Source organism: Mesorhizobium sp. M0522, from assembly GCF_040321085.1.
Classification (GTDB): Bacteria; Pseudomonadota; Alphaproteobacteria; order Rhizobiales; family Rhizobiaceae; genus Mesorhizobium.
On sequence record NZ_JAMYQW010000004.1, the window covers coordinates 56,758 to 170,968 of the forward strand.

The window sequence follows — 114,211 nt, forward strand, 5'->3', positions numbered from 1 at the left end:
GCCGGCAAGCGCCAGCATGATGGCGATTGCCCCCATCAGGATCGGCTTGCGCCGCGCCTTGAGCAGGTCGCCGATCCTGAGTGCCTTGACCGGGCCTTTCATCGTCGACTGGCGCTTGAGGGCGTCCGCCTCGGCGGCCGCCGCTTGCGCAGCCCGTCTGGCTGCCGCGATGAAGTCCGATTTCGCCGCCTCAGCGCCGCCTTCCCGGGTCGGCTGCCCGCGCTCGTCGCGCACGCGCTTCATGATGGCGCTGAGGTCGGGTGCGCCGGAGCCGGGTTCCAGTGGTCGGTTGGCGAGCTTGGGGTCGAGGGGCTCGTCGAGATCGACGCTGGGTATCTCGGCGCTCTGCGCCGAGCCTGCAAGCGGCGGCATCTCGGCGTCCTTCTTGCCCTTCAAGGCGCGCGCCAGCCCGCCTAACATCGATTTCCTGCCGCCGCCTTGCTCGGTTTTTTCACGCGTCGTGTCTGAACCGAGAGCCGCCAGGGCTGCTGCGGCGGCGGCCTCGGCTGGCGTACGCGGACCTGGCTCGTCGCGCACGAGCGCCGCGGCGCGGCCGTCGAGATCGGCCATGCTGCCCGTCAACGGCAGCGGCTGGTCGAGGTCCATCGACGGTGCGTCCTGCACCGAGATCTTGGATGGCCGGCCGAAACGCTTGCTCAACTCCGCGCTTGCCGGTTCACCCGTCTCCAATGAACCAAGCCTGTCAACGATCTTGAGCAGCGTATCGTGGATAGCCTCGAACGTTCTCGAATTGCGCTCGTCCGAACGGCGCGTCAGTGCCTCGAGCGTCTTCAGGTCCTGGGCGAGGCCGGTAACGGCCGCCGTGTTGGCGCTTGATCCGGCCAGTGAGCGGACGGCGCTCTCAGCCGCCTCGCGCGCCGCGCCGAGGACGGAATCGCGGGTTCCGGCCAGCGACTTCTCGATTTCGTTGAGACGCGGGCTGATGTCGTCGAATTCCGGCAGCGGCGTGCCGGGCTTGGAAAGATGCGCCGTCAGGCCGGCGACCTGCGCTTCAAGGCTGCGGATCAACGCCGGGTCGATGCTGGCGACCTGTGCCGCGGACGAATCCAGCCGGCTTGAGATGTCTTCGAGCCGGCTCTCCAGGCCACGGATCGCCGCCTCGTTGGCGGGATCTGGAACGCGCGTCTCAATCCGCTTGGCCAGCGCGGTGAAGCGGGCGTCGATGGCATCCATGATGCCAGCGCTATCGACCTGCGGCATGCGCTGGTCCAGCCTGTCGGCGACCTCGTCCAACCGGCGCTCAAGGTCGCGAAACAGCATGTTGCCTTGTTCGATTGCGTCGCCCTGGCGACGTTCCATCATGCTGGACAGCACGTCGAAGCGCTGCTCGAGCCCCTGGAAGATGTAGTCGGCGTCGGGCATGGCAGGTGCGTGGTCGATCTTGTCGGCAATAAGCGCGACTTGCCTGGCAAGGCGCTCCATCGCCTGTTCCGGCAGATTGGCTCGGCCGGCCAGTTCATCCACGCGGCTCGACAATGTGTTGAGACGGTCAATGACCTCCCGACCCGGACGATCCTGCGACACTTCTTCGATTTGCTGGGCCAGTGAATCGATCCGCTTCTCGATGCGTTCGAAGGGCTCGGGGTCGAACGAATTGGCTTGCGCGGCAACCGTCGAGGCGACGATCGCGCGGGAAATCTCGTCGAGCCGCTCGTCGATCTGACTGAATGTGTCGCCGCCGCGATTGTCCTGCTGGCGGGCGAAATGGTCGACCGCTCCGGCAAGCGTGCGGACCTTTTCCTCGAGCGAGCGCAGCGACAGCGATTCCGGCAAATTGCTGACGGCATTGCTGATCTGTTCGAGCCGCTCCGTCAGCGCCGACAGGCCGGGTGCATCGGAACGCTTGCGCTGATCGGCCTCGACGCGATCCTCGAAAGCGTTCCAGCGGCGGTCGAAATCGTCCCAGCGGCGTCCGACCGCCTGCACGCTCTCCTCGCGCGCCAGCGTTTCGAGCGCGGCTTTGACCTGCTCAAGCTCGAGCCGCAGCATATTGACGCTTCTGTCGTCGCTTTTTTCGGCCAGTGTCTGGATGGCGCCGGAAAGCCGCTCGAATTCGACGCTGAGTTCGGCGCTGCCTTTGCCGCCGCCATTTGACTGGAAGGCTCGCTCAATATTCTTGCGCAGTACCTCGAACTCGCGTTGCAGGCCGGAGGTCATCTGCTGGCGCAACTCTTCGCGCAGGCCGCGCAATTCCCCGGCGATCTTGCCGGCTAGGGCGACGCCGTCCTCCTGGCCGCGCACCCGGTCGATATCGCGGGCGATCGCCTGGTAATTCTGGTCGAAAGCCGCTGCTGGACCTTTCGGCCGCTGCGCGCGTGGATCCTCATACCGGCGCTGCTGGCCATAGGGTTGGGCGCTGGGATAGCGTGGTTCTGCCGCTGGTCGGCGCGGATCGGGGTGGCTTGCCGTCTCCTCGCGCGTCCGCTCCAGCCGCTGCTCCAGAGTTTCCAGGGAGCGGTTGAGCTCTTCAAGCGTCGTGTGCGGCCGGCGTTGCCTGCCGGCGTTGAGTGTATCGAGGTAGGACCGCTTGCTGTTCATCAATGCGCCCGTTTCAGAATTGCTGGCTTTCACGAGGTTCCCAAAGTCCTGCCGGGACGAACGCGACTGCTTGGCTTGTTGCAGTGGAAGACGAGCTTCCCGAGTCTTATCCGCGCTCCGAAAAACCGTGAAAAATTCAGTACAGGATAGACACGGGTAACCGACATGCGCACATTTCGCCCCAACGTGGTAAACAACGCGTTAACCAAGCTTAAGAAGTTGCAACTTTGTCGGCTGGCTGCCGACGGCGCCGGGTGTCTTTTTTGGACGCGCAAAAGACGTTCTAGAATTTTGATCAGCCGCATGATCGCTCCCGAAATCGGCAACGACCTTTTAGGTTGTCCGCTGGTGCTGCGGCATAAAGTTGCAAGACCAGAACGCTCTTGCGTGGTGAGGCGGCTATCGATATAGAATTGACGTAAACGTAAATGAGCGGATTACGCCGTTTGCGATTTGTTTGTTGAAACCACGAGTGGAAGCACGCCCCCGCTTTCACTCAGGCGACGCAAGGTCCGCGACCGCGACGCCACCAGACGGGGAAAGCCAGTGACCATGAAGCTTATTTCGCCCGGCCAAGCCGCGGCCAACACCAACGATATGTCGAGCGAAGCCGGTGAAGAGCTTGTCCGCATCGGCGAAATGGCCAAGAAATACGGAGTGACCCTGCGTACGCTGCGTTTCTATGAGGACAAGGGTCTGCTCAACCCGCAGCGCGACGGCTCGACCCGTCTCTATACACGCCGCGACAGGGCCCGGCTGAAGCTGATCCTGCTTGGCCGCAAGGTCGGGTTCTCGCTGCGCGACGTCAAGCAGATGATGGACCTCTATGATCCGAACGGCTCCAACACCAAGCAATTGCGGCTGGCGCTCGACAAGTCGGAGAAGCAGCTTGCCCGTCTGCAGAAGCAGCGGGCGCTGATCGACGACGCCATCAGCGAACTGAGTGCTTCGATGTCGACCGTCCGGCAAATGCTGATCGAGCGCTCGACGCCGCAGGCCAGCGTAGCGAGCTAAACTAAGCTTTCGATTTGTGACGAATAAGAGCCGCGTGGCTTTCGCTGCGCGGTTCTTCGTCGTTTGCCGTGCTTTGTCGTTTGTCGTCCTGGCGCGCGGGAGAAAATTTGCCGCACCGCCGAATTGACGTTTACGCAAACGTCAATATTTGTTATCTCGACCACAACGTTGGTCCGTCTGCCATCCTCATATGCTGGGGCTGATTTCGGGGCCAAGACCGCATGGTGGAGGAAACGAATGCCGATCTACAGAGCGCCGGTCCGGGACACGCTGTTCGTGCTGAACGAAGTGCTGGGATATCAACGTTATTCCAATCTTCCCGGATTTTCCGACGCGACGCCGGATGTGCTCGAGGCCATCCTTGCCGAGGGCGCCAAGCTCGCCGAAAACGTGATGCAGCCGCTGAACCGCGTTGGCGACGTGGAAGGCTGCATGCGCCATGACGACGGTTCGGTAACGACGCCGAAAGGCTTCAAGGAAGCTTTCGACCAGTATCGCGAAGGCGGCTGGATGGGGCTCGCGGCACCTGTCGAGTTTGGCGGGCAAGGCTTGCCCTACGCGGTGCACACTGCGGTTGCCGAATACATGGTGTCGGCCAATATGTCGCTGATGATGTATGCCGGCCTGACGCAAGGCGCGATCGCTGCGATCATCACCCATGGCACCAAAGAGCAGAAGGCGACATGGTTGCCGAAGCTGGTCGAGGGCGCCTGGACCGGCACCATGAACCTGACCGAGCCACACTGCGGAACCGATCTTGGCTTGCTGCGCACCAAGGCCGTCCCAAATGGCGACGGCACCTACAGGATCTCCGGTCAGAAGATCTTCATCTCGGCCGGCGAGCATGACATGTCGGACAATATCGTCCACCTGGTGCTGGCCCGTATCGAGGGCGCGCCGGATGGCGTGAAGGGCATCTCGCTGTTCATCGTGCCGAAGCTCAAGCTCGATGCCTCAGGCAATCCGGGCGAGAAGAACACCGTCTCCTGTGGCTCGATCGAGGAGAAGATGGGTATCCATGGCAACTCGACCTGCGTCATGAATTACGACGACGCTGAAGGCACGCTGCTCGGCGAGGCCAATGGCGGGCTGAAAGCAATGTTCACCATGATGAATGAGGCGCGGCTTGGCGTCGCCCTGCAGGGACTTTCGCTATCTGAGGTTGCCTACCAGAATGCGGTTTCCTACGCCAAGGATCGTTTGCAGGGCCGCTCGCTGTCAGGGCCGAAGGCGCCGGACAGGAAGGCCGATCCGATCATCGTCCATCCGGACATCCGCCGCAGCCTGATGACCATGAAGGCTTTCAACGAGGCCGGCCGCGCGCTGGCGCTGTGGACGGCGATCAAGTCCGACATCGCTCACCGCTCCGGTGACGACAAAGATCGCCAGGTCGCAGACGACTACACCGGCCTGATGACGCCGGTGGTCAAAGGCGTGCTCACCGACAAGGGGTTCGATCATGCGGTAATGGCGCAGCAGGTCTTCGGCGGCCACGGCTATATAGAAGAGCACGGCATGAGCCAGTTCGTCCGCGATGCGCGCATCGCCATGATCTATGAGGGTGCCAACGGCATCCAGGCGCTCGACCTCGTCGGCCGCAAGCTGGCCTTGAATGGCGGCCGCGCGGTCCAGGCTTTCTTTAAGGAAGTCGGAGAGTTCTGCGAGGAAAACCGCACCGACGAGACGATGGCGCCCTTCACCAAGGCGCTGAAGAAGGGCCTCAACGATCTGCAGACGGCGACGATGTGGCTGGTGCAGAACGGCATGGCCAAGCCCGATAACGCCGGTGCCGCCTCGACCGATTACATGCATCTCTTCGGCCTGGTGGTGCTGGGCTATATGTGGGCGCAGATGGCCAGGGTGGCCGCAGCGAAATTGGCGAATGGCGCCGACGGCGCTTCGTCTTTCTACGACAACAAGCTGGTGACGGCGCGCTTCTTCTTAGAGCGGATCATGCCGGAGACGTCGGCGCATCTTGCCCGCATCTCCAGCGGTGCCGACACATTGATGGCACTGCCGGCGGAAGCGTTCTAGCTTCGGCGTTCCCCTCCCCCTCGAGGGGAGGGTGGCCCGAAGGGCCGGGAGGGGTCCTGCGTGCAGTGCGCCGACCTCCATTCTGGTGCATGCCTTGGAGGAAAATGATCGCAATGCCGTGGCATATGGCGCAGGTTGTAAAAGACAAGGTCGAGCACGTCATCGGCGACCCCACCCGGCCGCTTCGCGGCTACCCTCCCCTCGAGGGGGAGGGGAACGTTGGCGCGAGGGAGAAACCATGACCCACCCCGCCGAAATCCTTGGCCTTCCCAAGCCCGCCTGGGCGGCGGACGAGGTCGGCATGCTTTACGACATGGCGCACCGCTTCATGTCGGAAGAGATCGCGCCGCGTTACGACGAATTCGAGAAGAACGAAATGGTCGACCGCGAGAGCTGGCTGAAGGCGGGTGCTGCCGGCCTGCTCTGCGCCTCTATGCCGGAGGAATATGGCGGATCGGGCGGCACCTTCGCGCATGAGAGCGCCATCATCGAGGCGATCGGCCATGTCGGCGTCGACGGGTTCGGCATTGGCCTGCACAATTCGATCGTTGCCCCCTATATCCTCCACTACGGCTCGGAGGAGCAGAAGAAGAAGTGGCTGCAGAGGCTGGCGACCGGCGAGCTGATCGGCGCCATCGCCATGACCGAGCCGGGTGCGGGCTCCGACCTTCAAGGCGTCAAGACGCGCGCCGAAAAGGACGGCAACCGGTACAAGCTCAACGGCTCGAAGACCTTTATCACCAACGGCCAGCTCGCCAATTTCATCATCGTCGTTGCCAAGACCGATCCTGAGAAGGGCGCCAAGGGCATCTCGCTGATCGTCGTCGAGACCGACGAGGTGGAGGGTTTCGAGCGCGGCCGCAACCTCGACAAGATCGGCCTCAAGGCCAACGACACGTCGGAACTGTTCTTCAACGACGTACGTGTGCCGACCTCGAACCTGCTCGGCAACGACGAAGGCCAGGGCTTCGTCCAGTTGATGCAACAATTGCCGCAGGAGCGGCTGCAGATCGGCACCACTGCTATCGCCATGGTCGAGCGGGCCTTGGCGCTTACCATCGACTACGTCAAGGAGCGCAAGGCCTTCGGCAAGCCCATCATCGAATTCCAGAACACCCAGTTCAAGCTTGCCGAATTGAAGACCGAGGCGACCATCGGCCGCGTCTTCTATAATGACTGCGTTGCCCGCCACATTAACGGCGGCCTCGACCCGGTGACCGCGTCTATGGCCAAATACTGGCTGTCGGACCTGCAAGGAAAAGTCGTCGACGAATGCCTTCAATTGCATGGCGGCTATGGCTACATGAATGAATATCCGATTGCGCGCATGTTCCGCGACGCCCGCGTCCAGCGCATCTACGGCGGCACCAACGAGATCATGAAATTGCTGATCGGACGCTCGCTCTGAGCGAGTTTCAGCAAACCCAAGGAGCAGGAAAATGGCCGAAGCTTATGTCTATGATGCCGTGCGCACGCCGCGCGGCAGGGGCAAGAAGGATGGCTCGCTGCACGAAGTGCCGGCGGTGCGGCTCGGCGCCAAGGTGCTCGAGGCCATCCGCGACCGCAACGGGCTGGACACCGGCACCGTCGACGACATCATCTTCGGTTGTGTCGATCCGGTTGGCGAGGCGGGTGCGGTCATTCCACGTGCCGCGGCTTTCGAGGCCGGCTACGACACCAAGGCGCCTGGCATGCAGATATCGCGCTTCTGCGCCTCGGGCCTCGACGCCATCAATTTCGGCGCCGCCAAGATCGCGCAGGGCGCCGACGAGATCGTCATTGCCGGTGGCGTCGAATCGATGTCGCGCGTCGGCATGGGCGCCTCCGGCGGCGCCTGGTTCATGGACCCATCGGTCGGCCTGCCCGGCTGGTTCGTGCCGCAAGGAATCTCGGCCGACCTGATCGCCACCAAATACGGCTTTTCGCGCGACGACGTCGATGCCTACGCGGTGGAAAGCCAGAAGCGTGCTGCCAAGGCGTGGGGCGAGGGCCGCTTCAAGAATTCGGTGATCTCGGTCAAGGACCAGAACGGCCTGACCATCCTCGACCGTGACGAACACATGCGGCCTTCGACCGACATGCAGTCACTGGCCGCTCTCAATCCGTCCTTTGTCATGCCGGGCGAAATGGGCGGCTTCGACGCCGTCGCCGTGCAGAAGCATCCCGAGGTGGAAGAGGTCAACCACGTCCACCATGCCGGCAATTCGTCGGGCATCGTCGATGGCGCGGCGGCCGTGCTGCTCGGCTCGAAAAAGGCGGGAAAGACGCTCGGCCTCAAGCCGCGCGCGCGCATCCGCGCCTTTGCCAACATCGGCTCGGAACCGGTGCTGATGCTGACCGGCCCGGTCGACGTTACTGAAAAGCTGTTGAAGCGGGCGAAGATGAAGCTGTCGGACATCGACCTGTTCGAGCTCAACGAGGCCTTCGCTTCGGTGGTGCTGCGCTACATGCAGGCTTTCGATATTCCGCATGACCGGATCAACGTCAATGGTGGGGCCATCGCCATGGGCCATCCGCTCGGCGCCACCGGTGCGATGATCTTCGGTACGGTGCTGGACGAATTGGAACGCCGCGACCTCAACACCGCGCTGGTGACGCTTTGCATCGGCGCCGGCATGGGCACTGCAACGATCATCGAACGCGTCTGACGGAGAGAGATGATGAGCTACACCAATTTCACCCTCGACATCGACGCCGACGGCATTGCGCTGGTCACCTGGGACATGCCGGACCGTTCGATGAACGTCTTCACCGAGGAGGTGATGCTCGAACTGAATACCATCGTCGACAAAGTGGCGAGCGATGCAGCGATAAAGGGCGCGGTGATCACCTCCGGCAAGGATACGTTCTCGGGCGGCGCCGACATCACCATGCTGCAGAAGATGCTGGCGACCTTCGCCGCCGACAAGGCGAAGGACCCGGAGAAGGCGACCAAGGCGCTGTTCGACAATGCGGGCACCATGAACGGCCTGTTCCGTAAGCTGGAAACTTCGGGAAAGCCATGGGTTTCGGCGATCAACGGCACATGCATGGGTGGCGCGTTCGAATTGTCGCTCGCCTGCCATGGCCGTGTCGCGGCCGATTCAGACAAAGTGAGGATGGCGCTTCCCGAAGTGAAGATCGGCATTTTTCCGGGGGCCGGCGGCACCCAGCGCGTGCCACGGCTGACCGACCAGCAGCAGGCGCTGCAAATGCTGACGTCCGGCCAGACGCTGTCGCCTCAGAAGGCCAAGTCGATGGGCCTGATCCATGAGATTGCCGAGCCGGACAAGCTGGTCGAAACCGCCAAGGCGATGATCAGGAACGGCTTGAAACCGGTGGCGCCATGGGATGAAAAGGGCTTCAAGCTGCCCGGCGCCCCGATCTATTCGGTGGCCGGTGCCAATCTGTGGCCGCCGGCCATCGCCATTCTGCGCCGAGAGACCTATGGCAATTATCCCGCCGCTGCCGCCATCCTGAAATGCGTCTATGAGGGCCTGTTGGTGCCGTTCGACACCGCCTTGCGGATCGAGCAACGCTATTTCACCGAGATCATGCAGACCAGGGAAGCGGCAGCGATGATCCGTTCGCTGTTCGTGTCGCTGCAGGAACTGAACAAGGGCGCGCGCCGCCCGGCCGGTGTGCCGGAAACGAAGTTCAAGAAGATCGGCGTACTCGGCGCCGGCTTCATGGGCGCCGGTATAGCCTATGTGACGGCCAAGGCCGGCATTCCGGTGGTGCTGCTCGACCGCGACATGGAGTCCGCCGCCAAGGGCAAGGCGCATTCCGACAACCTGATCTCGGATCAGGTAAAGAAGGGCCGTGCCAAGCCGCAGGAGTATCAGTTGCTGTCGCTAATCACGCCGACGGCCGACTATGCGGATCTCGCCGGCTGCGATCTTGTGGTCGAGGCGGTATTCGAGGATTCGGCCGTAAAGAAGGGTGCCACCGAACAGGCCGAGGCTGTGCTCAAGCCGTCGGCGATCTTCGCCTCGAATACGTCGACCATACCGATTACATCGCTGGCCAGGAATTCGGCGCGGCCGAAGAATTTCATCGGCATCCATTTCTTCTCGCCGGTCGACAAGATGATGCTGATCGAGATCATCCTCGGCAAGAAGACCGGCGACAAGGCGTTGGCAACCGCGATCGACTTTGTCCGTGCCATCAAGAAAACGCCGATTGTCGTCAACGATACGCGCGGCTTCTATGTTAATCGCTGCGTGCTGCGCTACATGTCGGAGGCCTACAAGATGCTGATCGAAGGTGTTCCGGCGCCAATGATCGAGAACGCGGCCAAGGCCGCCGGCATGCCGGTCGGTCCTTTGGCGTTGACCGACGAGACGGCGATCGACCTTGCCCAGAAGATCATGAAGCAGACCATGCGCGACCTCGGCGACAAGGCGGTCGATCCGAAGCAGATGGCGCTGATCAACACGATGGTCGACACGCATGGTCGCTTGGGCCGCAAGAACGGCAAGGGCTTCTATGACTATCCGGCAAAACCGGCCAAGAAGAAGCTGTGGCCAGGCCTCAGGGATCTCTACCCGCAGCTGGCGCCGGAGCAGGTCGATTATGAGGAACTGAAGCAGCGGCTGTTGGTCACCATCGCGCTTGAGGCGGTACGGGTGATGGAAGAGGGCATCGTTACCGACCCACGCGAGGCCGATGTCGGCTCGATCCTGGCCTTCGGCTTCGCGCCCTATACAGGCGGTGCACTGTCCTACATCGACGGCATCGGCGCGAAGAAATTCGTCAAACTCGCCAAGCGCCTGCAGAAGAAATACGGCACCGAGTTCAAGGCGCCGAAGCTGCTGCTTGATATGGCCGAGAAGGGCGAGACCTTCTACGAGCGCTTCGATCCCTATACCAGGGACGAGGCCAAGGAGGCAGCCTGACCCCGTCTTCGGCGGTGGACAAGATGGCGGCCAAGGGATAGAACAGGGAAGGTATTTTTTCCTGTTTCGAAGGAAGAGCAAGGTGCTCTCGCACGACCGCGTTTGGGCCGCCATCGACGCTCTTGCCGAGCGTTATTCGCTTTCGGCCTCTGGACTGGCCAGGCGCGCTGGCCTCGACTCGACCGCCTTCAACAAATCGAAGCGGCTGTCCTCAGATGGACGGCCGCGCTGGCCGTCGACCGAATCGCTGGCCAAGATCATCGAGGCGACCGGCGCCTCGCTGGATGAATTTGCGGGGCTGGTCGAGGGTCGGGGTAATTCCGGCGCACTACCCGTGCAGAGATCGTCGGTGCCGCTGCTCGGCTTCGCCCAGGCGGGCGCCGGTGGCTTCTTCGACGACGCCGGGTTTCCAGCGGGGCAGGGATGGGACCTGATCGAGCTTCCGGCACGGGCAACCGAAACCTCCTATGCCTTGAAGGTCCAGGGCGATTCCATGCTGCCGCTCTATCGCAATGGCGATGTCCTGATCGTCGAGCCAGGGGCTACCATACGAAAGGGTGATCGCGTCGTCGTCAAGACCAATGCCGGCGAGGTGATGGCCAAGGTGCTCGACCGCCAGACACCGAGGTCGATCGCGCTGGTCTCCCTCAATCCCGATCACCCGGACCGCGACATCCCCATGCGCGATGTCGAATGGGTGGCGCGGATTGTCTGGGCAAGCCAGTAGGCGCGGGGCCGGTGCGTCTGCCTCACCTTGCCTTGGCTGTTCTGGCGATCCCGGCGATGGCCACGGCAATTGTCGCCGGCGGCCGCGCCGTCCAGAGCGAAAGCGGCGACCCCTGGGAGCAAATCCAGGTCGGCGCTGAACCGCAGCCCGCCGCGCCGGCTACGTCGGCCATCCCGAAACCAGTGCCGGCCAAGCAGGCGGCGCATTCGAGGGCAATCGATCCAGAAATCGTGGTGCCGCCGCAGCTCGGTTCCAACGAGCTTGAACGGATAGAGCCGCGCGCCCCGTTGAGCGATCTGGCATTGGCCGGACCGCCCAAGCCGCCAAAAACGAAAATGCCCGACGACTGGAAAGGCACGAAACTATTCCAGCCCGTCGCGTCGGCCGCCGGGGTCATCGAAGCAAAGGGCTATTCGATTGCGGTTTCCGGTATCGACATCGTCAAGCAGGAGGAGACTTGCACCGACGGCGGCGAGTCCTGGAATTGCGGCATTCGGGCGCGAACGGCCTTCCGCGCCTTTCTCCGCAGTCGTGCGGTGGTCTGTGCCGTGCCGCCCGAAGGCGGTCGTGATCTGATCGCCGCCGAGTGCCGGATCGGCAATCAGGATATCGGCCAATGGCTGGTCGAAAATGGCTGGGCGCGCGCCGCCAAGGGCGGCCCTTACGCAGAAGCCGGCGAGAAGGCGCGTGCAGCAAAAAAAGGCGTCTTCGGGCCGGCGCCGAGCGTTTCAGGCCTGCCGCCGCTCCCGGCTGCTGCGTCGCGATCCGCGCCTGTAGCGCCTAGCTCGATCCTGGAGGAGCAAGACGGCGTCCTCATGCCGCCAGCTGACCAGCCAGCGCCCGCTGAATGAGCTCGCGCGTTTCGGCGATGCCGTAGAGCGCGGCGAAGGAGCCGAAGCGCGGCCCGCGTTCCTGACCTATCAGCACCTGATAGATCATCTGGAAGAAGGCGACGGAGACACCGGGTCCGCCCTCCGGGCTCTGCTTGGAATGATCCTGGTAGCGCTCGATCTTGCGCGCAACATTGAGGGCAGCGTTCTGGATTGCCTCGCTGTCGGCATCAGCCGGCAGCGCGGCGAGCGCTTCCGAAAGCTTGGTCAGCGCCTCGCGCTCGACCGCGTCGGCAGCACGGTACACTTTCGCCGGCTTCACGAAATCGTCGAAATAGCGGATGGCATATTCGGCCAGCCGGTCGAGCTCGGGATGGGTTGTCGGCGTCACACCCGGCGCGTGGCGCGAAATGAAACCCCACAGCACGTCCCTGTTCTGCGCATTCGAGGCGCTGACCAGGTTGAGCAGCAGCGAGAACGGAACCGGCAGGTCGACTGCCGGGGGATTGCCGTCATGCATGTGCCAGACCGGATTGCCCAGCCGCTCCTTCCAGTCCTGCCTCTGATAGGCAGAGAGGAACGTGTAATATTCGTCTACCGCCCTCGGGATGACGTCGAAATAAAGCTTCTTCGCGGTTCGCGGGCGCTGGAACATATAAAGGCTAAGGCTCTCGGTCGGCGCGTAAGTCAGCCACTCGTCGATGGTCAGCCCATTGCCCTTCGACTTCGAGATCTTCTGGCCGTTCTCATCGAGGAACAGCTCATAATTGAAGCCCTCCGGTGCCGGAGCATCGAGCGCGCGGCAAATCTGCCCGGCGAGCTTGACGGAATCGATCAGATCCTTGCCGGACATCTCGTAATCGACGCCGAGTGCTGCCCAGCGCATCGCCCAATCTGGCTTCCATTGCAGCTTGGCATGACCGCCGGTCACCGGCGTCTCGAAGCGCTCGCCGGTGTCCGGGTCGCGCCACACGATGGTGCCGGCGTCGAGCTTGCGCTCGTCGATCGCGACTTGCATGACGATGCCGGTCTTGGGATGGATCGGCAGGAAGGGCGAATAGCTCAGCGCCCGCTCCTCGCGCAGCGACGGCAGCATAATTGCCATCACCTTATCGAAGCGCTCGAGCATCTTGAGCAGCGTCGCGTCGAAGCGGCCGGAAGTATAATAGTCGGTCGAGGAAGCGAATTCGTAATCGAAGCCGAAACGGTCGAGGAAAGCGCGCAGCCGTGCGTTATTGGCGGCGCCGAAGGACGGATACTCATTGGAGAACGGGTCCGGTATCCTGGTCAGCGGCTTGCCGAGATAGGCGCGCAGCATGTCCTTGTTAGGCACATTGTCCGGCACCTTGCGCAATCCGTCCATGTCGTCGGAGAAGCACAGCAGCCGCGTCTTGACCTTGTCTTCAGTCAGCACGCGGAAGGCGTGGCGCACCATAGATGTGCGCGCCACCTCGCCGAACGTGCCGATGTGCGGCAGGCCGGACGGGCCGTAGCCGGTCTCGAACAGCACCGTTTCCGGGTAGCCGCTGCTCGCGTAGCGGGCGACGATCTTTTTCGCTTCCTCGAATGGCCACGCCTTGCTTTCGGCGGCGGCGGCGAGGACTTCCGGGCTGAGATCGATCGGCTGTTGTTCGGCCATGATGCTATTCCTGCAACTTTGCCAGCATCCATGCCGGCAGCCGCATGCTCTAGACCATGATCCCGAAAAGTGGAACCCGGTTTTCGGGCAGGACCGTGATCAGGCAAGAAGATTAAGAGCCCCCGTCCCGATAGTCAGGATGGATCAAGTTCCAAGGCGTGATCGGAGCGCCAACGATCGCGGCTGTTTTTCCTTGCGGCGCCGGTCCCTCGTTCCTAACTTCGGGACCATCTCAAGGAGTTGTAAATGCCATTGTCGCCACACGAAGCCATGATCTACCTGATGGTCATCACCTCGGCGTCAGACCGCGACATGACCGACGTCGAACTGGCGCGGATCGGCGACGTCGTTCGATCCTGGCCGGTGTTTGAGGATTTCAACCAGGAGCGGCTGGTCGAGGTCGCCCAGGCCTGCCAGAAAATGCTGCATGAAAAGGATGGGCTGGAGGGCGTCCTGGCGCGCGTCGCCGAGGCGCTGCCCGAACGCCTGCGTGACACCGCCTATGCCGCCGCCTTCGAGGTCGCAGCTGTCGATCTCGAAATGCGCCTGGAGGAGGTGCGCGTCCTGCAGCTCGTCCGCCGGGAACTCGACCTCGATGCGCTGACGGTCGCCGCCGTTGCGCGAGCCGCCAAGGCCCGCCTTCGCACGCTGACCTGAGCCGGCGGCCAAGCTCAGAAAAAACTGACGGGAAAATAGCGCAGATAGAACTCGGCGAACGTGCCTTTCACCGAGATTTCCTGCAGCGCGTAGTCGAAAGCGGCGGCCAGTGCCGGATCGTCGGCCCTAGTGGCGATTGCCATGCCTGAGCCGAGATATTCGGGCGCCAGATAGGGGCCGCCGGCAAAGCGGCAGCAGCCCGCTGCATCCGAACCGCCGAGCCAGAAGGCGAAACGCATGCCGTCGCCGAAGGCGGCGTCGATCTTGCCGGCTTTCAGCTCGCCATAAAGCTCCTCCGGCTTTGCGAACGGGACGATTTGGACGTCGCCGAAATAATCGCGCAGCATCCGCTCGTGCGCGGAGCCGGCGATCACGCCGACACGCTTGCTGCGCAGCTTGTCGAACATTGGTTCGGTCAGCGCCTGTGTCTTCAGCATGATGAAGCGTGCCGGAAATTGCAGGTAGGAGCGTGAAAATGCGTATTTCGACCGCGACTCCGGCGTCGCGGCGATGCCGGCAATGATCGCTTCGCCCTCGCCTTTCCCGAGCGCACCTTCGAGCTCGGCCCAGGGCAGCGACTGGATCTGGCATTTTTCGGCAATGCCGAGCTCGGCGCAGATGGCGCGCGCCAGGTCGACATGGAAGCCCGACAGCCGGCCTGCCCCATCGAGGAAATTGAACGGCGGGAAATCCGTGGTGGTCAGGAATCGCAGCCGCGGCAGCATCGAAAGGTCCGGCTTTGGCAGCCGCTCCTTGGCGTCCCAGAACACCGGCACCTGCGGCTCCGCGGCGAGCGCAGCAGCCGCAAGCGATTGCGCTCCGATCAATATCAAGATCAATGAAATGGATATGCGCCGAAACGCCACGCGACGACTCCGTCCGGTCTTGCCCCGCCTTTCGTACGAAATAACACAGGTTTTTGTACGAAAAAAACACAGGTACGACGGTTTTTGGTTTCATCATTGCAATTTAGGGATATTGTTTAGTGAGTTTGCAAGTGACTGCGTGATGCCGGCTGAAGAGGAGCAGTAGGACGCACAGGGGAGGCAGCTTTGCAGTCCGGGGTTGATGGCGTGGTGCGGGTTGATCACTGCCATTGGCCTCAAGAGCGGAAGGCAACATGGGGTAGATGTTGCGATGGGTCATTTCGATCGTACGCTGGAGTTGATAGATCAGTTGCAGCACGCCGGCACAGCCGCCGCCGTCTGCGAAAAGCTGCTGGGGGTAACAAGCGGGTTCGGGCTGACGGCGCTGATGGCCGGGACGGTTCCGCAACCTGGCACGCCGAGAAACCAGCAAAAGGACCATGTGCTGCTCTGCGACTGGCCGGCTGAATGGCTTGAGCGCTACGTCGCGCGCAACTACGTCGATCACGACCCCGTCGTCAGCCACATGAAGCAGCTTCAAGCGCCATTCCAGTGGCGGGAAGCATCTCAGGGCATCCGCATCGGCAAGAGCGGCGGCGAGGTGATGGGCGATGCCGGCGAATTCAAGCTGCGCGACGGGTTGGCCTTCCCGCTAATCACGCTCGATGGCCAGATCGTCATGGTGTCGCTAGGCGGCGAGGCTGTCGAATTGTCGAGCGCCGAGTTCGGGTTGGTGTCGCTGGTCTCGACTTATGCGATTGGCCGCGCAATGCAGCTCCACACCATGGCGGGCAAAACCATCGATCATGTCGAATTAACGCCGCGTGAGCGCGAATGCCTGCAATGGGCTGCTGTTGGCAAGTCCGAATGGGAGATTTCACAAATTCTCGGCATTTCGGAACACACGTCAGAGAAACACCTTCTTAACGCCAAAAGCAAACTCGGTGCCGTCAACCGGGTCCAGGCCGTCGCGGAAGCGATAAGGCGCGGCTATATTAACTAGGTCGGCCGCGCCGGCCTAGAAATTCTTGCTTGCGTGATCGCGTAATTTTTTTGGGAAAGCACGGCCGTATCTTCCTATTGAAACTAGGAGACGGCAAATGCTTTTTTCCCTCACGACCCAGGAATTGATGGAACGGCCCGACCTCTGGGAGGCAGTTCATCGTTTGCGTTACAGAGTTTTCGTCGAAGAGATGGGATGGACCGATCTGCAGCGCCCTGATGGCCTCGAGATCGATCAATTCGACCACGACGAGGCAGTGCACCAGATCGTCATCCGCAATGGCGAGCTCGCCGGTTATCAGCGGATGCTGCCGACGACCCGGGCACATCTTCTAACCGATGTGCTGGCGGACCTTTATGAGGGAACCCCACCGTCGGGCCCGAATGTCTATGAACTGACCCGCTATGCGGTTGCGCCGGGATTCCGCGACGGTCGGCGCGGCGTGTCGACGGTCGGCACCGAGCTGATCGCCGGCTTCGTCGAGTGGGGTCTGAAGCGCAACGTCAACCAGGTGATCATCGAATTCGAGCCGATGTGGGTGCTTCGCGCGCTGCAGCTGCATTTCCTGGCAACGCCGCTCGGTTACCAGCGTACCTATGGCAACCAGCAGGTGGTTGCCACACTGCTCACCTTCAACGAGCACACGCTCGACGTGGTGCGTTCGCGCCGCAACCATTTTGCGCCGGTGCTGGCCAGAGGGTACCCGGACATGCTCGGACAGAGACGCGCCTCGTGAGATTGGAGAGAGGCCATGAACGTTCACTCAAAAGCAGAATTCCGCAATCACACGCTGATCGTCACGGTATCGTCGGGTGACGGCCGCCCGGTGCTGGACAGGCGGGCCTATGAAAGCCTGGCCAGGACATTCCACGAAGCCGCTGTCGACGACGACGTCCGCGTCGTGGTCCTGCGCGGCTTGGCCGGGTGCTTCTGCCTCGGTGCCGATTTCTCCGAATTTCTCGACGCCACCAAACATCGGCGACTGATCGCCGCCGTCACCGATATGTTCCGCACGCTGGCGACGTTCCCGAAACCGGTCCTTGCCTGTGTCGACGGCGACGCCGTCGGCGTCGGTTGCACCATCCTGTTCCACTGCGACATGGTGATCGCCTCGAGCAAGAGCACGTTTCGGGTGCCGTTCGTCGATTTCGGCCTGGTGCCGGACGCGGCGACCAGCATTCTGGCGCCGCAGAAGCTCGGCTATGCCGGGGCGTTCCGCTTCTTCTGCCTGGGCGACACGCTCGCCGCCGAAGATGCCAGGGCACTGGGCCTTGTCGGCGAGATCGTGACGGACGGCAGCGTCGAGGAAGCCACGTTGGCAAGAGCCAGGCAACTCGCCAAGAAGCCTGTCGCGGCGCTGCTACAGACGCGCGACCTGCTTAGGGGCGACACCGGCGCGCTCTGCGACCGCATCGACCAGGAGATCTCGCTTTTCCAGCAGGCGCTGCAGGACGACACCACGCTGAAGCGACTGCAGCGGATTGCCCGGCTGGCGGCATGAGAGCCGCGTATCGATGAGGTGAGCTTATTTTTCGAGGAAAGTCGGCCCTTCGCCGATGATCTTCTTGTCCTCCTTGCCGATGACGTCGAGGTCGCGGCCGTCATAGGGAAGCGAAAGGAGAATGCGCTGCATGACGGCCAGCCGCGCGCGCCGTTTGTCGTTCGCCCGCACAATGATCCAGGGCGCGAACTCCTTGTGCGTGCGCTCGACCATCAGGTCGCGCGCTTTGGTGTATTCGTCCCATTTGGTGATGCCGGCGATGTCGATTGGCGAAAACTTCCAGCTCTTCAGCGGGCTCCAGCGGCGGTCGTGGAATCGCTCGAGCTGCGTTTCCCGGCCGATGTTCAGCCAGAATTTGAAGAAATGTATGCCCTCGTTGCGGATCATCCGCTCGAAATGCGGAACCTCGTCCAGAAATTGCTTGTGCTGCTCGGGCGTGCAGAATCCCATCACCGGTTCAACGCCGGCGCGGTTATACCAGGAGCGGTCGAAGGTGACGAATTCGCCCGACGTCGGGAAGTGGTCGACGTAGCGCTGGAAGTACCATTGTCCAAGCTCGGTGGGCGTTGGCTTGGTCAGCGCCACGTTGCGCGCCGTGCGAGGGTTCAGATACTGGCGCAAAACGAAGATAGTGCCGCCCTTGCCGGCAGCGTCGCGCCCCTCGAACAGCGACATTACCCGCTTGCCCGTCGACTGCAGCCACGCCTGCGCCTTGACCAGCTCGATCTGCAGCTTCTCTAGCCTCTCGTCATACTCCTCGCTCTTCATCTTCTTGTCGTAAGGGTAACCGCCGGCGGTGAGCTTGCGGTCCTCGACCCAGTCGGGAAGCGCGGGGGCCTCGATGTCGAACGCTCTCTCCTTGCCGTCGATCATGATCTTCAGCGGCCCCGATGAGGGTGCGGCGGGGCTTTCCTTAGCGTTTTTCATCGAGGCGAACCTTTCCAGCTTCCGGACTCGTGCTATTGGGAGCCTTACTGCATCGGCCCGAAAATCGGAATCGATTTTCGGAAAGAACGATGCAGCAGATAAAGTGGTAGAGCGTCCTTTGTGCGTCCAATTGGACGCACTGCGCTCTAGCGCCGGTCCAGCAAGAAGTTCTTGAAGTGGCCGCAGACGGAGCGCAAATGGCCGACATCGGCACAGAGCGGAGAGGCAGGGCGCAAGCCGTCGCCATGCGGCTGTGGAACAGCCGCTGGCTGCTGGCGGCCGGCCTCGTTGCGGTTCTGATGGTCTATGGTTTTGCCGGCATGTCTGGCTATGTGGTGCTGCTGGCTGGCGCCGTGCTGGTTGCCGCTGCGATGCTGCCGGCCGGCATCGCCCGCCAATCGACCGAAAATGCCGCGGCCATCGAGTCGAGCGTGCAACAACTTTCCGGCGAATATCTCGCGGCGGCGGTTGCCGATCCGCTGATCATTTTCGATCGCTCCGCCGCCATCGTCCACGCCAACGCCGCTGCCTTTGCCGCCTTCGGCGGGATTGCCCCCGGCATGTCGCTGTCGCTGAAATTCCGCGCGCCGGAAATGCAGGGCTTGCTGGATAGTATCTTGGCGGGCAACGTCGCTTCGGACAGCGTCGACTACATAGAAAAGCTGCCGGTCGAACGAGCCTATCGGGTGAGCGCGTCTTCAGTCGGCCATGCCACGGATCTCTACGTACTGGTGTTCAAGGACCAGAGTGAGGCGCGCCGGATCGACAGAATGCGTGCCGACTTCATTGCCAATGCCAGCCACGAGCTGCGCACGCCTCTCGCCTCGATCGCCGGTTTCATCGAGACGCTGCGCGGGCCGGCCCGCAACGACCCCGCGGCGCGCGAGCAGTTCCTGCAGATCATGCAGAACCAGACCAGCCGCATGGCGCGCCTCATCGACGACCTTCTGTCGCTGTCGCGCCTGGAGATGAAGCCTTATCTCAAGCCGGGAACCGAGGTCGACCTGCGCCAGGCCATCGACAGCGTCATCGATTCGCTTGGGCCGCTCGCAAAGGAAAACGGCGTCGTCATCGAGCGTGATTTCGCGGAAGGGCCGCTCGACGTGCCCGGCGATCGGGACGAGCTTTTCCAGGTCTTCGAAAACCTGCTGGAAAACGCCTGCAAATATGGTCAGTCGGGCGGACGCGTCGTGGTGTCGATCATACGCAGCGACAGCGATCCCGAACCGGGCATCGACGTCACCATCAGGGATTTCGGCCCCGGCATCCCCGAAGAGCACATCCCGCGCATCACCGAGCGCTTCTACCGCGTCGACGTCGAGAACAGCCGAACCCAGAAGGGCACCGGCCTTGGCCTGTCCATCGTCAAGCATATCCTGACCCGCCACAACGCCAGACTCTCCATCAGGTCGGAGGTCGGCAAGGGTGCGGCGTTCACGGTCCATTTGCCGGCTCGCTAACGTAGTACTATCTCTAGCACATAATGGGCCGTTTCTTTTTTCTGTCATCCGGCTAGCGTATCAGCGGGGATTCGAGGGAACGACTCAACCACGAGATCCCGGGAAGGCATTTCGTCCATGCAATCCGTGCATATCGTCAGCGCCTATGACGAGGAGCTGAAATATCTGTCGAAGCGCATCGCGGCGATGGGCGGGCATGCCGAGCGCATGGTCGAGCAGGCGGTCGCGGCGCTGGTCAATGCGGATCCGGGGCTTGCCCAGAAAGTCATTCGGGACGACCTGGTTCTGGATGAGGGACAGCGCGAGATCGACGACAAGGCGATCATCATCATTGCCAAACGCCAGCCGATGGCGACGGATCTGCGCGAGATCGTCGGCGCGATCCGCATCTCGGCTGACCTCGAACGGGTAGGCGACCTCGGCAAGAACGTCGCCAAGCGGGTGGTTGCCGTCGCAGACGGGCGCCAGCCGAACAGCCTGTTCCGCGGCCTCGAGGCTTTGGCCAATCTGGCACTGACCCAGCTCAAGGAAGTACTCGACGTCTATGCGTCGCGGTCGGTGGAGAAAATCGGTTTCGTGCGCGACCGCGACGACCAGATCGACGCCATGTACACCTCTCTGTTTCGCGAATTGCTGACCTACATGATGGAAGACCCACGCAACATCACGCCCTGTACACATCTCCTGTTTTGCGCCAAGAACATCGAGCGCATCGGCGACCACGCTACCAACATCGCCGAGACGATCTACTATATCGTCACCGGCGATCAGATGCCGGCCGATCGTCCGAAGGGCGACAAGACGGACAAGATTATTCTTCCCGCAACCCAACCAGCGAAGTGAGTTCTCTCAGCACTGATGCGAATTTCGGATTCGCCACCTGACAGAAAATTGCGCTAAGCTTTCGACGCGCCGACTTCTCAGTTCCGCGATGAAGGCCCCGCCTTCAGGAGGCTGCGATGGAATACGTCCGCGAGTTTGCTCCTGCGCCGCCGATGTCGGGTATAATCGCTTGCGGCGTCTATACGGCTGGGCGGCGCATCGCCGACATTCCGATCGAGGAAGCCGGCGAATGGGCCGGGAAGCCGGGCCACGTGGTCTGGATCGGACTGCTGGAGCCCGACCGCAATTTGTTGCTGCGCGTCCAGGCGCAATTCCATCTGCATGAGCTGGCGATCGAGGACGCCGAGCATCCGCACCAGCGACCGAAGATCGAGCAATATGGTGATGCCCTGTTCATAGTTGCCCGCACGGCGCAGCTGATCGACAGCCGCGTCACCTTCGGCGAGACGCATCTGTTCGTCGGCGCGGGCTACATTGTCAGCGTCAGGCATGGCCCGTCGACCTCCTACGCCGCCGTTCGGCAGCATTGGGAAAGCTGCCCGCATTCCCTTGCCAAGGGCGAGGATTTCGTCCTCTACGCCATTCTCGATTTCATCGTCGACAACTATATGCCGGTGCTTGAGCAGATCGAAAACGAGGTCGAGGCGATCGAGGACAAGGTTCTGCTGAAACCGATGACCGGCTCCGATATCGAACGGCTTTATATGCTGCGCCGCGATCTCTTGCGCCTGCGTAATGCGGCCCTGCCGCTGGTGGAGGTCTGCCGGCGGCTCACCAGCGCCGATCTGCCGCAAATCCACACAGCCATGCACCCGCTGTTTCGCGACGTCACCGACCACATCCGCACTGTCCAGGAAAAGATCGACAGCCTGCGTGAGGTTCTCGCCTTCGCCTTCGAGGCGAGCCTTCTGGTCGGTCAAAGCCAGGAGACGGCGATCTCCAAGAAGCTTGCCTCATGGGCCGCAATCTTGGCCGTGCCGACGGCATTCGCCGGCATTTACGGCATGAATTTCAGCGACATGCCGGAACTGAGGAGGGAATATGGCTACCCGGCCGTCCTGGCGGCAATTGCCCTGATCTGCACGTTTCTTTACTGGCGGTTTCGCAAGAATGGGTGGCTTTGAAGCGAGGGCAGTAGGGCAGTAGGGCAGTAGGGCAGTAGGGCAGTAGGGCAGTAGGGCAGTAGGGCAGTAGGGCAGTAGGGCAGTAGGCTATCGCTTCGGGAGCGCGCTTCTCTACAATTCACCTACTGCCGTACTGCCTTACTCCCTTATTCCCCTAACTATCTGCTCCGCCGCCGCTCCGATGCCGGCTGGAACGCCACGCGGGCGTGGTACTTGCAGTAGGGGCCGGTTTCGGCTGCGTCGTTGCCGCAGAAATGGAAGTCTTCCGAAAGCGGATCGCCGTTCGGCCATTTGCAAGTGCGCTCGTTGAGTTCGACAAGTTGCAGATGCCGCGAGATCGGCACGACGACGTTCTCGACCGGGCGGATATAGTGGCGCGCCACCGGTTCGGCATCGAACTGCGCCTTGAGCGCGGTCGCACCGATCGACATCGAGGTGGTGGCATGGCGCGTGGCGCTTGCTGCCCGGGACACCGATTTCTGGATCGTCGATCCCTGCACCGTCTTCTTCTGGCGTGCCGGTGAGGCGGTCGTGCGTCCGCGACCGGACAGTTTCAGCCGGTGCACTTTGCCGATGACCGCATTGCGGCTGACCCCGCCAAGCTGTGCGGCGATCTGGCTGGCGCTGAGGCCCTCCGACCACAATTTTCTGAGAAGTTCGACTCGCTCGTCAGTCCAGTTCATGAGACCGCGCTCCTGCTGAAACGTGCGGCAATCGGAATCCATTCCCGACCCGGCTTCTGCCGGGCAGACACCACATATATCGGGTGATTAGGTCCGCCGCACGAAATCTAGTTATTTCTCTACTACAATTACCTTATGCGCTGACTCGGTGACAAGAGTCCCAAGGCCAACACGAATCGGTTTTTTCGGTTTTCCCCAACTTGCCCGGTCGCTTATGAGCCGGCGTTATGCTGGGGGGCTTGCCGCGCGACCTTGCGCGACCTTTTCGTTGACTTCACGGCCGAAAAACACGATAAGCCACAAGGGCCGCCGCTTTGGCGGCTTTTTGATTTTTCCGGTTCCGGAGACGCATATAATGAGCGGTTCGGCGCTTTTCGAGACCTTTGTTCGCGCACCCCTGGCTTTCGACCACGGTGAAGGCACCTGGCTGGTCACCGACAAGGGCGAGCGATATCTCGATTTCGCCGGCGGCATCGCCGTGAATTCGTTGGGCTACAGCCATCCGCATCTGGTCGCGGCCCTCACCGAGCAGGCCGCCAAGCTCTGGCACGTCTCCAATCTGTACGAGATTCCGGGACAGAGCCGGCTCGGCGAGCGGCTGGCCGACGCAAGCTTCGCCGACAAGGTGTTCTTCACCAATTCCGGCGCAGAGGCGCTCGAATGCGCCATCAAGACGGCGCGGCGCTACCACTTCGTCAAGGGCCATCCCGAGCGCTACCGCACAATCACCTTCGAAGGCGCCTTCCACGGCCGCACCCTGGCGACCATCGCCGCCGGCGGCCAGTACAAGTATCTGGAAGGTTTCGGCCCCAAGGTCGACGGCTTCGACCAGGTTGCTTTCGACGATATGGATGCCGCCGAGAAGGCGATCACGCCTGAAACCGCGGCGATCCTGATCGAGCCGGTGCAAGGCGAGGGCGGCATCAGGCAAGTGCCGACGCAATCGCTGAAGCGGCTCAGGCAGCTCTGCGATCAGCACGGACTGCTCCTGATTTTCGACGAGGTCCAATGCGGCGTCGGCCGCACCGGAAAGCTGTTCGCGCATGAGTGGGCGGGTGTCACACCCGACCTCATGGCGGTGGCCAAAGGCATCGGCGGCGGCTTCCCGATGGGTGCCTGCCTCGCCACCGACGAGGCAGCGGTCGGCATGACCGCCGGCGTGCACGGCACCACCTTCGGCGGCAATCCGCTGGCAATGGCGGTCGGCAACGCCGTGCTCGACGTGATGCTGGAAGACGGCTTTCTCGAAGACGTCCGGCGCAAGGCACTGCTGTTGAAGCAGGGGCTCGCTGGCGTCGCCGACGAATTTCCGGATGTTATCGAAAGCATCAGGGGCACCGGCCTGATGCTCGGGCTTAAATGCGCGATGCCCAACACCAAGGTCACGGTGGCACTGCGTGACCAGCATCTCTTGACGGTTCCGGCCGGCGACAACGTTATCCGCCTGCTACCGCCTCTCACCGTCACCGACGCCGAGATCCACGAAGCGCTCGAGCGCATTCGTGCCGGCGCCAAGAGCCTGGCAGATGCCATCGTCGCTGCCGCTGCGAAGTAATCCTGGAATTCCTGATGTCCCTTCGCCATTTCACCGATCTTTCCGCCGTTTCCGAAGGCGATCTGCGCTTCATGCTCGACGACGCAGCGGTGCGAAAGGCAAGGCTCAAGGCCGGCGAACGCAGCAAGCCGCTCGAAGGCAAGGTGCTGGCGATGATCTTCGACAAGCCGTCGACGCGCACGCGCGTGTCGTTCGACGTCGGTATGCGGCAGTTGGGTGGCGAGACGATCATGCTGACCGGCACCGAGATGCAGCTTGGCCGCTCGGAGACCATTGCCGACACGGCCAAGGTGCTGTCGCGCTATGTCGATGCCATCATGATCCGCACCACCTCGCATGACCGGCTGCTGGAACTGACGGAAAACGCTACGGTCCCCGTCATCAACGGGCTGACCGACGAGACCCATCCCTGCCAGCTGATGGCCGACATCATGACCTTCGAAGAGCACCGCGGTCCGGTGGCCGGTAAAACGATCGCCTGGACCGGCGACGGCAACAACGTGCTGCATTCGCTGCTGGAGGCATCCGCGCGGTTCCATTTCAAGCTGAACGTCGCCGTGCCCGAGGGCAGCGAACCGGCCCAGAAGCATGTCGACTGGTCGAAAGCCAATGGCGGCAAGCTGAAATTCACCCGTTCGCCCGAGGAGGCCGTTCACGAGGCCGACTGCATCGTCACCGACTGCTGGGTGTCGATGGGCCAGGAGCACCGTGCCCGCGGCCACAATGTCTTCCTGCCCTATCAGGTCAATGCGGCACTGATGGCGAAAGCCAAGCCGGACGCGCTGTTCATGCACTGTCTACCGGCGCATCGCGGTGAGGAGGTTACCGACGAGGTCATCGACGGACCGCATTCGGTGGTGTTCGATGAGGCCGAGAACCGGCTCCATGCCCAGAAGGCGGTCTTGGCCTGGTGCCTGGGCGCTTGATACGAGCCGCGGTGATCCGGGCCGGCCTGATCTGCGCCGCCTTGATCTGGGCCGCCTTGATCCGGGAGTTGGTGGTGCCTATCTCAGGCGCATCACGCAAATCGAGCGCGTCTCGTCGCATGCGCCCCGGAGGGCGGCATCGCCGCGCCCCGGAGCTTTGTCATGTTGGAAACTCATCAATTGGCTGAACATAAACCCAAGCTCGGCGAATTCGGCTACGCCGGCGACGACCATGTCGTGCCGTTCGAGGTCGGCCCGCTCGACGTGCGCGGTCGCACCGTCCAGCTCGGGCCGATGCTCGATGCTATTCTCAGCCGCCACGACTATCCCGAGCCGGTCGCCCGGCTCCTGGCTGAAGCCTGTGTGTTGACGGTATTGCTCGGAACTTCGCTGAAGTTCGAGGGCAAGTTCATTCTGCAGACCCGCACCGACGGGCCGGTCGACATGCTGGTCGCGGATTTCTCCACGCCGCACGCGCTGCGCGCTTATGCCCGCTTCGATGCCGACCGGCTGCAGGCTTTGACTTCTGCCGGCGAGACGTCACCGAAGACGCTGCTCGGCAGCGGCGTCCTGGCGCTGACCATCGACCAGGGCGCTCACACACAACGCTACCAGGGCATCGTCCAGCTCGACGGCGTCACACTGGAAGATGCCGCACGCACTTATTTCCGCCAGTCGGAGCAGATTCCGACCGACCTCCGGCTTTCGGTTGCCAAGCTTCTGACGCCCGGCGTCGGCGGTGCCCGCGAGCAATGGCGGGCCGGTGGCCTGCTGGCACAATTCCTGCCGCAGTCGGCGGAGCGCATGCGCGTACCCGACCTTCCCGGTGGCGACGGCGATCCGCGTGAGGAAATCCACGACCCGACCGACAATTCCTGGCAGGAGCTGCTGGCGCTGCTTGGTACTATTGAACCGACCGAGCTGATCGATCCGACGATCGGCGCCGAACGGCTGCTTTACCGGCTTTTCCACGAGCATGGCGTCCGCGTGTTCGGCGGGGTGCCGGTCGCCGACCAGTGCTCATGCTCGAGGGAGAAGATCCACGGCATCCTCGAAGGCTTTTCCGCCGAGGAGATCAGGGACAGCACCGAGGATGGCAGCATTCACGTCGCCTGCGAATTCTGCTCGAAGCAATATGACTTCGACCCGGCGGAGTTTGCAGCGGCCGGATGACGGCCGTCAATTGACGGTGCGCCGCATTCCCGGCAAGTCGAGCGAGAAGGCGGGGATGGCGACGTCGAACGTCTCGCCCCGCTTGTTGCGCATGGTGTAGTGCCCGACCATGATGCCGGACGGCGTCGAGAGCGGGCATCCAGACGTATACTGATAGCTGTCGCCGGGGTTGAGTCCGGGTTGCTCGCCGACGACCCCGGGGCCGCGCACTTCCTCGACCTTGCCGGTGCCGTCGGTAATGTGCCAGTAGCGCGACAGAAGCTGCACGAACTCATCCGACTGATTGTCGATGGTCACCTGATATCCCCAGACATAGCGGTTTTGCGGCGGGTCGGAGTGATCCTCCAGATAGAACGGCCTGACCTGCACTTCGATGTTGCGGGTGACGGCGCTGTACATAAACTGCTCCAAAGCAATGTAGATGGAACTTCGACGCTCAGCGCAGTTTGATCAACGATGCGCGTCATCTCCTTGCCCGACTCGAGCGCAGGTGCCGAAAAACAATGTCATTTAAGTGACACATGACAATGATGGTGTGCAGGCTTGTGCCGGGCGACTCAGCGTTCTGTCGAATTGTTGAAAACGGCCGTCATGCGGCCGGCACTTCTGGAGTGACCAGATCTCGATGGAACCGACATTCGCAGCCGCCCTCCTTTCCATAGCCCTCCTTCTTTCAAATCTCGCCAGCATCCTGTTAGCTTCGCTGAAGCTGAAGCGACCAGGCAGGATCGCACCGCCCGCGGCCAACGCGCCTCCGGTATCGATCGTCATCCCGGCGCGCGGCGTCGAGCCGTTTGCCGAAGAGACGCTGGAGCGCGCCTTCTCACTCGACTGGCCGCGCTACGAACTCATCTTCTGCGTTGCCCATGCCGACGACCCGGTGGTCAAGCCGATCACCGCCGCAATGGCGCGCTTTCCAGCTATTCGCGCCCGTCTTCTAGTCGGTGACGACCGCATCAGCGGCAATCCAAAACTCAACAATTGCGTGAAGGGTTGGGAAGCGGCGCATTATAGCTGGGTCATCCTTGCCGATTCCAACGTGCTTATGCCGAGCGACTACGTCCAGCACCTGATGGCGGCGTGGCGGCACGACACCGGCCTCGTCTGCTCGACGCCGATCGGCTCGCGGCCGGACGGCTTCTGGGGGGAGGTCGAATGCGCCTTTCTCAACACGCTGCAGGCACGCTGGCAGTACGCCGGAGAGGCGCTCGGCCTCGGCTTCGCCCAGGGCAAGAGCATGTTGTGGAACAAGCCGATGCTCGATGCCAATGGCGGCATCCGCGCGCTTGCCGCCGAGATCGCCGAAGACGCCGCCGCGACCAAGCTGGTCAACGGGCTCGGACTGCGGGTCAATCTTGTCGCCTCTCCCTTCGAACAGCCGCTCGGCCGGCGCACGCTTGGCGAGATCTGGTCGCGGCAGACGCGCTGGGCGCGGCTGCGCCGCGTCACCTTTGCACTGTTCTTTGCCCCCGAAATCCTGATCGGCGCGGCACCGCCGCTAGTGCTTGCACTGATCGCCGCGGCTGACGCCGGCGTCAGCCTGCCGGCAACCGCCATCGCCGTGCTGGTCGCGGCCTACCTGCCGGAATGCGCCTTGGCCTCGGCCAAGGGATGGCACCTGTCGCCGCGCACCATCCTGGCGATGATGGCGCGAGACCTGATGCTTCCCGCCATTTGGGCGCGCGGATGGCTGAGCGGCGCCGTCGACTGGCGCGGCAATGTGATGACTATCCAGACCAAGGCCGTCGCGGAGCTGGAAGAGACCCCGTCCGGCGCCTGATCGGCACGTCCCCGCTCGCCTCTATTCGGCCAGCCCCTATCCGGCAACTCTCAGTGCCTGCTCGATGTCTTCGAGCAGGTCGTCGGCGTCCTCAAGGCCAACTGACAGCCTGAGCGTTCCCGGTCCGATGCCGAGTTCGGCGCGGGCCTCATCGGTCAAGTTCTTGTGCGTCGTCGTCGCCGGATGGGTGATCAGGCTCTTGGCGTCGCCGAGATTGTTGGAAATCAGCACGACGTCGAGTGCGTTCTGGAAGGCAAAGGCCGCCTGCTTGCCGCCCTTCACATCGAGGCAAATCAGCGTCGAGCCGCCCGACATCTGCTTCTGGACCACGGCCGCTTGCGGGTGGTCGGCGCGGCCGGGATAGATGACGCGGGCGATTTGCGGTCGCTCGGCCAGGAAATCCGCGATGCGGCCGGCACTTTCCGTCTGCTGGCGTACGCGTAGCGGCAGCGTCTCCAGGCCTTTCAGCAGGGTCCAGGCATTGAAGGGCGAGAGGCTTGGGCCGGTGTGGCGGAAATAGTCATGCAGGTTCTCGTCGATCCATTTCTTGTCCGACAGAACGATGCCGCCAAGACAGCGCCCCTGGCCGTCAATATGCTTCGTGGCCGAATAGACGACGATGTGGGCGCCGAGCTGCAGGGGTTTCTGCTGCAAGGGCGTAGCGAAGACATTGTCGACGATCAGCCTGGCGCCGATCGAATTGGCAAGTGCCGCGACGGCGGCAATGTCGACTACCTCCAGCGTTGGATTGGTAGGGCTTTCCAGGAAAAACAGTTTGGTGTTGGGCTTGACCGCCTTTTCCCAATTGGCGATGTCGGTGCCGTCGACCAGCGTTGCCTCAATGCCGTATTTCGGCGCCAGCGTCTCGACCACCCAGCGGCAGGAGCCGAACAGCGCGCGCGCCGCGACGATATGGTCGCCCGCCTTGGCGCTGCACAGCAGTGCTGCCGTCACCGCCGCCATGCCGGATGCCGTGGCGCGCGCGTCCTCGGCTCCTTCCAGCGCGCACATGCGTTTCTCAAACATGTCGACCGTCGGATTGGCATAGCGCGAATAGATGAAGCCCGGCTCCTCGCCCTTGAAGCGGGCCTCCGCCGCTTGCGCCGTCTCGTAGACATAGCCTTGGGTGAGATACATCGCCTCGGAGGTCTCGCCGAAGCCGGAACGCAGCGTCCCGGCATGCACGAGTGCGGTCTGAGGCTTCCAGTCGCGCTTCTTGGTCATCATTCCATCCAAACACCAAAATTGGTCCAAACAACAAAAAACCGGTCGCGAAAGTCGCAACCGGTCCATATGGCCTTGCGGCCCGACGGTCCTTTAGCGACTTGTTTAACGTGGCTGCAAGCCGACCGGCCAAATCACCACGGGATAACGAGCTTTAGACCCGCGCCACGCTTGCGTCAATTGCCGGCATGATTAAGAGGGTTGTACCAAGCAGGTGCCAAAGGCGTCCACGGTCGGACCTGCGACAGAACAAGACCTCGCCCGGCGTTCGAACGGAGCCAGACCCTTGCGGCAGACAGGCATTCTTCCCGATCAGGATATTTCCGCGCTGTTCCAGACGGGCGCGCTGAAATCGCCGCGCACGCTCGATGCCGATCAGATCCAGCCGGCCAGCCTTGATCTCAGGCTGGGCGACAAGGCCTGGCGGGTGCGCGCTTCCTTCTTGCCCGGCCCGGACCACAGGGTTGCCGACAAGCTCGGCCGGCTGAAGCTGCACGAGATCAACCTCGCCGAAGGTGCCGTGCTGGAAACCGGCTGCGTCTACATCGTGCCGCTGCTCGAAAGCCTGGCGCTGCCCGCCCATATTTCCGCCTCCGCCAACCCGAAAAGCTCGACCGGACGGCTCGATATCTTCACTCGGGTAATGACCGACCGTGGCCACGAGTTCGACAAGATCGTCACCGGCTATGAAGGCCCGCTCTATCTGGAGGTCAGCCCGCGCACTTTCCCGATTGTCGTGCGCACCGGCTCGCGGCTGTCGCAGATCAGGTTCCGCACCGGCAATGCGCTCTTGTCGGAAAGCGAGCTGCACGAGTTGCACCGCGCCGAGATGCTGGTCGCCACCGAACCACCCAACATCTCAGGCGGCGGCATCGCGCTGTCGATCGACCTCGACGGCGACAAGGATGGGCTTGTCGGCTATCGCGGCAAGCACCACACCGGCCTGGTCGACGTCGACAAGCGCGCCGCGCAGGATGTCGTCGATTTCTGGGAGCCGCTCTACAAGAGCGGTGCCGGCGAGCTGGTGCTCGATCCGGACGAATTCTATATTCTGGTGTCGCGCGAGGCGGTGCATGTGCCGCCGCTCTACGCGGCCGAAATGACGCCCTTCGATCCGCTGGTCGGCGAGTTCCGCGTCCATTATGCCGGTTTCTTCGACCCGGGTTTCGGCCATTCGGCGTCGGGCGGCACCGGCAGCCGGGCGGTGCTCGAGGTGCGTAGCCACGAAGTGCCGTTCATCCTCGATCACGGCCAGATCGTTGGACGGTTGGTCTACGAGCACATGCTGAAACGGCCGCAGGCGCTCTACGGCACAGATCTAGGCTCGAACTATCAGGCGCAGGGCCTGAAACTGTCCAAGCATTTCCGCGCCGCCCGCTGATCTTGTTCGCAGGCCGTCAGCCGCGAAACAGATATTCTTTCGCGGCGCCAAGGCAGCCATGAAACTGACCGACAAAGAGCAGTTCTCGCACTGCCAATCGCTTCTTCCCCCAAAAACCTCTGGTTTGCTTCTCGTCGTCAAGTGAGGCGCTTGAGCTGGACTGCAAGGGGAACAACTGCTTGTCGATACATCCCAGCACATGGGCTCTGGCGGAGTCGAGACCGCAGGCTCTGCCATTGTCGTTCAGTCTGTCGGCGCGGAGTGCGGACGTCATGCGATCCGCGTTGCGCATCAGAAAGCTCACTTGCGATTTCGAATAGCCGGTGGCCAGAAGCCGGTTAGTCATCGACATCCGGGCCTCGCGATAGGATTTTGCGCTGCATTGTCCGGCGCTGTAAGCCGCTGGGGAGAAATAGGCGAGGAACAGGACTAAACTTACGAACACAGTGCCAATCCGCAGGCCGTTCATTTCTCGCCCCTGAATTATGTCACCAGTTTACAACGCCTTCACCGCCACCTTCACCGGCTGCTCGATTTCGAGCGGGTTGCGCAGAGGCAGGCCGAAATCCTGCGCCTCGATTTCGAATACGTCGCCGGCCTCGGTCCTGATGCCGTCGGCGAAGGACAGCGTCGCCGTGCCGAACATGTGCACATGCACGTCGCCCGGCTGGCGGAAGGCCGAGTATTTGAAGTGGTGATGCTCGAGATTGCCAATGGTGTGCGACATGTTCGCCTCGCCCGACAGGAACGGCTTTTCCCAAAGCAGCTTGCCGTCGCGCAGGATGCGTGAAGCGCCGCGGATGTCGGACGGCAGGTCGCCGATCAGGATCTCCGGCCCGAACGAGGCGTTGCGCAGCTTGGAATGGGCGAGGAAGAGGTAGTTCACACGCTCGGTGACGTGGTCGGAAAACTCGTTCGACAGGGTGAAGCCGACACGGAACGGGGCGCCGTCGTCACCGATCACATAGATGCCGGCAATTTCCGGCTCCTCGCCGGCATCCTGAGCGAAGGCGGGCGACATAAGCGCCGCACCGGGCGCCACCGCCATGGTGCCGTTGCCCTTGTAGAACCATTCCGGCTGCACGCCGATCTGGCCTTTCGCCGGCTTGCCGCCCTCAAGCCCCATGCGGAACATCTTCATGGAATCGGTCAGCTGTTCCTCGCCGTCCGTGCTGAGCTTCTTGTGCATGGAATCGCGGGTCGCGGCGGAGCCGAGATGCGTCAGCCCGGTGCCGGTGAGATGGAGATGCGCCGGATCGGGATGGTTGATCGGCGACAGCAGCCGGCCCTTCTTGTAGGCTGCGTCGAGATCGACGGTTTCGCCGAAGCCCTTGCGCTCGATCAGGGCGACAAGCCCGCTGCCGGTACGCGCGGCTTCCATCGCCAGCGAATAGACGCTGCGGGCGCCGTTGATGACGCGGGTCTTGCCGCCGTTGCGGGCAACGACGCGGATCGTCTCGGCGTCGTCGAGGATTTGTGAGATCAGCATGGTAATCCTCTCTGAATTGCGGGCTTGGCGTGCCTTTCTTGGCAAACCCTGCCCAGCGCGGCTCGGACCCTTGTCCGCGCCTCGGTTGAAATTCTTCGTCCGGATTGCGCTCGCGGATCAGGTCCCTCGGGGGACTTCTTTGCGCCGCCCGGCAGCGCCGCGATGTGACCCGTATGCCTCCTGGTTGCCTCTCAAGCCTTGTTCTTGTTGTAGACGTCGAAGACGACGGCGCCGAGCAGCACCAGGCCTTTGACCACCTGCTGCCAATCGACATTGACGCCCATGATCGACATGCCGTTGTTCATGACCCCCATGATGAAGCCGCCGACCACCGCGCCGATCACCTGGCCGACGCCGCCCATCGCCGAAGCGCCACCGATGAACACCGCGGCGATGACGTCGAGCTCGCTGCCGAGGCCGGCCGCCGGCACAGCCTGCCCCAGGCGCGCTGCGATAATCAGGCCGCCGAGTGCCGACAGCACGCCCATATTGACGAACACCATCAACGTCAGCCGTTCGGTCTTGATGCCCGATAGCTGGGCTGCCTTGGCATTGCCGCCCATCGCATAGATGCGACGGCCGATCGTCATGCGTTTGGTAACGAAGACGAACAACGCGATCAGCACGCCCATCACCATGAGAACGATGGGGAGGCCCCTATAGGTGGCGAATTGGTAGACGAGAAACAGCGCCAGCGCGCTGATCACCAGGGTCTTGACGACGAACAGCGAGAAGGGCTCGGCTTCGTAGCCATGCTTTTCGCGGGTGCGCCGTGCCCTGAGCCCGAAATAGGCATAGGCGAGCACGGCGACGAGGCCGATCACGATCGTCGTCAGGTGCAGCGTCAGGCCGCTGCCGACAATGGTTTTGCCGGCGGCGTTCACGGTTGGCGGTATCAGCGTCAATGGGCCGATCAGGTCCGGAATGAAGCCGGAACTGAGCGCCTTGAAGCCGACGGGAAGCGGCCCTACGGAAGACCCGCCACCCAGCAGCGCCTGGCAGATGCCGCGGAAGATCAGCATGCCCGCCAGCGTGACGATAAAGCTCGGTATTCGGTGATAGGCAATCCAGTAGCCTTGTGCCGCGCCGATCGCACCACCGACGATCAGGCAGATGATCGACACCACCAGCGGATTGCTCAATGGGCCAAGCGGCCAGATGACCATCATCATCGCCGCCAGTGCGCCGATGAAGCCGGCGACGGAGCCGACGCTGAGATCGATGTGACCCGAAACGATCACCAGAAGCATGCCCAGCGCCATCACGATGATGAAGCTGTTCTGCTGCACGAGATTGCTGAGGTTCACCGGCTTGAACAGCGTTCCGGACGTGGTGAACTGGAAGAACACCATGATTGCGATCAACGCCAGCACCAACCCGTATTCGCGCAGGTTGGTGACCAGCGCCGAGACGGCAATGCGAGGTCCCTGTTGTAGATCCTGGGCAACGCCGGTCTGCGGCCCGGGAGCGCTTTCGGTGCTCATGATGCTTTTCCTTCTCCGCGGACGATGGCGCGCATTATCTTTTCCTGGCTGGCGTCGCTTGCCGCCATTTCGCCGACGATGCGTCCTTCGTTCATGACGTAGATGCGGTCGGTGATGCCGAGCAGTTCGGGCATTTCCGACGAGATGACGATGATTGCCTTACCCTCGGAGGCGAGACGCGCGATGATCGTATAGATTTCATACTTGGCGCCGACGTCGATACCGCGTGTCGGCTCGTCGAGGATCAGCACTTCCGGATTGGCGAACAGCCATTTCGACAGCACCACCTTCTGCTGATTGCCGCCAGAAAGGTTGCCGGTCATCTGGTAGACGCTCGAGGCGCGGATATTGGTCCTGCCGCGATAATCGTTGGCGACCGAAAGCTCGCGCAAATCGTCGATCACGCCGTGGCGCGACACGCCGGGCAGGTTGGCCAGCGTGATGTTGTGCTTGATGTGGTCGATCAAGTTGAGACCGTAGGTCTTGCGGTCCTCGGTAACGTAGGCGATGCCGTGTTCCACCGCCTTGCTCACCGAAGAGACGTCGATCGGCTTGCCGTTGAGGAACACCTCGCCGGTGATGCGACGGCCATAGGAGCGGCCGAACAGGCTCATGGCAAACTCGGTCCGGCCAGCGCCCATGAGCCCGGCAATGCCGACCACTTCGCCCTTGCGGGCGTTGAGGTTGATACCCTTGATGACCTGCCGCTCGGCATGGATGGGGTGGTAGACCGACCAGTTTTTCACTTCGAGAACGGTCTCGCCGATCTTCGGCTCGCGCGGCGGATAGCGGTCGTCGAGCGAACGGCCGACCATCGAGGTAATGATGCGGTCCTCCGAGATGTCCTTCTTGGCCAGCGTCTCGATGGTCCGCCCGTCACGGATGATGGTGACCTTGTCGGCGACCCGGTTCACCTCGTTGAGCTTGTGCGAGATCAGGATCGAAGTGATGCCTTGCCGCTTGAATTCGAGCAGCAGATCGAGCAGCGCCTGGCTGTCCTTTTCGGACAGGCTCGCGGTCGGCTCGTCGAGAATGAGCAACTTCACTTCCTTGCTGAGCGCCTTGGCGATCTCGACCAGTTGCTGCTTGCCGACGCCGATATTGGTGATCAGCGTGTTGGGGTCTTCCTTGAGGCCGACCTTCTTGAGCAGGGCGCTGGTGCGCGCCTCATTGGCATTCCAGTCGATGACGCCGTATCTGGCGTGCTCGTTGCCGAGAAAGATGTTTTCGGCGATCGACAGCATCGGCACCAGCGCAAGCTCCTGGTGGATGATGACGATGCCCTTGCGCTCGCTGTCATGGATGCCTTTGAAATGGCACTCATCGCCGCGATAGATGATCTGGCCGTCATAGGTGCCGGACGGATACACACCCGACAGCACCTTCATCAGCGTCGACTTGCCGGCGCCGTTCTCGCCGACCACGGCATGGATCTCGCCTTCCTCGACCATGAGCTTGACGTTTGACAGCGCCTTGACGCCGGGAAACGTCTTGGTGATGTCGCGCATCTCCAAAATCGTCGATGCCATTGAGAATACCACTCCTGCGAGGTCCGCAAACAATACCGGGCTGGCTCGCCAACGAAAAGGGGCCCTGCCTGCGCAGGACCCCAGGCTTTGTAACCGCGATTACTTCAGCTCTTCGGCCTTGATGTAGCCGGAGTCGACCACCAGGGCCTGATAGTTCGACTTGTCGACATCATGCGGCGTCAACAGGATCGAGGGAACGACCTTGACGTCGTTGTTGTAGGTCGTGGTGTCGAGGCCTTCCGGCTTGCCGCCCGAGAGCACCTTGTCGACGAGTTCGACCGTCGCCTTGGCGAGTTCGCGGGTGTCCTTGAACACGGTCGAATACTGTTCGCCGGCGATGATCGCCTTGACCGAAGCGGTCTCGGCGTCCTGTCCGGTGACGATCGGCCATGGCTGATCGGCGGTGCCGTAGCCTACGGCGCGCAGCGAAGCGATGATGCCGCGCGACAGGCCGTCATAGGGCGAGAGCACGCCATCGACGCGGCTGCCGTCCGAGTAGTTGGCGGAGAGCAGATTGTCCATGCGGGCCTGGGCGGTTGCCGCCAACCAGCGCAGCGTGCCGACCTTGTCCATGCCCATCTGGCCGGACTTCACGACGAGGGTCTTGTCGTCGATCAGCGGCTGAAGAACCGACATGGCGCCGTTATAGAAGAAGAACGCATTGTTGTCGTCCGGCGAACCGCCGAACAGCTCGATGTTGAACGGGCCCTTCTTCTCGGGATAACCGAGACCCTTGAGCAGCGATTTGGCCTGGATGACGCCGACGCCGAAATTGTCGAAGGTGGTGTAGTAGTCGACATTTGGCGTCTTCTTGATCAGGCGGTCGTAAGCGACGACGACAACGCCGGCGTCATTCGCCTTCTGCAACGCATCGCCCATCGTGGTGCCGTCGATCGAAGCGATGATCAGCGCCTTCGGGCCCTTGGTGATTTCGTTTTCCAGCTGGCTGAGCTGGTTCGGAATGTCGTCCTGCGCGTACTGCAGGTCGACAGTGTAGCCCAGAGCCTCGAGCTGGGACTTGACGGCGTCGCCGTCGTTGATCCAGCGCTGCGAGGTCTTGGTGGGCATCAGCACGCCGATCAGGCCTTCGCCCGCCTGCGCCGGCAGCGTCATGGCCGCGATGCCTAGGGCCGCGACGGCGGCCAGTGTCTTGATAATCTTCACATTAACTCTCCCTGGTTGATGGACGCGTACCCTTGGGTTTCGTGGGCCGCGCAATCGTGCAGGAGCGCCAAACGCGCCGCTGCCGTCAATCGATCTCCGGTATCCTCCCAATCGGCCCCGAGACTCTGGTTTCAATCGATACGAGTTTTCCCTCGTCACCGACCGTCAAGCCTCAGGACGCGCGAAGGGTGTGTCGCTTTGCCATAACTGTCAAATGCGATCTTTGATGGTTGCTATATCGAGACTGGTATGGCTTAGGCTAGTGACGACGCTGCCGGATTTTGCCGGGGCGCCGGGCGTAAGAGTAGGGAAGAATCATGGCGGCGCTGCGAAATCCTGACGGAATATCAGCCAGTTACGATGAAATCCCGGGTGATGGCGGAACCTTGCTGCGCAGCGGCTTGAGCCTGCGTCACATGCGCATGATCGCAGCCCTCGACGAGCACGGCCGGGTGAGCGCCGCGGCCCAGGTCATGAACATCTCGCAGCCGGCGGCCTCGCGCATGATCGCCGAGATGGAGGCCGTGCTCGACGTCAAGCTCTGCGAAAGGCTGCCGCGCGGCATCACGCTGACACCCTATGGCAAGGCGTTGGCACGGCGCGCGCGATCGATCCTGCTCGAGATGCGCGAGGTCGACCGCGAGATTTTCGAGCTCAAGGCGGGCAAAGGCGGCTCGGTGTTCCTGGGCGCGGTGACAGCACCGGCGATCGAGCTGGCGGTGCCGGCGATCCGCGAAATCCGGCGCCTTTATCCGCGCATCGAAATCACCATGCAGGTCGAGACCTCGAACGTCCTGGCGCGCGAGCTGATCGCCTCGCGCCACGATTTCATCATCGCCCGCATCCCCGACGACCTCAATCCGCGGCTGTTCGAGGCCCGCGTCATCGGCGTCGAGAAGGCCTGCCTGATCGTGCGCCGCGGCCACCCGCTGACCAAGGGCAAGGCGGTGCGGCTGGAAGACACCGCCGCCTATGACTGGGTTTTCCAGTCGGGCGGCTCGCCGCTGCGCCAGGCGATGGAGAGTAACTTCCTGAACCGAAACATCGCGCTGCCGGACCGCATCCTCAACACCAGCTCGCTGCTATTGACTCTGGTCATGGTCGCGCAATCCGACGCCATCGCGCCGGTGTCGATCCAGGTCGCGAAGTTCATCCAGAACCCCGAAGGCCTGGCCGGCGCTATCGATGTCGTCCAGACTGAATTCGACATCGAGGTCAGGCCCTACAGCCTGATCACGGTGAAGAACCGCGCGCTGTCACCGGCAGCCAAGATGCTGCACGATTTTATTTTGCGAGAGGTGGGCTGAGGGTTGGAGCGGGTAGCGGGCGCATCCCGTGGCCGGCCAGACGACCAGACAGGCCCGTCAGCAGCGGCGCCGATGCGCGTCGGCCACTACTGCCTGATGCTCAAAAAAAGCCCGCCAGCAGAAGCCAGCGGGCCAAGGGTAGACTTTCCGGTTGGGGTCATTCGAGGCCCCGCCGACCCTCAATGTGAGATATTCCACGAACTGGCACATCGGCCAAACAGATGAAAGACGGCCAGCCGGGCTGTAAAACTGCCTATAAATCCGCTGGTTTTCAGCTTGGCCAGAACAAGTGCAATGCACCGGGGGCAAAAGCTGGAGCGGGTAGCGGGAATCGAACCCGCGCGTTCAGCTTGGGAAGCTGACAAGCTACCATTACATCATACCCGCGCTGGTTCCTCCGATATCATGGGCCGGCGCCGATGCGCAATCCGGTTTGAGGGCTCGGCTTGATGCAGGGCTATCAACTGCGTATTTCTAGGCATGTGCCCGAATCGCGGCACCCGACTGTGGAGACAGGCTTGTCCGCACTGAACCGCTTTCTCGGCGATACGCCGCTCCGGGTGATCCTGAAGCTGCTTGTGGTGTCGTTCCTCGTCGGGCTGGTCATGAATGCCTTCGGCTGGTCGCCGATGGATGTGCTTTATGGCATTCGCAAATTCTTCATCGACCTGTGGAATTTGGGCTTCCACGCCATCGACCGCTTTCTCGGCTACATCCTGCTCGGTGCCGCGATCGTCGTGCCGGCCTTCATCCTGCTCAGGATCGCTAACTACCGGAAGTGAATTTTCAGGCGTAGCCCGCCGCCACCTCGAACAGGATGGCGTGCCGTGCAGCAAGTGCTGCGACATCCGTCGAATAGCCTCCGCCGATAACGCCGCATACCGGTATGCCAAGCGTGCGGAAATGGCGGATCACCATATCGTCGCGGGCGCGCAGCCCGTCATCCGTGAGCGACAACCTGCCGAGCCGGTCCTCGACATGGACATCGACGCCGGCATTGTAGAAGACGAGGTCCCAGCGCCTTCGCGCCGACAGCTCCGGCAGGATGGCGTCCAGCCGCTCCAGATAGGCTGCATCGCCGGCGCCGTCGGGCAGGGCGACATCGAGGTTGGAGGCGATCTTGCGTGCGGGGTAGTTGCGATCGCCATGCATGGAGAAGGTAAACACGCGCGGCTCGTCGTTCAGGATATCCGCCGTGCCGTCGCCCTGATGCACGTCGAGGTCGACGACCAGGATGTTTTGGACAGCAGCTTCGGCGAGCAGCACCAGCGCGGCAACGGCTACATCGTTGAAGGTGCAGAAGCCGGCGCCTTGCGCGCGCCGTGCATGATGGCTGCCGCCGGCGGTGTTGCAGGCGATGCCGTTCAGCAACGCCAGCCGCGCTGCCAGCACCGTGCCGGCCGTTGCGAGCTGCGCCCTCAGCGAAACCCGCGGTCCCACGGGAAAGCCGATCTCGCGCTCAATCGCCACCGGCACTTCGCAGACAAGCACCTGGTCGACATAGTCGACCGCGTGGGCAAGCTTCAGCCATGATGGCCGCGCCGCCTCCGGCATGTTGAGCGCTTCGGGCTGCGCCAGGCCGCGTGCCCGCAAGGCGTCCATCAGCAGCGGATATTTGCTCATCGGGAAGCGGTGGTTGACGGCGAAGCCGGCGTCGTAGTCGGGATGATGAACGATCTGCAAGGGCATGGGGCGGCCGGTGCGCCAGAGGCGGGTTTCGGTTGACCATAACGGGGTGGATGGTTGCGCGAGGTCCGCAAACTGGGGCACATCGGCTGGCCGATCAAGCCGCAACGGAAAGCAACACGCGTTTGGAGCAGGCTTTACCCACCGAAGCCCACGCCACCGAAGGCAGGGCCTTTGTCGTCACCAACCGCTCGGTGCTCGCCATCGCCGTGCCGATGACGCTTGCCTATCTGACGACGCCGTTGCTCGGAATTGTCGACACGGCGGTGGTCGGACAGTTCGGCGACGCCGCCCTTCTCGGCGGCCTGGCGGCCGGCGCCCTGATCTTCGACGTCGTTTTCACCACCTTCAACTTCCTGCGCTCCGGCACCACCGGCCTCGTCGCCCAGGCCTTCGGGCGCGGCGATGCGCTGGAGGAGCAGGCGGTGTTCTGGCGCGCCGTGCTGATCGCGGTCGTCGCCGGCGTCGTGCTTGCCGCGCTTGCGCCGCTGGTCTCCACCGCCGGGCAATGGTTCATAGGCGCCGAACCACGCGTCAGCGCGGCGATGGACGTCTATATCCGCATCAGGATGCTCGCAGCACCGTTCTCGCTGATCAATTACGCCATCCTCGGTTACGTGCTTGGGCGCGGCGAGGGCGGGCTCGGGCTGATGCTGCAATTGATACTGAACGGCATCAACATCGCCCTCTGCTTCCTGCTTGGCCTGGAGCTCGGCTGGGGCGTTGCCGGCGTTGCCTGGGCAACGGTCACCGGCGAATTCGTCGCCATGCTGCTTGGTCTCGCCATTGTCGGCCGGCGCTTTTGGGCGGCGCCCAGGCTGCCGCGCCACCGCGTCCTCGATCTGCCGGCATTCCTGCGCATGATGTCGCTCAATCGCGATATCATGATCCGCTCCTTTTCGCTGCTCGCCGCCTTCGCGCTGTTCACGCGCCAAGGCGCACAATTCGGCACTCTGACGCTGGCCGCCAACGCCGTGCTGATGAACCTCTTCCTGGTTGCCGGCTATTTCCTCGATGGTTTCGCCACGGCTGCCGAACAGCTCGCCGGGCGCGCCATAGGCGCCCGTGCCGCCACGGCGTTTGACCAGGCGGTGCGGCTGACGCTGCTTTGGGGGCTCGGGCTGGCGGGCGCGGCGACGCTCTTCTTCCTGCTGGAGGGCACCGATCTCGTCGCCCTGATCACGACCGCGACGGACGTCCGCGCCATTGCCGACATCTACTTGCCCTGGGCGGCGTTCACCGCGCTCAGCGGCGCGCTGGCTTTCCAGATGGACGGGGTTTTCATTGGCGCGACGTGGTCGCGCGACATGCGCAACATGATGCTGGTGTCGTTCCTGTCGTTCAGCGCCGCGCTGCTGATTCTGGCGCCGGCCTTCGGCAATCACGGCTTGTGGGCGGCGTTGCATGTCTTCCTGCTGGTACGCGGCTTCAGCCTGCTCGCCATATTGCGGCTGCGGGTGCGCGCGGTCTTTGGCTGATCGCTAAAACGGTTTCGCCGCCCATTGATCGAGGCGGCTGTCGCGAAGCTCGCGCAGCGACTTCAGCCGTTGACTGTCCATGAAACGGACCATGCCGGAAAGAATACGCCCCGGCAGCGCAGGCCCGGCATAGATCATGCCGGTGTAGAGCTGCACGAGGTCGGCGCCGGCACGGATCTTTTCCAGCGCCGTCTCGGCGGAATCGACGCCGCCGACGCCGATGATAGTGGGATCCGGGCCAAGCAGTTTTCGCATCCTTGCCAGCACGATAGTCGAGCGCTCGAACAAGGGTTTCCCCGAAAGCCCGCCGGTCTCGCCGGCAAGGCCGGCGCTGCTCAGGCCGGCTCGCGCGATCGTGGTGTTGGAGACGATGACGCCGTCCATTTGCTTGTCGGTGATCTCGGCGGCGATGTCCTCAAGCTCGGGCTCGACCAGGTCCGGGGCGATCTTGAGGAAGACGGGCGGTTTTGCCGGTGCCGCCGCACGCGCAGCCATGACCCGCGACAGGAGCTCTCCAAGCTGGTCGCGCGCCTGCATGTTGCGCAGGCCCGGCGTGTTCGGCGAGGAGATATTGATCGTCAGATAGCTGGCATATCGCGCGAACCGGATCACGCCGCGCTCATAATCACTGACGCGGTCGGCGCTGTCCTTGTTGGCGCCGATGTTGATCCCGACGATGCCGGGGCGGCCCTTGCGGGCGGCAAGGCGCTTCTCCGCGGCGGCGTGGCCCTCATTGTTGAAGCCCAGCCGATTGATCACCGCCCCCTCCGAAGGCAGCCGGAAGATGCGTGGCTTTGGATTGCCCGTCTGCGGCAGCGGCGTGATCGTGCCGACCTCGGCGAAGCCGAAGCCGAGGCCGAGCAGCGCGTCCGGCACTTCGGCATTCTTGTCGTAACCCGCGGCCATGCCGAGCGGGTTCGGGAAATCGAGCCCGCAACGGCTGACCTTTAACCTGTTGTCCTGCGGCGGACGACCGGCGACCGGCAGCCCGCATCTCAGCGCGGCAATCGACAGCCCATGCGCGGTTTCCGGATCGAGCGTGAACAGCAGTTTCTGGCCGATCCGGTCGAACGCGCTCATTCGGCCTCCAGCGCCGGGAATTCATGCCGGCCGTCAACGCCGAGCGGCAATGCCTGCAACGAAACGACCGCATCGAGGCCGAGCCCGCCATAGAGATGCGGGAACAGGGCGCCGCCGCGCGAGACCTCATATTTCAGCGCATCGCCGAGGCGCGCGCTATCGACGGCGACCAGCAGCAACCGGCTTTGGCCGGCGAAATGTTTGGCCGCCGTTTCCCGAACCTGCCCGGCGGTGGAAAAATGGATGAAGCCGTCGGCGACGTCGATAGGCGCGCCGGTGAAGCGGCCTTCTCTTTCAGCCTCGCGCCACAGCACCTCGGGAACTATCTTGTAGATGATCTCGGACATGGTTGCGCTATAGTCCGAACCGACCACGCGGGGAAGGGCAGGCCCGTGTTCTTCCCCATTTCAGGTTCATCCCCATTTCAGGCGCAAACTGTGATAGATTGCGCTGACTGGCTCATGGAGGAAAACATGCGTCTGAAACACGTCTTGATCCCCGCAGCACTGGTGTCGCTTGTCGCGGCGTCGGCCTTTTCCGAGGAAGCCGATCGCTACCGGTTGGAGAAATCGGCCAATGGCTATGTCCGCATGGATACGCAAACCGGCGCCATGTCGCTCTGCGAGGAACGCTCCGGCCAGCTCGTCTGCAAGACGGCGGCCGACGAACGTGCCGCCCTACAAGATGAGGTCGACCGGCTGCAAAGTTCGGTGAAGGCGCTCGACGAACGCGTCGCCAAGCTCGAAAATTCGCTTGCCGCCCGTTTCGAATCGACTTTGCCCAGCGAGGAGGATTTCAACAAGACGATGGGCTACATGGAGCGCTTCCTGCGCAGCTTCATGGACATCGTCAAGGACATGGACAAGGACGAAGACAGCGCCAAGCCCAATTCGCAAAAGACCTAGGCAATTCGCAAAAAGACCTGGGGCGGGAATAGCAAGCCGCCCACGCCGGACGGCAGGCGTAGCGTTACAATCGTTCAGATCCTGCAAGGCGGAACATCGCCAATGGGATTCGGGGAGGGATATCACCGTTGGGCTACACATTCGTCATTGCCGACGATCATCCGCTTTTTCGCGGTGCATTGAGGGAGGCACTCGCGGGCATCGGAGACGTTGCCGCCATTCATGAGGCCGGCGATTTCGAAAGCGCCAAGGCGCTGGTCCTGGCCAATGAGGATGTCGATCTGGTGCTGCTCGATCTCTCGATGCCGGGGGCAAGCGGTCTTTCCGGCCTGATTTCGCTGCGCGGCATCCATCCGGCGGTGCCGATGATGGTGGTCTCGGCGCATGACGATCCGGTGACGATCCGGCGCGCGCTCGATCTCGGCGCCTCCGGCTTCATCTCCAAATCGGCCAGCATGGAGGAGATCCGCAATGCGGTGCAGTCGGTGCTTGCCGGCGATATCGCGGCTCCCGTTGGCATCGATCTCGGGGTGGAGCGCGATCCCGAGATTTCCGACCTGATCAAGCGGCTGCAGGCGCTGACCCCACAGCAGACGCGCGTGCTCGGCATGCTGGCTGAGGGACTGCTCAACAAGCAGATCGCCTATGAGCTCGGGGTCTCCGAAGCGACGATCAAAGCGCATGTCTCGGCCATCCTGCAGAAGCTCGGCGTCGACAGCCGCACTCAGGCGGTGATCCTTTTGTCCAAAATCGGCAGCGACCCGCTGCAGACGGCCGGCTGATTCCTATTCGGCCGCCGGCGCCAGCGGCCTGACCCTGGCCATCATCGAGCGCAGCATCGCCGGTTTCAGTGGTTTGCTGATCACCGGCACGTCGAGCCTGCCGGCAGCGGCGCGAACCTCGCTGGAGCGGTCGGCGGTGACCAGCACGGCCGGCAGGTCCTCGCCATGGATCGCACGCAACTGGGCGATCAATTCGAGGCCGGTCTTGTCGTCGAGATGATAGTCGGCAAGCACGATGTCCGGCCGATGCATGCCTGACCTCTCGAGATCCTCCGCGCCGGAAAGCGTGTCGACGCTGCAGCCCCAACCCTCGAGCAGCAGCCGCATGCCGTCGAGGATGCGGGCGTCGTTGTCGATGCAGAGCACATGGAGCCCGGCAAGCGATGCCGCGGCACGGGCAGGCGGCTTCGCCTCGGCCTCGCGCCGCGGTGCCTGCACGGCCACCACCGGCAGCAACACGGAAAAGCGTGTGCCCTTGCCTGGGTTGGAGAAGATCCGGATTTCGAGGCGCAGGACGCGGGCGATGCGGTCGACAATGGAGAGCCCAAGGCCGAGGCCTTCCGCCTCGCGTGCGCCCTCGTCCAGCCGGGTGAATTCGCGGAACACGGTGTTCAGCTCGTCGCCGGCAATGCCGATGCCGGTGTCGATAACCTGGATCTCGGCCAGTTCGCCGCGCCGCCGCGCGCCGACCAGGATGCGGCCACGGCGCGTATACTTGATGGCGTTGGAAACCAGGTTCTGGATCAGCCGGCGCAGCAGATTGCGGTCCGTCATGACGCTGAGCGACGACGGCATGATCGAGAGTTCGAGCTTCTTTTCGGCGGCAAGCGGCCGGAAGTCGTTGCCGATCTGGCGCAGCAGCCCGTCGAGGCCGAAGCTCGTATCGTCCGGCTTCATCGCGCCGGCATCGAGGCGCGAAATGTCGAGCACCGCGCCGAGGATGGTCTCGACCGATTCCAGCGACGATTCGATGTTCATCGCCGCCTTGCCGGCAGGTCCCTTGCCGGTCTTCTCGATCAGCGACGAGCAATAGAGGCGGGCGGCGTTCAGCGGCTGCAGGATGTCGTGGCCGGCGGCAGCGAGGAAGCGGGTCTTGCCGAGATTGGCCTCCTCGGCCAGCATCTGCGCCTGCGCCAGCTCCTCATTGACGCGGGTGAGCTCGGCGGTGCGGCTCTTCACTCGCTGTTCCAGGGATTCGTTCGCGCGCTTCAGCGCCAGATCCTGCTCGACGCGTCCGGAAATGTCGGCGTAGGTGGCGACGATGCCGCCGTCCGGCATCGGATTGGAGCGCAATTCCAGGATGCGCCCGCTTGTCTTCAGCTCCATCTGCCATGGGCTGACGAAGCTGGTCAGGCGGTTGAGCATGGTGACGCGCTGGTCTGCCGGTATGTCACCGCGCTCGGCAAGGTGGCGCAGGATACGATCGAGTGAGACGCCGACCTGGCCCATTTCGTCGGGCAGGTCGAACAGCGCCCGGTACTGGCGGTTCCAGCAAATCAACCGGAAATCGCGGTCGAAGACAGTGATGCCCTGTTCCATCTGGTCGAGTGCGATCTGCAGCAGATCGCGATTGTGCTGCAGCGCCTCGGTGGCGTCGTCGAGCAGGCGGAAGGCGTCCTTGGATTCGCGGTCGTTGCGGCGCAGCAGCAGCGACAGGATCAGCCGCGCCGAGGATGAGCCGACGGCACTGGCCAGAAGCTGCTCGGAGAAGCGGATGACATCCATGCTGGCCTGTTCGTTGCCGAGCAGGGAAGTGCCGCTGCTCTTTTCGAACGACTGAAAGGACCGCTCGGTGCGTTCGACACCGAGATAGCGCGCGATCGTGTCCTTGAGGTCGTTGACGGTAATGGTGGTGCGGAAGCGGCGCAGGCTGGGCAGCGGACCCGCTTCGCGCGGCACGAAGATCGACGCCTGGATGCGTTCCAGCGGCACCGACGCCCGCGACAGCGAGCCGAACACAAAAAACAGCGTGTTGATCGACAGGCTCCACAGCACGCCATGGTTCAGCGGCTCGGCGACGGTGCCGAAAAGAGCCTGCGGCCGCAATGCATCGAAGCCGAACAGGCCGTGGACGAGGATGCCGGTATCGGGCGCGACGAGCGAGGGAAGCAGCAGCGTATAGCTCCAGACGACGATGCCGGCGACCATGCCAAGTGCGGCACCCCTTCCGTTGGCGCCGCGCCAGACCAGGCCGCCGATCATTGCCGGCGCGAACTGCGCGATCGCGGCGAACGACATCAGGCCGATCGAGGACAGCCGCGCGCTGTTGGTGCTCTCGCGGTAGTAGAGAAAGGCGATGAACAGCATGATGAAGATCGCCGCCCGCCGTACATTGAGGATGAGCGTCGACCAGTCCTCGTTCTCGGATGTCGTGGTCCGCAGCAGCCGGCGCACGAACAGCGGAATGATCAGGTCGTTGGAGATCATGATCGACAGCGCGACGCTTTCGACGATCACCATTGCGGTCGCCGCCGACAGCCCGCCGATGAAGGCGGCCATGGCCAGCACGTCGTGGCCGCTGAACAGCGGCAGCGACAGAACGTAAAGGTCGCTGCTGGTCCTGGGGCCGACCAGTTCCAGGCCGGCCAATGCGATCGGCAGCACGAACAGGTTGATTGCCACCAGATAGAGCGGAAACACCCATGTCGCTGTGCGCAGCTCGGCCTCGCTGCGGTTTTCGACGATGGTGACGTAGAACTGGCGCGGCAGCATGAGGATGGCAAAGCCGCTCAGGCATGTCAGCACCAGCCAGGTAGCGAGCGAGGTGTTGTAGCCCATCGCCTGGCGCACCTGCGTGTTTTCGGCGAGCTGGTCGAACATATCGCCTGGCCCGCCGAAGATCAGGAACGTGACCATCAGGCCGATCGCCAGGAAGGCGGCGAGCTTGACCACGGTCTCGACCGCCACAGCCAGCACCAGCCCGTCCTGGTGCTCGGTGGCATCGGCATGGCGCGTGCCGAACAGCACCGCAAACAGCGCCAGCAGCATGGCCACGACCAGCGAGATGTCACTGACGAACGGATCGAACGACGGCGGCGAGCCGGTATAGTGCTCGACCATCAGGCTGACCGAGCCGGAGATCGCCTTCAATTGCAGCGCGATGTAGGGCACGGCGCCGATGGTCGCGATCAGCGTAGCGATCGCCGCGACAGCGAAGCTCTTGCCGTAGCGGGCACCGAGAAAGTCGGCGATCGAGGTGATCTTCTCGGTCTTGGCCAGCCTGACGATGCGCTGCAGCAGCGGAAAGCCGAACACGAACACCAGCACCGGTCCGATATAGATGCCGAGGAACTCCAGGCCGCGCTCGGAGGACAGCCCGACCGAGCCGAAGAAGGTCCAGGAGGTGCAGTAGATGGCGAGGCTGAGCGCATAGATAAAGGGCCGGGCGCGGCCAGGCCCGGATGAAGTCGAGCGCCGGTCGCCCAGGCTGGCGATGGCAAACAGCAACGTCACATAGGCGATCGCGATGATGACGATGAACCAGCCCTGCACGGCTCGAACTTCCTCCCTGCGCCGATTTTTTCATCCGGCCTTGCAGACGCAATCACAGCTTGGCCACCGAGTCCATCGCGGCTTTCGGCGCATTATGGCCGCGGCTTCGCGCAATCCAGGCCGGGGAAACACGTCTTTGCGCCTGTCGCAACCGCAGGTTTTTGCTATTCTGCCCGCCGGTCGATGCCGAGGCGTGGACGGCAGCACGGCCGGTCAGGACAAGGAGGGTCGAATGCTGAAAGAATTTCAGGAATTCATTTCCAGGGGCAATGTGATGGACCTGGCCGTCGCCGTCATCATTGGCGCTGCCTTCGGCAAGATCGTCACCTCGCTGGTCGACGACATCATCATGCCGGTCATCGGGGCGATTTTGGGCGGATTGGACTTCAACAACTACTTTCTGCCCTTGTCCTCGGCCGTTAACGCCACATCGCTGGCTGAGGCAAAGAAACAGGGCGCGGTCTTCGCCTATGGCAGCTTCATCACCGTGGCACTGAACTTCCTTATCCTCGCCTTCATCATCTTCCTGATGGTCAAGGCGGTGAACAATCTGCGCCAGCGGCTGGAGCGCGAGAAACCGGCCGCCCCGGCCGCTCCGCCGCCGGCCGACGTCGCCCTCCTCACCGAAATTCGCGATCTCCTCGCCAGGAAGTAGCGCCTGCGGTAACTTTCTGGACCAAAACCCCGGTCGCTTGCGGTCGGGGTTTTCTGTTTTCGTCCGCCCTGAAACACGCTAGCAGTCGAGCAAAGGAAAACGGACCCATCCATGACCCTGATCGATACCTTGCGCGCCGAGGCTCGGGCGGCGCCTGAAAGCGGCATTGTCGCCGTCATGAACCGTGGCCGGGGCCGCGACGGCATGATCCCGCTCTGGGCCGGCGAGGGCGACCTGCCGACGCCTGCCTTCATCACCGATGCAGCCGCCAAGGCACTCGCCGGCGGCGAGACCTTCTACACCTGGCAGCGGGGCATTCCCGAACTCAGGCAGGCGCTCGCCCGCTACTACACCAGGCATTTCGGCAAGACCTTCGCCAACGAGGAATTCATCGTCACCGGCTCCGGCATGCATGCCATCCAGATGGCCATCGACGCGGTGGCCGGCAAGAGCGACGAACTCGTCTACCTGTCGCCGGCATGGCCGAACTTCGCCGCTGCCGCCGGCGTCGCGGGCGCTGTTCCAGTCGCGGTCACGCTCGACCAGTCTGGAAATGGCTGGTCTTGCGATGTCGACAAGATCGCAGCGGCGATCACGCCACGGACCAAGGCGCTGTTCGTCAACACGCCGTCCAACCCGACCGGCTGGACCGCCGACAAGGAGACGCTGCAGGCGATCCTCGACCTTGCCCGTGAAAGGGGCCTGTGGATCATCGCCGACGAGATCTATTCGCTGTTTCATTACGGTCGCGGCCGGGCGGCGTCCTTCATCGACATCATGGCTGATGAGGACCGCATCCTGTTCGTCAATTCCTTCTCGAAGAACTGGGCGATGACCGGCTGGCGCATCGGCTGGATCAAGATCCATCCCGCCTTGCAGCAGGTGTTCGAGAACCTGGTTCAGTATTCGACTTCCGGCGTTGCGCAGTTCATGCAGCGCGGCGCCGTCGTTGCCCTCGATGTGGGCGACGCCTTCATCGTCGAGCAGGTGGAGCGGGCGAGGGCGGCGCGCGACCTGGTCTGCGGCATTCTCGCTACGACCGGCAGGGCGCGGTTCACAGTGCCGCAGGGCGCATTCTATTTATTCTTCGCGGTCGACGGCATCACCGATTCCCGCGCTGCCGCCTTCGACATGGTCGACCGCGCCAATGTCGGCCTGGCTCCCGGCACCGCCTTCGGCCCCGGCGGCGAAGCCTTCCTCAGGCTGTGCTTCCACCGCCGTCTCGACCAGCTCGAGGAAGCCGCACACCGGCTGGCGAAATGGATGAAGAGTGTGTGAGCTTTGTCGAGGGAGACGGATACGGGTGCGCAACCTGGATCGTTGCACTTCTCGGCCACTGTAGCGGCGTGGATCCTAGGGTCTGCGCTCCGCTTCGCGTTCGCTCCGCCCTAGGATGACGAAAAGAGGGGACGCTTCCCGCCAATCTCCAACGTCCGCGACTGGTTCTTGTACCACCACGCGTTCGTCATCCTGGGGCGGAGCAGGAGCGAAGCGACGTAGCGGAGACCCTAGGATCCATGCCGTTACCTTCGAGCGTCGCGGCGTGGACAGCAGCCAGCATCTCGCCTGAGCGGGCGACCTTCAGCCGCCCGACTTCGGCACCAGCAGCGGAATGACGCGGTCGCTCTTGGCGACCGACGGTCGGCCCGCCGAACCGTAGGGAATCCCCAACGCATCCCATGTCTCGACCAGCGCGTCCTGCAGGGACGCAATCAACGCGTCCGAATGGAACGGTGTAGGCGTGATGCGCAGCCGCTCGGTGCCGCGCGGCACTGTCGGGTAGTTGATCGGCTGGATGTAGATGCCGTGCACACCGAGCAGGCGGTCGCTGGCCATCTTGCAGAGCTCGGGATCGCCGACCAGAAGGGGCACGATGTGGGTAGGCGACTCCATCACCGGCAGGCCGGCCGCGGCCAGCACTTGCTTGGTCCGTGTCGCCTGACGCAGCTGCGCGTCGCGCTCGGCCTGCGAGCGCTTGAGATGGCGGATCGAGGTGGTTGCCGCGGCAGCGATCGCCGGCGGCAACGCCGTGGTGAAGATGAAGCCCGGCGCATAGGAGCGCACCGCGTCGATCACCGCAGTGTTGCCGGCGATGTAGCCGCCAAGCGTGCCGAACGCCTTGGCCAGTGTGCCCTCGATGATGTCGATGCGGTCGGCCAGCCCTTCGCGCTCGGTGATGCCGCCGCCGCGCGGCCCGTACATGCCGACGGCGTGGACCTCGTCGATGTAGGTCATGGCGTTGTAGCGCTCGGCGAGGTCGACGATCTGCTTGATCGGCGCGATGTCGCCGTCCATCGAATAGACGCTCTCGAAGACAATCAGCTTGGCGCGCTCGCGGCCGGCCGTCTGCAGCAGGCTTTCGAGATGCGCGACGTCGTTATGGCGGAAGATCTTCTTCTCGGCGCCCGAGCGCCGCACGCCCTCGATCATCGAAGCGTGGTTGAGCTCGTCCGAGATGATCAGGCAATTGGGAAGCAGCTTTGCAATGGTCGAGATCGACGCCTCGTTGGAAACGAAGCCGGAGGTGAAAACCAGTGCGGCTTCCTTGTCGTGCAGGTCGGCCAGCTCCAGTTCGAGCTCGACCAGCGGGTTGCTGGTGCCGGAGATGTTGCGGGTGCCGCCGGCCCCCGACCCCATCTTGCCTGCCGCCTTCTGGAACGCGGCAATGACGTCGGGATGCTGGCCCATGCCGAGATAGTCGTTGGAGCACCAGACGGTGATTTCCTCGGCGCGGCCATTGGCGCGCCAGATGGCGCGCGGGAATTTCCCGACAATACGCTCAAGGTCGGCGAAGACGCGGTAGCGACGCTCCGCATGGAGCTGGTCGATCGCTTCCTCGAAAAACCGCTGATAGTTCATGTCGCCTTCCCAGTTTTGCGCGGGATCATAGTCATTGGCCCATTCATCGTCCACCTGGCCTTTTTGGTCAAAATGCCACGCCCCGAGCCTGTTCCTAACGACCACGGAACGTGGCCTATTCCCTTGATGTGGATCAATCTTGTTTCACGACAATGCCACGCGCCGATGAGACCGGTTACCGCAGGTTCTAATGGCTTGGCGGCAGGTTTTCCAGTAAGGCGACGATTGAGACAGTTCCGACAAATCATGAATAGCGAGGATGCGGATGACGGTTTTGGTGACAGGCGGTGCCGGCTATATCGGTAGCCATATGGTCTGGGAATTGCTGGACACGGGCGACAACGTCGTCGTCCTCGACCGGCTTTCCACCGGCTTTGAATGGGCGGTGGCCCCGGAAGCAAAGCTCGTCGTCGGCGACGTCGCCGACAGGGAACTGGTCGCCTCGATCATTCGCGACAATAAGGTCGACGCGATCATCCATTTCGCCGGCTCGATCGTGGTCCCCGAATCGGTCGCCGACCCGCTTGCCTATTACGAGAACAACACCTGCAAGACGCGCACCCTGATCGAGACCGCTGTGCGCGAAGGCGTGCCCAATTTCATCTTTTCCTCGACCGCCGCCGTCTATGGCGGCGCCGGCCTGGAGCCGGTGCGCGAGGATGCCCGGCTTGCGCCGGAATCGCCCTATGGCCTGTCCAAGCTGATGAGCGAATGGATGCTGCGCGACGCGGCGATTGCCCATGGGTTGCGCTATACGGCGCTGCGCTATTTCAACGTCGCCGGCGCCGATCCGAAGGGCCGCACCGGCCAGTCGACGCCCGGTGCCACGCATCTGATCAAGGTCGCTTGCGAGACGGCGCTCGGCAAGCGCTCCTTCATGCAGGTGTTCGGCACCGACTATCCGACGCCGGACGGCACCTGCATGCGCGACTATATCCACGTCAGCGACCTGGCGGCGGCGCATCGGCTGGCGCTTCAGCGGCTGCGTGCCGGCGGATCGAGCCTGGTCGCCAATTGTGGTTACAGCCACGGCTATTCGGTGCTCGAGGTCATCGACAGCGTCCGCCGCGTCTTCGGCCATGATTTCGAGGTACGGATGGGCGATCGCCGCGCCGGCGACGCCGCCGCGGTCGTCGCCAATTCGGAGCTGGCGCGCGGCGAGCTCGGCTGGACCCCGCAGCGCGACAACCTCGACCAGATCGTTGCCGATGCGCTTGCCTGGGAGCGCATCCTGACCAGCAAGAATTCGGCTCTGGGGTGAAGTGGGCTCTCCGCAAAGGTTGGTTCAGCGCGCTGGGGGCGGAATGAAAATCCTGGTGCTTGGGGCCGGCGTCGTCGGTACGGCGGCGGCCTATTATCTGGCCAGCGACGGCCATGAGGTGACGGTGATCGAGCGCCATCCGGCGGCGGCACGCGGCACCAGCCGGTCGAATGCCGGCCTGGTGTCGCCCGGAGACGCCACCGCCTGGGCCTCGCCAGCCGCGCTGAAGACGTTCCTGCGCGGCCTCTACAACCACGATCTCGGCATCAAGGTGCGGCTGCGCTTCGATCCGTATTTTTTCGCCTGGAGCCTGCGCTTCCTGCGCCAGTGCACGCATAAGCGCATGCGCGCCAACACCGACGTCAAGTTGCGTCTGGCGCTCTATTCGCGCGACTGCATCAACGCCGTCTCCGCCGAAACCGGCATCCACTATGACGAGCGCAAGAAGGGAATTCTCTATTTCTTCCGCTCGCAGCAGAGCTTTGATACCGGCACCGACAATTATCGCTATCTCGGCGAACACGGCCTGCCGATCGAGATCGTCGGCCGCGACCGGCTGGTCGAGCTCGAGCCCGGCCTTGCCGGCGCCAAGGACAAGATAGCCGGCGGCGTCTATTCGCCGATCGACCAGACCGGCGACTCCAGCCAATTCACGCAGCGCCTCGCTGCCTATGCCGCCGAGAAACTCGGCGTCCAATTCCTCTACGGCACCACGGTTGAAGGCCTTGACATCGACGGCGACCGGGTGCGCGCGGTGATGACCTCGGCCGGCCCGATAATCGGCGACGCTGTGGTTATCTCGATGGGGCCGGAGAGCGGTCTGCTCGGCCGCCGCTACGGCATCGACCTGCCCGTCTATCCCGTGAAGGGCTATACCGTGACTGTTCCGCTGGAAGATGAAAGCAAGGGGCCGATCATGGGCGGCGCCGACGAGGACCGGCTGATCGGCTATTCCAGGCTGGGAAATCGGCTGCGGATGTCCTCGACGGCGGAGTTCACCGGTTTCGACCGCACGTTCAAGCCACGCGATTTCAACTCGATCCTGAACACCGGCAAGGACCTGTTCCCCGGCGCTTTCGACGAGAGCAAGGCTGAGCTCTGGGCTGGACTTCGCCCGATGATGCCGAACTCCGTGCCGGTCATCGGACGGGCGCGGTACGACAATCTCTATCTCGACACCGGCCACGGCCATCTCGGCTGGACCATGGCCTGCGGTTCGGGAAAATTCCTTGCTGACGTGGTCGCCGGCCGCAAGCCGGAGATCGATCCGCAAGGATTGCTCTACAGGAACTAGGCATCTCCAGACATCAGGGCGCCATGAGCTCGGCGGTCAGGCTCGTTCGTCGACCGCCGAACGCCAGGAGCGCACGTAACTTGTCCAGAGTGGATCGGCCGACGGTTCGGTCCTTTCGCCTCTGCCTTGCGGTGTCCCCTGGTCCGACGCCAGCAAGGCGGCGCCGATGCTGGTGCCTGTCGCAGCCTCGGAGGCAATGACGGCGCGCGCCGCCGCCGCAGCCAGCATGCGGGTGAACAGCCGGTTGCGGGCGAAGGGTCCTTCGACGATGGTGGGACCGTCCGCGCCGATCAGGTCGAGGCAGGTCGCGGTCATCAGCGCCAGGTAGAACGAGATGGCGACAAAGCGATGGCCGACGCTCATACCGTCCGCGTTAAGCCATGATGCGGTATGATACGGAAACGGCCCCGAACCCTGTTGGGTCGAGGGCAATAGGGACGTCTTGCGCGCCAGCACCGTGGCAACATCGTCTTCCGTCCAGTTCTCCGATTGGCCCTCGGTCAGCACGGAAAACTCGCGGCCACCCATGAAGCGCGCCGAGGGCACGGGATCGCCGAGCGCGTTGACATTGACCAGCGTGTCGCGTGCCGGGTCGAGCGCGATCTTGTTGCCGCCAACCGCCATCGACACCACCCAGGTGCCGGTCGAGACCACGGAGAAAGGCGGCTTGTCGGACAGGAGATGCGGCATCAGCGAGGCGTTGGAATCGTGCAGGCCGCAAAACACCGGCGTTTGCGGGTCGAGGCCGGTTTGCCGCGCGAGAGCGGGCAGGATCGGGCCCAGGCGGTCCTTGGCCGGCCGCACCGGCGCCATTAGCCGGCGCCATTCCAGCCGGTCGACCAGCGACGAAAAATCCGCTTTCCACGGGTTCCACAGATCGGTGTGGCAGCCGAGCGAAGTCACCTCGCTGGCGGCGATGCCGGTCAGGCGCAAGGCCCAGTATTGCGGATACATCAGGATCGCTGCGGTTCTGGCGAGATCCGCCGGAAAGCGCTTCTGCTGCCAGAACAGCTGCGCGCCGAGATTGAGGCCGGCCGGCAGGTGCGGCGTGCCGGTCTCGGAGAACGCCGGACGGATCGTGTCATAGTCCCCGGCAAGGGCATCCGGCCCGTCGAATTCGTAGTCGAGCACCGGCAGCGCCAGTTCGCCTGATGCGTCGACCAGCACGCCCGTAGCGCCATGGGTGGTGATCGATATCGCATCGATGCGCTGCTCGCGATCGATCTCGGCCAGGCTGCCAAGGATAAACGCCCATAACCGCTCGACGTCATGGTGCGGGTACGGGCCTTGCCGAACCGGCTCGTTCACCATCCTGCGCAGCGCGACTTCGCTTGCTGCGGCAAGATCGACCAGCGCCACCTTGGCGTTGGTCTTGCCGATATCGATGACGGCGACGTGGCGGGTCATTCCATATGGAACATTGTTTCCAGCGGCACCGCCACCGGCTCGTTGTTCGGCTTGGTCTCCATGATGTCCGCCATCTCGGCCCACCAACGCTGCATCACCGGATGCTTCGGCAATTCGTCCATGCCGTGGTCGTCACGGCGCCACAGCACGCCGAACAAGGTGTTGGTCTCTTCGTCGAGATGGATCGAGTAATCGGAGATACCGGCCTGTTTGAGCAGCGCGACCAGCGACGGCCAGATGTCGTCGTGGCGCCTCTTGTATTCGGCCTTCATGCCCGGATTGAGCTTCATCTTGAACGCGTATTTCTCCGGCATCAGGCAAAGCGCTCCCGCCGCACTCGCCGCCACAGGATCGGCAGCGCGATAACGATGATCAGCAGCAGGCCGATGAAGATCGACATAACGATCCCCGGCACGTTGAGCAGGCCGAGGCCGAAGGTCACCAGTCCCATGATGAAGGCGGCCAGCACCACACCCAGAATGCTGCCGGCGCCGCCCAGGATGCTGACGCCGCCGAGCACCACCATGGTGATGACTTCCAGCTCGTAGCCCTGTGCGATGGACGGCCGGGTCGAGCCGAGCCGCGATGTTATCAGCACCGAGGCGATGCCCGCCATCAGGCCGGTCAGGCAAAACAGGATGAATTTGATACGGCCGACGCGTACGCCGGAAAACTGCGCCGCGACCGGGTTGTTGCCGATGGCAAAGACCCGGCGGCCGAAGCTCGTCCGGTGCAGAAGGAACCAGTAGACGACTGCCGCGACCAGGAAAAGCGTCAGTTCGAACGACACCACCCACCAGACATAGCCCTGGCCGAAGAAGGCGAAGCTCGCGGGATAGCCCTTGTAGGCCTGGTCGCCCAGGATGATGAAGGCAATGCCGCGAAACAGGCTCATCGTGCCGATGGTGACGACGATCGACGGCAAGCCGAGCCTGGTGACGAGCAGTCCGTTGAAGGCGCCGCAGCCGAGCCCGACGACGAGGCCGATTGCCACCAGTTCAGGCATGCCGGCGCCGGCCTGCACCGCCATGCCCATCATTGTTGACGCCAGCGCGATGATGGCGGCCACCGACAGGTCGATTTCGCCGGAGATGATCAGCAGCGCCATGGCCAGCGCGATCAGCGCCTTTTCCGTGAAGTTGAAGGTCAGGTCCGACAGAGACCACGCGTCGAGGAAATAGGGCGAGGCAAAGCTGTTGACGGCAAAGATGGCAACCGCCACGACGACCAGCAGCGCCTCCCATGAGAAGATCGCCGACGTCAGCGGCTTGTCGAGCCGGTCGGGAATATGGCGTGGGGCAGGGGTGTCGGTCATGCCGCTTCCGCCTTCTTGAGGATGATGCGGCCTTGCCGGCGTTCGCCGCGCGCGTTGAGCACCACGGCCAGGATGATGGCGCTGCCTGAAATCGCCATCTGCCAGAAGGGCGAGATATTGATGACCGGCAGCGCGTTGGAGATGATGCCGAGGAACAGCGCGCCGAGCACCGCGCCGCCGACCGAGCCGATGCCGCCGGCGATCGAGATGCCGCCGATGACGCAGGCAGCGATGATATTGAGCTCATAGCCGTTGGCGACCTCGACCGAGGCGATGACGTAGCGCGAGATCCACAGATAGCCGCAGAGGCCGCCGATCATCCCCGAAATGCAGAAGACGGTGAATTTCGTCCGGCCGACATCGATGCCGGCATAGACCGATGCGGTCGGGTTGACGCCGATGGCATAGATCGAGCGGCCGAGCGCGGTGCGCGTCATCACGAGGAAGAACAGCGCAATAACCAGCAGGGCGATCCACGACAGTACCGGAATGCCGAGGAAAGCCGCGCGCTGCAACCCGATGAAATCAGCGCTCATCTGGTCGGCGTTGACCCAGGCGCCGCCTGAAATGACGAACGTGGCACCGCGGTAGATGGTGAGGGTGCCGAGCGTTACCACGATCGAGGGAATGTTCAGCCGCCATACCAGCAGGCCGTTGATGGCGCCGAGCACCAGGCCGACCAGAAGTGCGATGACGATCAGCAGCGGGATCGGGATCGCCGGATGCGCGGCGTTCAGCATTGCCACCACCATGCCGGTGAAGCAGAGATTTGAAGCCATCGACAGGTCGATCGAGCGGGTCAGGATGACGACCATCTGGCCGAGCGCCAGGATCATCAGGATCGACGTGTCGTTGAACACCTGGCGCAGGTTGGCCGGATCGGAAAAACCTGGAAACCGCGTGGAGATCAGCCCGATCAGCACGACGATTGCCGCCAGCAGCCAGACCTCGCGGTATTTGAGAAGAGCCTTCATGCCGCGATCCCCGCTGCCGTCCGGACCAAGGTTTCGGCGTCGAGCCCTTTATTGTCGTAGACCGCGGCAATGCGGCCCTCGCGCATAACCACGACGCGGTCCGACATGCCGAGGATTTCCGGCAATTCGGACGACACCATGATCACCGACAGGCCTTGCGCGACGAGCTCGGCCATGAAGCCGTGCACGGCCGCCTTCGAGCCGATGTCGATGCCCTTGGTCGGCTCGTCCAGGATGATCACCTTGGGCGCGGTCGCCAGCCATTTGGCGATGACGATCTTCTGCTGGTTGCCGCCCGACAGCGTGCCGACGTCCTGGCTGAGCGAGGAGGCGCGCAGATCGAGCCGCTCGGTATAGGAGCGAGCCAGCGCGAACTCTTCGGCCAGCCGCAATATGCCGGATTTGGATGTCCGTTTGAGCGAGGGCAGCGAGACATTCTGGAAGATCGGCAGGCCGATCACCACGCCTTGCTTGCCGCGCTCCTCCGGCACATAGACGATGCCGGCGTAGATCGAATCCGCCGCCGATTTCGGCGCGATTGCCTTACCCTCCAGCGTGATCGTGCCGCCGCTGGTGCGGGTGATGCCTGATATCGCCTGCATCACCTCGCTGCGCCCGGCGCCGACAAGGCCGTAGAAGCCGAGGATTTCGCCCCTGTGCAGCTCGAAGCCTATGTCGTCGAACTCGGTCGGGTGCGACAGGCCGGAGACGGCCAGCACCGGCGCGCCGATCTCGGCCTTGCGCTGCGGAAAGATGTGATCGACCGAGCGGCCGACCATCATGCGCACGATCTGGCTCTGGCCGGCGTCCTTGATCAGGCCTTCGCCGACCATCTCGCCGTCGCGGAACACGGTATAGCGGTCGGCGATGCGGTAGATCTCATCGAATTTGTGGCTGATGAACAGGATCGCCTTGCCGTCGCTCTTGAGGAATTCGATCAGCAGGAAAAGCTCTTCGATCTCCTTCATCGAAAGCGCTGCCGTCGGCTCGTCCATGATGACGATCCGCGCGTCGATGGACATGGCGCGGGCAACCGCAACCAGGTGCTTGTTGGCAATGCCGAGATCCTTCAGCCTGGCGTCGGCGTCGATATGGCCGGCGCCCATCGTGTCGAGCACCTCGCGGGCATTCTTGCGCATGGTGCGCCAGTCGATGGTTTTGAAACGCGTGCGCGGCGCATGGCCGAGGAAGATGTTTTCGGCCACCGTCAGGTCGTCGAACAGCACGGTTTCCTGGTGGATGGCGGTGATGCCGTGCCCGAACGCAGCGTGGGCGCTGGGCAGTGTGACCGGCTGGCCGTCGATGCTGATCGTGCCAGCATCCGGCTGGTAGATGCCGGTCATGATCTTGACCAGCGTCGACTTGCCGGCACCGTTTTCGCCGATCAGCGCGGTTACCTGGCCGGGATAGAGCGACAGGCCGACATTGTGCAGCGCCCGCACGCCGGGAAAGCTTTTCGAGATGCCGGACAGCGTCAGGCGCGGTCCGGATGACAAAGGCGCTTCATGTGCCACTTCGTGCTGGGCTGTCGTGTCCATAATCGTATCAAGCCCTGTAGCAAGGTTCGTTTGAAAGCGCGGCGGAACCTGAGCCCCGCCGCACCGTTTCGAAGGTCCCAGGATCAATAGATCTTGGAGAACTTTTCGATGTTCGACTTGTCGAACTGGAAGGGCGGAGCCATCGCAGCCGAGTTGGTGTCGTCGAGCGTGACCTTGCCGACGCGGCCGATCGACAGCGTAGCACCGGGCTTGGCCTCTTCCTTCTTCACCGCCAGGTCGTGGGCGAGGTAGACGGCGGAGTAGCCGAGATCGATCGGGTTCCACAGCGCAACCGCCTGGCTGGCGCCATTGTCGATGAACTTTTTGAACTCCGACGGCAGCGCCAGGCCGGTGACGTTGACCTTGCCGATCAGGCCCTCGTCGGTCACCACCTGCGCGGCGGCAACGACGCCGACCGTGGTCGGTGCGATGATCGCCTTGAGGTTCGGATAGGACTTCAGCAGGCCCTTGGCTTCGTCCGTGCTCTTGGCCGAGTCGTCGTCGCCATAGACGGTGGCGACGAGCTTGATCTTGGGGAACTTCTCCGGCAGCACCTTCTTGGCCGCGTCGATCCAGGCATTCTGGTTGGTCGCGGTCGAAGAAGCCGACAGGATGGCGACATCGCCGCCTTCCGGCAGGTAGTCGGCGGCCAGCTTGATGATGGTCTCACCGATCAGGTTGGTATCGGAGGGGTTGAGGTGAAGCTGGCGTCCTTCCGGCGCGACGCCTGAATCCCACGAGATGACGGTAATGCCGCGCTGCATCGCCTTCTTCAGCACTGGCACCAGCGCGTCGGCGTCGTTCGCCGAAATGGCGATGGCATTGACCTTCTGGGCGATCAGCGAATTGACCACTTCGATCTGCGCTTCGGCGGTCGCCTTGGTCGGGCCGGTGTAGATGATGTCGACATCGCCGAGCTCCTTGGCCGCCTCTTCGGCGCCCTTGTTGGCGGCGTCGAAGAAGCCGTTGCCGAGCGACTTCACCACCAGCGCGATCTTGACGTTTTCGGCGTAGGCGGCATTCACGAACAGGGCGGCGGAGAACGCCGCCGTAACCATCAATTTCTTCAGAAAGCTCATCGAATATCCTCCCTTGAGCGTTGCATTCCATCGCCGCTGCGGGCGTGAGTGGTTCTCAGGCCTGCAGCGAAGATTCTTCCTTGTTGGTTGCCGTTGTGCGGGCGATGATCAGCGTCACGCCGGCGGTCTCCAGCATCTTGGCTTCGCGATCCTCGATGGCGTCGTCGGTGATCACCGTGGCGATGCGCGACAGGCCGCACAGGATCAGGCTCGAGCGTTTGCGGAACTTCGAGGAATCGACCAGCACCACCAATTCGTCCGCCTGGTCGATCAGTTTCTGCTCGGCCTGGATCAGCAGCGGGTCGCCTTCCATAAGGCCGAGCGGCCCCAGCCCTTGCGCGCCCATGAACATGCGGCGCGCGTAGAAATTGCGCGTCACGTCATTGTCGAACGGCGACAGGATGATGTTCTGCTCGCGGTAGATGGTGCCGCCCGACAGCATCACCGTGTTCTTGGAGTGCCTGAGCAAGTGCTCCGCGATCGGGAAGGAATTGGTGAAGATCGGCATGCGGCGGCCGGTCAGGAAATGCACCATCTGGAAGGTGGTGGTGCCGCCATTGATGATGATCGGCTCGCCGTCCTTGCACAGATCCACGGCTTCCCGCGCGATTGCCCGCTTCTGCGAAGCGTTGATGGTCTCGTTGACGGAAAAGGGCCGGCCGGCTAGGCCGATGAACTGCGGCGGCGAAAGCGCCTCGGCGCCGCCGCGCACCCGGCGCAGCCGTTTTTGCACATGCAATGCCGCGATGTCGCGCCGGATCGTCGCCTCCGACGACTCCGTCAGGTCGACCATCTCCTGCACCGTCACCACAGGCTTTTCCTGGACGGCGGACAGAATGATCCTGTGGCGCTCTTTCTCGTGCATGGTTCCTCCCTGCCGGAGCATCTAGTCACCCAAAGCGCGCAGTGTCAATCATTTCCGATCAGATAATTTCATTGTGCAATGCAATATGACTGATATTGATCGTTTGTGATTGACAAGGCCGCCGCTTGCGTAGAAATTCGTACAAAAGGGACCCGCGCCGTTTGCGTGTCCCAAAGGGAGGATACCTATGCTCGACAAGCGCTCCGGCACGCGCCTCGCCAATCTTTGGAATGACGCAAAAGCGCAAGCAATGAGCGAGCCCGAACGTCTGGTCTATCGCTCGAATGTTCTTGGCTCCGACAAGCGCGTCACCAATTATGGCGGCGGCAACACCTCCTCCAAGATTTGGCAAAACGATCCGCTCACCGGCGAGAGCGTGGAAGTGCTGTGGGTCAAGGGCTCGGGCGGCGACAGCGCCTCGATCAAGCTCGACGGCTTCGCCACGCTCTACATGGACAAATTGCGCGCGCTGAAAGGTCTCTATCGCGGCCTCGAACATGAAGACGAGATGGTCGGCTATCTGCCCCATTGCACCTTCAACCTCAACCCGCGCGCGGCTTCCATCGACACGCCGCTGCATGCCTTCGTGCCGAAGCCTTATGTCGACCATATGCATCCCGATGCCATCATCGCCATTGCCGCCGCCAAGGATTCGCAGGCGCTGACCAAGGAGATCTTCGGCGACACGATCGGCTGGCTGCCATGGAAACGGCCGGGCTTCGAGCTCGGCCTGTGGCTGGAGAAATTCTGCCGCGAAAACCCCGAAGCCAAGGGTGTCGTACTGGCCAGTCATGGCCTGTTCAGCTGGGGCGACACGCCGAAGGAATGCTACGAGACGACGATCTCGGTGATCAACCAGGCGATCGACTGGTTCGAGCGCAAGAGCCAGGGCAAGCCGATTTTCGGCGGCGAAGTCGTCAAATCCCTCGATGCGCCTGCGCGTCGCACCGTGGCCGCAAAACTGATGCCGAGGATCCGTGGCCTGATCTCGGAGAACAGCCACAAGCTCGGCCATTTCGACGATTCCCCTGCCGTGCTCGAATTCGTCAATTCCAGGGATTTGCGGCCGCTGGCGGCACTCGGCACGTCCTGCCCGGACCACTTCCTGCGCACCAAGATCCGGCCGCTGGTCATCGAGTTCGACCCCCAAAATCCCGACGTCGATGCCGTCATTGCCCGTCTTGCCGATGATGTGGCGGAGTATCGCGTCGGCTATCAGGCCTATTATGACCGCTGCAAGCACGCGGATTCGCCACCGGTGCGCGATCCGAACGCCGTCGTCTATCTGATGCCCGGCGTTGGCATGTTCACCTTCGCCGGCGACAAGGCGACGGCGCGCATATCGGGCGAATTCTACGTCAACGCCATCAACGTCATGCGCGGTGCCTCGACGGTCTCGACCTATGTCGGCCTGCCCGACCAGGAAGCCTTCGACATCGAATACTGGCTGCTCGAAGAGGCAAAGCTGCAGCGCCTGCCGAAACCAAAGGCTCTTGCCGGCCAGATTGCGCTGGTCACCGGCGGCGCCGGCGGTATCGGCCGGGCCACCGCCAACCGGCTGCTGCGCGAGGGCGCGTGCGTCGTGCTGGCCGATATCGACGAAGCAGCCCTTGCCAGCGCCAATGACGAGCTTGCCAAGGCCTATGGCAAGGATTTCGTGCGGCCCGTAGTCATCAACGTCACGTCCGAGGATCAGGTGATCTCCGGCTTTGCCGAAACGGCGGTCGAATTCGGCGGCATCGATATTCTGGTCTCCAATGCCGGCCTGGCCTCCTCGGCGCCGATCGAGGACACCACGCTGACGCTGTGGAACAAGAACATGGACATCCTGTCGACCGGCTATTTCCTGGTTTCGCGGGAGGCGTTCCGGCTGTTTCGGGCGCAGAAGATCGGCGGCAACGTCGTCTTCGTCGCCTCCAAGAATGGGCTTGCCGCATCGCCAAACGCCGCCGCCTATTGCACTGCCAAGGCCGCCGAAATCCATCTGGCACGCTGCCTGGCGCTGGAAGGCGCGGAAGCGCAGATCAGGGTCAATGTCGTCAACCCCGACGCTGTGCTGCGCGGCTCGAAGATCTGGACCGGCGAATGGAAGGAACAGCGCGCCGCCGCCTACAAGATGTCGACCGACGATCTCGAGGAGCACTACCGCTCGCGTTCGATGCTGAAGCGGTCGGTGTTCCCCGAAGACATCGCCGAGGCGATCTATTTCTTCGCCTCCGATATGTCGGCCAAATCGACCGGCAACATCATCAACGTCGACGCCGGCAACGCACAGAGTTTTACGCGATAAGCGACCGTCTTTGAGGGTTGCGCTGCCCCTCATCCGCCTGCCGGCACCTTTCTTCCCGTATAGTGACGGGGAGAAGGGAAGCGCTACAACGCCGGTGATCCTCCTCTCCCCGTGTTTTTACGGGGAGAGGGTAAGGGTGAGGGGCAGCGCCGACCAACGCAAATTGGGAGGAAACCACCATGTCCGAAACCATCATCTCCGCCGACCTCGTCGACAGGCACAATGCCGCGCGCGATGCCGACCTCAGACGCGACTACGAGTCTCTCGGCGAGCGCCTCGACCGCCGCGGCATCGCCATCGACGCCATCCGCGACAAGGTCGAGAAATTCGCCGTCGCCATCCCGTCCTGGGGCGTCGGCACCGGCGGCACCCGCTTTGCCCGCTTTCCCGGCGCCGGCGAGCCGCGTGACATTTTCGACAAGATCGAGGACTGCGCCGTCATCCGGCAATTGACGCAGGCGACGCCGACCGTCTCGCTGCATATTCCCTGGGACAAGGCCGATCCGAGCCGGCTGAAGCAGGCGGCATCCCGCTTCGGCCTCGGCTTCGACGCCATCAACTCCAACACCTTCTCCGACGCCAGCGACCAAAAACTTTCCTATAAATTCGGCTCGCTGTCGCATGCCGATGCAGCAACACGCCGGCAGGCGGTCGAGCACAATCTCGAATGCATCGAGATCGGCAGGACGCTGGGCTCCAAAGCGCTGACGGTATGGATCGGTGACGGCTCGAACTTTCCCGGCCAGGTCAATTTCGCCAAGGCATTCGAGCGCTATCTCGACGCGATGAAGGAGATCTATGCCGGACTGCCGGACGGCTGGAAACTGTTCACCGAGCACAAGATGTACGAGCCGGCCTTCTATTCGACCGTCGTGCAGGATTGGGGCACCAATTACATCATCGCCAAAGAGCTTGGCGACAAGGCGTTCTGTCTGGTCGACCTCGGCCATCACGCCCCCAACGTCAACATCGAGATGATCGTGTCGCGGCTGATCCAGTTCAAGAAACTCGGCGGCTTCCATTTCAACGATTCGAAATATGGCGACGACGACCTCGACGCCGGCTCGATCGATCCCTACCGGCTGTTCCTTGTCTTCAACGAACTCGTCGATGCCGAGCTTTCAGGTGCAGAAGGGTTCGATCCGGCTCACATGCTCGACCAGAGCCACAACGTCACCGACCCGATCGAAAGCCTGATGCTGTCGGCAATTGAGGTGCAGCGCGCCTATGCTCAGGCGCTGCTGGTCGACCGCAAGGCGCTCGAAGGTTTCCAGCATGCCAATGACGCGCTGATGGCGACGCAGACGCTGAAGACAGCCTATCGCACCGACGTCGAGCCGATCCTTGCCATGGCGCGGCTGAAGACCGGCGGCGCCATCGATCCGGTCGCCGCCTACCGCGCCGCCGGCTACCGGGCGAAGCTTGCAGCGGAACGGCCGGCCGTGGCGAGCGTCGGCGGCGGGATTGTTTGATGTTGGTGAAAATGAAAACCCGCCACGAAGGGCGGGTCGTTGGAGCCAATTAGCACCACAGCCAGATTAATAGCATAGCTGCCGGCACAAAGCAAGAACAAAATTGCTGTAACGTGAAAATTCTGGGAGCCGCGATGAAGCGTGGCCTTGCTACCAACGCTGCGGCGCTCAGAAGTTACGGCATGGATCCTAGGGTCTCCGCTACGTCGCTTCGCTCCTGCTCCGCCCTAGGATGACGAACGCGTGGTGGTACAAGAACCAGTCGCGGACGTTGGAGATTGGCGGGAAGCGTCACCTCGCTTCGTCATCCTAGGGCAGAGCGAACGCGAAGCGCAGCGCAGACCCTAGGATCTATATGTGGACGGCGCCTGCCTGCAACGGTTGTTTTGCGTCGTTTTCGATCGCTTGCGTCCATATGTCCGGCCTTTGAGCACGGTCCTTGCGGCCGCTGGCCAAGGTGGGGTTCGCGACGCCCGTTCCAATCATGCCAGCGGTTTCGTTGGCCAATGGATCCCTCGGAGTTTCGCGCGTCACGGATCGATCGATCACGCCATCTTCCTTCCGTTGCAAGAGCTTGTGTTCGGTGTTCCTCCGTTGCGGCCTATCCGGGCATGTCAGCGCCGTGCTGAGCCGCGGTCAGGGCTGGCCGCAGGCCACCGCCGTAGGCGGCGCGAAGCGGCCTTGAGGGCGGCGAGGAGGCGTCAGGTTGCCCGCCAGGCCGCAACGGTACGGCTCGCCGGTGATCATCATCTTCCAGGCCATGCGGGCGGTCTTGTTGGCGAGCGCCACAGCCGCCAGCTTCGGCGGCTTGCGCGCAATCAACGCCGCCAGCCACGGCGAGGCCTTGGCGCGGCCGCGACGCACCTGCTGGATGTGGGCCGTCGCGCCCACCACCAGCGCCTGCCGCAGCATCTCGTCGCCGGCCCGCGTGATCACCCCCAGCCGGTTCTTGCCGGCGGTCGAATGGTTCTTCGGCGTCAGCCCCAGCCACGCCGCGAAGTCGCGTCCCGAGCCGAACGCTGTCGCATCAGTGACCTTGACGCCGAGCAGGCTCGCCACGACCGGCCCGACGCCGGGCATCGCAGCCAGCCGCTGTCCAGTCTCGTCCTTGCGGTGATGGGCCAACAGCTTCTTGTCGATTGCCGCGTATCGCGCGCACACCGCGCGGTATTCCTCGCCGAGCGTCTCAAGCAGTTCCTTTGCCAGCCCCGGCACCGTCGCGTCGCCGGCAATGCGGGCCAGCAGTGGCTCGATGCGGGCAAGGCCTTGTGCGGCCACCAGGCCGAATTCGGCTGCGTAGCCGCGGATCGTGTTGGAAAGCTGCGTGCGCCGCCGCACCAGCTGCTCGCGCACCCCAAACAGCATCTGCGCCGCTTGCTGCTCGCCGCTCTTGATCCCAACAAAGCGTGTCCTGGGCCGGCTCATCGCCTCGCAGATCGCCTCGGCGTCAGCCGCGTCATGCTTGCCGCGCCGCACATATGGCTTCACGTGCTGCGCCGCGATCAGCACCACCTCATGACCCAGCCCCGACAGCGTGCGCGCCCAGTAATGCGAGCCGCCGCACGCCTCCAGCCCGATCCTCACCGGCGCAAGCTTGGCGAAGAACGGGACTACCGCCCGCCGTTGCAATTTACGCACCAGCACCGAACGCTCCGCAGCGTCGACACCATGCAGCTGAAAAACACTCTTGGACGTATCCATGCCAATACGGATAAGGTGTTCCACGGACGGCTCCCTTGTTTGAGATCTCAACGAACTCATTCTGGCACATCCGATGCCGTCGGGCGCCGTCCACCCCATCATGCCGTTGCAGTCGCCGAAGATTGCAACGGCGGTTGCGAGGCGAACCGGCACAGGCGTGCGAACCCTCCCGATTCTTTCGATCTTCGCAGTAGACTCAACCGCTCCAAGCGCGTTTCCTAGGCACACCCCCACGCTCGGAGAACGGCCATGCACAACACCCGCCGAACCCTAATCGCCGTAAGCCTTTCCCTCACCCTGACCTTCGTACCCTTCCTCGCCTATGCCGCCTCGCCGCAGCCGGCGAAGGGCGAGCACGGCATGGTGGTGACCGCCCAGCATCTTGCGTCTGAGGTCGGCGTCGAGGTGCTGAAGCAGGGCGGCAACGCGGTCGATGCCGCGGTCGCCGTCGGCTATGCGCTGGCCGTGGTCTATCCGACCGCCGGCAATATCGGCGGTGGCGGCTTCATGACCATCCGCTTCAACGACGGCCGCTCGACCTTCCTCGATTTTCGCGAGCGCGCGCCGCTGGCCGCGACCAAAACCATGTATCTCGACAAGGACGGCAAGCCGGTAAAAGGCGCCAGTCTCGACGGCTATCTGGCGGTCGGCGTGCCGGGCTCGGTCGCTGGTTTCGAAATGGCACGGGAGAAATACGGCACGCTGTCGCGGCAGGACTTGCTGGCGCCGGCCATCCGCTTTGCCAAAGAAGGCTTCGTGCTGGAGCAGGGCGATGCGGCCTCGCTCCAGGGCGGCGCGGAGCGGTTGGCCAGGGACCCAGCGGCGGCGGCCATTTTCCTCAAGCCGGACGGCAAGCCTTATGCTGTCGGCGAGCGCCTTGTTCAGCCCGATCTCGCGGCTTCGCTTGCCGCCATTTCCGAACGCGGGGCGGATGCCTTCTACAAAGGCGCGACCGCCGACGCCATCGTCAAGGCGAGTGGCGAGAAGGGCGGCATTCTGGCCAGGGCTGATTTCGAAAACTATGCGGTGCGCGAGCTCAAGCCGGCGACCTGCAATTACCGCGGCTACGAGATCATTTCCTCGCCGCCGCCGAGCTCCGGCGGCGTCATCATCTGCGAGATCCTCAACGTGCTTGAGTTCTATCCGTTGTCCTATCTCGGCGCCGGTTCGGCCGAGACGGTTCACGTCATGGTCGAGGCGATGCGCCACGCCTATGTCGACCGCAATTCGGCGCTCGGCGATCCCGGCTTCATCGACAATCCGGTCGCAAAACTGCTCGACAAGAATTACGCCAGGGAAATTCGCGAAAAGATCGATCCGTTCCGGGCCGGCGTGTCGCAGGAATTGATGCCGAAGGGCTTTGGCGAGAGCAACGAGACGACGCATTTTTCGATCATCGACAATGACGGCAATGCCGTCGCGGTAACCTACACGCTGAACGGCTCTTTCGGCGCCGGCGTTGTCGCCGCCGGCACCGGCATCCTGCTCAACAACGAGATGGACGATTTCACCCAGAAACCCGGCGTGCCCAATCTCTATGGCCTGGTCCAGGGCGAGGCGAATGCGATTGCGCCGAAAAAGACGCCGCTGTCGTCGATGAGCCCCACCATCCTCGCCAAAGACGGCAAGCCGTTCATGGTCATCGGCAGCCCCGGCGGTTCACGCATCATCACCATCACGCTGGAGGCGATCGTCAACGTCGTCGATCACGGCATGAACATCCAGGAGGCCATCGACGCACCGCGCATCCATCACCAATGGCTGCCTGACACGGTCTATATCGAACCCTTCGGCCTGTCGCCCGATACCGAAAAGCTGCTTACCGGCATGGGCTACCGCCTCGATCTTGCCGACACGACCTGGGGCCAGGCGGCCGGCATCCTGGTCGGCGGCAAGAGCCTGGCGGAAATCGAGAAGGGTGGCGGCGCCCGCTACAATGGCGCCATCGACAGCCGCGCCGCAGCCGGCAAGGCTATCGGGTATTAAACCCCAAAAAGTGGGAACCGGTTTTCGGATAAGATCATGGTCAACAAGAAGATTGCGCCTTGCTTCAGGTGACCAGCGCGATTGTCGACGCAATCAGCATCAGCGCCGCGATGCCGACGAACAGCGCGTAGATGCGCGGCCGGTCGAGCAGAAGCGCATTGCCGGATATCCATGCTGCAGTGGCGCCACCAAGCGCGAAAAAGAAGGTGCTGCGGCGCCCGAAGCTCAAGCCGGCAGCCATCAGGCCACCGATGATCAGGGCGCCGAACACGATGATCACGGCGACTGCGTATTTTTCGAAATCGTTGCTGCCGGCGCTCGGGCCGATTGCGTTCAACCTCGACAGATCGTCCGGATCGAACGGGCTGGTCGACCCATATTCGTCTTGACCGACAGGCTCATGCATTATTCGTTCTCCGCAAACCGACAGCAAATCATCAAGCCTCGCCGAGCGCAACCGCTCGCCGAATGTGATCGGCACGGTGTTCAACACTTTCTGGCGGCGGCTTGCCAGAGATTTTTGAATTCGCGCTTGGATCGCCGCCCCGCTGCGCGGCCTGGTCAAGCGCTTTGCCCGAGCTGAATCTTCATGCCGCCCTGGCCAAAGACCGCGTTGCCTGAACGGAAGCCCCAAGCACCGCCTGTGCGGAGTCGGCCTGCCTTTCATCGACATGCGCCAGCACCAGGATCACACCTTGTGCGGCATTCGTCTGGCCTGGCTGCTTGCCGGTACCGGACGATGTCCCGAAAAGCCTGCCGGCAACGCCGCCCAGGACTGCACCGACGAGGGCCGAGGCCAGCCATCCCGCGCCGAGGGGATCGATGCCGGGGATATCAAAGGCGCCGAGGCCGGCCAACAAACCCGCCGCCGCGCCAAGGGCGGCACCGGTGCCTGGACCGCGCAAGACGGCGCCGATTTCGTCATCGTAGGGTCCGATGACACTGATTTCGTGACGGGCGATCCCTGCCGCCTGAAGCGCTTCGACGGCACGCGCCGCCTGGTCATGGGAATCAAAAAGTCTGCTGATTGTTCGCATTGAAACTGCCTGTGAGGCCCCCCGGCCCTCGACGGTACGGCGGGTTCCTGCTGAGCGACGACTGCCCGAGCTTTCACGTCACTCGATGATCTTGACGATCTTGCGCGTGCCTGGGTCGACGACGACGGTGCGGTTGTCGACGATGACATAGCGGTATTTGACGCTGGGGACTTCATGAAGCTCGACGGTATCGGGAAGCGTCGAGCCGATATTGAGCTCCACCCCAGGGATTTTCACCGAGGCCAGCGGCTGCTTCTTCACATACTCCTTGATGACCGTTTCCTGCTGCGGTTCGATGACAACGTCTTGCGCTGCAGCGGCGCCGAGGCCTGCCAGCAGCAGAAATCCCGCCACCGCGGTGGAAAGATGCATTCTCATGGTCGTCTCCTTTGCGAACTCGGTCCGCTCTTCGCGCCAAGGCTCACTCGAACGGAAGGCAGCTGAAAACGTTCCGTCGACCGGGCTTCGGTCCCGCCCGGCAGGGACCAACCGACGTGTTGCCGCAGGACCTAAGTCTGATCCTTGTGCGCAAAGGGTGGGTTTGCCGCGTGACCCGGAACCGCCGCGGCACCTAGCCGTTGCTGGCTGCACGTTCCGGGAGGATTCCATGGAAAAGGTCGACGGTTGCTCGCACCGATCCTGGCTGTTTCCATTCCGATCGAACCCGGCATCTGCGCAGCCCTGTCCCTTCCTGCGCCGATAAGGGTTCGCGCGTCACTTTGTGGCGGGCGAACCCTCAAATTGCTGCGTGCACCAAAGTTGACCCCCTGAAGCGAAGAGAAGGGGCGAGGAGAGCGGAAATGCCCGACGACAAGAGCAAGCGAGACTTCAGCGACCGCAATCGCGTTTCGGCGGATGAATATTATGAGGTCGAACATTTCGCGCGGGAAAATGGTGTTTCGCCCAGCCAGGTGAGCAAGCTGATCAAAAGGACCGGCGGCGACCGGATGATCCTCTCGCAGGCGGTGAAGGCATTGCGCGAGCGCAAGTGAGCTGGCGGCCAAGCCAACGGTGGAGAGGCACTGATCGCGATCGGCCGAGATCCGGCCAGCTATCGACAACATGCCCGGATGCCGCCGCTTCGGCCAAGCGCAATGCCCCGCTACTTCTTCGATTCCGATGAAGACGGAATCGTCTATTCCGACGATCAGGGAACGTTATATGACGATCTCCCGCTGGTCAGGAAAGAAGCCCTTCGCACACTGGCCGAGATGGCCAGGGATGGCCTTCCTCATCGCAGGATTGCAGTCAAGGTCCGGGACGACCGTGGCGGTCTGGTCCTTGAAGTGGCTTTGACCTTTGCCGTTGAAACGCGGCACTTCGACGAGCGGATTTTCCAGATCGACTTGCGCACGAACTGACGGCTCGATCATCATCGCGCCGACCATCATCAGATTTCTGGTGCAGCGGCATCTTCCCCTGGCGCGGAACATTAGAAGTCTCTAATTGTTATCTTAAGCAGCGGGAACCTCCCAGGATTCTGCTGCAGATCGGGTGCAACCCGGTCGGCCCGCGCCCTCCGCCAGAGGCGCGGGCTTCGTTTGTTTAGCCGATGCGCAACGCCATGCGGCGGCAGCATATTGGAGACCTGCGGGAGCACTAGTAACATCAGTCGCTACCGCGGCGCCCTGGCGCCCAGGCAACGGAGCCCGTCGTCCGACAGGGCGGCGGGCTTTTTTGACGCGGGTCGGTCATCACGCAATCGATGGAATTCTGGCCGGCGCTGATTCGTGTGGCATGGGGTAAGGTGCCCTGACGCAGCGCCGGCCAAGCGGAAATCAGGTCCGCCGCAGCCAGATAGTAGCCGCGTTGGCGCAGCAGGTAATTGCGTGATCGCGGAAGCCGCACCATTGCAGAGCCCTCCCCAGCAGTTCGGCCTGCCCAGCGGCTGACCCGAGGCATTCATTCATTCTGACGATGCACCGGACGCCCCGACGGCGGAAATTGGACGCCGCGCTCGCTCGCGACTATGGCGGCCGGCGGTATTCCCTGCAGATTTCGGACGAAAGGCCATTCTACCCTTGTTGCGCCTGGATTCTTATCAGATCGTGGCAAGGATTGCCTTTCCGGCCGCGTTTGCCGGCGTTCTGCTGTTCGCCCTTCTGCCGGAGCGGCTCTTGCAGGGTCTTGGCCTGGCTTTCACGTTTGATCACGACAAGCTCAATCACGCCGCCGCCTTCGTCGTCCTGGCGGCTCTCGGAAGTCTCGGCTGGCCGGAACGCAAGGCGAAGCTGATCGTACTCCTCGTTCTCACGGGTGCGGCGATCGAGGGGCTTCAGGCCGTGCAACTGATAGGGCGCGACCCGGATTTATTCGACTGGGTGGCCGACTGCGCGGGAATCGCGTGCGGACTGACGGTTGCAGGCTGGACAAAGCGGCTCGCCGGCGGATTGCCATAGCTCGAAAGCGCATAACGGAATCGGCGCGCCCGTGCCCCAATAAGGGGAAAATGGCCGGCGCCACTTGGGGGGCGCGTTGGGGTAAGTTGCCTGATGGGGCGCCGGCCAGGCGGAAAAATTACGTCCGCCGCAAAGTAACATAGCAGGAACGGCAATGCGCGGCAGTAGCGTGATCGCGGAAGGTCCGCGCTCGCGCCTCCGGTGCGGTGACCCGTTTTGGGCCAACAATTCTGGCACCTGAATTGCACTGTAGGCAATGCCGGGGAATCCCCGGCAATCGTCCCCGAATATGGGGCCTCGCCGCTTCGCAAATGGAGCGGCGGGCCTTTTTGCCGGATGTTGAAAAGTAGGCCGATCAGCGGCTTAGCTGATCACAGTGTGCTTAGCCCGATTTCCCCTACCAAGTGCTTATTCTCACAAGAGAAATTCTAAAGCGCCCAAGCATCGGTGCTTGACACAGGTTTCGAGAACTGGATAAGTGGATACACAGATACGCTCTGATCGGACCCAAGACATGGCAGCTGACGCAATCGAGCCGTTGGGCATCACGACCGCCGAGGAGGAAGCTTATCGCCACATTCAGCGGGCCCTGAGGATGGGGCGTTATCGGGCCGGGGACCGGCTGATCCCGGAAGAGATCGCGACGGAAATCGGCATGAGCCGCATGCCGGTTCGCGAAGCATTCCGCCAACTGGCCGCGGAAGGTCTTGTGGTCATTCGCCCGAACCGTGGCTGCATCGTCGCCGGGCTTACCCTCGATGAGATCTACGAAACATTTGAAATACGCTCGGTGCTCGAAGGGCTGGCGGTGAGGCTTGCCATGCCGCACATCGATGTCGAAGTGCTTGAAGAACTGGAACGCCAGCTCGACCGGATGGAGCGCGCCAGCCAGACCGGCAGCAGCGACTGGGTCGTGCGCCATCAGGCCTTCCATTTGCAGATTTGCCAATTGAGCAACAGACCCAAGCTGGTCCGGCAGATTGTCAGCCTGCACGTCGTGATCGAGCCCTACCTGCGCATCTGGTTCGACTATGTCGACAAACCCGCCAGCGCGCGTGCCGAGCACGAGATCCTGATCGACGTGCTGCGGTCAGGTGATGCCGGCAAGGCTGAGATCGTCATGCGGGATCATATCGTCGAGACGGCGCCGCTTCTGGCCAACTTCGCAAGTCCCGGCCGCCGCTAGGGAATACCATCTAACTCGTTGAAGCCGGAAGATAATCCGGCACGACGAAAGGGAACTGCCATACCGGCAAAAAGAGGAGAATGATATGAAAATTAGCCGCATCGCAGCCATTGCGTCGGTCCTGTTCGGCCTGGTCCAGGCCGCCGTTGCACAAGAAACACCAAAGGCAATTACCATTGCCACCGAAGGAGCCTACGCGCCCTGGAATTTCACAACAGCCGACGGCAAGCTGGACGGCTTCGAAGTCGATCTCGCCAATGATCTGTGCGGGCGAATGAAGATCGAGTGCAAGATCGTCGCACAGGACTGGGACGGCATGATCCCCGCGCTGACCGTCGGCAAGTTCGACGTGATCATGGCGAGCATGTTCATCACTGAAAAACGTCTGAAGATCATTGACTTTACCCAGCCGTATGCCGTGGATCCCTCAGGTTTCGCGGTCGCCAAGGATAGCGAACTGGGCAAGCTCGGCATCTCCAACGAGCGGTTGAAGCTGGAGAATGAACCCTCTGCGCAGGCGGCAATCGACAAGCTCAAGCCATTGCTGAAGGGAAAGATCATTGGAGTTCAGGCTGCAACGGCGAACCTGGAATTTGTGAAAAAATACTTCTCGGACGTCGCCGAGATTCGCGAATACAAGACCACCGAGCAACACGATCTCGATCTTGCCGCGGGTCGCATCGACGCGCTCTTCGCGCAACAGACAGCGCTGGCCGCCACGCTGGGCAAGCCGGAGTTCAGCGACTATACGCTTGCAGGACCAGGATTTGTCGGGGGTCTCTTCGGTCTTGGCTCCGGGGCCGGTATCCGCAAAGAGGACACCAAGCTGAAAGACATGCTCAACGGCGCCATCGACGCCGCGACCGCCGACGGCACGATCAAAACCCTGTCGCTTAAATGGCTCAAGAGCGACGTCACTCCAGTCAAGTAAGCGCTTGCCGGCGAACGGCCATTCCTGACCACGTTCCGGAGCTGAGCCGTTCGTCCTGCCGGGGGTATCAATGCCGGGGGTATCAATGGTTGACGCATTCCGGCTGCTTGGTTTCCAGCACGGAGGTTGGGGGGCTGCTCTTCTCATGGCGGCCTCGGTCACAGTGCTCCTGTCCGTGCTGGGCTTTGCGCTTGGCGCTGTATTTGGCGGGCTGGCAGCGGCCGGGCGTCTCCGCAACTCCAAAATATTGAGGTTCTTGGCCCTTGGCTATTGCACGGTTTTCAGGGGCGTGCCCGACCTTCTGACCATTTATCTGCTTTACTATGGAGGAAGCGTCGCCCTGACCTCGCTTGGTCATAGCCTGGGTGGGTCCGGATTCGTCGGCGTTCCGGCCTTTGCCACTGGAACCTTGGCTATCGCGATCATCTCGGGCGCCTATCAAGCCGAGGTCTATCGAGGGGCTTACCTCGCCATCGACCAGGGACAGCACGATGCCGCTTGCGCGCTTGGTCTCAACCGGCTGCAGCGGCTGCGACAGGTTATTTTTCCCCAGCTCCTGAGATACGCGCTGCCAGGTCTCGGCAATGTGTGGCAGTTGGTTCTGAAGGACTCGTCGCTGATATCGGTAATCGGCCTCGTTGAACTGATGCGCCAGGCGCAGATCGCTGCAGGTTCGACCCGTGAACCGTTCATCTTCTACATTGCTGCAGCCTTGCTCTATCTGGCTATCGCTTCCGTCACGGGCCACGCCTTCTACCGTCTGGAACGGAAGGCGCCGTGGCGCGTCCGGTCGGCATGATAGATTTCAGTTTTTTCCTCGAAATCCTGCCGAAGCTACTCGTCGGCCTGCCGCTCACGATGGAACTGGCCCTGACTTCCATCGTTGCCGGCTTCGTTCTTGCCGTCACATTGGCGCTTGCCCAGCAATCGGAATCGCCCTTCGTCGTCTTGCCGATCCGTGGCTTCGTTGCCGTGTTCAGGGGCACGCCTCTGCTGGTGCAGATTTTTCTGACCTATTATGGCCTTGGTCAGTTCCGGCACCAACTGTCGGCAATTGGATTATGGGCCGTTTTCCGCGAACCCTACTGGTGCGCAATCATCGCGCTGACACTCAACACCACCGCCTATGGCAGCGAAATCCTCCGCGGCGCGATTCAATCGGTGCCACGCGGCCTTGTCGAGGCGGCCCGGTCTGTCGGCCTGTCCACCTATTTGACCTATCGGCACGTTATCCTGCCGCTGGCCTTTCGCCAGGCGCTGCCGAGTTACGGCAATGAAATCATCCTGATGATCAAGGGCACGTCTCTGGCTTCCATCGTGACCTTGATGGAGGTGACTGGAATTGCCCAGGGATTGATCTCCCAGACCTACCGCGCCTTTGAAGTCTTCATCTGCGCGGGCGCCATTTATCTCACTTTGAACTTCGCGATCATCCGTGCCTTGGCGGCACTCGAATACTGGATGTCGCGGCATCTGCGGCACCGCCCCTCGACGATGAGCGACGCCGCCTCTTGAGCACGATCAGAAGGGCATAGCATGCGAAATTTTGAGAAACCAACGCGCTCGGTTGTCGTTTCACGCGAGGCCATGGCCGCCACCTCTCATCCGTCGGCGACCCTCACGGCGGTGGAGATCATGGCGGCCGGCGGCAACGCCATGGATGCCGCCATCGCAGCCTGCGCGGTGCAATGTGTCGTCGAGCCAGCCTCGACCGGCATTGGAGGCGACTGCTTCGCTCTTCTGTCGCGAAACGGATACGGCGAGGTCATCGCCTACAACGGATCGGGCAGGACACCCGCCGCCCTCACAATTGACTGGTTCCTCGAACGTGGCATGGCGGAGGTGGCCCGCAATTCTCCTGGCTCCGTCACCATCCCGGGAGCAATCGATGCCTGGACCAGATTGCACGCTGATCATGGGCATATGCCCTTCGATCAAATCCTGGCCCCCGCTATACGTTTCGCCGAGGAAGGCTACGCCATTTCACCGCGGGTCCATCGTGACTGGGCGTTGGAAGAAGAACTTCTGGCCTCCGATGTAGCCGCGAAACGGATTTTCCTGCCAAACGGCCGTGCGCCAGGCGTTGGCGAAGTGCATCGCCAGCCTGAGTTGGCTGCAACGCTGCGGCTGATCGCCAAGAAGGGACGAGAGGCCTTCTACACTGGCCCTGTGGCCGGTGACATGGTCGCCTATCTTCGTGGGCTCGGCGGATTGCACACACTCGAAGATTTCGCCTCGGCAACAGGCGAATACGTGACCCCGATCAGCACGGCGTTCCGAGGCTGCGATGTGTTCGAATGTCCGCCGAATGGCCAGGGTGTGATCGCGCTGCTCATTCTAAACATCCTCTCGCGCTTCGAAGCGCACGGCGACCCGCAATCCGCGGACCGGCTTCACCTGGAAATCGAAGCAACACGCCTCGCTTACGCCGCGCGTGACCTGCTCGTCGCCGATCCTGATGCGTCCGAGGTCCCGGTGGCCGACATGTTGTCGAATGCCTGGGCCGATCGTCTGGCCGGCATGATTGACCTAAAGCGCGCCCGCGCGGACCTGCCGGCGTTCGATATGCCGCTGCACAGCGACACGGCCTATATTTCCGTTGTCGATAAGGATCGCAATGCGGTCAGTTTCATCAACTCGGTCTTCGACAGCTTTGGCTCGGGCCTGGTCTCGCCACGCTCCGGTGTCGTCTTGCACAATCGCGGGCAAAGCTTTTCGCTTGACCCCAAGCACCCCAATGCAGTGGCGCCGAACAAGCGACCTTTGCATACCATCATACCCGGGATGCTTGCGAGAGACGGCCGGGCAGAAATGCCTTTCGGCGTTATGGGTGGCTACTACCAGGCAATGGGCCACGCGCACCTGCTGACGAAGGTGCTCGACTTCGGGATGGATCTGCAGGAGGCGATTGATCTGCCGCGGGTCGCCCCCGTCAGCGGCACCATGAACGTCCAGGCCGAACACGGGCTCGCTGGCGAAACCGTAGCTGAACTTAGCCGACGCGGTTTCGAAATCATTCCCGCCACGGACCCGATCGGCGGTGCGCAGGCCATTCGCATCGATTGGGCAAACGGGACCCTGCTGGGCGGTTCTGAACCGCGCAAGGACGGCTGCGCCCTCGGTCTGTAGACCGGTTATGGCCAGAGTGGGATCCAAGATGCCGAAGATGCTCTTCATCGACATTTGGCCGGCGAGCAGGAGCCGCTGGCGCCATGGTCCAGATAATTCTTGCACGCCATCGACAATCCGATCGGCGCGAGGTTGTCACCCATGTCTTAGGTACAAACTGTTACCCATCTCCGGGCCGTACAGGGAAAAATGGTGCCCAGAGGCGGATTCGAACCACCGACATGCGAATTTTCAGTCCGCTGTCGGTGATTGATATTGTTCAGATTTTAGGTCGAATGTCGCGTTTGTGTCGCGTCAAGCCAAAAGCGCCCGCTCGGCCTGAACTCGTTGCCTTGTTCAGCGCCCAAACACGCGTGCCGTGGTGCCGACAGTCATTCAGATGGATGATGGTATGGTTCGGCACTCCTAGTAAGCTCCGATCACCAGGCAATTTAGAGACTTTCTGAGGTCCATGTTCCTATGGGCGCAAGCGGCGCGACGACGGAGGTGTTGGCGCAGGCGGCGGGGTCGGCGTCGTCGAGGCTCGCACGCCTGGAAGCCACAACGACCGACGTCGACCAACGGGCAACCGTGGGGCACGCGCTCGATCAGGAGATGGCACGGGCGACGAGCCAGTTCGACAGCGACAGGCGTGTCAACCAGCCGCAAGCGCAGGCGATCGAGAAGCAATTGCAAGTTCCCAAGTCAACCGGCAACGCTGTCGCGGCTCGACAGGCGGGACTGCACGCCATGGAAAGGCAGTTCCCGCCGCATCGCATCTCCTCCAAATCTTTTTGCGGCGTCAGCAGGATGCCAGCGAGCGGGGTCAACTCGGCCAGGCGGATGCCAGAGTGTTTACGCTCGCCACACCGCCGGAGCGGGCGAGCTCGCTTCATCCGATCTTTCTGTTTCCTGTTCGGGAGGTCCCTACATGATTATCGAGTTGTTCGGTCCGCCTGGTGCAGGCAAGACGACCCTTCTCCGCGCCCTTTGCCGTGAGCTGGCGAAACGCGACATCCGTGTGAAGACAGTCAATGGCTATCGCCGGATTGATTTTGTGTCTTTCGGCAGCGAAGTCGATTCGGTCGAGGATGAAGGCCCGGAGACACGCCATGGCATCCAGCGTCTGGTGCACAAGCTCGCCACCGCGAGTCCGGTCTTGTTCTCGACCCCGCCGAGCGAGGGGGCCGCTGCGCGGCTTTTGGCATCGATCCCTCCAAAAAGTCGAATATGGGCGTTGCGTCTGAAGATCGACGTCGTTTTGCTCTTCGAAGCCTGGAATACGGCGCAGGCCTCAGAAGGGTACTTCATTTTCGAAGAGGGCATCGTTCAGGCGTTGTGTGCGCTCGTCCTGTTGGCACGAAATCCAAGTATCGACATGGTTCGTAATTGCATGACGTTCCTGCCGCGACCGGATCTCCTCATTCAAGTCGACGCGCCCGGGGAAACGCTGCGCCACCGCCTCATTGAGCGGTATGCGCGGCAGCCGTACCTCGAGCGCCTTCTCGAAGTCGGAGTGGTCAGGGGCCTGAAGCAAGCGGATATCGCGAGGGAGATCGGCCAATGCCTGCAAGACAAATGGCCGCTGATGCGTGTCGACGGCCTCGACCCACGCAATTTCGAACAGGTCGTCGCGCGCATCGTGGGGCACGGATTGCCCGCGACGGCATGCGTCGGGCCAGACTAGAGGCGCGAGTTGCATGGTGCTCACGGTGAGATCGTTCGTTGGCATTCGCAGATTTCTACGGGCGCAGCGGCGACCGTTAGGCAGCGTCCATGAGAACCGTGCACCCGCTCGTCGGGATTACCGAGCAAGCCACCAGACGGATGGGTACGGTGCCCATTACTCCGACACGTTCCGGTCCGGCTACTATGCAGCTCTGTGGTCGGGTATCGAAAAGCCCTTGGTCGAACGTACTCTCCTGCCTGTCGGCGGGCCGAACCGGAAATGCCTGGACTTCGCATGCGGCACAGGCCGCATAGCAAATATCGCAGCTCAATTTTTTGGTGAAGTCGTCGGCGTTGACATCTCCCAATCTATGCTGGCTAGCGCACGGGTTCCGAAGAACGTGAAATTGGTCCGCGCTGATATTACGCTCTCTCCGCTCGCCGAAAGGTTCGACGTGGTCACGGCATTCAGATTCTTCCTCAATGCTGAAGATGAGCTCAGGAAGGATGCACTGTCGGCCATCAGCGCGCATTTGAACGAAGGTGGATTGCTAATCTCGAATATCCACATGAATGCGACCTCGCCAATAGGGCTGGTCTGCCGCATTCTGAACCGTTATGCAGGAGGGACAGTCCGCCACACTTTGAGCATTAAAGGATACGAGCAGACGCTCATTGCAAACGGCTTTATTGTCGAGCGGATAGTTGGGTACGGTTTTTTGCCGCGACCCGGGAAATTGCTGCCAAGACTCTGCGAAATATTGATCGTGCCGTTTGAAAGGATCTGCGCAAGTGCCAGGATTCCGGCGGAGCTTGCGCAGAATTTCCTGGTGGTTGCCAGAAAGCGGTAAAGCCGGCGGGCACATGAAATTTGAAACCGAGCATTTGCCATGAGGCTGGTCTTTGTTGAAGCTATTGGCAGGAAAGTATCGAGTGTCGTTTTTGGCTGCGCTTCGCTTGGCTCAATCAGACAAAGCGCTGCTCGCCTCTGCTCATCAGTGCGTTTGGCGACGGCGCTCGCCGGTGACCAACGATGCACTTGCCCTTTTGAGGCAGGACGATCGCAAGCATCCCGACGTCGCGAGGTACTTTCGTAGGTTGGGGGATTCCGGCAACGTAACGCGGGTTCGCGCCGTAATTTCCAGACGTCTTGAGGTTCAAGTATCTCCCTGCCGATTGCGGGACGCGAATTCCTCGTAATGCCTGCGTATGAACTCCGGTTTGGCCCGATGCCGCACCTGCCGGCCTGTAAGCCTCTCGCAGACAGTGCCCACGCATCTCGAACCATAAAGACGCATGAGAGAACGTCTGAAAGCGGCTACGGCGCGCTTTGCGCGTGCCCATGTCGCGTTCATGTCGCGTGGAGTTGCCGACAGTCGCAGGAAACCCTTGAAAATCAACGGTAACAGTTCGCAACACGGCGCGACATGAAATGCCGTAAGTCGCCAAGTTGGCGACACCGCAAGCCATTGAGTGATTTTATATGAGGAAGTAGTGGTGCCCAGAGGCGGATTCGAACCACCGACACGCGGATTTTCAGTCCGCTGCTCTACCAACTGAGCTATCTGGGCCTGCTCCGGCGGGCGGCAATCTGCACACCGGGTTCATGAAAGCGCCGTCGGCACCCCTTGAAAGCGCGTGGGTTATAGCACGGGAATTCGGCCTGTCCAGCGCTTAGAGCATGATCCCGAAAAGTGGAATCCGGTTTTCGGAAAAAGATCATGCTCAGACAAAAAGCATGATCCCGAAAAGTGGAATCCGGTTTTCGGAAAAGATCATGCTCAAACAAAAAGCATGATCCCGAAAAGTGGAATCCGGTTTTCGGAAAAGATCATGCTCAAACAAAACGCCAGAACCTGTTCCGTCCGACAGTGCCCGGATGGAACAAGTTCTGGACATTGATTTCAGGCGGGAAACGACAGGCAGTCCGCAAGGCCGATCATCGGTCACGATCGCGGCTGCGAAACCGTCCCAAGCCTGTGGAAAACCGCAGGTGGACGGCGCTATTTCTGGTCGTCGTTCTCGTCTTCGTCGTCGCGGCCCGGGATGACGTAGACCCCCTTCAGCCAGCGGTTGAGGTCGATGTCCTTGCAGCGCGTCGAGCAGAACGGGTAGGTTTCGCGCGCCGATGGCTTGCCGCATTCGGGGCAGGGCCGCTTGGGCCGCAACGGCGTGACCTTGTCGTCCGGGCTCATATCCGCGCACCCGACAGCCAGTTGGCGTGCACCTTAAACCCTTCGCCGCTCAAAAGCGCTACCGTCTCGTAGAGTGGCAGGCCGACGACGTTGGTGTAGGAGCCGACAAGCTTGACGACGAAGGCGCCGGCAAGCCCCTGGACGCCATAGCCGCCGGCCTTGCCGCGCCATTCTCCGGATGCGATGTAGGCCTCGATCTCCTCGCGCGGCAGCCGCTTGAAACGCACCCTGGTCTCCACCAGCCGCAAGCGCTGCTTGCCGCCCGGCGTGATCAGGCAGATGCCGGAATAGACCCGGTGCGAACGGCCGGACAAAAGCCCGAGGCAGTTGGCGGCGTCGTCGAGCGTCTCGGCCTTGGGCAGGATGCGCCGCCCGACGGCAACCACCGTGTCGGCGGCCAGCACGAAGCTCGGCAGGTAGTCCGTCTCGGTCTTCAGCGAAGCCAGCGCCTTCTCGGCCTTCTGTGTTGCCAGGCGCTTGGCCAGCGAGCGCGGGTGCTCGGCGCGCAGCGGCGTCTCGTCGACATCGGCCGGCAGCACACGGTCCGGCTCGATGCCGGCCTGCTGCAGCAGCTCGATCCGGCGCGGCGAACCCGAGGCAAGCACGAGCTTCTGCAAAATGCCCATCGCGATCCCGGCCGGGTCCTTGAACTTACTTGAAGCGGTAGGTGATGCGGCCCTTGGTCAGGTCGTAGGGCGTCATCTCGACCAGGACCTTGTCGCCGGTCAAAACGCGGATGCGGTTCTTGCGCATGCGGCCGGCCGTATGGGCGATGATTTCATGTTCGTTTTCGAGCTTGACCCTGAACATCGCGTTGGGCAGCAGTTCCGTCACGACACCCGGAAACTCGAGGACTTCTTCCTTCGGCATTCGATACCTTTGCTTGGATGGGTACTTCCAGCGCCCCGGCCGGAAAGTTGCGCGGAACCTATATGATAAACGTCCGCTTGTGAACATGCTTAATCCGCGGCGTTTTTAGCCCCGTTGCCGAGAAAACGGCGGCCGATCCGCGCCTTCAGCCGCTCGCGCACGTCGCGGTAGGCGGCCATGATCTGCTCGCGCGTGCCGCTGACGCCGGTCGGGTCGGGCATCGGCCAATACTCGACCTCGACGGCCAGCGAGCGGGTGAGCTCGAGCGCGGTGTGGTGAGCTTCCGGCGCCAGCGTCACGATCAGGTCGAAATAATCGTCCTCGAGGTCGTCCATCGTTCTCGGGTGCCGTTCGCCCAGCGACAGCCCTTCTTCGGCCAGCACGGCATCGACGAACGGATCGCGTTCGCCGCCGCGCACCCCGGCCGAGGCGACGAAGGTGGTGGGCGGAAGCACCTTGCGCGCCAGCAATTCGGCCATCGGCGAGCGCACGGCGTTCATGCCGCAGACAAACAGGATCGAGCGGGGCAGGATCGGGCGGGGCAGCGGGGCGGCCAGTTCAGCCTCGCCAGTGCAGCACGCAAACCAGCGTGAACAGCCGGCGCGCCGTGTCGAAGTCAATCTCGATCTTGCCGGCAAGCCGGTCCATCAGCGTCTGCGAGCCTTCATTGTGCAGGCCGCGCCGGCCCATGTCGATCGCCTCGATGTGGCTGGGCGTCGCGGTGCGGATGGCATCGTAATAGCTTTCGCAGATCATGTAGTAATCCTTGACGATGCGCCGAAGCGGCGTCAGCGACAGGATGTGGGTGACCACGGCTGCGCCGTCCTCGCGCGCCACCGCAAACACCAGCCGGGATTCGGCCAGCGACAGTTTCAGCCGGTACGGGCCGGCGCCGTCGTCATTGACCGGCTGGAAGCGGTTCTCCTCGATCAGGTCGAAGATCGCCACCGCCCGCTCATGCTCGACATCGGGCGTCGAGCGGCCGATCGTCTCGTCGAGCTCGACATCGATCAGTCTGGCGCGGGTTTGGTCGTAGTCAGACATTTCTACATGTTCAGCCGAATGCCGACGGAGCGTCCATGTGCATCGAGCCCTTCCGCCTTGGCGAGCGTGATCGCCGCCGGCGCCAGCGCCCGCAACTGCTCCGGCCCGAGCTTCAGGATCGAAGTGCGCTTGACGAAATCGAGCACCGAAAGCCCGGACGAAAAGCGCGCCGAGCGCGCCGTCGGCAGCACGTGGTTGGAGCCGGCGACATAGTCGCCGATGGCTTCCGGCGTGTGGCGGCCGAGAAACACCGCACCGGCATTGCGCATTCGCGCCAGGAAGGCCTCTGGGTCGTCGATGGCAAGCTCGACATGTTCGGCCGCGATGCGGTCGACCAGCGGCAGTGCTGCCTCGATCGTCGGCACTAGGACTATGGCGCCAAAATCGCGCCAGCTCGCCGCCGCCGTTTCTCCGCGCGGCAGGTTCTGCAACTGCCGCTCCACCGCCTGTTCGACCGCCGCGCCAAAGGCAGTGTCGTCGGTGATCAGGATCGACTGCGCCGACACATCGTGTTCGGCCTGGGCGAGCAGGTCGGCGGCGATCCAGTCCGGATCGTTGCTGCCGTCGGCGACGACCAGCACTTCCGACGGCCCGGCGATCATGTCGATGCCCACCGTGCCGAACACCTGGCGCTTGGCCGCAGCGACATAGGCATTGCCGGGGCCGACGATCTTGGCGACGGGCTTTATCGTCTCGGTGCCATAGGCAAGGGCCGCGATCGCCTGGGCGCCACCAACGCGGTAGATTTCGGAGACACCGGCAAGGTCGGCTGCCACCAGCACCAGCGGCGGCACCTCGCCGCCGGAGGCCGGCACCACTATGGCGATGCGCTCGACGCCGGCGACCTTGGCCGGTACCGCGTTCATCAGCACCGAGCTCGGATAGCTCGCCGTGCCGCCCGGCACGTAGAGCCCGACGGCCTCGATTGCCGTCCAGCGCGAGCCGAGCTCGATGCCGGCGGCATCGGTGTAGCGGTCGTCCTGCGGCAGCTGCCGCTGGTGGTGGGAGCGGATGCGCTCGCGCGCGAATTTCAGCGCCTCGACCGTCTGCGGATCGGCGGCCTCATAAGCCTTGGCAATGTCGTCCCTGGAGACGGCGATGCCGAGCCTGGCCAGGTCACCGCCGCCGAATTTCTGCGTGTACCCGACCAGCGCCGCGTCGCCCTCGGCACGCACCTTGGCGATGATCTCGCGCACCACGGCGTCGACATCGGCCGAGACTTCCCGCTTGGTCAGCAGGAACGCGGCAAAGCGCTGCTCGAAATCGGCGTCGGACTGGCGAAGCGTGATGGCCATCGGCTCAAACCCTGTGGACCGGGCGCGACGTCGCTTCCCAGGCGCCGCCGACATCGGCAAGCCGTGCCTCGATGCATTCGACATCGAGCATGATCGCGCCGCCGCCCGAAAAGATCAGCTCGACGATGCCGGCCGGCTTGTCGAGCGCGAGAAAGCTGATCGCCAGCAGCGACAGCACTTCGTCCGGCTTGTCGCGGGCAATGCCGCTGGTCTTGGCGCCGAGCACCCGGTCGAAATGCAGCACGGCCTGCCGCCGCTCATTGTGCTGGCGCAAGAAGCCGGATTTCGCCTCCCACACGAAGCGGTTCATGGTCAGCACGAAGCGCTTTACCGAAGGCAGGTATTCGAGATCGCTGACCTTCATGACGGCATCCTGGAGATGCGCCGAGATGATGCTCAGATCCTGATCGTCGAGCGCGACAAGCTTGAGGCCATTCATGCGGAATTCGCACCTGCGAGTTGATTATTCGACCTTCTGTTAGGCGGTCTTTCCGGCTCGTGCAACCGCGCCGGAGGTCTTGGCCAGGCAATCGCTCCGGTCGGCGCCGCCCCTCATCCCCCTGCCGGGACCTTCTCCCGTATAGGGGACGGGTGTAGGGGCTGGCCGCAACCTCGGCACCCTCTCCGCAACGCCGGAGATTGGCGAAATTCTTCGCGAGGCGGTCCTACTTCCCGTCCCTATACGGCGAGAAGATGCCGGCAGGCAGGCGAGGGGCAGCGCCGACCTGAGCCTGCTATCGTTACCCCGAAATGCGCTCGATTTCCGCGCCGCAACCAGACAGCTTTTCCTCCAGCCGCTCGAAGCCGCGGTCGAGATGGTAGACGCGGTTGACCGTGGTTTCGCCTTCGGCAGCAAGGCCGGCAATGACCAGCGACACCGAGGCCCGAAGATCGGTCGCCATGACTGGCGCGCCCTTCAGTTTCGCTACGCCGTCGACGATCGCCGTCTGGCCGGACAGCGTGATGTGGGCGCCTAGCCGGGCGAGTTCCTGGACGTGCATGAAGCGGTTTTCAAAGATCGTCTCGGTGATGCGCGACTTGCCCTTGGCCATCGTCATCAGGCCCATGAACTGCGCCTGCAGATCGGTCGGGAAAGCCGGGAAGGGCGCCGTCGTCACGTCGACCGGCGAAATGCCGGCGCCGTTGCGCCTGACGCGGATGCCGGAATTAGTCTGCGTGATCTCGGCGCCGGTCTGCGAAATGATGTCGAGCGCCGTCTGCAACAGGTCGGGCCGCGCGCCTTCCAGCACGACGTCGCCGCCGGTCATCGCCACCGCCATCGCATAGGTGCCGGTCTCGATGCGGTCGGGGATCACCCTGACGCGGGCACCCGACAGCGCCTCGACGCCGTCGATGGTGATGGTCGCCGTGCCGGCGCCCGAGATCTTCGCGCCCATGGCGTTGAGGCATTCGGCGAGGTTGACGATCTCCGGCTCGCGGGCGGCGTTTTCGAGCACCGTCTCGCCCTTGGCCAGCGAGGCCGCCATCATCAGCACATGGGTGGCGCCGACCGAAACTTTCGGGAACACATAACGGTTGCCGACAAGCCGGCCGTTCCTGGTTTTGGCAATGACATAGCCGGTGTCGACGTCGATATCGGCGCCCAGCGCCTGCAGGCCCTCGAGGAAGAGGTCAACCGGCCGTGTGCCGATGGCGCAGCCGCCGGGCAGCGACACCTTGGCCTCGCCCATGCGGGCCAGCAGCGGGCCGATCACCCAGAACGAGGCCCGCATCTTCGACACCAGCTCGTAAGGCGCCGTCGTGTCGACGATGTTGCGGGCGGAGAAAGTGATGGTGCGCGAATAGCCTTCCTGCTGCTTTTCGCGGCGGCCATTGACCGAATAGTCGACGCCGTGATTGCCGAGGATGCGGATCAGCTGCTCGACATCGGCCAGATGCGGCACGTTTTCCAGCGTCAGCGTGTCATCGGTCAAAAGCGCGGCGATCATCAGCGGCAGCGCAGCGTTTTTCGCGCCCGAGATCGGAATGCTTCCGGCAAGCTTGTTGCCGCCGACAATTCTGATGCGATCCATGAAGAGCGTCCCCTCGGCGCCAAGGCCGGTTTAAATCGGTTGAGTCTGTTGCGGCCATCTAGACCATTGGCCGGCTTGGTTCAAGAAACAGGCTACTCCCCACTTTGGCCCACGCCGACTTGGCCAAAGTACCGGCGACCAACATAGCCGATTCGCGTTAATCTTTTTTCATCGCCGCCTGCAGCCCCTCCGGCCGCTCGTCGGCCTCGCCAGCGCGCCGCTTGTCGGCGTCGCCGGTCCTTCGTGAGCGCGATTGCGCCTTGCGCTTCTGCAGGTTGGCGCGCAACTGCTCGGCCAGCCGGTCCTTGCGGCCCGTTCCGGCCTTTTTCGGTGGGTCATCCTTTTTTGGTGAAAGCGTCTTGTCGTTCATCGTCCCGTCTCCGGCCGGCGACCCGCCAGCGTGCTATCAAGGGATAGCCAACATTGTGGCACGGCCATGTCCGGAACAATCGCCGGTGCGGCCTTTCAACCCGTCTTTGTCTTGGCCTTGCGCTTGCCGGTTCGATATGGCAGAAGCCCCGCCATCGGCGGCTGCGGTAGCTCAGTGGTAGAGCACTCCCTTGGTAAGGGAGAGGTCGAGAGTTCAATCCTCTCTCGCAGCACCAGATTGTTTTCGCTGGCGCATCTTCCAAGGCCTCTTTGACCTGCTCGATGATGATTGTGCGCGGTTGGCGAGGTTGCCGAAAAATATGGCGCCCCGCGATCTGCCGAGTGCCACGCGCACAAGCTCGTCGAAACAGTGGTCTTGCACGCGCACCTCCCGGCGCTCGCACGCGCCATGATGCGCGCGGGGAAAGCGTTCTAGTCTGCCCTGCTGCAGGCTGCTTAACAAAGCTTGCAGCCGGGAACAATCGCTCAATGACTCGCGTTTCTTGCGAAGACCCGCTTCTTTTGCACGGGCAGCGGGCCTCGAAGGCTCGCAAATGTCGCGCCGGCGTTTCAATCGCACTCGCCTCAGCCCTCACGATTTGGCTATTTGTGAACGCGTGTTTGATCAGGTTTGCGCAGATGAGCACATTGACCCTCTAAGCCTGGATGCCGAAGCCTTGGCGGTGATGATTGTCGCAATCTTCCGAAACGTGACTACCAATGAGCGCGAACTGCTGGAGGAAGTTAGGTCTCTTCGTCGCTCAAAAGGCGCAGAGAAGGCGCACTAGCTAGGCGGCGTTCCGAGGCGAATTGTTCTAGTCCCGCATTGGCACAATCGGATTGGCATCTGAATTGCCCATTGATGATCGCCAGAGTGTAGCCACCGAGCTTGCGAAGGGGATAGAAATGGGTTTGGCCGAAGACTTATCTGATGTCGCGCTCACATTCGAATGTCCGGATTGCTCACACCCGGCGGTAAGAAAGGGCTCCGCACTAAGAACAATCGCGCACTTCAGATGCGACGGGTGCAACCGCAAGGTGCGGATGACCTATCCGCAGAAGCTCGCGATCTTCGAAAAGCACAAGCTATTGGCCGCAAGCAGCCGGCAAAGCCGCGGGAAGCGATTGTACGCCCCCTACCGGGGCTGATTGCCGCCGACAACACGACACAGAAGGAAAATGCCCAAGGTCAGGGGCACAGATGCGGCCGAAGTGGCTTCGCGACCTCTGCCGCGTGCAGCGACGCCTGCTAAGCCTTCCTCATCCGCGCGGCCTTCGCCCCTTTTGACGCATGTTGACCATGACAATGCGCCCAATCGGAATAATTCGGGCGAAGGGCTCGTTAGTTCTTTAGGCGATGCTAAAATACGGCAAAGTGTCCGAATGTCATTTCATGAAGCCCGCCAGACAGGCTGCGGCTCGCTCTGGCCTAACCTCGAAGGGAACCAGGGATGAAAATTTCGACTTCTCTCACAAGACGAAGTGTTGTCGCCGCGCTGGCGCTGGCCGCCGCATCGACGTCGGTATTGCCTGTCGACAAGGCGCTCGCGCAGACGAAGAAAACCACATCCGAGAAAAGTCTGTATGAGCGGCTGGGCGGCGTGTTTGCCATCGCAGCGGTGATCGATCATTTCAGCGACGCCGTCGTGAGGAACCCGATCGTCGGCCAAAAGTCCAAGAATCCGCAGCTGCGCAAATGGCACACCAAGAACCTGGAAAGGTTGCCCGGCCTTAAGTTCATGCGCACGCTGTGGGTCTGCGACGTTTCTGGCGGGCCCTTCAAGTTCGTCGCCACCAAGCCCGGCACGACGCCGCTCGGTCTCGAGGAGGCGCATCGCGACCTGCGGATTTCCCCCGCGGAATTCGATGAGGTCGCAGCCGAACTCGGGCGGACGTTGGATCATTTCAAAATTCCGAAGCCTGAGAAAACCGAAGTCCTGGAAGCTTTCGCCGCCCACAAAGACGAGGTCACCGCCGGCTACGTCAAGCCGGGCTGAAGCGCTTATATCGCGCGGGCATTCGTTCTGAGCATGGCGCGCATCGCCGTGACGATGCGGCGCGGCCGCAGCTCAGCGCGCAATTATCCGATGGTTCCTACTCCGAACCTGCCCGAGCTGTTTCCACACTGAGCGACCCTTCCGGCAGTGGCAGCATGAGTTCAGCCTCGGACTTCGTCAGATGGATCCATGCCGCCCAGTCCGATCGCCGCAGCACAACCACTTGCCGGTTGTGATATGGCGCCACGTCCGGCCCTGGCTCGCTCGTCAGCATCGTGAACGTCGGCGGCTTGTTTCCGACACCCTCGCGCCACAGCCCGGCAATCGCCATGAACGAATGGCCATTCAGCGTGAACCTGTGCTTGGTTTTTGGATATTTCGTTCCCGTGAATTCGAAGAATGCCGACGCCGGAACGAGACAGCGCTTGCTGTTGCTGAACTGCCGGCCCTCCGAGCGAAAGTTGAATACAGGTCCGCCTTTTGGCCCGGCCGGGGGAAAGCCGAACGTCATCGACGCCAGTTCGATTGCGTCGCCAGCGGCGCGCATTACAGGCGCGGGGTCGTTGATGTGGATGTCATCCGCCTGCGGCAGATCCAATTCGGTTTGATGGCTGGGGATTTTGAGCGCCAGCGATTCCATCATCCGGCAGTATTCGGCCCAGGCGATGTGCTGCTCGTAGTCATTGCACATGGAAAGGCTCCGTACGCTCGACTGAGGCCAGTTCAACATAGCGTTTATCGGTTGGCGCCGATTGCTGGCGGATTTGATATAAGCCTATTTGGGCCGGCGTGCGGCAGCGATGGCCTGCAACAGATTGATGCTGTTCACGTCGGGTTCGCTGGATGCGGCAACGGCAAGTGCGGCGGCTTCGGCTATTTTCGCGACGTCGTCGCTGCTGATCGTTCCACGCTTTTCCAGCAGATTTACGAGTTCGACAACGAGAAGAAAGGCGTTCACACCATATCGTTCGGCTCTGAGCTCGAACTCGCCTCGAGCCAATTTCTCCGCGTCTCCTTCAGCCCGTTTGTCCACGTTGGCGTCCTCTCCTATGGCTACAAGCTATTAACGCTTAGCACGAATGGTTTAATCCTTCGAACTGGCCACAACCTTCGCCAATTGCCGGGCATAGTGTCGCCGGTGGCAAGGGCATGGGTTCAGCCAAGGATGAGACCAACCAACAGAACGGTAAGAATAAAGGACAACACGACGGCAAGTAGCCCGCATGCTTCCAAAGTGTTGGTTTGCCAAGCTTTCGTCGGGCGCCTCCGGTTTGAATTCCCGTTTCGCGAAACAAACTTCATCGGGCACCAGATCGGACGCGGAGCCGGCTTGAATTTGGCAAAGCGCTCCTCTTCATCGGCCCGGAAGGCATCTCCGCGAAACTCCGGAGCACCGTATGCGCGGCGCCGGCCTGCCTTTCATCGACGCGAGCCATCACCAGTACGACACCTTCTGCGATCTTCGGCTTGCGCGGCTTCTGGGCGAAATTGGCGAAAGTTCCGAGAAGCACGCCGGCAAAGCCGCCCCACGCCGCACCGACCAGGGCCATGCCGGTCATCCCCGCAGGATCAACGCCTTGAACTCCAAAAGCGCTGAAACCGGCCAACAGACCAGCCGTGGCGCCAAGTGCGGCACCAGCAACCGCACCCCGCCAGAGAGCGCTCATCTCATCGTCGTAATATCCAGCAACGCTGATCGGTTCATCATTGTCATTGTAAGATCCGACCACGCTGATTTGCCGGCGACGAATCCCGGCAGCCTGAAGCCTGGCAACGGCACGTGCTGCCTGGGCATGGGAATTGAACAGCCTGCTGATCGTTTGCATTTACGCCCAGGCCCGCCGCCCGTTCGGAGCGTCGGGCCTCTCCTCCCTGGCTTGAACTCTTCCGCCCGGACGCACTTCGTCGCGCCAAAGCTCACCAGAACGTGAGCCAGCCGGCTACGTTCCCAGCCGGGGCTTCGGTCCAATCCTGGAGTATCTTGCTTGGGACCTAAGTCTGACCTGCTTGAATGCAACGGGCAGTGAGGCCACGCCGAGAGGGAGCCGTTGCTGAATCGAAGAGGTCGAGGAGAGGGCTAAGGCCTATCGCAGACCCAAAAAGCTCAAAATGGCGATTACGATCACGATCGCGCCGACCAGCCAGATAATGTTGTTCATGATTGCACTCCTTCGCCTCCGGGTGGGGTGCACGCCGAGGCGAAGCCCGCCACGCAAGTAGAACATTAGATGCGGCTAAAGGTTCCTCGCTCGCCTCGCTGTCGAAAGAGCCCACCGCACCAGTCGGCACGGCGGGCGACGCAGAGTTTCACCCCGGTGGTGGGGCAGCAAACGGCGTTGCGCCCAAGGCTCAGCTGATGCTTCGGGACCAGTCATCTACCTGGCGCTCTGCCTCTTCCTTGGCGATGCCATATCGCTCCTGGATACGTCCCAAAAGCTGGTCTCGGTTGCCCTCGATGCGATCAAGATCATCGTCGGTGAGGTCACCCCACTGCTCTTTCGCCTTGCCTTTGAACTGCGTCCATTTTCCCTTGATTTGATCCCAGTTCATATGTTCCTCCTTGCTTCCTGGGCCCGCACTGAAGCGGAGCGCGGACCGATCGGCATTTCAATGTTGGTGACGAATGAAGATTAGCAGCCGCTAAAAGTTCCGGTGCCGACGCAAAAAGCCCGTCGTGCCCGTGCCGGACTGCGAGCTGATGTTGATGATGCCCGGAGCTTGATGCTCTTTCGCGGCACTATCTTATGCCGTTGAAGGCGCTGAGCTTCTTGCTGGTTGGCCTTGGCTGGCAAGCCTCGAAAGGCTGCCCGGCAGCATTGTTCTGTCCTTGCCGATCATGAGCACGCCGCTGTCGGGCGCCAACAGTGCCGAGAACGGCAGCATCGCCGCGCCGATCGGCGAAGCCTCGGGGCCGAATTGTCCCGACACGATTTCCGGCGCCACGATGCCGATGGCGCTGATCCTGTTGAACTGGGTCTGCACCTTTGCCAACAGCTCGAGATGAATCGGCCGCGGCAGGATGCTGTCGAGAACGATCGCCTCGATGTCGATGACGGAGGTGATGGCGATGATCGCCTCGACCAGCGCATTGGCGCAATCGTCGATCCATTCGGACAGCGGCTCGCGCGCCCCCGGCGGCAAGGGATCGAGTTCGCGCACACGGTTGATCTCGATGCCGCGCGATTTGAGATGATTGACCAGCACATAGATCGAAGCGCGATGCAGCAGGCTCTGGTAGCGCGCCGGCTTGGCCGCCACCGAATCGAGGCTTGAAGGCGAGACCGGCAAAGGACCGAGCGCGGCGCTGTTGCCGTGCGGCCCGGTATGGACCTTGCCGCCTTGCACCAGTCCGCCGCCGACAAAGGTGTCGATCGAGATATGCATGAAGTCGCGGAACCGTGCGCCGGTCCCCTGGATGAGTTCGGCGAGTGCGGCCGATGATGCGTCGTTTTCCACGAAGACCGGGGTCTTCGGCTTTGTGGCGAAGAACGTCGTCAGATCGATTGCTTCCCAGCGGCTGCCGAGATCGTCGGGAAAGCCGAGCTCTTCGCTCCAGCCGCCGAGGAAATATGGCGAGGCGATGCCGACGCCGACGATGCTGGCATCGCCAAGCCCCTCGACCAGCTTGTCGAAATTGGCCAGCGACATGTTGCCGGCCTTGAGCACCATGTCGGGATCCGGAAAGCGATATTCGTGCGACTCGCGCGAGCGGACCTCGCCGGCAAAGTCGACGAGCACGGCTTCCAGCGCGCGCCGGCCGATCTTGATGCCGACGCTGTAGATACGCTCAGGTGCAAGTCGGTAGAGAGTGGATGGCGATCCGCGTTGCCCGAACCTTTTCCCCACTTGCTTTACGAATCCGGACGATTCCAGCCCGTCGACAATGGTGGCGACCGCGGCCGGCGTCAGATTTGCGGCGCGCGCCAGATCGGACTTGGATGCCTCCTTCAGGCGGCGAATGGCATCAAGCACGAAGCGCTCGTTATAATGCCGAACCTTGACCGAATTGCTGCCTTTTCCGGACAAAACCGGCGCCTCCCCATTCATTCCCGCAGAGCCACTCCAGCCGCTTGCAGCTTTGAGGCTGCCGCGGGGTCGAGCACTCCAATCGCACCCGTGCGCGACGCGACAGTGCCCTTCGCGGCCATGGAAGTCAATTTTCCAGTTGCGGCATTCGGCCATTTAATATAGCAAATTGAAAAAACAGGACCAGGGAGGAAAGGTGCTGCACTTGGGCGCATTAGGCGAAGCCGACGCCATGGTGAAGAGCGACGCGGCTGTCCCCGTTGCCCTGGTTCAGGCGACAAAAGCCTTCGGCGGCACGATTGCCCTCAAGGACGCGTCCTTCGAATTGCGCTCAGGCGAGGTGCTGGCTCTGCTTGGCGAAAACGGCGCCGGCAAGAGCACCTGCGTAAAGCTGCTGGCCGGCGTGTATCTCCCGACCGGCGGCCATGTCGAAGTCGATGGCAAGCCTGTGGTCTTCCATTCGCCGCACGACGCCCAGGCTGCCGGCATCTCGGTCATGCACCAGCACCCCGGTCTTTTCCCTGATCTTTCGGTGGCGGAGAACATCTATCTCGGCCATATGCCGCGCGACCGCTTCGGCGGCATCGACAACGCCGCCATGCTTGCCGGCGCGCGCAGGGTGCTGGCGACAGCCGGCCTCGACGTGCCGGCCGAAACCCGGCTCGGAACGTTGCGCACCTCCGAACAGCAACTGGTCGAGATCGCCCGCGCCCTGTCGCTCGACGCGCGGGTGCTGATCATGGACGAGCCGACGGCCGCCCTGTCGCAGCGCGAGGTCGAGCGGCTGTTCACCGTCGTCGCCGACCTGCGGCTGCACGGCGTGGCGATGATGTTCGTCGGCCACCGCATGGACGAGATCTTCCGCATCGCCGACCGCATCGCCGTGCTGCGCGACGGGCGTCTCATCGGTGTCAAGCCGAGGGCCGAGCTTGGCCGCGCCGCCGCCATCGGCATGATGGTCGGCCGCGAGGTCACCGACCTCTATCCGCAACGAAGCCACGCCACCGGCGCACTGGTGCTGGAGGCGAGGGGGCTTTCGCACGCCGGTGGCTTTTCCACTATCGACCTCAAGCTCCATGCCGGCGAGGTGCTCGGGCTCGGCGGCCTGGTCGGCAGCGGGCGGACCGAGATCGCCCGCGTGCTGTTCGGAATCGACCAGCCCGATGCCGGCGAAATCCTGATCGACGGCGACGCTGTGCGCTTCGCGTCGGCACGCGACGCCATGGATGCGCGTATCGCCTATGTCTCTGAAGACCGCATGGGCCAGAGCCTGGTCATGGATTTTTCCATCCTCGACAACGCGGTGCTGCCAGTCCTCGACAAGGCAGCCCGCTCCTGCTTCTACGGCACGAACCGCGCGATCAATCTGGTTTCGGACTGGCTGAAGCGCATGAAGCTTCGCTTTTCCGGCTATGCGCAGCCGGTAAAGGAACTGTCCGGCGGCAACCAGCAGAAGGTAGTGTTGGCCAAATGGCTGCGCAGCGAACCGCGCGTCCTCATCCTCGACGAGCCGACGCAAGGCATCGACGTCGGCACCAAGGCGGAAGTGCATGCGATGATCGCCGACCTTGCCGCCCAGGGCATGGCAATCATCCTGATCTCCTCCGAAATGCCCGAGCTCATCGGCATGTGCGACCGCATCATCGTCCTGCGCGAAGGCCATCGGACGGCCGAATTTGCCAGGGGCGAAGCCACTCAGGAAAAGGTGCTGGAAGCAGCGACCAAGGCCGGCGAAAGCGCCGATGCGGCGGCACAGGCCACCGGCGAGGAGAAGAGAAGAGGACCGCTCGACATACTGAAGCGGCGGGAGTTCGGTCTGCTCGCCGCGATGCTGGCGGTCGCCATCCCGGTCACCGTCATCAACCCGCGCATGGTGAGCGCCGCAAACCTGACCGCCGTGTCGATGGATGCCGCCTTGCTCGTCGTTGCAGCACTCGCGCAGATGCTGGTGCTGATCACCCGCAACATCGACCTTTCGATCGCTGCGGTGATCGGCCTGTCGGCTTACATGGCGGCCAGCATGGTCCAGGCCTATCCAGGGCTCGACATCGGCATTGGCCTGATAACCGCATGCGCCGTCGGTGGCGTCGCCGGCCTGATCAACGGCCTCGTCGTCACCAGGGGAAAGATCCCGGCGATCGTCGTCACGCTGGCCTCGATGTCGATCTTCCGCGGCTTCAACTCGATCTGGGCAGCCGGTGACCAGATCAGCGCCGACGAAGTCACGCAAGCCTGGCTCGACATGACCGGCCTGAAGATCGCCGGCGTGCCGCTGATCGTCGTCATCGCGATCGTCATCCTGTGCCTGGGTTATGTGCTGCTCTATCGCACGGCCATCGGGCGCGAACTGTTCGCCGCCGGCTCCAATCCCGACGGCGCGCGTCTTATCGGCATCCCCGTCGACCGCCGCATTCTGTTGGCCTTTGGCATGGCCGGCCTGCTCGGCGGCCTGCGCGGCGCGCTGTGGGCATCGCGCTATGCGACCATCGATGCACGCGTCGCGCTCGGTTTCGAACTCACCGTGATCGCGTCGGCGGTGGTCGGCGGCGTCGCCATCCGCGGTGGTTCGGGCACGCTGCTCGGTATCATCCTCGGCGCGCTCACGCTGCTCGTCATCAAGAACGGGCTGACGCTGGTGCGCGTCGACCCGCTGTGGCTGCAGGGCGTCTACGGCCTCGTGATCCTGGTCGCCATCGGCATCGACACCTTCATCGTGCGGCGGGCCGAGCAGGCAAGACAGGCGAGGGCGCGGTGAAAAAGTTCCTCCGTTCGATCGACTTCTGGGATCTGCTGCTGGCGACCTCTTGCGTGGCCATCTTCCTCTATGCCGCGATCTTCGTGCCGAATTTCGTTTCCGGCTTCAATCTCTCGCAACTGGCCGCCAGCGCCTCGGAAAAGGCATTGCTGATCCTGCCGATGACGCTGCTCATCATCACCCGCGAGATCGACCTGTCGATCGCCTCGGTGCTGGCGCTGACGTCCGTCGTCTTTGGCTTGCTGGTCCAGGCCGGTGTGCCGACACTTGCCGCAATCCCGCTGACGCTCTTCATCGGCGGCCTGCTCGGCGCCTTCAACGGCTATCTGGTCTCGGGCCTTGGACTGCAGTCGTTGGTTGTGACGCTCGGCACCATGGCGCTCTATCGAGGCATTGGCTACATCCTGCTCGGCACCGGCTCGGTCAACATCCTGCCGCCCGCGGTCGTCGATTTCGGCATCAACAACCTGCCTGGCACCGAGATACCGTGGACCATCGTGCCCTTCCTGGTGCTGGCGCCGGTGTTTGCGGTCGTGCTGCAGAAGACGCCGACCGGCAAGCGCATCTACGCGCTCGGCGGCAGCCCCGAAGTGGCGCGCTATTCCGGCATAAACACGCGCCGGATGGTGCTGAACCTGTTCGTCGTCTCGGGCGTCGTCGCAGCGATAGCCGGCATCGTCTATACCGCGCGCCTTTCCAACGCCCGCGCCAACAATGCGCTCGGCATGGAGCTCGACGTCATCACCATCGTGCTGCTCGGCGGCGTCAGCGTCTTTGGCGGCAAGGGACGCCTGACCGGCGTCATGCTGGCACTGGTCCTGATCGCCATCATCCGCAACGTGCTGGCGCTGAACCAGATCGGTGGCGACGCGCAGGGCATGATCATCGGCCTGCTTCTGATCGGCTCGCTGCTGGTCGGCAATTACTGGCGCTCCACACAGGAGATGCTCAGCAGATCCCGCGCAATGCGCGAGACAAAGGGGTGATCTCGGGCCCCTTCCTTCAAGCCCGAATTTTGACGGAGGAGTCACAATGAAAGCGTTTAGATTAGCCCTGCTCGCATCCGCGGTTCTGCTTGCGCCAAGCTCGCTGGCCTTCAGCCAGGAGTGCGCCAAGGAACCCGTAACGGTCGGTTTCCTGCCCAAGCTCGACACGGATCCCTACTTCAAAGTGGCCTTTGGAGGCGCACAAGAGGCAGCCAAGGAAATTGGCGGCACCGCTACCCAGGTCGCCCCATCGCAGGCGACCGCCGAGGCGCAGATCGAATTCATCAACAGCCTCGTCTCGCAGAAGGTCGGAGTCATCGCAATTGCCGGCAACGACGCCAATGCCGTCGCGCCTGCGCTGAAGCGCGCCGTTCAGCAGGGCGTCAGGGTGACTTCCTATGACTCCGATGTGGCCGCCGATGCGCGTGCGGTATTCGTCAATCAGGTCAAGGGCGACAGTCTCGCCGAGATGATGCTCGAAAGTGCATTCGCCCTCAGCGGCGGTGAAGGCGAATTCGCGATCCTGTCGTCGACGCCGACGGCAACCAACCAGAACGCCTGGATCGACTTCATGAAGGCGAAGATGGCGGCCGAGCCGAAGTTCTCCAAAATGAAGCTGGTGCAGGTAGCCTATGGCGAAGAAAGCGAACAAATCAACCAGCAGCAGGCGTTGGCGCTGGTCCAGGCGTTTCCGGATCTCAAGGTGATCATCGTCCCGGCTGGCATCGGCCTTCCGGCGGCCGCGCGTGCACTCGAGGAAGCGGGCATGATCGGCAAGGTCAAGCTGACCGGCCTCGCGCCGGCCACTCTGATCTCGAAATACATCAAGGACGAAGCGGCTCAGGATATCTGGTGGAACGTCACCGATCTTGGCTATCTTACTTATCAGACGGCCCAGGCGTTTGCGCAATGCAAGATCACCGGCAAGGAGGGTGAGAAGTTCACGGCAGGCAGGCTCGGCGAATACACGATTGGCGCCGGCGGCGAACTGATCCTTGGTCCGGCCAAGATCGTGACTCCCGAAAATCTGGCCGAGTTCAAATTCTGATCCTATAGAGCTTGAGTTCTAGGGGGCGCCGGTCCATCCGGCGCCCTTCCTAAAAACCTCTCGAATGAAAACAGTGCGGGGCGGCAATGAAGATATTGCTTGCAGGCGAAACCTTTGCAGCGACGACCTCGGTTGCCATCGGCAGCGACGTGCTTACAAGTGCGGCCTCGACAAATGGTGCGACGGCCTTCAATGCCGTGCTGGCCACTGAAGGCATCGCGGTCACGCAGATCGGCGGCGAGCGTTGCAGCGCGGAGTTTCCCTGTGACCTAGATGGGCTCGCCCAATATCAGGCGGTGGTGATCTCCGACGTCGGCGCCCTGACATTGCTGGTGACGCCGGATGCCCGCGCTGGGCGTGTCGGCGTCAACCGCCTCGATGTGCTCAAGGCCTATGTCGAAGGTGGCGGCGGGCTGATGCTGGCCGGCGGTTACATGGGCTTTCAGGGCATGTTCGGGACGGCGCGTTTCCACGACACCCCGGTCGAGGACGTTCTGCCGGTCCGTTGCCTACCCTACTGCGACGGCATGGAGGTGCCGCAAGGCCTGCAGGCCTCCATCCTGCAGTCGTCACATCCGATTTTTTCCGGGGTGGAGGGGCCTTTGCCACCGATTCTCGGCATGAACAAGCTGGAATTCAGGCGCGACGGTTCGTCCCGGCTTCTGGCGACCTGCCACCATCGCGGCACCGACTGGCCGCTCCTTGCCGTCGGTAGCCATGGCCGCGGCCGCACGATTGCCTGGGCAACCGATATCGGCCCGCATTGGCTCTCGCAGGATTTCCTCGGATGGCCGTTCTACGGAAGACTGATGGCGAACATGGTCCGTTGGCTCGCCGGCGATGAATGAGAAAGCTGGACACCAGGTTTGACCACTGCAGTCCGCCTGCCGCTGCCTCCGATGCCGCGCGAGGCGCCGGTAACCAGCACCACCTTGCCGGCGAGGTCGAATTTCGGCGTGAACTCATTTGTCATGCGATTCCACCTTGTTTTTCAAATCGGACCGGCTGCCGTGTCGAACCGAATAGGCTCGCGTGAATTCGGCGCCCAGCAGAAATATCTCGGCCGAATAATAGACCCATAACAGCACGACGAGCAGGGCGCCGGCCGCGCCGTATGACGATGAGATGGCGCTGGTTCCGATATACCAGCCAATCAGCGACTTGCCGATGGTGAACAGAAACCCGGTGACCACGGCGCCGATGCCGACATCGCGCCATTGCAGGCTGCGGTCCGGCAGCACCTTGTAGATTGCGGCAAACAGCAGCGTGATCAGGGCAAACGAGACGATCCCGTTGATGGCGCTCAGGATGATGGTGCCGAACGGCAGGTAGGCGTTGATGACTTCTCCGAGCCCCGAAATTGCAGCGCTTACGACCAGCGACACCAGAAGCAGAAAACCGAGGGCGGCGACCAGGCCCAGGCTTGCAATGCGTGCCCGAACCATTCGTGAAATCGTTGCCCCGCTCGGTTTGACTTTCCAGATTTCGTTCAACCCCAGCTGCATCTCGCCGAACACGCCGGATGCGGCGACGAACAGCGTGACCAGCCCCAGAATGCTGGCGAGGGTTCCGGCTTCCTTCTGCGAGGCGTTTTCGATCGTAGCTCGCAGCAGCTCGGCACTTTGCGGCCCCATCAGGCCAGCGATCTGTGCCGAAAGGGCGAGTTGCGCCGCCTCGTGCCCGAAGGCCATGCCGGCAATAGCGACAACGATGAGCAGGATCGGCGCAAGCGAGGTCGTGGCATAAAACGCTATCGCCGCCCCATGGCTCAGCGCATTGTCGTCGATGAAGCCGATGACGCTCTGCTTGAGGAGTCTCCAGCCCTCTGCTGCCAAATTCCACATGTAGGCCTCGCATGCCTGTCAACAAACAAGTAGCGGCGGCGCAGCGCTGGGCGAGGGGTGGGGCTCGGCCGGAACAAAGCCGGCAACGGCACGCTGTACAAGGCGATCGCCTATAAAGGCGGCGTGCAGCGAACATCCTGCGAAAGGTGCCGCTCGACTGGCCGGGGACGTGCTCACGATGCAATCAGGGGAACTGTGACAGTTGTCTGATAATTTATCGGATATCGGTTGAAATACGGGAACTCGATCACGAACGCATATTGGGCGGTCAGATGTGCCATGCGAAAGCCGCCGCTGGGGGCGTCGATTGCTATTGTTACGTCGACGTCTTTCAATCCCAAATCCAGTAATTTTTCCGTGGCAATGGCTTGGATCTGGGCCTGCGTCAGCGAGTTCTTCATTTGCAGCGCACGTGACGACGTTTCCAGCGTGTACCGAACACTCGACATAGCATTCAGAGCCCAGCCGAATGCAAAGATGCCGATCAAAAGCATTATCAGAAAAGGCGCGATCAGCGCGAACTCTAATGCAGCTCCGCCTGATGCATCCCCCGTGAAAGCTCTCGACTTAGCGGACACGAATCACCTGTTGATGACTGAGTTCGCGCGAGAGGGAAAACGCGCCAAAACTGAAGGGCGGTGACCAGGTGGCTGTCGCCTGTATTACGAGGAAGACCGAGGGGGCTTTCAAAGTGTCGCACAGGACCGATGGATCGGCCACGATGTTCCCGCACATGTATTTCCGGCTCACTGCCACCTGCGCGCCATCAGGATGGTTTTCCCAGCTCGAAAGAGCGACAGCTTGGATGGTCGTATCCTCGACTGCTCCTTGCATCACGAGGTTCGCCGCGGTTTTGACGCCTGCACGCATCGACAATGCGCTCGAGACAAAAGACCAGCCGTCGATGATGCCAAGAAGTACCAGGCAAAGGGCGGGCAGAACCAGCGCAAACTCTACCGCGGCAACACCCGAATCACTCCGGAACATCCGGACTTGTAGCCGATCCACGAAAACTACTCGACAAGCTGAACGGTTTGCGTGGCCGGAATGTCTCGCATTCCAAGGCTCGTGCAATCCTGAATGATGTTTGCGTTGCCGGACCATTGCACGGTACTTGCGACGACCTGCGTGCAACCACCTTTGCCCGAGAAATTGCCGAGATAATTGACGCCCTGTGTTGGAAAATACAGAGCGCCGGTCAATAGCGAATCCGCCGTGCCATTAAACGTGTTGGATCCCGCCAGGTTGGCTCTGTCGCCATAGAACAGCACACCTGAATAGGTGCCCGACGTCGGTGCGCTGAGCTTGACGGTCGCCGTGCCGTTCATGCTAACGCCGGAGGTACCGGCCAGATAAATGACGACACCCTCGCCGGAAATATTTGCATTCGAGCTCGCTTTGAAATCGCCTCCCTCAATGACGTATATCCCGGGCGAGAGGGTTACATTGCCGCTCAAGCTGAGCCCCTTGCAGTATGTTCCAGGTTGCAAGGTTGACTGATTGCCGTTTTGACAAGGGTTCGTGGCCGGCGGCGCCGGCAGGTCGGCAAAAGGATCAGCAGCGGGCAGCGCCTGAGTTATCAGGCTGGCGCAAACGGTCTTCACGACGTTGCTCAACGAAACACCGCCTGCCGATATCAGGCAATCGACATCAAGGCTTGCCGATCCCTGAAGTTTGATGGCGTCCGGAGCTATCGAATTCGACATGACGGAGCAGCCTGCCAGTTTTGTGGTCGAACTGCCGGAAAAGAGCGCCGCTTTCGAGGCGGAAGGATCGACCGTCAAAATGCAGGCTTTTGAAGCATCCGTAATAAGAGCCACCGCCCTTGCTTGTGCGCCAACTGCGTTTTGCGTGAATATCGACGTAAAGAACCGATCGAGGTTCTGATGAACGACTACCTCAACCGCCTTTTTTCCGACATTTGGACCGGCTGACGGAGGCGAGAAGACCTCTATTGTACCTGCTGACGGTCCCCAGCCGTTCGTGGTCGCTGACGCTGTCGCTGCGGAGACAATCTTTGGCGTGTCGGATCCCGAAACCTTTTCCAAAGCGCCAGCATAGGCCGCCGCATCCGCCACTGCTTGTAGCTTCAGGCTGCTGTAATACCAATAGGAAGTCTCGATACCGAGGCCCGCACCGCCGACGACAATCGGCAAAGACAGAGCAAAAATAGTAGCAACGTTGCCGCTCTCGCCGATCGGTCGCATAGCGCGGAAAAAACACCTAAAAATGCGGGCACGCCAGTCCATTTCCCTATTAAGCAGGATTGCATAAAAGAATGACTAAGAATTTCCGTACATTTCTTGGCTGCGATCCATCCGGGCTTAACGGCCCGTTCCGCCGCTTCAACGCGGGCCTTTGGCGCCACAGGACCCTCGTTAGTCCTTCGGCCGGGTGCATGTCTTCATAGGAACAATTCTGGTTTCCGGGGTCATGCGCAAGAAAAGACCGCCGCGGCCGGTTTCGATTGGCAATGGGTTGCCGTTCCCTGCTATTCCCGCTTCAAATCAAAAAGCAGTGGACGTTTCCAGTATGACCAATGTCGCCTTGACCGGGCTTGCCCGCGATCTTGCCAAGCGTGCCGCGGAAGGCCGCCCGGTGCGCATCGGTGTTATTGGTTCGGGCGAGATGGGCACCGACCTGGTGACGCAAGGCATGCTGATGCCGGGCATTTCGGTTTGCGCGATCTCGACGCGCCGCCCGCATACGGCGCGTGAGGCCATCCGCATTGCTTATGGCGACGAGGCGATGGCAGCCGAAGCGGACAGTGCTTCGAAGGTCAGCCAGGCGATCGAAAGCGGCAAGATCGCCATCACCTCGAACGAAATGCTGGTCACCAATCCGCTTATCGATGTCGTCATCGATGCCACCGGCAAGCCCGGGGTCGCCGCCGATTTCGACCTGATGGCGATGCAGCATGGCAAGCACCTGGTGATGATGAATGTCGAGGCCGACGTTACCATCGGCTGCTATCTAAAGCAGCAGGCCGACCGGCTCGGCGTCGTCTATTCGGTCGGCGCCGGCGACGAGCCGTCGAGCTGCATGGAGCTGATCGAGTTCGCCTCGGCGCTCGGCTACACCATCGTCTCCGCCGGCAAGGGCAAGAACAACCCTCTCAACCACGACGCCATTCCCGACGACTACCGCGAGGAGGCGCTGCGCCGCAACATGAATCCGCGCATGCTGGTCGAGTTCGTCGACGGCTCGAAAACCATGGTCGAGATGTGCGCCATTGCCAACGCCACCGGGCTGGTGCCCGACGTTCCCGGCATGCACGGCCCCAAGGCCGATCGCGACGAGCTGGTCAAGGTGCTGATCCCGCGCGAGCAGGGCGGCATTCTGTCGAAGAAGGGCGTCGTCGACTACACCGTCGGCAAGGGCGTTGCGCCCGGTGTCTTCGTCATCGTCGAGGCGACGCATCCGCGCATCATCGAGCGCATGGACGATCTGCATATCGGCCACGGTCCCTATTACAGCTTCTTCAGGCCCTACCATCTGACCTCGCTGGAAGTGCCGCTGACGGCCGCTCGCATCGCGCTTTACGGCAAGCCCGACATGGTGCCGCTGCCGCGGCCGGTGGCCGAGGTCTGCGCGGTGGCCAAGCGGGATCTGGCGGCAGGCGAGGGTTTCGATGCGATCGGCGAGACCTGCTACCGCTCCTGGACCATGACCGTCGAAGAAGCCCGCGCCCATCGCGCCGTGCCGGTCGGTCTGCTCGAAGGCGGCAAGGTGCTGAAACCGGTGAGGAAAGGCGAATTGCTCACCGCCGACAATGCCGCGCCCGACCCGACGACCAGGCTATTCGCCTTGCGCCGGTTGCAGGACGAGATGCTGTATGGGAATCTTGGTGATGGCTGAGGTCCGTGAATCCGAGTTGAAGCGGGAAAATGGACGCCTTTCTCTGGCAGAGCGGCTCGCGGCCATTGCCGATGATCTCAAAGCCAAAGCCGGCAAAGACGGGCGGCCCGTGAACAAGGACGAGATCGACGACTTGTGGGGACATCGCTGATATCTGTCGACATTTAGGCTATCGCGATTTTGATGTCGGGAGGACAGTGGAGGGCGCGAAGGAACGCCGCGTAACGGCTTTTCTACCGGTTGCTATTGCCGAAAGGAACGGTCGACCATCACCGCCGACCGGCTCCCCAAGAAGCCCTACTTCCCCAGCTCTATCGACCGCAGCCGCGCCGCTTCCACCGCCTCGGTGAGCAGGCGCGTCAGCCGGTTCTCGCTCATCAGCACCGCAAGGGCCGCAGCCGTCGTGCCGTTGGGGCTGGTCACCTGCTGCCTGAGCACGCCCGGCTCCTCGCCGCTTTCGGCGGCCAGCGAGGCGGCGCCGTAGACCGTCTGCATGGCCAAGAGCTTGGCAGTCCCGGTCGGCAGGCCGGCTTTCTCGGCGGCCACGGTCAGCGCTTCGATGAAATGGAAGATATAGGCCGGCCCCGACCCGGAGACTGCCGTCACCGCATCCATCAGGGCTTCGTCGTCGATATCCGCCACTTGCCCGCTCGCCGAAAGCAGGTCGGCGACAAAACGCTTGGTGTCGTCGGAAACCAGCCTGTTGGAAAACACCACCATCATGCCCCTGCCGATCGCCGCCGGCGTGTTGGGCATGCAGCGCACGATCGGCGCGCGGTCGCCGAGAATACCTTCAAACGTGGCGACCGGCGTCCCGGCGGCGATGCTGAGGAAAGTGGTCCGGCCATCGTTGAAGCGGATGTAACCAGCCGTCACGTCGCGGATCACCTGCGGCTTCACCGCAATGACGACGAGGGTCGGCACGGCGTCCGCCGGGATGGCGCCGGCATCCGCGCCGGCAGCGCAGCCCAGTGCTTCGGCACGCTTGCGCAACTCGGCATTGGGCTCGACCACAAACACCACCGCCGGAGCCAGCTTGCCGGCTTTCAGCCAGCCCGAGAGCATGGCGTAGCCCATATTGCCGCAACCGGCGAGAACAAGCCTGATCGTCATCGAAAGCCTCCCACAGAGATGGCTTCCCCATAGACGTTCGCGGCAGGGCGGGGAAGCCCTGTTGGGACCGTGATCAGGCGGAAACCCCGACCTTGCGGTTGGGATGCGCATGTAGTCGCGCAGCCGCGCGGCGACCAAATTAACCTTTTATTTCCTATGCCTGTTTAGCATCGCTTAACCAGTGGCGGTCGCTACGTCCCAGCCCGAGGGGAAGGCTCCAGAAACCATGGCTTATAGGAAAAATCGTGAACACTGAGGAACGAGCAGTCCTTGCTGTCGCTCGTCGAGGCGGTGCGCGGCGAGGACGAAGCATCGCTGGTTTCGCTAGAGGACCGCGCAGGCCCGTCATGGCGCGAGGATGCCGCCACACGCCATCGTCTTGCCCGCTCGCGCCGCGAAGCGCGTGCCAGTCCGATCCTGTTGGCAGCCGCCGGCATAAGCCAGCCCGATCCCGATGAGCCAAAGGCCGGCACCATACTGATGGAAGAGGCTGCAGCTGCCGATGGGTTTTTCGACCCCGCTGGCTCCCTTGGCGGCCCCGATGCCGGTTCCGCCGATCACGCAGCATACCGGGCAGCGCCGCCTCCCGCTCAGCCGGTCGAGGTCGCGCGTACCAAACGTCCTGGTCCGATCGGTGCCGTGTTGTCGGCGCTGAGCCAGCTCATGCCTGGCAGAGCGCCGGAGGAGATGGCGTCCGGTGAGACTTCCGCCGCGACAAATTCCACCGCAGCGATGCCACCTGCGTTCCACCCGCAGCCGCTCTATGCCGGTCGGGCACCTTATCCGCAGCAACCCACGCCGCCGCATTCGGCCCATACTCAGGCCTGGTCGAGGAAGGCAAATCAGGCCTCGGAAGCCGCCGATCAGCAAAGCCAGATCGAGGAAATCCGCGCCAGCCTGCGCGAATTCCGCGAGGTGGTTCGCGAGCTCACCGAAAACCGCGCGCGCCGCCGCTATTTCTGAGCGTCGAATAAAACATGCCGGTTTCGAGTTAACGGCATGGGACGGCGCATTGACGGGATTGCCCGGCTCGATTTTCGTGAAAATGCCGCGCTGCATGTCCGCCCGCAGCGCATGGTTCTGGGCAACGGCCTGCATAAAAGATATCTGGAGCGCGCCGCATGGATGTTTTAACGCGGCAGGCTTACGCGATAGGCGTCGAGGGTGGTTCATGGCTGAGTTGATTGACGGAAAAAGCGTCGCCGAAGACGTGGTGCGGCGGGTCAAGGCCCTGACCGCCGAACTGGCGGAAAAGGATGGACGGCAGCCCGGTCTCGCCGTGGTCATCGTCGGCGAGGATCCGGCGAGCCAGGTCTATGTCGCCTCCAAATCCCGCACCGCCAAGGAATGCGGCTTCCATTCGGTTCAGCACACGCTGCCGGCCGAAACCTCCGAGCCGGACCTGTTGAAGATCATCGGCCAGCTCAACGCCGATCCGGCCATCAACGGCATCCTCGTGCAGCTTCCGCTTCCCGGCCATATCGATTCCGGCAAGATCATCCAGACCATCGCGCCGGAGAAGGATGTCGACGGCTTCCACTTCATCAATGTCGGCAAGCTCGGCACCGGCGAACTCGAGACCGCCTTCGTGCCTTGCACGCCGGCCGGCTCGATGCTGCTGATCGAACGCGTGCGCGGCAAGGACCTGTCCGGTCTCAATGCGGTCGTCGTCGGGCGTTCGAACATCGTCGGCAAACCGATGGCCAATCTTCTGCTTGCCGCCAACTGCACCGTCACCATCGCACACAGCCGGACCAGGGACCTGCCGGCGCTTGCCCGCACCGCCGATATTCTGGTCGCCGCCGTCGGCCGGTCTGAAATGGTCCGCGGCGACTGGGTCAAGCCTGGCGCCACTGTCATCGATGTCGGCATCAACCGCGTCGCCGCACCTGAAAAGGGCGAAGGCAAGACGCGCCTCGTCGGCGACGTCGCCTTTGCCGAAGCAGCGAAGGCGGCCGGCGCCATCACGCCGGTGCCTGGCGGCGTCGGACCGATGACCATTGCCATGCTGATGGCCAACACGCTAGCTTCCGCCTATCTCGCAGCCGGATTGAAACGGCCTTCCTTCTGACCAGAAAGCAGCGTCCTTGCCGAACCTCACTGTTCCCTTAGAACGGCCGGTCACCAATGATCCCGTTCAGGGCGGGCGGCAGTTCGGGTTTCTGTTGGTCGACAAGTTCTCCATGTTCTCGCTGGCCGCGGCAATCGACACGTTCCGGTCGGCGAACCGGCTGCTCGGCCGCGATTTCTATGGCTGGACTACGGTGTCGGCCGACGGCGACGCCGTCATGGCGTCCAACGGCCTGCCGCTCAAGATCGACTACGCGGTTGCCGATCTGCCGCCGGTCGATATCCTGTTCGTCTCGGTCGGGCTGACGACGGAATTTCCCGGCAAGAGCAAGGTGCTGGCAGCGCTGCGCAGTTGGGGCCGGCGCGGCAATGCGCTCGGCGCGCTTTCGGTCGGCTCCTATTTGCTTGCCGAAGCAGGCCAGCTCGATGGCTATCGCTGCACCATCCATTGGGAAAACCGCGCCGGCTTCCTCGAACGCTTTCCGGACATCAACTGCACCGGCAACGTCTTCGAGATCGACCGCAAGCGCTACACCTGCGCCGGCGGCACCACATCGATCGACCTGATGCTGGAGATCGTGCGCGGTGATTTCGGCTCGAGCCTCGCCAATGGCGTCGCCAACCAGTTCCAGCATGAGCGCATCCGCTCGGCCGGGGACCGCCAGCGCGTCGGCCCGGAACGCGACCTGACCGGCAAGTCGGAGAAGCTGCGCCGCATCGTCGAGCTGATGGCCGACCATCTCGACGAGCCGCTGTCGGCGGTGCAGCTCGCCAAGTCGGCGGGCCTGTCGGTGCGCCAGGTCGAGCGCCTGTTCCTGCGCCATCTCAGTGTGACGCCCGGGCGCTATTATATGCGGCTCAGGCTCGAGCGGGCGCGCGAATTGCTGCGCCAGACCAACATGCCGATCCTCGACGTGGCAATCGCCACCGGCTTCACCTCGCATTCCTATTTTGCCCAGAGCTACCGGCTGCAATTCGGCCGGCCGCCTTCCGAGGAACGCCGCACGGCCTATTGAGGGTTTGGCAGAGAGGCGACGCAGCTTCGTACTCCGTCCGGGCTTGTATCGCGACCCGGCGTCAAATAGCTTTCCGGCGCCGAGCGGCGGCGACTGACGGGGGAGATTTTTGATGGCGGGATTTGTGCAGAGCGTCGCTGCGGCGGCCCTGTTGCTGTGGACGACGGGGTTCGGCTTCGCCGCCGATCGCGTCATCGTCATTCTCGATGCCTCCGGCTCGATGTGGGCGCAGATCGACGGCAAGCCCAAGCTCGAAATCGCCCGTCAATCGCTGCGGAACGTGCTGCAATCGGTCCCGGCCGAGGAGGAAATAGGCTTCATGGCCTATGGCCATCGCGAGAAGGCCAGTTGCGACGACATCGAACTCATCGTGCCACCGCAGGCAGGCTCGGCAAGTGCGATCTCAGCCGCGGCCGACAGCTTGAAATTTCAGGGCAAGACGCCGCTGACCGCTGCGGTCAAGCAAGCGGCGGAAGCATTGAAATACACCGAGGACAAGGCGACGGTCGTTCTCATCACCGATGGCATCGAGACATGTAGCGGCGATCCCTGTGCGCTCGGCAAGGAACTGGAGGCTGCTGGCGTCGACTTCACCGTCAATGTCGTCGGCTTCGGCCTGACGGCGGCCGAGGGCAAGCAGGTCGGTTGCCTCGCCGACAATACCGGCGGCAAATATATCGAAGCGTCGGATGAAAAGGCATTGCAGGACGCCCTCGTCGAGACCGTTGCGCCTCCGCCACCCGCCCCTGAACCGACTCCCGCCCCGCAGCCTGCTCCCCAGCCGGCGCCCGCCCAGCCGGCGGAGTCCAATTTCGTGCCCACCGTCGTGCTTGCCGAGGGTGGCGATCCCGTCACCGACGGCAATGCCTGGGAGATCCACAAGGCGAATTCCGACGGCACGCGCGGCGATCCCGTCACCACCGAATATGGCACCTACAAGGGCAATCTGGAGCCGGGCGACTATATCGTCGTCGCGCGTGCCGGCGAGGCCAGGGCCGAACAGAAGATCAAGATAGAGCCTGGCCAGGTCGCCAAACCGCACTTCAACCTGAATGCCGGCACGCTGGTCATCCACCCGCGGCCAAGCGAAGGAGCGGACGTTGATGACGGCGCGGCTGTCGTAATCGGCTATCCCGGCGTCGACACCCCGCCGACCTACTACGGTGACACGAAAGTCGTGCTGCCGGCCGGTGACCAGAAGGTGACGGTCACGATCGGCCAGGGCATGGTTATCGAGACGATCCCGCTTGCCGCCGGCAGGGTCATCGACAAGGACATCATCGTCGGCGTCGGGCGTATCGTCGCCAACGCCTATTATGCTGCCGGCGGCGACAAGGCCGAGGGTTCGGGCGTCGGCTTCAAAGTGCTCCAGGCGAAAAAGAACGTCGACGGAACCAGGCAGGAGGTGACTTATGCCTACGGTCCGGACAGCAAGTTCGATCTGCCGCCCGACGATTATGTAATGGTCGCGACGGTCGACCTTGCGGTGGCCGAGCAGCCGTTCAGCGTCAAGGTTGGCGACCATCAGGATCTGAAGATCGCGATGAACGCCGGCATGCTGACGATAACCGCGCCAGGGGCCTCGAAGATCGAGATATTCGAGGCCAGGAAGGCCATCGACGGAACCCGCAAGTCGGTCGGCTACGCCTACGACCAGAAGTATCAAGCCACCCTGTCGGCCGGCGACTACGCGGTGGTTTCGGAGAAATCGGACAACAGCTCGAGGGAAGGCACGGTAACAGTCAGGGCCGGCGCGCGAGCCGAGCTGACCGTTCAGTAGATCTAAGGGAGAGCGGCCACCAGCCGCTCTTCCATGGTCGAAAAGTCACGCCGTACCGAAGGCGCTGGCGCCATGGTCGGCGCGTCCCACCAACTGCCGGAACCCGGCGAAAAGCTCGCGGCCGAAGCCGAATTCATTGCCTATGAGGTCGCTGTCCGCGGGGCGGCGCAGTGCGAAATCGTCGGCTGGCACCAGTACCTCCAGCGTCCCGGCCTCGGCGTCGAGCCTGATGATATCGCCGTCATGGATCCTGGCGATAGGCCCGTCCTCCGCCGCTTCCGGCGTCACGTGGATCGCCGCTGGCACCTTGCCTGAAGCGCCCGACATGCGGCCGTCGGTGACCAACGCCACATGCTGGCCGCGGTCCTGCAGGATGCCGAGCACGGTGGTCAGCCTGTGCAATTCCGGCATGCCGTTGGCCTTCGGTCCCTGGAACCGAATGACGGCGATGAAGTCGCCGGTCAGCGACCCCGCCTTGAACGCCTCGTTCAGGCCTTGCTGGCTGTCGAACACCTTGGCCGGCGCCTCGATGACGCGCCGCTCCGGCTTGACCGCCGATGTCTTGATGACGGCGTGGCCGAGATTGCCCGAAAGCACTTTCAGACCGCCGCTCGGCTGGAACGCCTTCTTGAACGGCGCCAGCACCTTCTCGTCCCCGCTCTCGCGCGGCGAAGCCTCGCGCACGACGCCGCCGTCGGCGCCGAGCCTGGCCTCGACCGCGTAGGGGCGCAGCCCTTCTCCCCACACCGTCTGCACATCCTCGTGCAGGATGCCTGCGTCGAGCAGTTCGCGGATCAGGAAGCCGAGCCCGCCGGCGGCGTGGAAGTGGTTCACATCGGCAAGGCCGTTCGGATAGACTCGCGCCAGCAGCGGCACGGCTTCCGAGATGTCGGAAATATCCTGCCAGGTAATGGCGATGCCGGCCGCCGCTGCCATGGCGATCAGGTGGATGGTGTGGTTGGTCGAACCGCCGGTGGCGTGCAGGCCGACGATGCCGTTGACGATCGAGCGCTCGTCGATCATCCGCCCGACCGGCGTGTAGGCGTTGCCGAGCGCGGTGATCGCCAGCGCCCGCTTCGTCGCTTCCCTGGTCAGCGCGTCGCGCAGCGGCGTGCCGGGATTGACGAAGGAAGCGCCAGGCGTGTGCAGGCCCATGATCTCCATCAGCATCTGGTTGGAATTGGCGGTACCGTAGAAAGTGCAGGTTCCCGGCCCGTGATAGGATTTTGATTCGGCTTCGAGCAGTTCGGCCCGCCCGGCCTTGCCCTCGGCATAGAGCTGGCGGATCTTGGCCTTTTCGTCGTTCGGAATGCCGGTCGTCATCGGCCCGGCCGGGATGAAGACCGCAGGCAGATGACCGAAGGTCAGCGCCGCGATCACCAGCCCGGGCACGATCTTGTCGCAAACGCCGAGATAGACGGCGGCATCGAACATGTTGTGCGACAGGCCGATTGCCGCGGCCATGGCGATCACGTCGCGCGAGAACAGCGACAGCTCCATTCCGGGCTGGCCCTGGGTGACGCCGTCGCACATCGCCGGCACGCCGCCGGCCACCTGGGCGATGCCGCCGGCCTCGCGCGCCGCGTCCTTGATCAGCGCCGGAAATGTCTCGAAAGGCTGATGTGCCGACAGCATGTCGTTATAGGAGGTGATAATGCCGAGATTCGGCACCCGGTCGCCGCCAAGCGCTACCTTTTCGGAAGGGCTGCAGACGGCAAAGCCATGGGCCAGGTTGCCGCAGGACAGCACGGCCCGGTTGGCGGTGCGGTTCGAGGCTTCGGCGATGCGGCCGAGATAGGCCTCGCGACCGGGCTTTGAGCGCTCACGGATGCGCTGGGTGATGGCTTCGATGTCGCGTCTTGCGGTCATGGCGGTCGGTCCTTTCAGGCGAGGTCCCGCAGACACCTTCCGGCTGTTGCCGGGACCTGCAGCCAAGTTGAGATCAGGGTGCCCAGAAAACCTCTACGGGCTTTTGAGTGGCATCGAGCACGGCGCGAATGGGCTTTCGTGCTCCAGCTCCAAGCGCGGCCTCGAATGCGGTGCGTTTTTCCGCGCCCTCGATGTGCAGCGCGATGAAGGCGGCATTGATGATCCGCGCCAGTGACAGTGTCAGCCGTGGCTCGCCGGCACTTGCCGCGTGAACCGGAAGCACGATCCTTTGCGACGACGGATCGAGCAATCTTGCCAGGTTGTCGGCATCCGGAAAGAACGAGGCGGTGTGGCCATCAGTTCCCATGCCGAGCACAACAACGTCGACTGGCCAGGGCAGCACTTGCAGCGCCTCACTGTCGGAGACCGCCGCACCCTCGATCGTTGCCGCGGCGTGGTAGAGCGGCACGAAATTCGCGGCGGCGGCCGCGTTCTGTAGCAGGTTGGCGGCAACCAGGCCGGCATTGGAGCGCGGCGATGAGGGCGGCACGAAGCGCTCGTCGACCAATGTTATCGTCACCTTTTCCCAGGCGATCGGAACTGTCGAAAGCGCCGCGAAGAATTTCGCCGGCGTCGTGCCGCCCGAGACCGCAAGCAGCGCCGTGCCGCGCTCGGCGATCGCCTTTGACAGACGGCCGGCGACGTGGCCGGCAAGCGCTGTCGCCAACTCCTGGCGTCCGGCAAATTCGTGCCAGTTGTAGGCGCCGCCTAATTGCTCTCGTGCCATGTCCGCCCGTCGCGTTCGATCAGCGCAATCGAGGCCGAGGGGCCCCATGTGCCGGCGGTGTAGCCTTGCGCCTCTTGCCTGCCGCTTTCCCAGGCGTCCTGGATCGGGTCGATCCATTTCCACGCCGCCTCGACCTCGTCGCGGCGCATGAACAGCGTCTGGTTGCCACGGATGACGTCCATGATCAGCCGCTCATAGGCATCGGGGGCGCGGCCGTCGAAGGATTGCGCAAAACTCATGTCGAGCGGAATCTGGCGCAGCCGCATGCCGCCGGGCCCCGGATCCTTGATCATGATGAACTGCTTGACGCCCTCGTCGGGCTGCAGCCTGATGACCAGCTGGTTGGCGGAGATCGGCCCGGCGCTCTCGCCGAAGATCGAATGCGGGATCGGCTTGAATTCGATGACGATCTCCGAAACGCGCGTCGCCAGCCGCTTGCCGGTCCGGAGATAGAACGGCACGCCCGCCCAGCGCCAGTTGCCGATCTCGGCTTTGAGCGCAACGAAAGTCTCGGTGTTGCTGTTCTTGCCGAGCTCCTCGACATAGCCTTTCACCGGCCCGCCGGCCGAGGCGCCGGCACGGTATTGTCCGCGCACCGTGTGCTTCGGCGCTTCGTTGCCGTTGATGCGCTTCAGCGCCCGCAGCACCTTCAGCTTTTCGTCACGGACGGCATCGGCGTCCATCGACGACGGCGCCTCCATGGCGACGAGGCAGAGCAGTTGCAGCATGTGGTTCTGCACCATGTCACGCAATGCGCCGGCCTTGTCGTAATAAGTGACGCGGTCTTCCAGGCCGACTGTCTCGGCCACGGTGATCTGCACATGATCGACATTGGCGGAATTCCAAAGCGGCTCGTAGAGCGCGTTGGCAAAGCGCAGCGCCATCAAATTCTGGACCGTCTCCTTGCCGAGATAGTGATCGATGCGGAAAATCTGGCTTTCATGGAAGTCGTCGCCGACCAGATCGTTGAGCGCGCGCGCCGAAGCTAGATCACGGCCGATCGGCTTTTCCAGCACGATGCGCGAATTCGGCGTGATCAGCCCGTGCTCCTTCAGCTTGTGCGAGATGTCGCCGAACAGTGCCGGCGCCACCGCCAGATAGAAAGCGCGGATGTGTTCGCTGTCGCCGATCGCCTTCTCCAGCCTGTCGAAGCCGGCACCTGTGGTTGCATCTGCCGGGACATAGGAAAGCCGTGCGAGGAACGTCTTCAGTTCCGTGGCGTCGATATCTTCCGGCTTCACGTGGTCGGCAATCGCCTGCCTGGCGAAAGATTGGAACTCCTCGTCTGTCATCTTCGAACGCGATGCGCCGATGATGCGCGTCGGCTCGGAAAACTGGTGGTCGCGTTGGCGGTAGTATAGCGACGGCAGAAGCTTGCGTTCCGACAGATCGCCAGTGCCGCCGAAAATGATGAAGTCGAAAGGATCGACGGGGATGATCTGGCTGGTCATGGTCTGTCCGCTCTGACGCCGGTCGCGATAACGCGGCTGATATAATCTAATCGATTTAAACTTGCCAGTGCCATTGCGTCACATCCGCGTGTGCTCTTGACACCGGCGCTGGCCGGAGGCTTGTCGGCAAGCGATGCTTCCGGGAGCGTTCGCAGGTGCAGCATAGAGCGGGATCAAGGCGAAAGCCAAACGAGAAATCGGCAATGGACACACATCTTTCGATGGCCATGGCCAAACGCGTTTTCGATCGTCTTCAACGATGAGTGAGAAAAGCATGCGCCTCAAAAACAAGGTCGCCATCATCACCGGCGCTGCCTCGGGTTTTGGCGAGGGCATGGCCAGGCGCTTTGCCGAGGAGGGCGCGCGCGTAGTCGTCGCCGATCTGAACGCCAAGGGCGCAGAGCGCGTTGCCGGCGAGATCGGCGAAAAGGCGATCTGGACCCAGACCGACGTCTCGCTGCGGTCCGAATTCGACGACATGGTCCATGCTGCAATGAGCGCCTTCGGCCGCATCGACATCATGGTCAACAACGCCGGTTATACCCATCGCAACGGTGACATGCTGGAAGTCGACGAGGCGACCTTCGACCTGATCACGTCAGTCAACATGAAGGCGATCTACCACGCAGCGCTTGCCGTGGTACCGGTGATGGAGCGGCAAGGCGGTGGCGTCATCCTGACGACGGCCTCCACGGCCGGTATCAGACCGCGGCCCGGCCTCACCTGGTACAATGCATCGAAGGGCTGGGCGATCACCGCGACCAAATCGATGGCGGTGGAACTCGCGCCGAAGAACATCCGCGTCAACTGCCTCTGCCCAGTTGCCGGCGAGACCGGCATGCTCGCGAAATTCATGGGCGCCGACACACCCGAGATCCGCGAGAAGTTCCGCGCGTCGATCCCGCTCGGCCGGCTTTCGACGCCGCTCGACATAGCCAATGCCGCGCTTTGGCTCGCTTCGGACGAGGCGGCTTTCATCACCGGCGTGGCGCTGGAAGTCGACGGCGGGCGTTGTATTTGAACGGTCCGGTTATCCGGCGGAGGACCGGCTGATGGCGAGCGACCCGCAATCGCTCTGCCGGCCCTACGCCCCGGTTTTGACGTAGCTCTTGTAGATCCATCCGCGCTTGCCGTTGTAGACGATCTGGCACCATTGCTTGCAGCTCATCACTTGCACCGAGGTCTTGGCCGGCACGGTGAGAATGGCGGCCGCATTCTTTTTTGGGCCGGTGCGCATGGTGACGGATCTCAGGATGCGTCCGGTACCGGCAGTATTGGCTTTTCCGGATTTTGCCTTGGTGCTGTTGTCGTCTTCGCTCGCGGTCTGCGTCGGCAGTTGCGGCTTGGGCGTGGGGATGGCGGCGGTCTGCGCGCCATCGGGCCCGCTGTTTTTCGTTGAGCTGCCGGGAGCCGCGACCTTGGCAAACAATGCCGCAGCGTCGGGTTTTGCTGCCGGGTCGGCGAATGCCACCGAAGCAGACGATTTATCGGTCGCCTGCTCGGTCTGGCTTGCCAGCTGGTCGGATGCTGCCGTGGCGGCGGCCGATGCTGTCTTTGGCCCCGTCCAGCGCGGATCATTGGGAGCCAGCGCTGGTATCTCG

105 protein-coding genes, 3 tRNA genes and 1 riboswitch (2 of these 109 running past the window's edge) are annotated in these 114,211 nt (G+C 62.6%); of the genes, 56 read left to right on the plus strand and 52 right to left on the minus strand.

The features are described from left to right. Positions 1-2,559, minus strand: partial view of a peptidoglycan-binding protein gene (locus tag NKI58_RS06950; protein ID WP_352703491.1) — the 5' portion only. Its footprint begins 1,302 nt before the window's first position; the window shows 2,559 of its 3,861 coding nt (coding positions 1-2,559); the start codon lies at positions 2,557-2,559; its stop codon lies off the left edge, out of view. 552 nt (positions 2,560-3,111) lie between these two features. On the opposite strand from NKI58_RS06950, the gene NKI58_RS06955 reads away from it, so the two are divergent. From NKI58_RS06955 to NKI58_RS06985, 7 genes are all read left to right on the plus strand, one after another. Further along, on the plus strand, positions 3,112-3,573 hold the full coding sequence (locus tag NKI58_RS06955) for a MerR family transcriptional regulator (RefSeq protein WP_023677331.1): 462 nt from the start codon (positions 3,112-3,114) through the stop codon (positions 3,571-3,573). A 237-nt stretch (positions 3,574-3,810) separates the two neighbouring features. Further along, positions 3,811-5,607: an acyl-CoA dehydrogenase gene (locus tag NKI58_RS06960; RefSeq protein WP_352783403.1), complete on the plus strand. Its 1,797-nt coding sequence runs from the start codon at positions 3,811-3,813 to the stop codon at positions 5,605-5,607. Positions 5,608-5,845: 238 nt separating this feature from the next. Next, positions 5,846-7,015 (plus strand): acyl-CoA dehydrogenase family protein, encoded by a 1,170-nt coding sequence (locus tag NKI58_RS06965; RefSeq protein ID WP_352783405.1) that lies wholly within the window; start codon positions 5,846-5,848, stop codon positions 7,013-7,015. Between the two features lie 31 nt (positions 7,016-7,046). After that, positions 7,047-8,255: an acetyl-CoA C-acetyltransferase gene (locus NKI58_RS06970; protein WP_352621881.1), complete on the plus strand. Its 1,209-nt coding sequence runs from the start codon at positions 7,047-7,049 to the stop codon at positions 8,253-8,255. A 12-nt stretch (positions 8,256-8,267) separates the two neighbouring features. Continuing rightward, positions 8,268-10,484: a 3-hydroxyacyl-CoA dehydrogenase NAD-binding domain-containing protein gene (locus tag NKI58_RS06975; RefSeq protein ID WP_352783408.1), complete on the plus strand. Its 2,217-nt coding sequence runs from the start codon at positions 8,268-8,270 to the stop codon at positions 10,482-10,484. 82 nt (positions 10,485-10,566) lie between these two features. Further along, a complete protein-coding gene (locus tag NKI58_RS06980) occupies positions 10,567-11,211 on the plus strand; it encodes a S24 family peptidase (protein WP_023677336.1) in 645 nt (214 codons plus the stop codon). Between the two features lie 11 nt (positions 11,212-11,222). After that, positions 11,223-12,062 carry a thermonuclease family protein gene (locus tag NKI58_RS06985; RefSeq protein ID WP_352576972.1) on the plus strand — a complete coding sequence of 280 codons (840 nt, stop codon included), beginning with the start codon at positions 11,223-11,225 and terminating at the stop codon, positions 12,060-12,062. Here the strand turns inward: NKI58_RS06985 and NKI58_RS06990 are convergent. Further along, the gene (locus tag NKI58_RS06990) at positions 12,025-13,680 is read right to left on the minus strand and encodes a lysine--tRNA ligase (RefSeq protein WP_352570365.1); all 1,656 of its coding nucleotides are present in this window, start codon (positions 13,678-13,680) and stop codon (positions 12,025-12,027) included. The two genes, NKI58_RS06985 and NKI58_RS06990, sit on opposite strands and share 38 nt — an antisense overlap. 246 nt (positions 13,681-13,926) lie before the next feature. Here NKI58_RS06990 and NKI58_RS06995 point away from each other — a divergent pair, with 246 nt between their 5' ends. Next, positions 13,927-14,337, plus strand: coding sequence for a tellurite resistance TerB family protein (locus NKI58_RS06995; RefSeq protein ID WP_352576976.1), 411 nt, complete (start codon positions 13,927-13,929; stop codon positions 14,335-14,337). Positions 14,338-14,351: 14 nt separating this feature from the next. Here the strand turns inward: NKI58_RS06995 and NKI58_RS07000 are convergent, their stop codons facing one another. Then, positions 14,352-15,203: an ABC transporter substrate-binding protein gene (locus NKI58_RS07000; RefSeq protein ID WP_352576977.1), complete on the minus strand. Its 852-nt coding sequence runs from the start codon at positions 15,201-15,203 to the stop codon at positions 14,352-14,354. Between the two features lie 271 nt (positions 15,204-15,474). On the opposite strand from NKI58_RS07000, the gene NKI58_RS07005 reads away from it, so the two are divergent. From NKI58_RS07005 to NKI58_RS07015, 3 genes are all read left to right on the plus strand, one after another. After that, on the plus strand, positions 15,475-16,206 hold the full coding sequence (locus NKI58_RS07005) for a helix-turn-helix transcriptional regulator (protein ID WP_023677341.1): 732 nt from the start codon (positions 15,475-15,477) through the stop codon (positions 16,204-16,206). 97 nt (positions 16,207-16,303) lie between these two features. Continuing rightward, entirely contained in the window at positions 16,304-16,942 is a 639-nt protein-coding gene (locus NKI58_RS07010; protein ID WP_023677342.1) for an acyl-homoserine-lactone synthase, read from the plus strand. A gap of 15 nt (positions 16,943-16,957) precedes the next feature. Next, positions 16,958-17,707 carry an enoyl-CoA hydratase-related protein gene (locus NKI58_RS07015; protein ID WP_023677343.1) on the plus strand — a complete coding sequence of 250 codons (750 nt, stop codon included), beginning with the start codon at positions 16,958-16,960 and terminating at the stop codon, positions 17,705-17,707. 24 nt (positions 17,708-17,731) lie between these two features. On the opposite strand, the gene ppk2 is transcribed toward NKI58_RS07015, so the two are convergent. Further along, complete coding sequence (gene ppk2 / locus NKI58_RS07020; RefSeq protein WP_352455148.1) at positions 17,732-18,634, minus strand: polyphosphate kinase 2; 903 nt, start codon at positions 18,632-18,634, stop codon at positions 17,732-17,734. A 197-nt stretch (positions 18,635-18,831) separates the two neighbouring features. Between ppk2 and NKI58_RS07025 the strand changes: the two genes are divergently transcribed. The 3 genes from NKI58_RS07025 (at position 18,832) to NKI58_RS07035 (ending at position 22,061) form a co-directional block, all read left to right on the plus strand. After that, complete coding sequence (locus NKI58_RS07025) at positions 18,832-20,094, plus strand: sensor histidine kinase (protein WP_352589135.1); 1,263 nt, start codon at positions 18,832-18,834, stop codon at positions 20,092-20,094. Between the two features lie 117 nt (positions 20,095-20,211). Continuing rightward, positions 20,212-20,937: a phosphate signaling complex protein PhoU gene (gene phoU, locus NKI58_RS07030; protein ID WP_023677346.1), complete on the plus strand. Its 726-nt coding sequence runs from the start codon at positions 20,212-20,214 to the stop codon at positions 20,935-20,937. Between the two features lie 116 nt (positions 20,938-21,053). Further along, on the plus strand, positions 21,054-22,061 hold the full coding sequence (locus NKI58_RS07035) for a magnesium and cobalt transport protein CorA (protein WP_352853102.1): 1,008 nt from the start codon (positions 21,054-21,056) through the stop codon (positions 22,059-22,061). A gap of 158 nt (positions 22,062-22,219) precedes the next feature. Here the strand turns inward: NKI58_RS07035 and NKI58_RS07040 are convergent, their stop codons facing one another. Further along, positions 22,220-22,744 carry a GcrA family cell cycle regulator gene (locus NKI58_RS07040; RefSeq protein WP_023677348.1) on the minus strand — a complete coding sequence of 175 codons (525 nt, stop codon included), beginning with the start codon at positions 22,742-22,744 and terminating at the stop codon, positions 22,220-22,222. A 355-nt stretch (positions 22,745-23,099) separates the two neighbouring features. On the opposite strand from NKI58_RS07040, the gene NKI58_RS07045 reads away from it, so the two are divergent. From NKI58_RS07045 to NKI58_RS07055, 3 genes are all read left to right on the plus strand, one after another. Beyond that, positions 23,100-24,299 (plus strand): aspartate aminotransferase family protein, encoded by a 1,200-nt coding sequence (locus NKI58_RS07045; RefSeq protein ID WP_352614653.1) that lies wholly within the window; start codon positions 23,100-23,102, stop codon positions 24,297-24,299. A 14-nt stretch (positions 24,300-24,313) separates the two neighbouring features. Next, positions 24,314-25,225 carry an ornithine carbamoyltransferase gene (gene argF, locus NKI58_RS07050; protein ID WP_254816329.1) on the plus strand — a complete coding sequence of 304 codons (912 nt, stop codon included), beginning with the start codon at positions 24,314-24,316 and terminating at the stop codon, positions 25,223-25,225. Between the two features lie 162 nt (positions 25,226-25,387). Further along, complete coding sequence (locus tag NKI58_RS07055; protein ID WP_352853104.1) at positions 25,388-26,398, plus strand: Hsp33 family molecular chaperone; 1,011 nt, start codon at positions 25,388-25,390, stop codon at positions 26,396-26,398. 6 nt (positions 26,399-26,404) lie between these two features. Here the strand turns inward: NKI58_RS07055 and apaG are convergent, their stop codons facing one another. Then, positions 26,405-26,797, minus strand: a complete 393-nt coding sequence (gene apaG / locus NKI58_RS07060) for a Co2+/Mg2+ efflux facilitator ApaG/CorD (RefSeq protein WP_023677352.1) — start codon at positions 26,795-26,797, stop codon at positions 26,405-26,407. Between the two features lie 226 nt (positions 26,798-27,023). On the opposite strand from apaG, the gene NKI58_RS07065 reads away from it, so the two are divergent. Next, complete coding sequence (locus tag NKI58_RS07065) at positions 27,024-28,178, plus strand: ceramide glucosyltransferase (RefSeq protein ID WP_352784724.1); 1,155 nt, start codon at positions 27,024-27,026, stop codon at positions 28,176-28,178. A 36-nt stretch (positions 28,179-28,214) separates the two neighbouring features. Here the strand turns inward: NKI58_RS07065 and NKI58_RS07070 are convergent, their stop codons facing one another. Next, positions 28,215-29,405, minus strand: a complete 1,191-nt coding sequence (locus NKI58_RS07070) for an O-succinylhomoserine sulfhydrylase (protein ID WP_352457731.1) — start codon at positions 29,403-29,405, stop codon at positions 28,215-28,217. Between the two features lie 70 nt (positions 29,406-29,475). After that, positions 29,476-29,553: riboswitch (SAM riboswitch) on the minus strand. Between the two features lie 135 nt (positions 29,554-29,688). On the opposite strand from NKI58_RS07070, the gene NKI58_RS07075 reads away from it, so the two are divergent. Further along, positions 29,689-30,783 carry a 2'-deoxycytidine 5'-triphosphate deaminase gene (locus tag NKI58_RS07075; protein WP_352614660.1) on the plus strand — a complete coding sequence of 365 codons (1,095 nt, stop codon included), beginning with the start codon at positions 29,689-29,691 and terminating at the stop codon, positions 30,781-30,783. Positions 30,784-30,799: 16 nt separating this feature from the next. On the opposite strand, the gene NKI58_RS07080 is transcribed toward NKI58_RS07075, so the two are convergent. The 5 genes from NKI58_RS07080 to chvE form a co-directional block, all read right to left on the minus strand. Then, the gene (locus tag NKI58_RS07080) at positions 30,800-31,252 is read right to left on the minus strand and encodes a hypothetical protein (protein WP_352614662.1); all 453 of its coding nucleotides are present in this window, start codon (positions 31,250-31,252) and stop codon (positions 30,800-30,802) included. Between the two features lie 27 nt (positions 31,253-31,279). Beyond that, positions 31,280-32,272: an AraD1 family protein gene (araD1, locus tag NKI58_RS07085; RefSeq protein WP_352457733.1), complete on the minus strand. Its 993-nt coding sequence runs from the start codon at positions 32,270-32,272 to the stop codon at positions 31,280-31,282. Positions 32,273-32,463: 191 nt separating this feature from the next. Further along, positions 32,464-33,756: a multiple monosaccharide ABC transporter permease gene (mmsB, locus tag NKI58_RS07090; RefSeq protein WP_352576990.1), complete on the minus strand. Its 1,293-nt coding sequence runs from the start codon at positions 33,754-33,756 to the stop codon at positions 32,464-32,466. Beyond that, a complete protein-coding gene (gene mmsA, locus NKI58_RS07095) occupies positions 33,753-35,285 on the minus strand; it encodes a multiple monosaccharide ABC transporter ATP-binding protein (RefSeq protein WP_023677359.1) in 1,533 nt (510 codons plus the stop codon). The genes mmsB and mmsA overlap by 4 nt, the downstream gene beginning before the upstream one ends. Positions 35,286-35,384: 99 nt before the next feature. Next, entirely contained in the window at positions 35,385-36,449 is a 1,065-nt protein-coding gene (gene chvE, locus NKI58_RS07100) for a multiple monosaccharide ABC transporter substrate-binding protein (protein WP_254816339.1), read from the minus strand. A 317-nt stretch (positions 36,450-36,766) separates the two neighbouring features. Between chvE and NKI58_RS07105 the strand changes: the two genes are divergently transcribed. After that, positions 36,767-37,756 carry a LysR family transcriptional regulator gene (locus NKI58_RS07105; RefSeq protein WP_352448650.1) on the plus strand — a complete coding sequence of 330 codons (990 nt, stop codon included), beginning with the start codon at positions 36,767-36,769 and terminating at the stop codon, positions 37,754-37,756. 313 nt (positions 37,757-38,069) lie between these two features. Here the strand turns inward: NKI58_RS07105 and NKI58_RS07110 are convergent. Continuing rightward, positions 38,070-38,143 (minus strand) — tRNA-Gly (locus NKI58_RS07110). 131 nt (positions 38,144-38,274) lie between these two features. On the opposite strand from NKI58_RS07110, the gene NKI58_RS07115 reads away from it, so the two are divergent. Then, on the plus strand, positions 38,275-38,538 hold the full coding sequence (locus tag NKI58_RS07115) for a DUF6460 domain-containing protein (protein ID WP_023677362.1): 264 nt from the start codon (positions 38,275-38,277) through the stop codon (positions 38,536-38,538). A 4-nt stretch (positions 38,539-38,542) separates the two neighbouring features. Here the strand turns inward: NKI58_RS07115 and NKI58_RS07120 are convergent, their stop codons facing one another. Next, positions 38,543-39,445, minus strand: a complete 903-nt coding sequence (locus NKI58_RS07120; protein ID WP_352784729.1) for a histone deacetylase family protein — start codon at positions 39,443-39,445, stop codon at positions 38,543-38,545. Between the two features lie 50 nt (positions 39,446-39,495). Between NKI58_RS07120 and NKI58_RS07125 the strand changes: the two genes are divergently transcribed. Then, positions 39,496-40,920: an MATE family efflux transporter gene (locus tag NKI58_RS07125; protein WP_352784783.1), complete on the plus strand. Its 1,425-nt coding sequence runs from the start codon at positions 39,496-39,498 to the stop codon at positions 40,918-40,920. A gap of 3 nt (positions 40,921-40,923) precedes the next feature. On the opposite strand, the gene NKI58_RS07130 is transcribed toward NKI58_RS07125, so the two are convergent. Then, positions 40,924-42,000, minus strand: coding sequence for a quinone-dependent dihydroorotate dehydrogenase (locus tag NKI58_RS07130; protein ID WP_352784778.1), 1,077 nt, complete (start codon positions 41,998-42,000; stop codon positions 40,924-40,926). Next, a complete protein-coding gene (locus tag NKI58_RS07135) occupies positions 41,997-42,347 on the minus strand; it encodes a DUF952 domain-containing protein (protein ID WP_352784734.1) in 351 nt (116 codons plus the stop codon). Before NKI58_RS07135 ends, NKI58_RS07130 begins: the two co-directional genes overlap by 4 nt. A gap of 126 nt (positions 42,348-42,473) precedes the next feature. On the opposite strand from NKI58_RS07135, the gene NKI58_RS07140 reads away from it, so the two are divergent. Both NKI58_RS07140 and NKI58_RS07145 read left to right on the plus strand, forming a co-directional pair. Continuing rightward, positions 42,474-42,905 carry a hypothetical protein gene (locus NKI58_RS07140; protein ID WP_352784736.1) on the plus strand — a complete coding sequence of 144 codons (432 nt, stop codon included), beginning with the start codon at positions 42,474-42,476 and terminating at the stop codon, positions 42,903-42,905. Between the two features lie 119 nt (positions 42,906-43,024). Then, complete coding sequence (locus NKI58_RS07145) at positions 43,025-43,687, plus strand: response regulator transcription factor (RefSeq protein ID WP_031211969.1); 663 nt, start codon at positions 43,025-43,027, stop codon at positions 43,685-43,687. Positions 43,688-43,690: 3 nt separating this feature from the next. On the opposite strand, the gene NKI58_RS07150 is transcribed toward NKI58_RS07145, so the two are convergent. Further along, positions 43,691-47,179 (minus strand): PAS domain-containing hybrid sensor histidine kinase/response regulator, encoded by a 3,489-nt coding sequence (locus tag NKI58_RS07150; protein ID WP_352784740.1) that lies wholly within the window; start codon positions 47,177-47,179, stop codon positions 43,691-43,693. A 232-nt stretch (positions 47,180-47,411) separates the two neighbouring features. Here NKI58_RS07150 and mscL point away from each other — a divergent pair, with 232 nt between their 5' ends. Next, on the plus strand, positions 47,412-47,834 hold the full coding sequence (gene mscL, locus NKI58_RS07155) for a large conductance mechanosensitive channel protein MscL (protein WP_023677369.1): 423 nt from the start codon (positions 47,412-47,414) through the stop codon (positions 47,832-47,834). 111 nt (positions 47,835-47,945) lie between these two features. Next, positions 47,946-49,112, plus strand: a complete 1,167-nt coding sequence (locus tag NKI58_RS07160) for a pyridoxal phosphate-dependent aminotransferase (RefSeq protein ID WP_352784742.1) — start codon at positions 47,946-47,948, stop codon at positions 49,110-49,112. A gap of 303 nt (positions 49,113-49,415) precedes the next feature. Here NKI58_RS07160 and hemA read toward each other — a convergent pair whose 3' ends face one another. Beyond that, a complete protein-coding gene (gene hemA / locus NKI58_RS07165) occupies positions 49,416-50,693 on the minus strand; it encodes a 5-aminolevulinate synthase (RefSeq protein ID WP_352448656.1) in 1,278 nt (425 codons plus the stop codon). A 265-nt stretch (positions 50,694-50,958) separates the two neighbouring features. Between hemA and galE the strand changes: the two genes are divergently transcribed. After that, positions 50,959-51,954 (plus strand): UDP-glucose 4-epimerase GalE, encoded by a 996-nt coding sequence (galE, locus tag NKI58_RS07170; RefSeq protein ID WP_352577006.1) that lies wholly within the window; start codon positions 50,959-50,961, stop codon positions 51,952-51,954. 43 nt (positions 51,955-51,997) lie between these two features. Further along, positions 51,998-53,248, plus strand: coding sequence for a D-amino acid dehydrogenase (locus NKI58_RS07175; RefSeq protein WP_352784748.1), 1,251 nt, complete (start codon positions 51,998-52,000; stop codon positions 53,246-53,248). 36 nt (positions 53,249-53,284) lie between these two features. Here the strand turns inward: NKI58_RS07175 and NKI58_RS07180 are convergent, their stop codons facing one another. The 7 genes from NKI58_RS07180 to NKI58_RS07210 form a co-directional block, all read right to left on the minus strand. Further along, complete coding sequence (locus NKI58_RS07180; protein WP_352853106.1) at positions 53,285-54,655, minus strand: FGGY-family carbohydrate kinase; 1,371 nt, start codon at positions 54,653-54,655, stop codon at positions 53,285-53,287. After that, positions 54,652-54,969, minus strand: coding sequence for an L-rhamnose mutarotase (gene rhaM, locus NKI58_RS07185; protein ID WP_352448660.1), 318 nt, complete (start codon positions 54,967-54,969; stop codon positions 54,652-54,654). The genes NKI58_RS07180 and rhaM overlap by 4 nt, the downstream gene beginning before the upstream one ends. Next, positions 54,969-55,970, minus strand: a complete 1,002-nt coding sequence (locus tag NKI58_RS07190; RefSeq protein ID WP_352589179.1) for an ABC transporter permease — start codon at positions 55,968-55,970, stop codon at positions 54,969-54,971. Before NKI58_RS07190 ends, rhaM begins: the two co-directional genes overlap by 1 nt. After that, the gene (locus tag NKI58_RS07195; protein ID WP_352784753.1) at positions 55,967-56,944 is read right to left on the minus strand and encodes an ABC transporter permease; all 978 of its coding nucleotides are present in this window, start codon (positions 56,942-56,944) and stop codon (positions 55,967-55,969) included. The genes NKI58_RS07190 and NKI58_RS07195 overlap by 4 nt, the downstream gene beginning before the upstream one ends. Beyond that, on the minus strand, positions 56,941-58,482 hold the full coding sequence (locus NKI58_RS07200) for a sugar ABC transporter ATP-binding protein (RefSeq protein ID WP_023677378.1): 1,542 nt from the start codon (positions 58,480-58,482) through the stop codon (positions 56,941-56,943). The genes NKI58_RS07195 and NKI58_RS07200 overlap by 4 nt, the downstream gene beginning before the upstream one ends. Positions 58,483-58,565: 83 nt before the next feature. Continuing rightward, the gene (gene rhaS, locus NKI58_RS07205; RefSeq protein WP_352684493.1) at positions 58,566-59,561 is read right to left on the minus strand and encodes a rhamnose ABC transporter substrate-binding protein; all 996 of its coding nucleotides are present in this window, start codon (positions 59,559-59,561) and stop codon (positions 58,566-58,568) included. A gap of 55 nt (positions 59,562-59,616) precedes the next feature. Next, a complete protein-coding gene (locus NKI58_RS07210; RefSeq protein WP_023677380.1) occupies positions 59,617-60,426 on the minus strand; it encodes a DeoR/GlpR family DNA-binding transcription regulator in 810 nt (269 codons plus the stop codon). 187 nt (positions 60,427-60,613) lie between these two features. Between NKI58_RS07210 and NKI58_RS07215 the strand changes: the two genes are divergently transcribed. Together NKI58_RS07215 and rhaI are read left to right on the plus strand one after the other, a co-directional pair. Beyond that, positions 60,614-62,716: a bifunctional rhamnulose-1-phosphate aldolase/short-chain dehydrogenase gene (locus NKI58_RS07215; protein ID WP_352784755.1), complete on the plus strand. Its 2,103-nt coding sequence runs from the start codon at positions 60,614-60,616 to the stop codon at positions 62,714-62,716. 179 nt (positions 62,717-62,895) lie between these two features. Then, complete coding sequence (rhaI, locus tag NKI58_RS07220; RefSeq protein ID WP_352784758.1) at positions 62,896-64,188, plus strand: L-rhamnose catabolism isomerase; 1,293 nt, start codon at positions 62,896-62,898, stop codon at positions 64,186-64,188. Between the two features lie 636 nt (positions 64,189-64,824). On the opposite strand, the gene NKI58_RS07225 is transcribed toward rhaI, so the two are convergent. Then, on the minus strand, positions 64,825-65,913 hold the full coding sequence (locus NKI58_RS07225) for an IS110 family RNA-guided transposase (RefSeq protein WP_352685161.1): 1,089 nt from the start codon (positions 65,911-65,913) through the stop codon (positions 64,825-64,827). Positions 65,914-66,138: 225 nt separating this feature from the next. Between NKI58_RS07225 and ggt (NKI58_RS07230) the strand changes: the two genes are divergently transcribed. After that, positions 66,139-67,875, plus strand: coding sequence for a gamma-glutamyltransferase (gene ggt, locus NKI58_RS07230; protein ID WP_352784764.1), 1,737 nt, complete (start codon positions 66,139-66,141; stop codon positions 67,873-67,875). Positions 67,876-67,939: 64 nt separating this feature from the next. Here the strand turns inward: ggt (NKI58_RS07230) and NKI58_RS07235 are convergent, their stop codons facing one another. The 3 genes from NKI58_RS07235 to NKI58_RS07245 all read right to left on the minus strand — a co-directional run bounded on the left by NKI58_RS07235 (position 67,940) and on the right by NKI58_RS07245 (position 69,290). Continuing rightward, a complete protein-coding gene (locus tag NKI58_RS07235) occupies positions 67,940-68,281 on the minus strand; it encodes a hypothetical protein (protein WP_292663955.1) in 342 nt (113 codons plus the stop codon). 181 nt (positions 68,282-68,462) lie between these two features. After that, entirely contained in the window at positions 68,463-68,912 is a 450-nt protein-coding gene (locus NKI58_RS07240) for a hypothetical protein (RefSeq protein WP_352784767.1), read from the minus strand. Between the two features lie 78 nt (positions 68,913-68,990). Continuing rightward, positions 68,991-69,290, minus strand: a complete 300-nt coding sequence (locus NKI58_RS07245) for a DUF1236 domain-containing protein (protein WP_352784770.1) — start codon at positions 69,288-69,290, stop codon at positions 68,991-68,993. 422 nt (positions 69,291-69,712) lie between these two features. Here NKI58_RS07245 and NKI58_RS07250 point away from each other — a divergent pair, with 422 nt between their 5' ends. From NKI58_RS07250 to NKI58_RS07295, 10 genes are all read left to right on the plus strand, one after another. Next, positions 69,713-69,904 carry a DUF3606 domain-containing protein gene (locus tag NKI58_RS07250; RefSeq protein WP_352624329.1) on the plus strand — a complete coding sequence of 64 codons (192 nt, stop codon included), beginning with the start codon at positions 69,713-69,715 and terminating at the stop codon, positions 69,902-69,904. 102 nt (positions 69,905-70,006) lie between these two features. After that, positions 70,007-70,273, plus strand: coding sequence for a DUF6894 family protein (locus NKI58_RS07255; protein ID WP_352448669.1), 267 nt, complete (start codon positions 70,007-70,009; stop codon positions 70,271-70,273). Between the two features lie 660 nt (positions 70,274-70,933). Beyond that, positions 70,934-71,311 carry a VanZ family protein gene (locus NKI58_RS07260; RefSeq protein ID WP_352784774.1) on the plus strand — a complete coding sequence of 126 codons (378 nt, stop codon included), beginning with the start codon at positions 70,934-70,936 and terminating at the stop codon, positions 71,309-71,311. 538 nt (positions 71,312-71,849) lie between these two features. Continuing rightward, a complete protein-coding gene (locus tag NKI58_RS07265; protein WP_352457749.1) occupies positions 71,850-72,497 on the plus strand; it encodes a GntR family transcriptional regulator in 648 nt (215 codons plus the stop codon). A gap of 85 nt (positions 72,498-72,582) precedes the next feature. Next, positions 72,583-73,428: a transporter substrate-binding domain-containing protein gene (locus NKI58_RS07270; RefSeq protein WP_352784777.1), complete on the plus strand. Its 846-nt coding sequence runs from the start codon at positions 72,583-72,585 to the stop codon at positions 73,426-73,428. A gap of 85 nt (positions 73,429-73,513) precedes the next feature. Then, positions 73,514-74,227 (plus strand): ABC transporter permease, encoded by a 714-nt coding sequence (locus NKI58_RS07275; RefSeq protein WP_352698118.1) that lies wholly within the window; start codon positions 73,514-73,516, stop codon positions 74,225-74,227. After that, positions 74,224-74,943: an ABC transporter permease gene (locus tag NKI58_RS07280; RefSeq protein ID WP_352698254.1), complete on the plus strand. Its 720-nt coding sequence runs from the start codon at positions 74,224-74,226 to the stop codon at positions 74,941-74,943. The genes NKI58_RS07275 and NKI58_RS07280 overlap by 4 nt, the downstream gene beginning before the upstream one ends. A gap of 21 nt (positions 74,944-74,964) precedes the next feature. Continuing rightward, positions 74,965-76,557 carry a gamma-glutamyltransferase gene (gene ggt, locus NKI58_RS07285; protein ID WP_352698116.1) on the plus strand — a complete coding sequence of 531 codons (1,593 nt, stop codon included), beginning with the start codon at positions 74,965-74,967 and terminating at the stop codon, positions 76,555-76,557. Positions 76,558-77,467: 910 nt separating this feature from the next. Beyond that, positions 77,468-78,223: an AAA family ATPase gene (locus NKI58_RS07290; protein ID WP_051406149.1), complete on the plus strand. Its 756-nt coding sequence runs from the start codon at positions 77,468-77,470 to the stop codon at positions 78,221-78,223. Between the two features lie 217 nt (positions 78,224-78,440). Continuing rightward, on the plus strand, positions 78,441-79,055 hold the full coding sequence (locus NKI58_RS07295; protein ID WP_245274725.1) for a class I SAM-dependent DNA methyltransferase: 615 nt from the start codon (positions 78,441-78,443) through the stop codon (positions 79,053-79,055). Between the two features lie 644 nt (positions 79,056-79,699). On the opposite strand, the gene NKI58_RS07300 is transcribed toward NKI58_RS07295, so the two are convergent. The 10 genes from NKI58_RS07300 to NKI58_RS07345 all read right to left on the minus strand — a co-directional run bounded on the left by NKI58_RS07300 (position 79,700) and on the right by NKI58_RS07345 (position 86,011). Beyond that, positions 79,700-79,775: transfer RNA gene (locus NKI58_RS07300), tRNA-Phe, on the minus strand. A 432-nt stretch (positions 79,776-80,207) separates the two neighbouring features. Beyond that, positions 80,208-80,399, minus strand: coding sequence for a DNA gyrase inhibitor YacG (yacG, locus tag NKI58_RS07305; protein ID WP_023677402.1), 192 nt, complete (start codon positions 80,397-80,399; stop codon positions 80,208-80,210). Next, on the minus strand, positions 80,396-81,025 hold the full coding sequence (locus NKI58_RS07310) for a Maf-like protein (RefSeq protein ID WP_023677403.1): 630 nt from the start codon (positions 81,023-81,025) through the stop codon (positions 80,396-80,398). The genes yacG and NKI58_RS07310 overlap by 4 nt, the downstream gene beginning before the upstream one ends. A gap of 25 nt (positions 81,026-81,050) precedes the next feature. Further along, entirely contained in the window at positions 81,051-81,269 is a 219-nt protein-coding gene (infA, locus tag NKI58_RS07315) for a translation initiation factor IF-1 (protein ID WP_006200926.1), read from the minus strand. A gap of 89 nt (positions 81,270-81,358) precedes the next feature. After that, a complete protein-coding gene (locus tag NKI58_RS07320) occupies positions 81,359-81,826 on the minus strand; it encodes an arsenate-mycothiol transferase ArsC (RefSeq protein ID WP_280952102.1) in 468 nt (155 codons plus the stop codon). A gap of 1 nt (position 81,827) precedes the next feature. Beyond that, positions 81,828-82,313 carry a UPF0262 family protein gene (locus NKI58_RS07325; RefSeq protein ID WP_292663977.1) on the minus strand — a complete coding sequence of 162 codons (486 nt, stop codon included), beginning with the start codon at positions 82,311-82,313 and terminating at the stop codon, positions 81,828-81,830. 2 nt (positions 82,314-82,315) lie between these two features. After that, complete coding sequence (hisD, locus tag NKI58_RS07330) at positions 82,316-83,608, minus strand: histidinol dehydrogenase (RefSeq protein ID WP_352853107.1); 1,293 nt, start codon at positions 83,606-83,608, stop codon at positions 82,316-82,318. A 4-nt stretch (positions 83,609-83,612) separates the two neighbouring features. Beyond that, entirely contained in the window at positions 83,613-84,047 is a 435-nt protein-coding gene (locus tag NKI58_RS07335) for a DUF2948 family protein (RefSeq protein WP_023677407.1), read from the minus strand. A 301-nt stretch (positions 84,048-84,348) separates the two neighbouring features. Next, a complete protein-coding gene (gene murA / locus NKI58_RS07340) occupies positions 84,349-85,641 on the minus strand; it encodes a UDP-N-acetylglucosamine 1-carboxyvinyltransferase (protein ID WP_023677408.1) in 1,293 nt (430 codons plus the stop codon). A gap of 157 nt (positions 85,642-85,798) precedes the next feature. Then, the gene (locus NKI58_RS07345) at positions 85,799-86,011 is read right to left on the minus strand and encodes a hypothetical protein (RefSeq protein WP_352571653.1); all 213 of its coding nucleotides are present in this window, start codon (positions 86,009-86,011) and stop codon (positions 85,799-85,801) included. 160 nt (positions 86,012-86,171) lie between these two features. On the opposite strand from NKI58_RS07345, the gene NKI58_RS07350 reads away from it, so the two are divergent. Both NKI58_RS07350 and NKI58_RS07355 read left to right on the plus strand, forming a co-directional pair. Beyond that, a tRNA-Thr gene (locus tag NKI58_RS07350) sits at positions 86,172-86,246 on the plus strand. A gap of 1,215 nt (positions 86,247-87,461) precedes the next feature. Continuing rightward, positions 87,462-88,007 (plus strand): group I truncated hemoglobin, encoded by a 546-nt coding sequence (locus tag NKI58_RS07355; RefSeq protein ID WP_352457047.1) that lies wholly within the window; start codon positions 87,462-87,464, stop codon positions 88,005-88,007. A 97-nt stretch (positions 88,008-88,104) separates the two neighbouring features. On the opposite strand, the gene NKI58_RS07360 is transcribed toward NKI58_RS07355, so the two are convergent. Then, the gene (locus NKI58_RS07360) at positions 88,105-88,698 is read right to left on the minus strand and encodes an SOS response-associated peptidase family protein (RefSeq protein WP_352784791.1); all 594 of its coding nucleotides are present in this window, start codon (positions 88,696-88,698) and stop codon (positions 88,105-88,107) included. Positions 88,699-88,782: 84 nt separating this feature from the next. Beyond that, positions 88,783-89,040: a hypothetical protein gene (locus NKI58_RS07365; RefSeq protein ID WP_031211977.1), complete on the minus strand. Its 258-nt coding sequence runs from the start codon at positions 89,038-89,040 to the stop codon at positions 88,783-88,785. 364 nt (positions 89,041-89,404) lie between these two features. Between NKI58_RS07365 and NKI58_RS07370 the strand changes: the two genes are divergently transcribed. Continuing rightward, the gene (locus NKI58_RS07370; protein WP_352826590.1) at positions 89,405-89,938 is read left to right on the plus strand and encodes a hypothetical protein; all 534 of its coding nucleotides are present in this window, start codon (positions 89,405-89,407) and stop codon (positions 89,936-89,938) included. A gap of 418 nt (positions 89,939-90,356) precedes the next feature. Here the strand turns inward: NKI58_RS07370 and NKI58_RS07375 are convergent, their stop codons facing one another. Both NKI58_RS07375 and NKI58_RS07380 read right to left on the minus strand, forming a co-directional pair. Next, the gene (locus NKI58_RS07375) at positions 90,357-90,557 is read right to left on the minus strand and encodes a CsbD family protein (RefSeq protein WP_023677416.1); all 201 of its coding nucleotides are present in this window, start codon (positions 90,555-90,557) and stop codon (positions 90,357-90,359) included. A gap of 192 nt (positions 90,558-90,749) precedes the next feature. Beyond that, positions 90,750-92,033, minus strand: a complete 1,284-nt coding sequence (locus NKI58_RS07380) for an ROK family transcriptional regulator (protein WP_023677417.1) — start codon at positions 92,031-92,033, stop codon at positions 90,750-90,752. 196 nt (positions 92,034-92,229) lie between these two features. Between NKI58_RS07380 and NKI58_RS07385 the strand changes: the two genes are divergently transcribed. The 4 genes from NKI58_RS07385 (at position 92,230) to NKI58_RS07400 (ending at position 97,670) form a co-directional block, all read left to right on the plus strand. Continuing rightward, positions 92,230-94,788 (plus strand): ATP-binding cassette domain-containing protein, encoded by a 2,559-nt coding sequence (locus NKI58_RS07385; protein ID WP_352784798.1) that lies wholly within the window; start codon positions 92,230-92,232, stop codon positions 94,786-94,788. Further along, positions 94,785-95,774 (plus strand): ABC transporter permease, encoded by a 990-nt coding sequence (locus NKI58_RS07390; RefSeq protein WP_352783595.1) that lies wholly within the window; start codon positions 94,785-94,787, stop codon positions 95,772-95,774. Before NKI58_RS07385 ends, NKI58_RS07390 begins: the two co-directional genes overlap by 4 nt. A 46-nt stretch (positions 95,775-95,820) precedes the next feature. After that, positions 95,821-96,822, plus strand: a complete 1,002-nt coding sequence (locus tag NKI58_RS07395; protein WP_352853109.1) for a rhamnose ABC transporter substrate-binding protein — start codon at positions 95,821-95,823, stop codon at positions 96,820-96,822. Between the two features lie 86 nt (positions 96,823-96,908). Beyond that, on the plus strand, positions 96,909-97,670 hold the full coding sequence (locus NKI58_RS07400) for a glutamine amidotransferase (RefSeq protein ID WP_352783597.1): 762 nt from the start codon (positions 96,909-96,911) through the stop codon (positions 97,668-97,670). Between the two features lie 114 nt (positions 97,671-97,784). Here the strand turns inward: NKI58_RS07400 and NKI58_RS07405 are convergent, their stop codons facing one another. The 4 genes from NKI58_RS07405 to NKI58_RS07420 all read right to left on the minus strand — a co-directional run bounded on the left by NKI58_RS07405 (position 97,785) and on the right by NKI58_RS07420 (position 100,915). Continuing rightward, a complete protein-coding gene (locus NKI58_RS07405) occupies positions 97,785-98,666 on the minus strand; it encodes a YihY/virulence factor BrkB family protein (protein ID WP_352577525.1) in 882 nt (293 codons plus the stop codon). A gap of 173 nt (positions 98,667-98,839) precedes the next feature. Beyond that, entirely contained in the window at positions 98,840-99,244 is a 405-nt protein-coding gene (locus NKI58_RS07410) for a TadE/TadG family type IV pilus assembly protein (protein WP_023677423.1), read from the minus strand. Next, the gene (locus NKI58_RS07415) at positions 99,234-99,653 is read right to left on the minus strand and encodes a TadE/TadG family type IV pilus assembly protein (protein ID WP_023677424.1); all 420 of its coding nucleotides are present in this window, start codon (positions 99,651-99,653) and stop codon (positions 99,234-99,236) included. Before NKI58_RS07415 ends, NKI58_RS07410 begins: the two co-directional genes overlap by 11 nt. 26 nt (positions 99,654-99,679) lie before the next feature. Next, complete coding sequence (locus NKI58_RS07420) at positions 99,680-100,915, minus strand: pilus assembly protein TadG-related protein (protein WP_352783601.1); 1,236 nt, start codon at positions 100,913-100,915, stop codon at positions 99,680-99,682. Between the two features lie 283 nt (positions 100,916-101,198). Here NKI58_RS07420 and NKI58_RS07425 point away from each other — a divergent pair, with 283 nt between their 5' ends. After that, positions 101,199-102,524 carry an NAD(P)H-dependent oxidoreductase gene (locus NKI58_RS07425; RefSeq protein WP_352783603.1) on the plus strand — a complete coding sequence of 442 codons (1,326 nt, stop codon included), beginning with the start codon at positions 101,199-101,201 and terminating at the stop codon, positions 102,522-102,524. After that, complete coding sequence (locus NKI58_RS07430; protein WP_352783605.1) at positions 102,517-102,675, plus strand: hypothetical protein; 159 nt, start codon at positions 102,517-102,519, stop codon at positions 102,673-102,675. Before NKI58_RS07425 ends, NKI58_RS07430 begins: the two co-directional genes overlap by 8 nt. Before the next feature lie 146 nt (positions 102,676-102,821). On the opposite strand, the gene proC is transcribed toward NKI58_RS07430, so the two are convergent. Continuing rightward, entirely contained in the window at positions 102,822-103,637 is an 816-nt protein-coding gene (gene proC / locus NKI58_RS07435) for a pyrroline-5-carboxylate reductase (RefSeq protein ID WP_352783607.1), read from the minus strand. Positions 103,638-103,907: 270 nt separating this feature from the next. On the opposite strand from proC, the gene NKI58_RS07440 reads away from it, so the two are divergent. From NKI58_RS07440 to NKI58_RS07460, 5 genes are all read left to right on the plus strand, one after another. Continuing rightward, complete coding sequence (locus tag NKI58_RS07440; protein ID WP_352783610.1) at positions 103,908-104,600, plus strand: hypothetical protein; 693 nt, start codon at positions 103,908-103,910, stop codon at positions 104,598-104,600. A 36-nt stretch (positions 104,601-104,636) separates the two neighbouring features. Continuing rightward, a complete protein-coding gene (locus NKI58_RS07445) occupies positions 104,637-104,771 on the plus strand; it encodes a hypothetical protein (RefSeq protein ID WP_023677431.1) in 135 nt (44 codons plus the stop codon). Between the two features lie 37 nt (positions 104,772-104,808). Beyond that, the gene (folD, locus tag NKI58_RS07450; protein WP_352683143.1) at positions 104,809-105,708 is read left to right on the plus strand and encodes a bifunctional methylenetetrahydrofolate dehydrogenase/methenyltetrahydrofolate cyclohydrolase FolD; all 900 of its coding nucleotides are present in this window, start codon (positions 104,809-104,811) and stop codon (positions 105,706-105,708) included. Positions 105,709-105,724: 16 nt separating this feature from the next. Beyond that, positions 105,725-106,723: a GlxA family transcriptional regulator gene (locus NKI58_RS07455; protein WP_023677433.1), complete on the plus strand. Its 999-nt coding sequence runs from the start codon at positions 105,725-105,727 to the stop codon at positions 106,721-106,723. A gap of 112 nt (positions 106,724-106,835) precedes the next feature. Next, entirely contained in the window at positions 106,836-108,503 is a 1,668-nt protein-coding gene (locus tag NKI58_RS07460; protein ID WP_352784810.1) for a vWA domain-containing protein, read from the plus strand. Positions 108,504-108,548: 45 nt separating this feature from the next. Here the strand turns inward: NKI58_RS07460 and edd are convergent, their stop codons facing one another. The 3 genes from edd to zwf form a co-directional block, all read right to left on the minus strand. Further along, positions 108,549-110,372 (minus strand): phosphogluconate dehydratase, encoded by a 1,824-nt coding sequence (gene edd, locus NKI58_RS07465; protein WP_352577530.1) that lies wholly within the window; start codon positions 110,370-110,372, stop codon positions 108,549-108,551. A gap of 73 nt (positions 110,373-110,445) precedes the next feature. Continuing rightward, positions 110,446-111,159 carry a 6-phosphogluconolactonase gene (gene pgl / locus NKI58_RS07470; protein WP_352577531.1) on the minus strand — a complete coding sequence of 238 codons (714 nt, stop codon included), beginning with the start codon at positions 111,157-111,159 and terminating at the stop codon, positions 110,446-110,448. Beyond that, positions 111,141-112,610 carry a glucose-6-phosphate dehydrogenase gene (gene zwf, locus NKI58_RS07475; protein WP_352784816.1) on the minus strand — a complete coding sequence of 490 codons (1,470 nt, stop codon included), beginning with the start codon at positions 112,608-112,610 and terminating at the stop codon, positions 111,141-111,143. Before zwf ends, pgl begins: the two co-directional genes overlap by 19 nt. Positions 112,611-112,884: 274 nt before the next feature. Here zwf and NKI58_RS07480 point away from each other — a divergent pair, with 274 nt between their 5' ends. Continuing rightward, on the plus strand, positions 112,885-113,631 hold the full coding sequence (locus NKI58_RS07480) for an SDR family oxidoreductase (protein ID WP_023677438.1): 747 nt from the start codon (positions 112,885-112,887) through the stop codon (positions 113,629-113,631). Positions 113,632-113,694: 63 nt separating this feature from the next. Here the strand turns inward: NKI58_RS07480 and NKI58_RS07485 are convergent, their stop codons facing one another. Next, a protein-coding gene (locus NKI58_RS07485; protein WP_352783614.1) for an SH3 domain-containing protein crosses the window boundary here: on the minus strand, positions 113,695-114,211 show its 3' portion. It continues 284 nt past the right edge of the window; 517 of the gene's 801 nt are visible here — the last part of the coding sequence; the start codon falls outside the window, past its right edge; it ends in the stop codon at positions 113,695-113,697.

Excerpts from the sequence above, each read along its gene's own strand:
- NKI58_RS07065 (WP_352784724.1), top strand. The coding sequence starts at position 27,024 with ATGGAACCGACATTCGCAGCCGCCCTCCTTTCCATAGCCCTCCTTCTT.
- NKI58_RS07345 (WP_352571653.1), bottom strand. The coding sequence starts at position 86,011 with ATGAACGACAAGACGCTTTCACCAAAAAAGGATGACCCACCGAAAAAG.
- zwf (WP_352784816.1), bottom strand. The coding sequence starts at position 112,610 with ATGACCAGCCAGATCATCCCCGTCGATCCTTTCGACTTCATCATTTTC.
- NKI58_RS07005 (WP_023677341.1), top strand. The coding sequence starts at position 15,475 with ATGGGTCATTTCGATCGTACGCTGGAGTTGATAGATCAGTTGCAGCAC.
- NKI58_RS07210 (WP_023677380.1), bottom strand. The coding sequence starts at position 60,426 with ATGCACGAGAAAGAGCGCCACAGGATCATTCTGTCCGCCGTCCAGGAA.
- NKI58_RS06990 (WP_352570365.1), bottom strand. The coding sequence starts at position 13,680 with ATGGCCGAACAACAGCCGATCGATCTCAGCCCGGAAGTCCTCGCCGCC.
- ggt (WP_352784764.1), top strand. The coding sequence starts at position 66,139 with ATGCACAACACCCGCCGAACCCTAATCGCCGTAAGCCTTTCCCTCACC.
- mmsB (WP_352576990.1), bottom strand. The coding sequence starts at position 33,756 with ATGAGCACCGAAAGCGCTCCCGGGCCGCAGACCGGCGTTGCCCAGGAT.
- rhaM (WP_352448660.1), bottom strand. The coding sequence starts at position 54,969 with ATGCCGGAGAAATACGCGTTCAAGATGAAGCTCAATCCGGGCATGAAG.
- NKI58_RS07245 (WP_352784770.1), bottom strand. The coding sequence starts at position 69,290 with ATGAGAATGCATCTTTCCACCGCGGTGGCGGGATTTCTGCTGCTGGCA.
- NKI58_RS07135 (WP_352784734.1), bottom strand. The coding sequence starts at position 42,347 with ATGTCCGAGATCATCTACAAGATAGTTCCCGAGGTGCTGTGGCGCGAG.
- folD (WP_352683143.1), top strand. The coding sequence starts at position 104,809 with ATGGCTGAGTTGATTGACGGAAAAAGCGTCGCCGAAGACGTGGTGCGG.
- NKI58_RS07070 (WP_352457731.1), bottom strand. The coding sequence starts at position 29,405 with ATGATGACCAAGAAGCGCGACTGGAAGCCTCAGACCGCACTCGTGCAT.
- ppk2 (WP_352455148.1), bottom strand. The coding sequence starts at position 18,634 with ATGAAAAACGCTAAGGAAAGCCCCGCCGCACCCTCATCGGGGCCGCTG.
- NKI58_RS07215 (WP_352784755.1), top strand. The coding sequence starts at position 60,614 with ATGCTCGACAAGCGCTCCGGCACGCGCCTCGCCAATCTTTGGAATGAC.
- NKI58_RS07080 (WP_352614662.1), bottom strand. The coding sequence starts at position 31,252 with ATGAACGGCCTGCGGATTGGCACTGTGTTCGTAAGTTTAGTCCTGTTC.
- NKI58_RS07010 (WP_023677342.1), top strand. The coding sequence starts at position 16,304 with ATGCTTTTTTCCCTCACGACCCAGGAATTGATGGAACGGCCCGACCTC.
- NKI58_RS07250 (WP_352624329.1), top strand. The coding sequence starts at position 69,713 with ATGCCCGACGACAAGAGCAAGCGAGACTTCAGCGACCGCAATCGCGTT.
- NKI58_RS07270 (WP_352784777.1), top strand. The coding sequence starts at position 72,583 with ATGAAAATTAGCCGCATCGCAGCCATTGCGTCGGTCCTGTTCGGCCTG.
- NKI58_RS07200 (WP_023677378.1), bottom strand. The coding sequence starts at position 58,482 with ATGGACACGACAGCCCAGCACGAAGTGGCACATGAAGCGCCTTTGTCA.
- edd (WP_352577530.1), bottom strand. The coding sequence starts at position 110,372 with ATGACCGCAAGACGCGACATCGAAGCCATCACCCAGCGCATCCGTGAG.
- NKI58_RS07105 (WP_352448650.1), top strand. The coding sequence starts at position 36,767 with ATGGCGGCGCTGCGAAATCCTGACGGAATATCAGCCAGTTACGATGAA.
- pgl (WP_352577531.1), bottom strand. The coding sequence starts at position 111,159 with ATGGCACGAGAGCAATTAGGCGGCGCCTACAACTGGCACGAATTTGCC.
- rhaS (WP_352684493.1), bottom strand. The coding sequence starts at position 59,561 with ATGAGCTTTCTGAAGAAATTGATGGTTACGGCGGCGTTCTCCGCCGCC.
- NKI58_RS07290 (WP_051406149.1), top strand. The coding sequence starts at position 77,468 with ATGATTATCGAGTTGTTCGGTCCGCCTGGTGCAGGCAAGACGACCCTT.
- NKI58_RS07055 (WP_352853104.1), top strand. The coding sequence starts at position 25,388 with ATGTTGGAAACTCATCAATTGGCTGAACATAAACCCAAGCTCGGCGAA.
- NKI58_RS07130 (WP_352784778.1), bottom strand. The coding sequence starts at position 42,000 with ATGAGCGCGTTCGACCGGATCGGCCAGAAACTGCTGTTCACGCTCGAT.
- NKI58_RS07375 (WP_023677416.1), bottom strand. The coding sequence starts at position 90,557 with ATGAACTGGGATCAAATCAAGGGAAAATGGACGCAGTTCAAAGGCAAG.
- proC (WP_352783607.1), bottom strand. The coding sequence starts at position 103,637 with ATGACGATCAGGCTTGTTCTCGCCGGTTGCGGCAATATGGGCTACGCC.
- NKI58_RS07275 (WP_352698118.1), top strand. The coding sequence starts at position 73,514 with ATGGTTGACGCATTCCGGCTGCTTGGTTTCCAGCACGGAGGTTGGGGG.
- NKI58_RS07140 (WP_352784736.1), top strand. The coding sequence starts at position 42,474 with ATGCGTCTGAAACACGTCTTGATCCCCGCAGCACTGGTGTCGCTTGTC.
- NKI58_RS07120 (WP_352784729.1), bottom strand. The coding sequence starts at position 39,445 with ATGCCCTTGCAGATCGTTCATCATCCCGACTACGACGCCGGCTTCGCC.
- NKI58_RS07040 (WP_023677348.1), bottom strand. The coding sequence starts at position 22,744 with ATGAACTGGACTGACGAGCGAGTCGAACTTCTCAGAAAATTGTGGTCG.
- NKI58_RS07480 (WP_023677438.1), top strand. The coding sequence starts at position 112,885 with ATGCGCCTCAAAAACAAGGTCGCCATCATCACCGGCGCTGCCTCGGGT.
- NKI58_RS07195 (WP_352784753.1), bottom strand. The coding sequence starts at position 56,944 with ATGAAGGCTCTTCTCAAATACCGCGAGGTCTGGCTGCTGGCGGCAATC.
- NKI58_RS07415 (WP_023677424.1), bottom strand. The coding sequence starts at position 99,653 with ATGTTCCGGAGTGATTCGGGTGTTGCCGCGGTAGAGTTTGCGCTGGTT.
- apaG (WP_023677352.1), bottom strand. The coding sequence starts at position 26,797 with ATGTACAGCGCCGTCACCCGCAACATCGAAGTGCAGGTCAGGCCGTTC.
- NKI58_RS07015 (WP_023677343.1), top strand. The coding sequence starts at position 16,958 with ATGAACGTTCACTCAAAAGCAGAATTCCGCAATCACACGCTGATCGTC.
- NKI58_RS06955 (WP_023677331.1), top strand. The coding sequence starts at position 3,112 with ATGAAGCTTATTTCGCCCGGCCAAGCCGCGGCCAACACCAACGATATG.
- NKI58_RS07025 (WP_352589135.1), top strand. The coding sequence starts at position 18,832 with ATGGCCGACATCGGCACAGAGCGGAGAGGCAGGGCGCAAGCCGTCGCC.
- NKI58_RS07160 (WP_352784742.1), top strand. The coding sequence starts at position 47,946 with ATGACCCTGATCGATACCTTGCGCGCCGAGGCTCGGGCGGCGCCTGAA.
- NKI58_RS06965 (WP_352783405.1), top strand. The coding sequence starts at position 5,846 with ATGACCCACCCCGCCGAAATCCTTGGCCTTCCCAAGCCCGCCTGGGCG.
- NKI58_RS06960 (WP_352783403.1), top strand. The coding sequence starts at position 3,811 with ATGCCGATCTACAGAGCGCCGGTCCGGGACACGCTGTTCGTGCTGAAC.
- NKI58_RS07310 (WP_023677403.1), bottom strand. The coding sequence starts at position 81,025 with ATGGGCATTTTGCAGAAGCTCGTGCTTGCCTCGGGTTCGCCGCGCCGG.
- NKI58_RS07400 (WP_352783597.1), top strand. The coding sequence starts at position 96,909 with ATGAAGATATTGCTTGCAGGCGAAACCTTTGCAGCGACGACCTCGGTT.
- ggt (WP_352698116.1), top strand. The coding sequence starts at position 74,965 with ATGCGAAATTTTGAGAAACCAACGCGCTCGGTTGTCGTTTCACGCGAG.
- rhaI (WP_352784758.1), top strand. The coding sequence starts at position 62,896 with ATGTCCGAAACCATCATCTCCGCCGACCTCGTCGACAGGCACAATGCC.
- NKI58_RS07395 (WP_352853109.1), top strand. The coding sequence starts at position 95,821 with ATGAAAGCGTTTAGATTAGCCCTGCTCGCATCCGCGGTTCTGCTTGCG.
- NKI58_RS07405 (WP_352577525.1), bottom strand. The coding sequence starts at position 98,666 with ATGTGGAATTTGGCAGCAGAGGGCTGGAGACTCCTCAAGCAGAGCGTC.
- NKI58_RS07370 (WP_352826590.1), top strand. The coding sequence starts at position 89,405 with ATGCGCGGCGCCGGCCTGCCTTTCATCGACGCGAGCCATCACCAGTAC.
- NKI58_RS07045 (WP_352614653.1), top strand. The coding sequence starts at position 23,100 with ATGAGCGGTTCGGCGCTTTTCGAGACCTTTGTTCGCGCACCCCTGGCT.
- NKI58_RS07460 (WP_352784810.1), top strand. The coding sequence starts at position 106,836 with ATGGCGGGATTTGTGCAGAGCGTCGCTGCGGCGGCCCTGTTGCTGTGG.
- hemA (WP_352448656.1), bottom strand. The coding sequence starts at position 50,693 with ATGAACTATCAGCGGTTTTTCGAGGAAGCGATCGACCAGCTCCATGCG.
- NKI58_RS06975 (WP_352783408.1), top strand. The coding sequence starts at position 8,268 with ATGAGCTACACCAATTTCACCCTCGACATCGACGCCGACGGCATTGCG.
- NKI58_RS07255 (WP_352448669.1), top strand. The coding sequence starts at position 70,007 with ATGCCCCGCTACTTCTTCGATTCCGATGAAGACGGAATCGTCTATTCC.
- NKI58_RS07240 (WP_352784767.1), bottom strand. The coding sequence starts at position 68,912 with ATGCGAACAATCAGCAGACTTTTTGATTCCCATGACCAGGCGGCGCGT.
- yacG (WP_023677402.1), bottom strand. The coding sequence starts at position 80,399 with ATGAGCCCGGACGACAAGGTCACGCCGTTGCGGCCCAAGCGGCCCTGC.
- NKI58_RS07355 (WP_352457047.1), top strand. The coding sequence starts at position 87,462 with ATGAAAATTTCGACTTCTCTCACAAGACGAAGTGTTGTCGCCGCGCTG.
- NKI58_RS07180 (WP_352853106.1), bottom strand. The coding sequence starts at position 54,655 with ATGACCCGCCACGTCGCCGTCATCGATATCGGCAAGACCAACGCCAAG.
- hisD (WP_352853107.1), bottom strand. The coding sequence starts at position 83,608 with ATGGCCATCACGCTTCGCCAGTCCGACGCCGATTTCGAGCAGCGCTTT.
- NKI58_RS07360 (WP_352784791.1), bottom strand. The coding sequence starts at position 88,698 with ATGTGCAATGACTACGAGCAGCACATCGCCTGGGCCGAATACTGCCGG.
- phoU (WP_023677346.1), top strand. The coding sequence starts at position 20,212 with ATGCAATCCGTGCATATCGTCAGCGCCTATGACGAGGAGCTGAAATAT.
- araD1 (WP_352457733.1), bottom strand. The coding sequence starts at position 32,272 with ATGCTGATCTCACAAATCCTCGACGACGCCGAGACGATCCGCGTCGTT.
- mmsA (WP_023677359.1), bottom strand. The coding sequence starts at position 35,285 with ATGGCATCGACGATTTTGGAGATGCGCGACATCACCAAGACGTTTCCC.
- mscL (WP_023677369.1), top strand. The coding sequence starts at position 47,412 with ATGCTGAAAGAATTTCAGGAATTCATTTCCAGGGGCAATGTGATGGAC.
- NKI58_RS07175 (WP_352784748.1), top strand. The coding sequence starts at position 51,998 with ATGAAAATCCTGGTGCTTGGGGCCGGCGTCGTCGGTACGGCGGCGGCC.
- infA (WP_006200926.1), bottom strand. The coding sequence starts at position 81,269 with ATGCCGAAGGAAGAAGTCCTCGAGTTTCCGGGTGTCGTGACGGAACTG.
- NKI58_RS07235 (WP_292663955.1), bottom strand. The coding sequence starts at position 68,281 with ATGCATGAGCCTGTCGGTCAAGACGAATATGGGTCGACCAGCCCGTTC.
- NKI58_RS06995 (WP_352576976.1), top strand. The coding sequence starts at position 13,927 with ATGCCATTGTCGCCACACGAAGCCATGATCTACCTGATGGTCATCACC.
- NKI58_RS07445 (WP_023677431.1), top strand. The coding sequence starts at position 104,637 with ATGGGACGGCGCATTGACGGGATTGCCCGGCTCGATTTTCGTGAAAAT.
- argF (WP_254816329.1), top strand. The coding sequence starts at position 24,314 with ATGTCCCTTCGCCATTTCACCGATCTTTCCGCCGTTTCCGAAGGCGAT.
- NKI58_RS07280 (WP_352698254.1), top strand. The coding sequence starts at position 74,224 with ATGATAGATTTCAGTTTTTTCCTCGAAATCCTGCCGAAGCTACTCGTC.
- galE (WP_352577006.1), top strand. The coding sequence starts at position 50,959 with ATGACGGTTTTGGTGACAGGCGGTGCCGGCTATATCGGTAGCCATATG.
- NKI58_RS07335 (WP_023677407.1), bottom strand. The coding sequence starts at position 84,047 with ATGAATGGCCTCAAGCTTGTCGCGCTCGACGATCAGGATCTGAGCATC.
- murA (WP_023677408.1), bottom strand. The coding sequence starts at position 85,641 with ATGGATCGCATCAGAATTGTCGGCGGCAACAAGCTTGCCGGAAGCATT.
- NKI58_RS07035 (WP_352853102.1), top strand. The coding sequence starts at position 21,054 with ATGGAATACGTCCGCGAGTTTGCTCCTGCGCCGCCGATGTCGGGTATA.
- NKI58_RS07125 (WP_352784783.1), top strand. The coding sequence starts at position 39,496 with ATGGTTGCGCGAGGTCCGCAAACTGGGGCACATCGGCTGGCCGATCAA.
- NKI58_RS07325 (WP_292663977.1), bottom strand. The coding sequence starts at position 82,313 with ATGTCTGACTACGACCAAACCCGCGCCAGACTGATCGATGTCGAGCTC.
- NKI58_RS07430 (WP_352783605.1), top strand. The coding sequence starts at position 102,517 with ATGGCTGAGGTCCGTGAATCCGAGTTGAAGCGGGAAAATGGACGCCTT.
- NKI58_RS07190 (WP_352589179.1), bottom strand. The coding sequence starts at position 55,970 with ATGACCGACACCCCTGCCCCACGCCATATTCCCGACCGGCTCGACAAG.
- NKI58_RS07420 (WP_352783601.1), bottom strand. The coding sequence starts at position 100,915 with ATGGACTGGCGTGCCCGCATTTTTAGGTGTTTTTTCCGCGCTATGCGA.
- NKI58_RS07425 (WP_352783603.1), top strand. The coding sequence starts at position 101,199 with ATGACCAATGTCGCCTTGACCGGGCTTGCCCGCGATCTTGCCAAGCGT.
- NKI58_RS06970 (WP_352621881.1), top strand. The coding sequence starts at position 7,047 with ATGGCCGAAGCTTATGTCTATGATGCCGTGCGCACGCCGCGCGGCAGG.